This is a genomic window from Nostoc sp., from assembly GCF_036917355.1.
Lineage (GTDB): Bacteria > Cyanobacteriota > Cyanobacteriia > Cyanobacteriales > Nostocaceae > Nostoc.
Map to the genome: position 1 here is coordinate 57672 of NZ_JBALDP010000046.1, position 90386 is coordinate 148057.

A 90386-nucleotide genomic window follows, 5' to 3' on the forward strand; every position below is an offset into this window, starting at 1 on the left:
TCAGCACAGGTAAAACCTCTGGTATCAATACGCTCTGCAAGTCGAGCATCGTGATTATTTCCAGATTTTAATTTATTCAGTAATTGCACTACTGCAACTAATTGACCATGTTCATTTAAGAGTGGCAAAGCTAACATAGTGTAGGTGCGATAGCCAGTTCTCTTTTCTTGTTCTTGGGCAAAATGCGATCGCGGATCGTTATAAAAATCAAAGGGAATATTAATAACTTCTTTAAAAGTGGCGACTTCACCACCAATACCTTTATTTGCGGGGATGCGAATTTCTAAAGAGCGACCGCCCTCACCCTCAGCTAGAATTGACCAAAGTTCTTGTTTTTCTTCATCCAATAAAAATATCGTCGTCCGGTCTGCCCCCAGTAATTCCCCGGTTTTCAAGGTAATCGAATGCAACATTTCTTGCAGAATGGTTTCAAACCCTTGAGAATCAAGCATTGATAGGGTTTGATGAACAATCTGTAATTTTTGCTCGACATCCTTAACGACCTGTTTAAAAGTATCCTGAGTCAAGGGAGCAAGAAACGTAGAAAAAGTTCCTTGTCTTGTGGCAAGAGCACCCACAGGAGCAGATTTTGCTGGTAATTCGAGGTTTTCTTGGTTGTGAACACCAATAACCAAATCGGTGGTCTCCCCACAACTTCCTTGATACGCTGACATAACTGGTATTTTATATAACAGAATGAGGTTTTAGATTTAACAATGAGATTAAATTTATGTAAGTGGTGTTAAAAGCAACAATTGCTCGACATTATCCATAGTTTAATCGCTTGTTTAGCCAGCGTCATCCTGTGAATAAACGCTCAAGCTGATTACCAACAAGCATGGCTTGACCAAAACCCCTTCCCAGTGGTGAATACAGATGATAAATAGAGGGTTAGACCCCTCATATAAACGAGAAAACAATGTTTTCCGCAGAGGATTGATTGTTAGTGTTGCGTTGTAAGATTTTGCAAGGTAACACTAATGAGCATTGCTGGATCCGTAGAGTTATAGTCGATTTATTTGAAAATGGCTATATTTTGTAAGTAATTATACGTAATTTTATAACTCAACTGCGATCGCTTCCTGTCGCAGATATGTCAGCCTGAAAAAGAAAGCGCTGAGTAAACAATAGACTTGTTGCATGAATCAAAAGCCCTCACCCTAAATCCCTCTCCCAAGCTTGCGAGAGGGACTTTTAAATTCGCTCCCCTTCTCCCAATATTGGGAGAAGGGGTTGGGGAATGAGGGCGAATTTTGTCTAAATATTAGCCCTTGCTGATTATGAGTTCTATTAATCTGTTGTGATGCCTGTGACAGACTACTAGCTCTATTCATTTTTCTACAGATAGAGTTAATTAAAAATATTAAGCACAATATTATCTCAGCCAAACATAAATATAAAATCAGATTTAATCTTTAGAGTTGAACCCACATATTACATGGGCTGAAACATTCACCCTATTCTTGTAAATCCACAGGATTATTTTAATGAAAAAATTAAAGACTCAAGTATTTTTAGGTTTGACAGGTGCATTTTTGGCAGTAGGATATTCCAGTTTGCTAGCTACAGAAATTCCCATACAGAGTACATCAAACCTCAGAAAGGATTTAGTAGCGCAATTAGAAACCAATCCAAATGTCAATGAGTATCTGGAGAAAAATAAACCAGAAAGTTATAAAGCTCTGAAAAAGCAGTTAGATGCAGCTATTGAGGATGCAAAAAGACCGAGTGAAGAGAAAGTCGTAAAAAATCTTTGGTTATTATCAAAAACTAATCCTCAAATAAAGTGGAGAGAAAATAATGGCAAAATTGAATATCTGATGGCAAGTTGGAAATATGTCAAAAACCCAACTGAGGATTGGAAAGTAGGTACAAAAAAAAGTATAGAAGCACGGACTTGGTTAACAGCTGTTCCTCAAGTTAAAGAATTTTGTCAAAATTGTAAGGGGATCGGTATAAATATTCCCGGTAATATCATGCTTTCTCTGAGGTTACAGCAGTATTTAGGTTTAATTTTAAATAGAAATTCAAATAAGACCCATTTTGTAGAAATGTGGGTGAAAGCTGAAGATTTAAGTAGACCATGTGTCGATCCAGAAATTAATGATTCTAGTTGTAATGTTTTTGATATACCGATTACTGCTAGTTATCCGATTTTGCAAGAGATATACACAGCTTCTTATGTCGTTGCTAATCAAGAACATTATCCTTGGACAGGTTTAGGTTACACCTATGATTGGGGAAATCCGAAAAAACCTCGTGAAGGAGCTAGTGAGTTTCTGATCGATGGAACTAAAGAAAAACCGATAGAAATAGAAGTTGTTTCAGTCACTGCTACGAAAGAATATTGTAATAATCAATATTTAACGCTAAAAAATTAGAAATGAGTGCTCATGAAACATCTTGAAGGTAAAGTGGCTTTAGTAACAGGTGCTACGCGGGGAATTGGTAGGGGAATTGCCATTGGTCTTGGTGAAGCAGGTGCAACTGTATACGTCACGGGTCGCAGCCTCAAGAACTCTTCTAGTGACGGAGTTTCAGGAAGTCTTAGTGAAACGAAATTAGCCGTTGAGGAAGTCGGTGGTGTATGCATTCCCGTCCAAGTAGACCACAGTGACGATGAGCAGGTGCGTTTGCTTTTCGATCGCATTCAAGATGAGCAAAATGGCCAACTCGACCTACTGGTAAATAATGCTTATTCAGGAGTTCAGGCATTAAAAGACGCTCATGGACGGCCCTTTTGGGATTCTGAACCAAATCTTTGGGATGCTAGCAACAACGTTGGTCTTCGGAGCCACTATGTTGCGAGTGTTTTTGCGGCTCGGATGATGACTAAGCGTAACTCTGGACTCATTTGCACCATTTCCTCATGGGGTGGGATGTCTTATATCTTTGATACAGCTTATGGTGTTGGTAAAGCAGCTTGCGATCGCCTTGCTGCTAATATGGCTGTTGAGTTAAAGCCCTATAACGTCACTTCTGTTTCAATTTGGCCGGGTATTGTTGGTACTGAGCTTTTTTCCCGTTTTGCTTCTGAAATGAATCAAACCAATGCTACTGAAAATAATTTCTCATTTTTAAGCGATCGCTACAACTGGGAAACTCCCTTATTTACTGGACGAGCGATCGCTGCACTTGCTGGTGAGCCAAATATAATCCACTATACAGGACGCGTGCAGATTGTTGCCGAACTGGCTCAGAAATATAATCTTGTAGATGAAAATGGCGATCGGCCTGCATCGTTACGCTCTCTGCGTTTTGTAATATCTGCTGCATTACCCTTACTGAGAAAGTACTCATGGCTCATACCTGATATTAAACTGCCGTGGTCGCTGCTGTTATTGAATGCCCTCGGTTCGCCTAAAATTTAATGCCCAATATGCAAATTTTTTCACCCCTTTAGCAAACAAGCTGTTTGAGATCGTAAAACTTTGTATCCTGAATTAATAGGTCTTAATAGTTCTTTTAAAACTGGTGCAAGAAGATTTTCGGTTAATTGTTGATTTAGTTTTAGTTCTAGGCGTTGCAGCCTGTGGCGGACTATTAGCGGCACTTTTGCAACAACCAGTGCTGCTGGGGTATCTCATTGGCGGGATAGTTATTGGGCCAACGGGACTGGGATTGATTAAAGAACTGATTCAAGTAGAGACTCTGGCACAGTTCGGGGTCGCCTTTTTGTTATTCGCCTTGGGTGTGGAATTTTCCTTTGCGGAACTCAAGAAGGTAAAAGCGATCGCTCTTGGTGGAGGTGGACTCCAGATTGCTTTGACAATTTTGGTGACAGTTTTAGTATGCGGGTTAAGCGGAGCCTGGGGAGCTTTACCTGCGAAGGGGATGTTTTTGGGGTGTATTCTGTCCTTGTCTTCCACAGCGGTTGTCCTCAAGTGCTTGATGGAGCGCAACGAAACAGAAACGCCCCACGGGCAAGTGATGCTAGGGATTTTGGTAGTCCAGGACTTGGCACTGGGACTAATGTTAGCAGTCTTACCAGCCCTCAACCAACCAGCAGAAACTATTGGCATTGCTGTTCTAACAGCGCTAGGTTCAATTGCTTTATTTGCTGCTGGTGCGGTAGCTGCGGGGATTTGGCTAATACCGCCTTTGTTGCAACTGCTAGCCCGTACTGAAAGCAAAGAACTATTTTTATTAGGGGTTGTAGCCCTGTGTTTAGGCATTGCCCTGTTGACAGAGCATTTGGGACTGTCCATTGAAATGGGGGCATTTGTCGCGGGTTTGATGATTTCTGAGGTAGAGTACGCCGACCAAACCCTGACTTATGTCGAACCACTGCGAGATATTTTTGCCAGTTTATTTTTTGCTGCCATTGGGATGTTAATTGACCCAGTGTTTTTGTGGAACAACCTAGAATTGATTTTGGGGTTGGTGGCAATAGTTTTTGTAGGTAAATTTTTGATTATCACGCCCCTAGTGAAACTGTTCCGCTACCCTTTGAAAACAGCCATAATCGCCGGTTTGGGACTGGCGCAAATTGGGGAATTTTCCTTTGTTCTCGCTAGTGAAGGGCAGTCTTTGGGGCTGGTATCCCGACAAATATACTTATTAATTTTGGGAACTACCGCAGTCACTCTCATGCTGACTCCTTTTGTACTGCGGTTAGTGCCATTTTTATTTAACTTTGCTGAATCAATACCTTGGTTAAGACCGTATTTAGAAGAAGATGAGGCGCGGGATGTATCGGAAGATTTGCCCTTCAAAGACCATGTGGTAGTTTGTGGCTATGGGCGAGTCGGCAAGAATTTGGTGAAGTTGTTGCAGCAACATGACCTACCTATGGTAGTAATCGACCAATCAGAGAGTAGAATTCAGCAGTTGCGTGAGGCTGGGGTATCTTATGTCTATGGCAATTGCGTAAGTTTACACGTTCTGGAAACTGCCGGGGTGAATCATGCCAAAGGAATGGCGATCGCACTCCCAGACCCCATGAGTACTCGTCTTTGCTTGAAACGGGCTTTGGAATTGCGCCCAGAATTAGATTTGGTTGTCCGTGCTACTCAGGATAAAAATATTGAGGTGCTGTATCAATTGGGAGCCAGGGAAGTTGTGCAACCAGAGTTTGAAGCCAGCTTAGAAATGGCAACCTATTTATTAACTGGCTTAGGTTTGTTGTCGCCACCTGTTGTCCAACGAGAAATGCAGCAAATCCGCAACGATCATTATTTAGATTTGCGGCCAGAGCGCTCTGCAACTGAAGTTGCTCGTGATTTGCGCCAAGCCACCCGCGATTTAAATCAGCGCTGGTATCCTCTCCCATCTAATTCGCCCTTAATTGGCATGAGCATAGAAGAGGCAGATATGCGCTATTTAACAGGAGCGAGTTTGATGGCAATTCGTCGCGCTAACGGCGAAGAAATTGATTATCCCAGCAATCAAACCAAATTGGCAGAAGGCGATCGCTTGTTGGTGGTGGGAGCTGATGAAGAACTGGCAGCTTTGGCAGAATTCGCTAAGGGACAAGCGGCTGTTCCCGGAGAAAATAGTGCTTGTCAGTGGGTTACAGTCAATGCAGACGCGCCAACACTAGGTAAAACCCTTGCAGATTTAGATATCGCCAAGCAATATAAAGTACAGGTACAAGCGATCCGGCGAGATGGTAAATTTATCCGCTATCCTGATGGCGGCATGGATTTACGAGTCGGCGACCAAGTATTGTTATGTGGTGGCTTGACAGGTCTGAGTCAACTACAACAGTTATTTGCGATCGCTAGTTCAGTACCCCTTTCAATCCCAATGGTGAAAGCTGGTGAGGCAGAAGCGCTCAAAGACTTTCTACCTGCGGATAGTGTGACTGATTAAGTTTTAAGACTCCGCAAGTTAAGCGACTCAATATAGCGATCGCGCCTTTGGGATGGTAGTGACTTGGCTATTTGGGGTGCTTTTTTATATTCTTCTAGGATAATACCCAGATCCAAGATGTTCTCTCTGATGTGGACATTATCATGGATTGAGTAATTTGCAGCTCAGTTTCGGTAACAGTCCATCCGTAAGAGCTTAAAAGGATGTTTGATATCATGTCCGGCTAATTAGTTATAATTCCCAAATCTATGCAGAAAGCCAAAAACCCCTCCCCTCTGCACCTCTGCCGCTCTGCGGTCTTAATGATAAGTCTTTAACTGGACATGATATGAAAAGTGGTTGCGGGGTAAGGCGACAAATCAAGCTTGAGGACTGGCAATCTTTTGCCCTTGACTACTCTAAATTTTGATTCTCTTTTGCAGAAAAATATTTAATGGGGTCATCTGCTTGATCTTTGTCAATCGCAGAAGTTTTTGGTGTATTGAATTTGATTACCTTGTTTGATAACTGAATTTATCTAAGAATTGAGCTTTACTTTTTACAAATTTCTTCTGTCTTTACAATACTTTTTCATCTCATATTTTCAGTTATCAGATACTTTGGCGATAATGATAATTACTGTACTGTATCTACAGTACTTTATCGAAAATTATTTGTGAGAACGCTTTTTAAGACTTAATGGCAAAAGTCAGATGAATAAAAGCGACCACGAAACTTTCTTACGCGATAATGGTTATAAACTACGAAAAACTACGTTTTTACATCGTTGTAGCTGTCTCTTTTCATCTTTAAAATATTCCTGAAATTATACTTATAATGTTGTACACAAGTTTACGTATTATTACTAGAGTATCTGCTAATCTACTCTGTAAGCTTTTAGGACAGCCTAGTGTTAGTAATTTAGAAACTAAACTCCATGATAAACAAGTTCAAATTCAGCAGTTAGAAGAGCAAGAAAGGGCGCTCTACCGAGTTATTAGCAAAATCCGAGCTTCTCTTGAATTAGAAACAATTTTTCGTACAGCCACTAAAGAAACTTGCAAATTACTCCGCGTTGAGAGAATTGCCGTTTATCGTTTCTATGAAAACTGGGGTGGAGAATTTGTCAGCGACTTTGAGTTTGCAGAGACTGGATGGGATGATGTCGAGACATTAGGAAAAAATACAGTTTGGAATGACTCTTATCTACAAGAAAATCAAGGTGGACGGTATCGTAATAATGAAACTTTAATTGCTTCAGATGTCTACGCAGCAGGCTTGTCTCAATGCCATTTAGAAATTTTAGAACAGTTCCATATTCGAGCTTATGCAACTGCACCAATATTTGTGGGAAAAAACCTGTGGGGAGTGCTTGCAGCTTATCAGCATTCACAGCCACATGAATGGAAACAATTAGAAATTCAGTTTCTATCTCAGATTGCAACGCAGTTAGGATTTGCAGTTAAACAAGCAGAATTTTTAGCTCAAGCAGAACAAAAAGCAGCAGAACTGTATAAAGCAAATCAGCAGCAGGAGATTCTGTTTCATTTAGTTGCTGAAATTCGTGAATCTCTGAATCTAGACACCTTGTTTAAGACTACTGCACGAGAAATTCGTAAGGCTTTACGGAGCGATCGTGTCAGTATCTTTCGATTTAACCCGGAATCGAACTATACCTCTGGTGAATTTGTCTCTGAGAATGTATTGCCTGACTACGATTCTACGATCGCCATCAAGGTCAAGGATAATTGTTTTAGTGAAAACTATGCAGTTGCTTATCACCAAGGGCGTATACAGGTATTATCAGATATTTATCACGCTGGTCTAAAAGATTGCCACATTCAACTATTAGAGCAATTTCAAATCAAGGCACAAATTGTTGCACCTCTAATGAAAGGAAAAACTTTATGGGGATTACTATGTGTTCATCAGTGCCATTGTTCGCGCGAGTGGAAAAAGTCGGAAATTCAATTTATCCACCAGTTAGCTGCTCAGTTTAATGTAGCTTTAGAACATTCTGAGTTATTAGAGCAATTCCGCTCTCAAGCTAATCAACTTGCTCAAGCAAACAATGCTTTAGAACTAGCAAATTCTCAGTTAGAAAAACTTAGTAAGCTAGATGCTCTAACCCAAATTGCCAACCGTCATTGTTTCGATCAGTTTTTAGAGCAGGAATGGGAACGACTAAAACTAAGTGAAAATTATTTATCTTTAATTATATTTGATATTGACTATTTCAAGGATTATAACGATTCTTATGGACATTTAGCTGGGGATGAATGCTTAATACGAGTTGCTCATGCAGCACAATCTGTATTAAAGCGTCCTACCGATCTACTAGCTCGTTATGGTGGTGAAGAATTTATTGTCATTTTGCCAAATACGAACGAATCAGGTGCGATTAAAGTAACTAAGTTAATTCAAAAATCTATTCAAGAATTAAAGATTCCCCATAAAAAGAAGAATAACTTTCAATATTTTGTGACCGTCAGCTTAGGTGTTGCAATTCAAAAACCAACAGATAAAAGTTCATCTCAAGAATTAATTAATGCAGCCGACAAAGCTTTATATAAAGCTAAAGAACAAGGACGCAATCGGTGGGTTTGTGCTGCAAAACTCTAAGCCCAGTGACAAAACAATTAAAAATATAAAATTCAAAATTAAAAATAGAAAATTAAATAGATAACTTTAGTTGTGGTCTTGTATTCCACAGTAAATAAAGAATTGTTCCCAGATGCGATGCGCAAGCCATTTTTATTCCAAGCCCACGGCTTAAGCCGTGGGCTTGAATTTTTAATTCGAGTGAAGCAAGTGATAAAGCGATCGGTTGTGATTTTTCTGCCTCACTCCTAACTCACTTGCGGCTTGATGTAAGCGATCGCCTGTTTCCAAACGGTGGTTTGCTGACTGTTTTCATCCGCAATACAGATACACTGTGGATCTTGCCATAAAACCTTTCCTGTCAGCACGTCCTGAGTCAGCAGCTTTAATTCTACTGGCGTTGTTTGTTTAATCAGGTTTTGGACTTGTCTAATACTGGGTAAAGTGGTGTCAAATTCGGTAAGCATTTTTAGTAAAGATGAACCTACAAGGCAAAATAAAGAGTAACTAATCCTTGATAATTCATCCTTGAAGAAATGGCAATCGAATTTACTAAGTATCATGGTCTAGGCAACGACTTTATTTTGATTGACAATCGCTCGTCATCAGTGCCTGTAGTGACTCCAGAACAAGCCATCAAGTTGTGCGATCGCCATTTTGGTATCGGTGCTGATGGTGTCATTTTTGCCCTCCCCGGAGAAAACGGCACTGACTACACCATGCGGATTTTTAATTCTGATGGTTCAGAACCAGAAATGTGTGGCAATGGCATTCGCTGTTTAGCTGGCTTTTTAGCAGATTTAGAAGGCGAATCCCGGAATCAAGACTCATATCGCATTCATACTTTGGGTGGTGTAATGACTCCCCAACTCTTATCTGATGGTCAAGTTAAAGTAGATATGGGTTTACCCAGGTTACTCGCTAGCGAAATTCCTACCACTCTTACACCCGCCCAAGAAAAAGTCATTTCTCAGCCGTTAGAGGTAGCGGGGCAAACTTGGGAAGTCACCTGTGTAAATATGGGAAATCCCCACTGCATTACCTTTGTGGAAGATGTTGCAGCAATTGAGTTAGAAACCATCGGCCCGAAATTTGAGCATCACCCAGCTTTCCCGCAACGCATAAATACCGAATTTATTCAAGTGGTACGCCGTGACTATTTGAAAATGCGGGTATGGGAACGGGGGGCTGGGATTACATTAGCTTGTGGTACTGGTGCTTGTGCTTCTTTAGTAGCTGGAGTGTTAACAGGGAAATGCGATCGCACCGCGACTGTAGAATTACCAGGTGGCCCCTTGCAAATTGAATGGTCAGAAGTAGACCAACGAGTTTACATGACAGGCCCGGCTGAAAAGGTATTCACGGGTAAACTGTAACCGACTTACTATTGGCATTACTCAAGTAGTAGTGCCATAGAAGCCTTGCTGCGATGTCTGTGGTGGGCTTTGCCAGCCTTTCTTATAGCTATTTAATTAATATTGCAACACATCCTTGAGTAAAGACGCGATGAATCGCGTCTCTACAATATGGTCTATTTGTTGCATTATTTTTTCAAATTGGTATTATTTTGGGGAACTGGGGGATGAATCTATTTCTGCTGAAGATTGAATCTGGGGATTAATTTTAGATTGCACAGATTCTTTATTAGAAATTGCGAGATATATACCTCCTAAAATTAGAGCCAACCCTAACAAGTTAAAAATACTCAAGTTTTCCGAGAAAAGTATCCAGGCAAGAATCGCAACAATCACTGGATTGAGTAGTAAGAGTAAAGAGATAAATCCTGATGAAAAATTTTTGAGGCTGTATACAATTAGCCCATGACCCAAGGCTTCGCAAATAGCAGCTAGCGCAAATACTACTAACCACCCCGACAAAGTAACTGGGAAAACTTGTTTTTCCAAGATTAGCACTACTGGTATCATCAATGAAGTTGCGATCGCACAGCGCCACACGAGGATGATGATAATTGAAAACTTATTACCGATCTGCTCAATAAGTAAAAAGTTTGCTGCATAAAATATCGATGATATGAGGGCAACAGCATCACCTGTAAAATTATGATTAGAACGCAACAAATCTTCAAATACAACAGCGATCGCACCGATTATAGCTAAGAACAGACCGATGATAAATTTGCGCCCAAAAATTTGATTAAAAAATAGCCATCCTCCTAAAGTAGTAAATAGCGGATTGAGGCTACCTAAAGCATTAGCATTAGCTGCACCAGTCTGAGTTAGCGACCAAGTCCAAGATAATCGGCCTAATACATGAACTAGACCCACTGCTATTAAAAGCGCTATCTCTTTGATTGGATAATGTTGCTGTGGTAATACAGGTTCATCATCTTTAATTTGAGTCCGTACTTGGTTAATTCCACTCCATAATCCAAAGATAATAGTCGCTATCCATAACCGATTAAATAATGTAGTAATAGCGCTCATTTCTCTAACAGCAATTTTAATAAAAATTGCTGTTGAAGATAAAGCTAATAATGCAATTATTACTATGATTATCGGCAGAATTTTTGAATTTTTATCATTTTCTGGTGTTAGGCTTAATTGATTTTCTGCCATTTAGTTTATATTTATTATACGAACCGCCAAATGGGCCAAGGGAGAAGTAGCAATTATTTGGGATTACTCAGGTAATAATGCCATAGAAGTCTTGCCGCAACTGCTCGCCACGGTCGCCAGTGCTGTGTCATGACTTCTAGTTGAACTGGTGTTGGACGCGTTGCCAAGTTTTTGAGTTTTTGTAGAGCGATCGCGATCGCTAAATCGCCTTTAGGAAAGACATCAGGACGTTGCAGCGCCATGAGCAAATAAATATCAACTGTCCAGTCTCCGATGCCTTTGAGGCGCTTTAACTCAGTTCTGATCGTATTTTCGTCCATTGTTTCCAGCTTGGTTAGGTCAAGCTGACCAGTTGCGATCGCATTCGCCAACCCACGACAGTATAAAATCTTTTGCCGACTGAATCCAATTCCTCTTAATTGAACATCATCCAATATCAGAAATTTTTCTGGGGTTAGAGTGACAACAACCCCACATAGTCGGGTAAATACAGCCTTTGCAGCCACTAAGGAAACTTGTTGTTCCAGAATGATGCACAGAAGCGTTGCAAAACCTGGTTCTCTTGACCATATCGGTGGAGGCCCCAATGTCTCTAAAATCCGAGCCAAATCGCTATCCACTTTGGCAAGCAACATTAAACCACGGGTCAAACTTTCTTCAGTCAACGATTCTAGTTCAGGAGTTTGAGTCATGTTTGTAAAATTTCGATTCTTGTATAAGCAGTTTTTGTTTGCGATCGATTCCCCAGTGATAACCACCAAGACTGCCATCACTCCGCAGCACCCGGTGACATGGTACAATCAGCGCGATCGGATTAGCGCCACAAGCATTACCAACCGCGCGGACTGCTTGGGGTTTGGCAAGATTACGGGCGATATCGGCATAGGTGCGCGTTTCGCCATAGGGAATTTTTTGTAATGCTTGCCAAACCTGTTTCTGAAATGCTGTCCCACGGATATCAAGTGGTAAATCGAGATGGGTTGCATCTCCCACAATAAAGTCAAGAATTGATTTTATCCAGTCTTTGTGTGTGCGATCGTCACGCACAATCTGGGCTTGGTGAAATTCCTGCTTCAAAATGTGTTCAAGCTTGTCTGCTTCATCACCTAATTTTACAGCGCAGATACCCTTCTCTGTTGTTGCCACAAGCAAATATCCTAGTGAACATGGAGCGATCGCATAAATAATGCTAATTGTCTTTCCAGCTTGTTGGTAAATTTTTGGTGTCATTCCTAATTGTTTAGGTGCTTTCTCATACAGTTGACTACTTGAACCATACCCCGTATCGTAAACTGCATCAGCAATTTCTTCCCCCGACTGTAAACGCTGCTTCAATCGTTGGCTACGCAGCGCATCTGCATATTGAAAGGGAGATACGCCAATTATTTGCTTGAATATTCTTTGTAGGTAACTCGGACTCATTTCCACCTGAGAGCATAATTCTGAGAGGGTTGGTATGTGGTCAACTTGTGCTTCAATATATCGACATACTGCTAAGATTTTGGCTGTATTTGGAACTATTTCAGATTGTGGCTGACAGCGCTTACAAGCTCGAAAACCTGCAATTTCAGCATCTTGTACCGACTGGAAGAAACAAACTTGATTGCGATTCGGTCTGCGACTAGGGCAAATAGGTCGGCAATAAATGCCTGTAGAGCGAACACCATAGAAAAACTTACCTTCAAAAGTAGAATCTCGATTGAGAACTGCTTGCCAGAGGGTTTCTTCTAAAAATTGTGTCTGTTGTAATTGCATTGATGCCTCCTTGGATATATTGCAAAGTATCCCTACTTTGGAGTGCCCATTATTAGGTTTTGTCTTTAGGTAAAACTAGATTAAATGTATTGATAAACTACTTTCTATCTGATTGTTGCGATCAAAGTTGATTATCTCAGTTTTTTAATGTACCAACTCGCTGAACGGGTGTTCACTACTCGATGAAACCGGGAACCTTAAATTAGGTCAACACAACGGAGTTTTTATGAGTGGTGGTATTTACCTGATTCAGGATTATTCTCAATTAGTTGAAATGAAGGAAGAACCCTATGAATCAAAGGATGGGTTACAAAAGCTACTAGCTGACTATCCGAGTTTGTTAGCAGGAGAACAGATAGACAGTGTTGCACCAAGACGCTGGTTGTTAATCTCACGGGAGATAGCAATACCAGATAGCGAAGATAGTGCTGGACGTTGGGCGCTCGATCATTTATTTCTCGATCGAGATGGAATTCCCACCATTCAATTTAGAAGATCGTAAAGGAGAACTTCTGACTCGATTTCAGTCTGTTGTAGAAACCTCAATTTCTATTAATCCTTATTGCTGGTATATTCCCTTTTCGGCTCTGAATGATGAAATAATTCTCAAACAGTTTTTGGAAGTACTTGGCTGGGCTATTAGTGAAATTAAATTATCATAATTTTGTAGTATAGCAATCCTATTTAATTTGTGAAAATTGCAACCCCCAGATCCCCGACTTATTTAAGAAGTCGGGGATCTTGTTTCTTACGAATGATCGGGGTAGGCAATTACTTACCAAATTTCTGCTAAATCTAAAACAAATCCTGGCAAAACATCTTCTCCCAATAGAGTTTTAGGACTTTGTAAAATCTCAGCTTCTCGATTGGGACGATAAATTTCTACCTGCTGCTGTCCTCTATTAATTAACCATCCTAATCTTGCGCCATTCTCCATGTATTCCCTCATTTTGACTCGCGTTTTTTCTAAGGAATCACTTGGAGACATTAACTCAACCACAAAATCGGGACACAAAGGAGCAAATCTTTCTTTTTCTGCTTCGCTTAAAGCATTCCACCGTTCCATTTTCACCCAGGAAGCATCTGGAGAACGCTCTGCACTGTTGGGAAGTTTGAAACCACCAGAAGAGTCAAAAGATTTACCTAGCTTATTTTGACGACTCCAAGCTCTTAATTGATAAGTTAAATCGGCATTACGGTCACTAGTACTACTCCCCGTAGGTGGCATAATAATTAATTCCCCTGAAGCTGTACGCTCAAACTTTAAGTCTCGATTATTTTGACAAAGCTGAAAAAATTGCTCGTCAGTTAAGTCGATATTTAATTCGAGGGTAGGAGGTAAACTGACGGTGGTAGTATTCATGTTATCAGTTTGGGTGGAAGCAATATATCTATTCTAGTAGTCTGTCAAAGTAATTCGTAGTTGCAGTGCTTGCTCTGTACCCTCCACTGATAGCGTAGCGTTAGGCAGTCTGCTTACTTGTAGCCGCAAGCCACATGCTACGCAAACTTAGAGAACGTCATTAGTAATTGTAATTATTGGTCAATTACCGATTGGTAGTGTTATTTCAAACTCAGAACCTTGGCCAAAAGTAGAATTTACTACCAAAGTACCTTCATGTTTTTCAACTATAATTTGTCGAGCGATCGCTAATCCTAATCCTGTACCTTTACCGACAAGTTTAGTAGTAAATAAATGCTCAAAAATTCGCTTTTTGACATCATCGTTTATTCCAATACCGTTATCAGAAATTTGAATTTTTACATATTTATCGTTATGCATTGATGTTGTAATAATAATCCGATTAATATTAGCTTCAATTTCATCAAAACTGTATCCTTGGTTCGATTCTTCTAAGGCATCAATGGCATTTGCTAGCAAATTCATAAATACCTGATTGAGTTGCCCAGGAAAACATTCTACTTGGGGAATATTGCCATAGTTGGTAATGACTTCAATTGCTGGATGTTGTTCATTAGCCTTGAGACGATGTTTCAAAATTAAAATAGTGCTATCAATACCTTCATGGATGTCAAACGGAACTTTGTAATCCTTATCTGCACGCGAGAAAGTTCGCAAGCTAGTGCTGATATTTTTTATGCGATCGCACCCCACGTCCATAGATTTAATCATTTTGGGTACGTCTTCTAAGAGATAATCAATCTCAATCTCCTGGGCATGTTGTTCAATTTCTGTTGTAGATGCGCCAGAACGGTACAATTGCAAGTGTTCAATAATATCTTCTAATCCCAACTTCGCTTCGTTGACGTTTCCAGCGATAAAGCCAATTGGGTTGTTGATTTCGTGGGCCACACCTGCAACTAAATTCCCAAGGGCTGACATTTTTTCGCTTTGGACAATTTGTAATTGGGCTTTTTGTAAGTCTTCAATTGCTTGTTCTAGTTGTTGAGATTTTTGCTGGACGACAGCTTCGGCAGCTTTGCGATCGCTAATATCTAAAATTAAACCATCCCAAACAATTGCACCATCCACTTGCATCTCTGGACGAGATGCTGCTTGCACCCATTTCACGATTCCTGATGGCGCGATCAGTCGCCATTCGTGAACAAACGGTGTCAGATTTTGGGCAGATTCTATCATTGCCTGCTCGATACCAGCAATATCATCGGGATGTTCTAGAGAACGAGGGTTTTGCTTGCCGGCGATTATTTCTTCTGCTGTCACTTCGTAAAGGTTATAGCAGCCAGAACTAATATAGGGCATAGAAGCCAAATTATCTGCTGTCACATGGAGTTGGTAAATCGCTCCAGGAACATTATCGGCAACTTTCTGGAAACGGGCTTCGCTTTGCTGAAGATTCGCGTAAAGCCGAGCATTTTCTAGAGAAATTGCCGCTTGAGTACAAAGGAAATTCAATACTAAAATGCGATCGCTAGTAAATACCCCACTCGTTAAATGATTTTCTAAGTATAAAATTCCTACTAAACGCCCCTGATTGAGTATCGGTAAACATATCACACTCTTGGGTTGATGCTGAATTAAATAATCATCAACTATCGGTAAATTAGTTTTGAGATCGTCAATCACAACCACACTAGCTGTATTTTTTACATACTGAATCAGCGCCATTGGAACATTAAGATTATTTTCGAGCGGTTCTAATTTTAAGCTAGTGCTATCAAGAGTAGTAATTGCGCGTATTTGCCATTTCTCATCTTCAGGTAAAAACAGGGCACATTTATCAGCACCAGCATTTTCGAGAATGATTTGGGTAAGTTGTTGTAAAAATTCATCAAGTTGAATTGTTGCAGAAAGAGTTTGCGACGCTCTGAGGATAGCGCTCAAGTCAAGTATGTTGTTGATGTTGCTGCCGGAAGAAGTCGCGGTACTAGTAAATGAGTTGATTGGGTTAGCAATTGTTGCTAAGGCTTCTAACAGATTTACTGTTTGTACTGTCTGTTGCAAAATTGGATGCAGCAATTGTGGGTAACGTTTTTCTAAGTCATCTGTCTTGGCTTTGGCTCCCCAGCGGGCATAGCCAGAGTAGGCTGTCTGCATATAGGCTTGGGCAACTTTTTCTTTGCCCCAGTTCAGGTAGAATTTGGCAGCGAGTTCGTTAGCGAGGGCTTCATCTTGGAGGAAGCCGTTTTCCTTGGCTTTAGCGATCGCGCGATCGTAAAAGTCCATTGCTACGGCGCGATTGCTAATAGCATACCGTTCAGCTTCCACCAAATCCCAACGGTGTTGATGGTTACAGGGAGCAAATGCTGCCCATTTTTGCATTTTCTCTTGATTCGCCTCGACTTGGGCGAAAATCTGTTGCTGTTCTGACTCAGTTGCGGCTTTGTAAACTGCGAGACGAATCAAAGAATCGTAGAAAAAATACAGAGCAACACTAAATTGGGCGATACCAGCATCTAAATACTGTTTTGCTTGAGCAGACTGCTGGGCAGCTTCTTGATACTGCCCAAACAAATACCAGAGAATCGTTTGATTAACTTGCCAATAAAATAATCCCGTTCGGTCTTGGGTTGCCTGATTAAGGGATAATCGTTGTTCTGCATGATAAATCGTTCCCGTTAAGCGATCGGGAGATTGGCTATGTCCTAGCAAGTTGAGTACAGCTTGATAAGCAATCTCCAGATATTGCAGCGGCGATTCTTGCTTGAGTGAATAGATGCTTTGGCGATAGGCTGCCATTTCATTCGCCAACCCAGTTAATTCTCGCCCTGCAAAATAAGCATAGTGACAGTAAGCTTGGGCATTCAATGCTGTACTATCCAAATCTCCAGTTTCCAGTCCATTTTGGTAGCCCTCTTGCAGATGCACAAGTTGTTCGCGCAATGGGTCTTTCCAATGACGGATAAAGTAGTAGACGATAAAGTAGGTTCTGGATTTAAAGATTTTGGACTGCAACTGTTCCAGCAGGTTTAACGCCAATTGTCCAAACTCATAACCAGCTTCCAGATTACCAAGCACACCACAGAGGATGATGCCGTAGTCGGCATAAGCATAGACAGAAACAGGACAATTACCATATTTAATCGAAAATTCTACTTGTTTGAATATCAGTAGAGGCATTAAAGCAGGTCTTGCAAGATAGGCAGCTGGAATCATTTTGCTCATGATGCTCATAGCTGCCAAGCGGTGAGCATCTTTCATAGTGGATAAATTGAGCAAATCCAGAGAAGAACGTCCTTCCCATAACCGCATAATTGCTTCACCTGCTCGTCCAATATCTGCCGCAGTTGATTGTTGAGGAAACTCAATACCCAACAGTTGTAACACCTGCAAGCCAATATTCAGCGTTTTCAATGGAAGACCTTGCGATCTTCCTGCCATCATTCTGGTTACATATATGGGAATGCTGTCGAGCAAAGTCTTAGCGTGTTGCAACACAATTGTTACCCATTGTTCCATCTGCTCAAAATCGGCGTTGAGATAGGTGGCTTCAGTTACCTCGATATACAGGGCCAGGGTCAAGTCATAGTGGCTTTCCCAGGAAGAATGGGACAGCAAACTAATTCCCACGGTCAGATACTCGACGGCTACTGTGTATGCAGTTGCAGATTTTGCTCTCCGTCCTGCGCTCAGATTTAATTGTGCCAGTTCTTGCCGCTCTGAAGGTTCAGTGGTTAAGGAACTAGCGGCATTCAAATGAGTGACAATTTCAAATAGTCGTTCTTCTCGTTCCAAATCTGAGGAATTGCCTAACAATAGCATCCCAATTTTGTAATGGGTGGCTTGCTTTTGGTCGTCTGGAATCAACGAGTAGGCAGCCTGCTGAACGCGATCGTGTAAGAACTTGTATCCAGTATTTTGGGAAGTTTGTGGAGTAAATATTTGTTCTTCTTGCCCAACATAAAACTTATAAACTTCACTTTGGGGCAAAATCAAACCTTCTTGTAACCCATTCCATAAACAAGCTGCTGTTTCGGTTTCCAATTGTTCAGAGACGATCGCCAATGTCGCTAAATCAAATTGATTGCCAATGCAAGCAGCTAACTTTAGAGCCTGTTGAGTTGATTCTGGCAGCCTCCGTAATTGAAATGCCATGAATTCCAAAACATTATCTGTCAGAGATTGCTGATTGATTTTTGCAATATCACATTGCCAGCAGCTTTCTGCAAAGTTGAAGATAATCAACCCATCTTGGTGCAAAGCTTTAATAAATTGTGTTGCAAAAAATGGATTTCCCTGAGTTTTGTGAAACACTAATTGCGAAAGAGGTAATGCTAATTCTTCTTTGCAACCTAATGTATCGCTGACTAACTGATTCAATTTTAATTGACTTAAAGGTTGCAGAGTCATCAAGTTAATAGTTGTGCCTATTTTTCTTAGCTCATCTAAAGTTGAGATTAACGGATGGGCAGACGATACTTCGTTATCTCTATAAGCACAAATTAGTAATAAATATCCAGAGTCTGACTCATCCATTAGTAATTGGATCAATTTTAATGAGGCTAAATCTGCCCATTGCAAATCATCCAGAAAAATAACTAAAGGATGTTCTTTTCTCGTAAAAATCTGAATAAAACTTTGAAATAATAAATTAAATCTATTTTGCGCCGCCTCTGCTGATAATTCTGATGTCGGGGGTTGTTTACCGATAATTTTTTCTAATTCGGGGATAACTTCAACGATCATCTGTCCATCGTCTCTTAATGCTGCCAGAATATTTTTTTTCCATTGTTGCAGTTGTCGATCGGTTTCTGTTAATAACTGCACTATTAAATCACGCAAGGATTGTACAAAAGCAGATAAGGGAATATTTCGGTTAAACTGGTCAAATTTACCTTTGATAAAATAACCCCGTTGCCGAACGATTGGTTTATGAACTTCATTCACTACCGCAGTTTTACCAACGCCGGAACAACCAGCAATTAACATGATTTCACGCTTTCCCAGAGAAACCCTCTCAAAGGCTTCCAAGAGTTGTTGGACGGCTGTTTCTCTCCCATATAATTTTTCTGGAATAATGAAGCGATCGCAAATATCCCGTTGTCCAATTTGGAAGTATTTAATCTTACCCGTTTCGTTCAATTGGCAGAGACAATTTTCTAAATCGTGTTTTAACCCTAAAGCATTTTGATAACGATCTTCAGCATTTTTCGCCATCAATTTTATGACAATATCTGACAACACTTCCAGAATCTCTTCACTTTTGACTTTTGACCCTTCTCTACGAGAGGCTGCGCCAACGACTGCGCTCAGGGTCAACTTTTGACTTTTGACTTCCCAAAGGGATGGTGGCTGTTTGGCAATATGACAATGCACCAACTCCATTGAATCTTCTGACTCAAAGGGTAATTGTCCTGTGATTAGTTCAAAAAATGTCACACCTAAAGAATAAAAGTCACTGCGGTAATCTATTCCTCGGTTCATGCGTCCAGTTTGTTCGGGAGATAAATAAGCCAAAGTTCCTTCTAAAACCTTGGGACTGATCGTAGTTTGGTTTTCTGTGGAAAGCAAAGAAGCAATGCTAAAATCGATGAGTTTTACTTGTTTGGTTTGCGGATTAATCAGAATATTAGTCGGTTTGATATCTTTGTGAATTACCCGTTCTTGGTGGAGTTCATGGAGAATATGACTAAGTTGCAGGGCGATTGTGAAAAATTCTACAAGTTCCAGTGATTGAGTTTTGGTATATTCTCTCAGAGAAATTCCCCCAAAATCTTCCATTACTAAAGCATAACTATTGCGATATGCTTCTAGACTATAGGGACGAACGATACTAGGAATATTTAAATTTTTGGCAATAGTATATTGGTTACGGAACTGCAACAGCTCGTTAAAAGTAGGGGATTCGACTTGCAGTATTTTAATGACAACAGGTTCTTCATCCACCAGTCGGATGGCTCGATAGACTACGGTTTTGGAACCTTGGTAGAGTGTTTCTATTAATTTATAGCCGCTCATGCTATAAACTTCATAAATTGCTGTTGTCATGGTTATGCTCTCAATAATCAAGACTGCTGGTAAAAAGTTTAACTTTTAGCAGCACATATATCGTTATTGTTCCCAAAATCAGGGTTTGTTTTTCAATGATATGATAATAAGCTGATGTGCAGATACTCTTACGCAAAGACACGGAGATGCTATTTGAATGACGATTAGCTGACTAAAAACTTTTATTAATTCATCACCTATTAGGCATTTCTAGAAATTAATTATTATCCATAACCCTTGTCGAGACGTAGCAGTGTTACATCTTTATATTCTCTTTGCATTTATTTGCGTTTAAAAAAGCTACGAATTTATGCAAAACTGTACTTAGTGTTCAAAAAAGAATTGAAACCTTTGCCTCAAAGTGAATCAGCACTCCTGAACTGATTCGCTATTTGACAAATGGTTCACCCGATTGGGTGAATGCGATCGCAGCATCCAGAACTACTCTGAAAGTAGAGCCACTTTTTTCCTGTTAGCGATCTCGCCGACAGCTAAAAAACTTTTACAATGGCTATGATTACCTTGAATATTATGCCAATTGCTTATATATCAAAGGGTCTAAGAGTGGATGAAATTCTAAAATCACGGCATAAACCAGATTTTCTACCAGAGAAGATCGCTCTGTTGGAAACAATTGCTGCCAATTTACCGGGGATGATTTTCCAAATTCTGCAACGGCAGGATGGTTCTGTATTTATCCCTTATATTAGTTCTGGTTGTAAATATTTGTATGAATTAGAACCAGAAGTTGTACAGGCAGACTTTCGGGTGTTACGTAAACTGATTCATCCACAGGATATACAAGCTTTTACAGAATCTATTGCTGTTTGTCGCAATACTCTTATTTGGCATTGGGAAGGTCGGATTGTTACGCCTAGTGGCAAACTGAAATGGATTCAAGGTACTTCGCAACCCGAATTACAAGAAAATGGCGATTTTCTTTGGCATGGCTTGGTTATGGATATTACAGACCGAAAACAAGCCCAAGAAAAATTGCAAGCGAGTGAAGCACGGTATAAAGCAATTTTGGATGCTATCCCCGATTTGATGTTTCGCATCAGCCGCGATGGCGAGTATCTAGATTTGAAAAGTGAGGGTGCAAATATCACTCTTTCGAGAGAAGAAATAGTTGGAAAAAATTTGCAAGAGTTATTACCGAGTGATGTTGCAGCCATTAGCCAAGTAGCGATCGCTAAAACTTTAGATTCTGGAATTTTGCAAACTTGTGAATATCAACTACCAACATCTTTGGGAATCAGAGATTATGAGGCGCGGTTGGTAGTTAGCGGTACAGATGAGGTACTAGCAATTGTCCGAGACATCACAGATCGCAAACAAGGGGAAGTTGCCTTACAAAATCTTGCCCAAAAATTTGCTAAAGCTTTTAGTTGCAGTCCCGATTCAATTACCATTAGCACGCTGCAAGAAGGACGCTTTATCGAAGTTAACGACAGTTTTGTAAATCTTTCCGGTTATGGGCGAGATGAGGCAATTGGTAAAACTTCTTTTGAGTTAAATCTTTGGGTACACGATCGCGACCGCCTAAACTTAGTGCAAGAGTTGCAAAGCACGGGAGTTGCTCGTAACTTAGAAATTGATTTTCGGCAAAAATCTGGCGAGATAATTACAACGCTGCTGTCAGCCGAAGTGATTGATTTAAATGGTATTCCTGCCATTTTAGCAGTGCATCACGACATTACAGAACGCAAACAAGTAGAAGCACAATTACGCTTTTGCGCCCAACGCGATCGCTTGTTGGCAGAAACCCTAGTGCGAATTCGATCTTCGCTGAATTTAGAGCAAATTCTCCAAACCACCGTGACGGAAGTTAGGCAATTTCTCCAAGCAGATCGAGTTTTCATTGGTTTAAATAATGCTAATTTAGGAGTCAAAACTCTTGCCGAATCAGTAGATCCTAAGTATCCATCAGTCTCAGGTTGGTCTACTAATGATGAAGCTTATCTACAAGAATTAAGAAACTTATTAAAAGATAATCGTGTGCGTGTCGTTGAAGACGTAACGCAAATATCAGCATCTCCCAAAGTAAAAGCACACTGTCAAAAATTCCAAACGAAGGCTAGCTTGGCTGTACCAATTATGCTAGGTGACGAATTATTTGGGGCGTTAATTGCCAATCAATGCTCAGGGCCGCGTCATTGGCAGCCAATAGAAATTGATTTGTTGCAGCAGATGTCAGAACAGCTAGCGATCGCGATTCAACAAAGTCAGATATGCCAAAAGCTAGCAGAACTCAACACTAATTTAGAATACCAAGTCCAAGAACGAACAGCACAGTTGCAGCAGAAAATGCAAGAAGTTGAAAAATTGCATCGTGTCAAAGATGTAGTTTTACACACAGTTGCCCACGATTTACGAACTTCCGTGATGGGTAACTTGATGGTGTTAAAGAATTTGTTAAATCAGGGAGTGGAGAGCAGCACTTCTTTACGAGAGGCTGCGCTCAGTGACCGAGGTGCAGGGGAGCAGGGGAGCAGGGGAGCAATTACAGCAAGTCTTTCCCCTCTGCCCCCCATCCCCTCTGCCCCTCTGCCTCTTTCCCATGCCCCATACCCCATCCCCAATACTTCAAGTACAAGTGCCCAATCCTCAATCCCAATATCTCGCTCAATCATCGAGCGAATGATTCAGGGTAACGATCGCCAACTGACGATGATTAACTCATTGCTAGAAATTAATTCTTGTGAAAAACAGGGTCTTGAGATCAAAATCGAACCTGTGCAATTTAGCACCCTACTGGGAGGCACATTTTCCCAGTTGGAACCCATGCTGACACAAAATCAAGCGACTCTGAAGAACTTGGTTCCCGCAGACTTACCGTTAGTAATGGCAGATGGGACTCGGTTGCAGAAAGTTTTGGTAAATTTAATTGCACATAGCTTGCACAATAATCCGCCAGGATTAAATTTTACCCTGAGCGCCACCGTTGAGGGCGGAATGATTCGCACTCAGATTCAAGATAACGGTGTGGGAATGAGTAAATTAGAGTGCGATCGCCTCTTCGATCTCCATGTCCGCGATCCTCAAGATTGTTGCTCTACAAGCATTGGCTTAAAAATGTATCTTTGTCGGAAAGTTATTAAGGCGCATGGCGGCGAAATCGGGGTTATGAGTAACCGCAAGCGTGGGTTAACTTTCTGGTTTACACTACCTTTGGCAACTTCATCCGCAACAAATCGCCCATAAATCACCAAAAAATGAGAGGGTGTTATTTATGGCAATGTTGAGTAAAGGAAACACCCTCAAGGTATGGGCAAAGTTGCTCGGATGCTAATGGCTACTCCATTGACAACAGTGCAAAGGTGGTGGAGAAAAACCTTTTCTGCACCAACAACAGATGAAATCATTACTCTTTACAGAGTTTGGCGTAACCGTTTTTTGTGGCAAAGATTACGTTTATGGTTATGGCTGGCGCTGATCTGTCTGTTGTCTTTTACTTTGCGAGACGTTTACGGCCTGTTTTTTCCTTTTGCAGAGTTGCAACCGCTGCCAGAAGTACTTAGAACTCAACGCCTAGTAATTAATGTTGCAATGCTTGCAAGCATAATTATTTGCTTTGCTTTACATAAAACTAAACTAGGTCGTCATCGTCCAGATTTATTATTTTTAGGGTCTTCTTGGTCACTTAGTTTAGCGTCGCAGTTGTTTGCAACCATCAGAGGTTTTGCACTACCCGATACCATCGGCTGGTCGCTGTTGTTCTTAAGCCAAGCTGTGTTGATGCCCGTCTGCTGGATTCTTCACTTGCTGACTCAAGTGAGTGTGCTGATTTACTATTTTGGTGTGAATACAGTACTTGAGCTAAAAACACCAATCCCCGACCATCCAGAAATATATAATGTAACGTTTATTTTATACATTTTTTGGTTTTGTACGATATGTGACATCGGTGTTTATCTGTACGATCGCCTGCAACGTTCTGAATTTTTCGCCCGCCAAGAACTGGAATCTGCCTACCAAAAACTTAAGGTTGCCGAAGCTAAATATCGCAGCATTTTTGAAAACGCCGTTGAAGGAATTTTTCAAAGCAGTCCCGATGGACATTACATTACGGCAAATCCTGCTTTAGCACGTATTTATGGCTATTCCTTAGTAGACGAGGTGACAGCAAATTTCACTGATATTGAACAATTGTATGTCGATCCAAACCGCCGGGCAGAATTTGTGCGCTTGATGGAAAAGTATGGCAGCGTTTCCGAGTTCGAGTCCCAAATTTATCGCCGGGATGGGAGTATTGTCTGGATTTCAGAAAAAGCCTACGAAGTCCGTGACGAAAAAGGAAAACTGCTTTACTACGAAGGTTTGATTGAAGACATTACTCAGCGCAAACAAACTGAAGAAGAACTACGAGTATTTTTCCATGCAGTTTCCCACGATTTACGCAATCCAGTACTGGGTACTTTAATGGTGCTGAAGAATTTGCTGGCTCGTTCAGAGGAAAATATTGCGATTTCCCGCTCAATTTTAGAGCGGATGATTCAAAGTAGCGATCGCCAACTTAACTTAATTAATTCGTTGATGGAAACTCATATCAGCGAGGTGCAAGGTATAGTTTTACAACGCCAAGCCGTACAATTGCTGACAGTTGTCGAAGCTGCGATCGCAGATTTAGAGCCATTGTTGACACAAAATCAAGCCAAGCTCACAAATTTGGTATCCGCAGATTTGCCATTGGTGAATGCAGATCCCACGCAACTATGGCGAGTTTTTTCTAACTTAATCGTCAACGCTCTTAAACATAATCCCCCAGAATTGCTTTTGACAATCAATGCTACCTGTCAGGATGACATGATTTATTGTACTGTTACTGATAATGGCGTAGGAATTAGTCAACAACAAAGCGATCGGCTTTTTGACCTTTACTTTCGGGGTACAAGCATCGGCAATTCTGTAAGTTTGGGATTAGGATTGTATCTGTGTAAGCAAATCATCCATGCTCACGGCGGCGAAATAGGTGTTAATAGTGCATTGGATGAAGGTGCAACATTTTGGTTTACATTGCCTATTAGTAGGCTACAGGATGAAGTTGCTAATTAAACCTTTTTGTTAACGAATCAGGAATACAAGAAGAAAGCTAAGAAAGAAAAGAAGTAATTTGGTGACGAAAGAGAAGAGGTACAATTCTAGCTTTTATTATTCATAAGCCTCATAAATAACTTACCTAATGCAGAAATGCGAACACTGTTATGAACTACATCATATCCACTAATTATAATTACCGTTGAGGATACTTCTGTCAATCCAGAGCCAATTAAATTTCCTAAATAATAATTATTGTTAGTATTTTTGATTAACTTATTTAAGTCTTCAATAAACACAATTTTTACAGCAGATGCTAACCGCATAAAAGTTTATAGATTAATTTTTTCTTTTATGAAATTTAAAAATAACTCAGCTACTATTTCAGTTTGGTTTTGTCTATATAGCCGCGAATTCCATTCGCTAGGGCTTTTTAGAAAACTGAGATGCTCCCGTTTTTGTGGTGGTTTGATCAAAAAATGCTGTATCAAATTATCTGAGGATTTTTTAAACAAATGCGATTTTCTTCCGGCAAGGCAGATATTGTATTTAAATTAGAACCATAATGAAAAGCGGAAAATCAAGCGAAACTCTGTATGCTGACATTTACCCAACTTAAACCACCTAATTGCGATGCTACAGTTACTTTTACTCTGGCGCTGACAGCAGAAGAACGTACCCGCAGTCGTCATCGCTTTGAAACTGAAGATGGTAAAGTTGTGTTTTTACATTTACCCAGAGGAACTGTTTTACACGATGGCGATATTCTGCAAGAAGAAACCCATAGCAGTTTAATCAGAATTACTGCTAAACCAGAATTAGTTCTGACTGCCTTTGCCCAAACACCAATTTTATTATTACGGGCGGCATACCATCTAGGAAATCGCCATGTGCCTGTAGAAATTACTCCGACTTATTTACGTTTGTCCTCAGATTCGGTTTTACGCACGATGTTGGAACAATTGGGGTTAGAAGTTAAAGAGGAAATTTTACCGTTTCAGCCAGAATTGGGAGCTTATGGACAACACCATCATGCTCACTGATAGCCATCTTTTGAGTATTTTGCAGCTGGCTAGTCCCGCTTTACCTGTGGGAGCATATAGTTATTCTGAAGGTTTGGAAATGCTGGTAGAAAATGGTACGATCGCTAACCAGACAAATCTCAAAGATTGGTTAAAAGCAGAGTTGCTCTACGGAGCAATTCGGTTAGAGGCGGCGGTGATGGTACGATCGCAGCAAGCTGTAAAAATAGGTGATATTGATTCGCTATGCCGTTGGAATCTGTGGTTATCCGCTGCTAGAGAAACAGAAGAATTACGCGCCTCTAGTTGGCAGATGGGGCGATCGCTGATCCAATTACTTGGTAAACTAGAACCGCAGATTGTACCTATTGCCAATACTGTCGGTAATCCTTGCAATTATGCGATCGCTTTTGGTATTGCCGTTGCCCATTGGCAAATCAGTATCCAAGCCGCATTACTCGCATACCTGCATAGTTGGGCAAGTAATTTAATTACTGCTGGCGTGAAACTCATCCCCCTTGGACAAACAGCAGGACAGCAGTTATTGCTAGATTTGCAACCATTACTCAGTGCTGCGACATTAGAAATTCTTGCATTGGAGGACGATCAACTCGCTTGTTGTAGTTGGGGTTTGTCGCTAGCGAGTATGCAGCATGAAACACAGTATACAAGGTTGTTTAGGAGTTAGTTATTGGTCATTGGTTAAAAACTAAGTCCTGATAACCATGTACCAAGGACAAATAACAAAGGACAAATAAAAATGAATGCATTTAGAGTGGGAGTTGCTGGCCCAGTGGGTTCGGGGAAGACGGCTTTGGTGGATGCTTTGTGCAAGGGATTGCGCGAGCAGTATCAGATTGCGGTGGTGACGAATGATATTTATACTCAGGAGGATGCTCAGTTTTTAGTGCGTTCTCAGGCGTTGGCAAGCGATCGCATTTTGGGTGTAGAGACTGGTGGTTGTCCTCACACTGCTATCCGCGAAGATGCTTCGATGAATTTGGCGGCAATTGAACAGTTAGAGGAACGTTTTATCGATTTAGATTTAGTGTTTTTGGAAAGTGGCGGCGATAATTTGGCTGCTACTTTTAGTCCCGAATTAGTGGATTTAACGATTTACGTCATTGATGTTGCGGCTGGTGATAAAATTCCCCGCAAAGGTGGACCTGGCATTACCAAATCTGATTTGTTGGTGATTAACAAAACTGATTTAGCACCCTACGTTGGTGCAGATTTAAGTGTGATGGAACGAGATGCTAAAAAAATGCGCGGCAATAAACCTTTTATTTTTACTAATTTAAAAACTCAGTCTGGACTTGCAGATGTAATTCACTTTGTTTGCACAAATATTTGTTGAAAAAATAAGAATTTAGAACCAGGGCGAATAAAATTCGCGACTATACAAACCAAGTCCGCCTGCGCGGACTAAGAGCTGATTCATAAAGAAAATCTTAAGATGCCATTTGCTTGACCATTAGACGAATCAATGAGCCATAAATCATTGCTTCACTTAACTCTATGTACAACTCATAATCGGATGCCCAAATCCCTTGGGTCTGGGTAAAAGAGGCTTGAGAATTAACCATTCGGCATCGCTTAAATCACTTGGGTAGGGTTTGCGCTCTTGCTTCTCAATTGCGGGTAGACGGCTCATCAACAACAACATAAATGCTATTGATTTAGCTTATAGTCTTAGTAAAACAAGGCTCTGTTCTCTTTAGATTTTCTTTACGAATCAGCTCTAACAATTAAAACCAATTAAGTTTAAAAAAGATTGGGAAAATGAAATTCGCTACGACACAAACGCAGGCAATTCCTTCTCACCAGGTAGTCTAAAAGAATATCCAGGCTTTAAAACCTCTGGAGGTGCTGCAATACGGTTCGGTTAAAGGGGAAAGGGACTCATGTTTTGAGTACATCTTTTCCCCTTTACCCCTTACCCTTTCTCCAGACCACACTCGATTGTGAAAAATGCTTATCCGAACCGTATTCCCTGGAGATGGGTCAATACTTTTCGGATAAACCCAACAATCCCTGTTTTAATCTGGGGAAAGGTTACTGAGCTTGCGAGAAAGGTAGATTCAAACCCTTTCCCTTTCACCTTTCCCCCAAAACCCGATAAGTATTGGGAGGTGGGTTTAATGTGTGTCGCCGCGAATTCTATATTATTATCTTCAACTGTTCTGTGAGAATACTTATTTTGTATTGATATATTTACTGTTATTTTTACATTCTATTTATAATTACTGCCCGGAAAGGAGCTTAACTTTATAATTTAGAATCTACTTCATCTTTTCACTATTGCTGGGAAAAATATCCTATTTAACTTCATCATTACTTGAACTAAATGTCATTACTTATACCATTGTAAGAGCAGTTTAGATGATTGATATTAGAGAAGTAGTTTAAAAACATACCTTGTCTAGTACATGAATAAAAAATGGGCTGTTAAACGACTTACAATCAATCTCACATCAGGCGAGGCACAGAAGCTTGAACAATACTGTTCAACGACTGGCAGACCAGCAACTGATGTAATTCGGGAGTTAATTCGCTCTCTTTATCCTAAAGATGAAAAAGCCTCTGAAAGCTCATGAATCAGACTGCAAAAAGGTGAAACAGGATAATTACATCTTAATTTGTCAGTGAAATATGCTGCTTAACAGTTATCAGCTAACAGTGAATCCCTATAACTAAAGTTAGGGAATTTAAATAAGAATACTCTCTTACAAAGTTCAGAGCCGAGGAAATCTTCGCTCTGACTTTTGCTTTGGATATGGTGCAATCATCTTGATACACTTGCATAATTAAAAATATCAAATTAATTGAATAAAAGGTAGAATTCAGTATCAAGATGTTCTTACTAGCTTGCTTAAATGTAGCGGTATTGAGTCTGCAAGTGTTTTGTAAACTACCAAATTTCAAGTTTTGTGGCTGTCTTTAAGCAGTAATTATCCATTTTTTCGCGCAGAATACCCTTCTTGTATCTGGCTTTGCTCCTGAACTATTTTTTGACAACTAGTAATATTACTGATCTTTTCGGAAAAAATTTAAGTTAGATATGGTACTTACCACTTATTTACTTATACTTTCCAAAGTATTAAGAATTTAATTCCTAATTTATTTAATTACAAATAATGCTTAGAAAAACCTTGGTTATAAATCAGCCGAAGGTAAGCAAGTCCGTGGGCGAACTCAGGATTTTTGCTGGATTTATAACACTCAGCTTTACGATCGCCGCAATATTGTGTAACTATCAGGATGCAATCGCCCAAACTCCTGAACCTCAGACGTTACCCCCAGTTCGGTTAGACGATCTTCCTGAGACTCCGTTACCGTCGGATGTGCTACCCAAGCCACCAGACGAGAATCAATTGCTTCCATCCCTACAACTACCGAATCAGCCGATTCTGGAACAGAATGACCCTAATACCAAATTTCGGGTCGATCGCATTGAAGTTGTGGGCAGTACAGTTTTCAAAGCAGAACAGTTTGCCGCTGTCACAAATCCCTTTGTGGGACGGGAACTGACATTTGCAGAGTTGTTGCAAGTTAAAGATGCCATCACCAAGCTTTACACTGATAACGGCTATGTCACCACAGGCGCATTGATTACACCACAGACAATAGAAGCTGGGACTATCAAAATCCAGGTGATTGAGGGTAGTTTGCAAGAAATTAAGATTGTCGGTAATAGGCGATTACACACTCAATACATTCGCGATCGCATTAAACTTGGTGCAGGTAAACCCCTAAATGTACCACGTTTAATAGAAAAGCTGCAACTACTCCGTCTCAATCCGCGGATTCAAAACCTGTCAGCCGAGTTGCAGACGGGCGTGCAACCCGGAACCAATGTGTTGCAAGTGGAGGTTAAAGAAGCAGAAACTTTTAAGCTGACAGCAAGCCTGGATAATGGGCGATCGCCAAGTGTGGGCAGTTTTCGTCGGGGAGTGGATCTGCAAGAAGCCAATTTATTGGGTTTGGGCGATACCCTGAGCGTGGGATACGCAAATACCGATGGCAGTAATACAATCAATGTCAATTACACGCTGCCGATTAATGCCCGTAATGGCACTGTATCCTTCGGTTTTAGTCAAGGATGGAACCACGTGATTGAGGAACCATTCAGTGTCCTTGATATCCAGTCAAATACCCGCTCTTACGAATTGAGCTATCGGCAACCACTGGTGCAAAAACCAACCCAAGAGTTGGCGGTGGGGCTATCGTTCTCCCGCCAGTCAAGCCAAACTGAGTTAGGTCTTGATAACATTGGGCCGTTTCGGCTCTCCCCAGGTGCAGATGCCAACGGAAAAACCAATATTTCTGCCCTGCGCTTTTTTCAAGAATATACCCAGCGAAGCAACCAGTATGTATTTGCGGCGCGATCGCAATTGAGTTTTGGTGTAGATTGGTTCGATGCTAATGTCAGTGAGAATGAACCAGATAGCCGCTTTTTTGCGTGGCGGGGACAGGCGCAGTGGGTGCGGCAATTAGCACCGGATACTCTATTTTTAGCTAGGGGCGACTTCCAATTGGCAGCAGATTCCTTAGTACCTTTGGAGCAATTTGGTCTTGGTGGACAGCTAAGTGTCCGGGGCTATCGCCAAGACGCATTACTCACAGATAATGGTCTGTTATTTTCGGCGGAGTTTCGAGTCCCAATTGTCCGCGCTGCTAAAATTGGCGGAGTGTTGCAACTGACACCCTTCGTTGATGTAGGTAAAGGCTGGAATACCAAAGGCGAAAATCCATCACCAAGTACGCTTGTTAGTACTGGATTGGGGCTGTTATGGAAACAGGGTGATGACTTTTTGGCCCGCATAGATTGGGGCATTCCTTTGATTTCAGTGGACGGGGAAAAGCGATCGCTCCAGGAAAATGGACTGTACTTCTCAATAAGTTATTCAGCGTTTTGAGGCAATCAATAATCCTTATGACTATGAATATATAAATACGGATTGCTCAGAGAGTTTTATTCAAAAAGCTCTTAGAGTTTTGCTGGTCATGGTTTTAGGCAATTTGAAATGTTGGCGAACTAAATGAAAACAACCTTTATTTGGCTGGGTTTGGTGAATAGTATATTGAGAAGTGGGATGTTTATGCCTCTGGCTGCTATGCTCCTCTGGAGTAATTCAACCAACGCCCAGGTGACACCTGATAGCACCCTCAACACCACCGTCTCCCAAACTGATAATAACTTCACCATCATCAATGGCAATCAGATTGGGAAAAACTTGTTCCATAGCTTCAGCCAGTTCTCTTTGCCTACAAATGGTTCCGCCTTTTTCGATAATGCCACCGATATCCAAAATATCTTTGCCCGTGTTACAGGTGGTAGTGTGTCTAATATCGATGGGTTAATCCGTGCCAACGGTAGCGCCAATTTATTTCTACTCAATCCTGCGGGTATTTTGTTTGGGGCCAATGCCCAACTGAATATTGGTGGATCGTTTGTTGGTACAACTGCAACCAGCATCAAGTTCTCTGACGGGGTGGAGTTTAGTGCTACCAACACGACACCAGCCCCTTTGTTGACGATCGATGTGCCAGTTGGCTTGCAATTTGGTAGTAATCCAGGAGCCATTACCGTCCAAGGGTCAGGACACAATGCTCAATTAGGCGACTCACTTCAGGTTTCTGGATTAAACCTCGGTACCAGAGGATTACAGTTGCAATCTGGAAAGACGCTGGCATTGCTGGGTGGGAATGTTGCCTTAGATGGAGGATTGCTCTCCGCACCAGGAGGACAAATAGAACTGGGTAGCATCACTAACGGCAGCGTCACCCTCAATTCCATCCCTGAAGGATTTGCGCTGAGTTATCCTAAAGCTTCGAGTTTTGGCGATATTCAGATAACCCAACGAGCTTTAGCATCTACACGCGACCTCATTGGGCAATGGGGAGGAACCATTCAAATTCAGGGTAAACAGGTCAGCATCCGAGATGGTTCGCTGATATTAGTGCAAAATCGCAGCAACCAAACTGCTGGTGATATTGCAATCAATGCCACAGAGTCCCTCCAGATGATCGGCAAGTCTCCTGATTTTAAAAGTTCCAGCAGTTTAATTAATGAAACTATATCTCCAGGTGCAGCAGGGAATATTATCGTTACCACCCCACAATTGAATATTGATGGGGGTGGATATATCTTAAACCGTACTTTTAGCACAGCACCGGGTGGCAATATTGCAATAAATACTGATGAAATGCGGGTGAATGGTTTTGCATTTGGCGATCCTTCTCCTTTTCGAGCAGTCAGCCAAATATTAGCTGCTTCTTATGGGGCTGGAAAAGGTGGAAATGTTAACATCTCTACTCAAAACCTGTCGATTTTAGCTGGCGGCAATATAGCAGCAAGACCCTACGCTTCAGGCAATGGCGGCGATCTCATCGTCAAGGCGGATACGATTCAGGTGACAAATCAGGGAGCGCCAAAGGGTTTGTATTTTAGTCTGTTGTCTACTGCCACATTTGGGTTTGGTAATGCAGGGGATTTGAAAATCGATACCCGCAAGCTGTCGGTTCAAGCTGGCGGCAGAGTGTCAGCTTCTAGCATAGTTTTAGGAAATGCGGGTTCACTGACTATCAATGCGTCTGAATCGATTGATGTGAATGGTGTCAAAGATGCAGAAAATCCCAGCTATATTGGTACAGCTGTTCGCACTGTTTTTAGATTTTCCAGCGCTACTTCAGGTAACACCACGATTAACACCCCACTTCTTAACATCAGTAATGGTGCAACAGTTTTTGTCCAAAACCTTGGCTTAGGTAAAGCTGGTACCCTGAACATTCAGGCGAACACCCTACGACTTGACAATAAGGCCAGCATTTCAGCATCCACAAAAGCAGGCGGTGGCGGTAACACTAATTTACAACTGCGGGATCTACTACTGATGCGTCATGGCAGCTTTATCAGTGCAGAAGCAGGTAGCAGTGGTAATGGTGGCAATATTACGATTAATGCTCCCAACATTGTGGGTTTAGAAAATAGTGACATTATTGCCAATGCTGTGAAAGGAAAGGGTGGCAATATTCAAATCGCAACCCAAGGGATTATCGGACTCAAGTTCCGTCCCCAACTCACTCCCGAAAATGACATTACCGCTAGTTCTGAATTTGGGGTTAGCGGTACCGTTCAAATCAATAACATTGGTGTGGATCCAAACTCTGGGTTAGTTCAACTACCAACCAATGTAACCGATCCATCGCAACAAATAGCCAGTGGTTGTTCTGCAAACCAAGGCAGTCGATTTGTGGTAACGGGACGGGGTGGTGTGCTGCAAAATCCCAATCAAGATGTGACGAGCATCTACGACGGGCTACACCTAAGCACTTGGTCTGATGTCCGTGATATCTCTGAATACCGCAAAACACAACCAGCACAAGCTCAAATACCTCAATCTCCACAAGTGCTTGTCTCTGCTACTTCTTGGCATCGCAACGCCCAAGGCAAAATTGAACTGGTTGCAGATAACTCTCCGACTCAGGTGCAACCAGCATTAACCTGTGCTGCTGTTCCTAAAATTTAATAATGTTATTTTTCATACCTTTAAGGGAACTTTAACTTTAACGAGTTCAATCAAGGTATTGGTGATGAGAATTAACTACAAAGAATCAAATCTCTGGTTTCAATTGTTGTTAACAGCATTGACCACTAGCTTGTTCACTTCCACTCTCTCACTACCAACCCTAGCTCAGGTAACATCGGATGGCACAACTAACACTACTGTCAACGCCATTAGTAATGATTTTTCTATTCTCGATGGTATTAATAAAGGAAATAATTTATTTCACAGCTTCAGTAATTTCTCAGTACCGACAGGTGGCAGCGCAACCTTTGATTTAACGAACACACCAAATATTACAACGATATTTAGTCGAGTCACAGGCGGTAATGTTTCTAATGTAGATGGGTTGATTCGGACGCTTAATAGCAATAACCCAGTCAGTTTATTTTTGATGAATCCGTCTGGGATTGTATTCGGGCCAAATGCCAGCCTGAATATTGGTGGTTCGTTCGTCGGAACAACAGCGAGTAGTATCAAATTTAGCGATGGAATAGAATTTAGTGCAGTCAATTCCACTGAACCACCGTTGTTAACAATGAGTGTACCCGTGGGGTTGCAGATGGGAAGTAATGCGGGAGCAATTCAAGTCCAAGGATCGCCAATTCAAGTGCAAGGGCCTCCAGGGTTAGGCTTCGGTTTGTTCTTTGTTAGATTACCAACATTATCAGTGATTCCCAATCAGACTTTAGCACTTGTGGGTGGTCAGATTGATATTAATAGTGCCAGTATTTCTGCTCCTGATGGACATATCGAATTATGGGCGCTGCAAAATGGACAAATTGCCCTAGACAAGGAAACTGGATGGCAACTCACTTCTTTGCCAAATACTGTTAACGGGGGTACAATTACACTGCAACAAACTTCTTTTGTCACTACGGATGGTAGCAACGGTGGCGCAATCAATATTTGGGGACGGGGATTAAGCTTACAGGATGGCTCGAACATTGGTGCAACAACCTTTGCTGGACAAGGAAAAGGTATTACCGTTCACACTACAGAATTTATCGATCTTTTAGGAACCACCGATCTTATTAACCAACCTCTCTTCGCTGGGATCAGCACTTCCGTAGGCAATTCATTAGGATTAATTGTACTTCCAGGGCCACCAGCAACAGGACAAGCAGGAAATATAACCATCGAAACTGGACGTTTAAAGATGACTAATGGAGCTTGGCTTGTGTCCAGCACTTCTGGTAATAATTCTAGGACTGGAAATATTACCATTCACGCTACAGATGTGGATCTATTGGGATATGAAACTTTACTTGGATCTTCTGCAACTACAATTGCTAATTTACTTCTGTCTGGAAGTAATAATCAGAGTGGACAAGTTACTGTTGATGCTCAAAGGGTTCACCTATTCAATGGTGGTCGTATTAGTAGCAGTGTGTTGGGAGGGAATGGTACAGGAGGAGAAGTCTCCATTCGAGCTACCGAGAGTTTAGAGATTCAAGGCGCTAACCCTGTTGGTATATTTAGTGCAGTTCTCGCTTCGCTGGAATCTGGGACAACAGGACAAGGAGGAAACATTTCTATCGATACAGGGAATCTCATATTATCAAATGGTGGGGGCATTACCAGTGAGGTAGTAGGTTCTCAAGTAAATTTCTTGGGCTTTTTTATACCAGGAGCAAACGGTACAGCCGGAGATATTGAGATTCGAGCTAAAGATATACAAGTCAGCGACCCGATGATTGATGGATATAGCCAAACTATCACAGGTATCAAAGCTTCTCTGGGTAATGGTTCTGTGGGTTCAGGTGGCAACCTTAACCTGACAGCCGATAACCTGCGTGTGTTCAATGGTGGACAAATTACCTCTTCCACAGATGGCAATGGTGCGGCGGGTAATGTTAATTTGCAAGTCAACAATATTACCGTAGAGGGTATGTCCCAACCCTTAACTGATGGTCGCATTTTACCCAGTAGTATTACTGCTGCTTCAACAGCTACCTCTGATGCAGGTTCAATTAACCTAGTAGCAGATCGGCTTAATGTTCTTGATGGTGGGCAAATTTCCGTCAGTAATAAGGGTGGTGGCAATTCAGGTAACTTGCTGGTTAATGCCAACCGGATCGAGCTGGAGCAAGGAGGCAGTCTGCTTTCAGAAGTTTCTGTAGGCGATCGCGGTAATATTAGTCTAGCGGCTGATGTTCTACTGATGCGTTCTGGCAGTAAAATTAATACCAATGCTACAGGTACAGCCACAGGTGGCAATATCAGTATTAATGCACCGATTATTATTGGTTTAGAAAATAGCGATATTACAGCCAATGCGATTGAAGGGGCTGGTGGTAACATCGATATTCAAACTCAGGGTTTATTTGGACTAAAATTCCGCGACCAACTCACCCCAGAAAGTGATATTACTGCAAGTTCTCAATTTGGAGTTAGCGGTACTGTACAAATTAATAACTTTGGTGTTGACCCTAATTCTGGCTTAGTCGAACTGCCTGCAAATGTCACCGATGCGTCCCAGCAAATTACTACAGGCTGTGCAGATAGTGAAGGCAGCCGCTTTGTGGCAACGGGACGAGGTGGTCTGCCGCAAAATCCTAATCAGCTCACGAGCGATGTCTACGATGGTCTACGCCTAAGCACTTGGTCTGATGTACGCGATATCTCTGAATACCGTAAAACTGGCGAAGTCACAGCACAAATGCCTAAATCTTCAGAAGTTCTTGTTCAAGCTAGTTCCTGGTATCGCAACATCCAAGGCAAAATTGAGTTAATTGCGACTCAACCAACCCATGTACAACCATATTTAACCTGTGGTGCACGAACTTAAGTTCCAGCAACTGCAATGCCTGCGGCAAGTTTCGTTTTCACAAAGCTACACCAAGATGACTACTAAAACTTTTGATGCTGTTCAAACACAATACCGTTTAGGGAACCCTATATATACTAAGTATTGATGGAAAGTGAGCGATGAAAGCACCTTCTGTTTGCTGGGGTTTAATTAATTTAATGCTGACAGGTGGGATGCTCCTTTGGTGTGCCTCTGTAAGTGCCCAGCTAACTCCTGATGGCACCCTCAATACTACTGTCTCCCAAAGCGGTAATAACTTTACCATTACTAACGGTAGTGCCGCCAACAGTAACTTATTTCACAGTTTCCAGCAGTTTTCGGTTCCCACTGGTGGTTCGGCTACTTTTGATTTAGTAAACACGCCCAACATTTCTACCATCTTCAGCCGTGTTACCGGCGGTAATATTTCTAACATTGATGGCTTGATTCAGACGATTAACGGCAACAACCCCGTTAGTCTGTTCTTGATCAACCCTAGTGGGATCATCTTTGGAGCTAATGCCCAACTAAACATTGGGGGTTCATTTATTGGTACCACTGCCAGCAGTATTAAATTTGCCGATGGCGCTGAGTTTAGTGTAATCAATTCTGAATCTGCACCGTTGTTGAGTATCAATGTTCCCATTGGGTTGCAACTGGGTAGCAATCCCGCACCCATCAACATTCAAGGTACAGGACATACTTTGAGGAATGTCAGTGGATTGGCTCTGCTTCCTCCGATTCAGACTCCCAGTTCTACAAAACTGCGGGTACAGCCGGGAAACACCCTAGCTTTAGTGGGTGGCGACATACATCTAAATGGGGCAAACCTGGTCGCTGAAAGAGGGCGAGTTGAATTGGGTAGTGTAAGCGGTACAGCATTGGTCAACCTGATACCAACCGCACAGGGCTATACACTGGGATATGCTAATGTACAAAGCTTTGGCGATATTCAATTGGCACAGCGATCGCTATTAGATATCAGCGGCGTGAATGCAGGTTCCGTTCAAATTCAGGGTAGGCAAATTCAATTCACCGATGGCTCTCTAGTACTGGCGCAAAATTTTGGCAATCTCCCCGGCGGCGAGATTCGCCTTCAGGCTACAGAGTCCATTAATCTAATTGCCAAAACAGCTGATGGCACAATTCAGAGCGGAGTGCGTAGTAATGCTTTGGGTATGGGAGCTAGTGGGAATATCAGCGTTATTACTCCCAACTTCATTATCAAGTCGGGAGCGGGTTTGAATAGCACAACTCTTGGAGCAGCTCCCAGTGGCAATATTTACATTGATGCAACCGCCATTGAACTGTCTGGCTTTTCACCCAATAATCCTGCTAACGTCACCACGGTAAACACCACTACACTAGGCGCTGGAAATGCTGGTGATGTTTTCGTTAATGGTAATAGTCTACTAGTATCAAGCGGTGCCTCACTATCTTCGGCTACCTTTGGCAGTGGTTCTAGCGGTAAAGTGACGATTCGCAACACCAACACCACGGTGATAGGAGAAAGTCCCTCTGGACTTTACAGCAACATTAGCTCAACTACATTTGCAACCGGAAGTGCCAAAACCTTGACCCTGAATACTGCGAGATTGCAAATTCTGGATGGGGGAGCAGTTGCTACCACCTCATTTTTTGCAGGTAATGGAGGAGATTTGAGTATCAATGCTACTGAAGCGATCGCAATCAATGGTCAAGGTCGGGCAACTAATAGTAGCATTAACGCCTCCACCATCCGACCCGATGCTTTATTGCGGAAACGATTCGGTCTGCCAGATATATTAACGGCGAATGCCGGTACTTTGAGCATTACCACACCGAACTTAACGCTGACGAATGGCGGGACAGTCAGTGTCACCAGTCAAGGTAGTGGAAATGGTGGCAATATTAATATCAGTGCAGATGCCATCCAATTAAAGAATCAAGGCTTTATTCAAGCACAAACAGAATCCGGTAATGGTGGCAATATTAAATTGTCCGCTAAAAACCTGTTGCTTCTACAAGACAATAGCCAGATAACCTCAACAGCTGGCGGTTCAGGGAATGGAGGTAATATAAACATCAATGCACCCATCATCGTCGGCTTAAAAAACAGTGACATTATTGCCAATGCAGTACGAGGCAGAGGTGGTAATATCCAAATCACTACTCAAGGCATCTTTGGGCTGAAGTTCCGCAACCAACTCACTTCTGATAGTGACATCACCGCCAGTTCCCAATTTGGGGTAAGTGGCACGGTTCAAGTTAATACTATCGGTATCGATCCAAATTCGGGTTTAGTCGAACTGCCTGCAAATGTCACCGATTCATCCCAGCAAATTGCTACAGGCTGCGCAGGCAGTGAAGGCAGCCGCTTTGTGGCAACGGGACGAGGTGGTGTGCCGCAAAATCCTAATCAGCTGACGAGTGATGTCTACGATGGGCTACGCCTACGCACTTGGGATGATATACGAGATTTGTCTGCTTACCGCAAAACTGGCGAAGTGATAGCCCAAATACCCACAAAAGAGGCAGTTATTGTCCAGGCTACAGGTTGGCGACGTAATACACAAGGAAAAATTGAGTTAATTACAGATAAATCTCCTACTCAGGCGCAACAATCATTAACCTGTGCTGCTGTTCCTAAAAGTTAATCATGTTATAAATAATGCTCTAAAGGGGAACACTAACTTGAAATCAGGTTAAGGAAGTTTTTTGTGATGAGAGCCGTACCCTTTCTATTGATATTAATAACTGGGTTATTCACTTCAGAGATGATGCTAAAGGCAATACTCCCTTGGAGTGGCTCCGCTAACGCACAGGTGACATCCGACGGTACAACGAACACCATTATTAACTCAAATGGTAATAATTTCACAATTCTGAATGGGAGTGCAAAAGATAATAATTTATTTCACAGCTTCAATAATTTCTCTGTACCTACGGGTGGTTCAGCAAGATTCGATTTAATTAACACACCAAATATTACAACTATATTCAGTCGGGTTACAGGTGGAAATGTTTCCAATATTGATGGGTTAATTAGCACGCTTAATAGTAGTAACCCGGTAAGTTTGTTTTTGATGAATCCTGCGGGGATTGTGTTTGGGGCAAATGCTCGCTTGAATATTGGTGGCTCCTTTCTGGGGACGACGGCGAATAGTATTAACTTTGCCGATGGGACGGAATTTAGTGCTGTGAATGCTTCGGGTACTCCTTTGCTGACTATAAGTGTACCTGTGGGTTTGCAACTTGGGGCAAATGCTGGAGCGATACAAGTTCAAGGGGCAGACTTGCGAGTTAAAACCGGACAAACACTAGCGTTAGTTGGTAGTCAAATCGACATGACAGGGGCAAAACTGACGGCACCAAATGGACATATCGAACTATGGGCTGTGCAGAATGCTGGGATTCAAATGGAAAATCAAGCTCAATGGCAACTGACGAGTCCTGTGGCTACGACAAATTGGGGCACAATTACGTTACAACAAGCTTCATTGGTTGATGCAAGTGGAATTAACGGGGGTGCAATTAACATCCGTGGACGTGGGTTGACGGTGCAGGATGGATCAAATATTAGTTCTACTACCTTTGCTGGGCAAGGTAAGGGAATTACTGTCAAGACCACAGACTTTGTTGACCTGCTGGGTGCTTCTCTCCCAGGACAAATTAATCCTGGCATTGGAACTTCTTTAGGTATCTTTTTTGGGCCTCCAGCAACTGGGCGAGCTGGAGATGTAACAGTAGAGACAGGACGCTTAAAGTTAGCAAATGGAGCTTGGCTTCAGTCCTCTTCTAATGGCAACAATTCTCGATCGGGAGATGTAACTGTTCGGGCTTCAGATGTAGAGGTGGTAGGTTCTAATCCATTTTTTCAAATCCCCACCTCGATTACCACCACTCTCTTTGGTGGCAAGAACAATCAGAGTGGAAATATTTCCATCGAAACAAATCGAATGCGGCTGCAAGATGGTGGAATCGTCAGTACATCTTTGATACCCTTTAACGGTATCTCTCCTCCCACGGGCAAGGCTGGAAATATCTCAATCCGAGCAACTGAGAGCCTTGATATCTCAGGATACACACCCTCTCTACTACTGTCTGGAGTGGGTACGAGAATTGGTCAAACAGAAGGAGACGCGGGAAATATCTCAATCGATGTTGGACGTTTGCATCTCTTTAATGGCGGGTCTATCCGCAGTACTTTATCAGGAAAAGGGAAAGCGGGAAATATCACCATTCACGCGCAAGAGGTAGCAGTTAGCGATCCAGTAATTGATGTTATCAGCAAATTACCTGGTGGCATTACTGTTTCCGTGGGTGATAATTCAGTAGGTTCAGGTGGAAATATCGCCTTAACTGCTGACAACCTACGGCTTTTTAATGGAGGACAGATCACCTCTTCCAGCCAGGGTCAGGCAAATGCGGGAAATATTAACTTAAAAGTTAAAAACCTTGATATCCAGGGTATGTCTCAACCTTTAACTAACGGTCAAATTGTGCCCAGTGCGATCGCAGCATCTTCAACAACTAATTTTAACGCCGGAACGATAAAAATTACATCTAATACAGTTAAAATACGTAATAGTGCGGAAGTGAGCGTGAGCAATATAGGAGGCGGAGATGCAGGTAATTTGAATATTACAGCCAATAATATTTTCCTCGACAATAAAGCCAGTCTGCGATCGGAAGTCAAAGGAGGTAGTCAAGGTAACATTCACCTCCAAGCAAATGATGTTTTGCTGTTACGTCGTGGCAGTAATATTACAACTAATGCCACTGGTACTTCTACCGGAGGTAACATTGATATTACTGCTGGAGCTATTATTGCCCTTCCTGACGAAGATAGCGATATCGTTGCCAATGCGGTACTCGGAAGCGGTGGAAATATTCAAATCACCACTCAAGGCATCTTTGGGCTGAAATTCCGTCCCCAACTCACTCCAGAAAGTGACATCACCGCCAGTTCCCAATTTGGGGTGAGTGGCACTGTTCAAGTTAATACTATCGGTATCGATCCAAATTCCGGCTTAGTCGAACTACCAGTAAATGTCACCGATCCATCCCAGCAAATTGCTACAGGCTGCGCGGGCAGTGAAGGCAGCCGCTTTGTGGCAACGGGACGAGGTGGTGTGCCGCAAAATCCTAATCAGCTGACGAGTGATGTCTACGATGGGCTACGCCTACGCACTTGGGATGATGTACGAGATTTGTCTGCTTACCGCAAAACGGGTGAGCTAAATGTCCAGATTCCAGCATCTTCAAAGGTTCTCGTCGAAGCCACAACCTGGCATCGCAATGCTGACGGTAAAATTGAATTAATTGCGGTTCAATCAGCTTATATACAACCATCTTTAACCTGTGCTGCGGTATCAAACTAGTCAGTCACGACGCTGGAAATAGTAAAGTCCAAACAAGCGGAGGTTTTAATATGGCTCAAGCTTTACCCAAACTATTTACCTTTGAAGAATTTATCGAATGGCTGCCGGAAAATACTCTGCATCGTTGATTATGCAGCTTTGGGAGCAAGAAAATTTATTGGTAATCCTAAACAACCAACCATTTCTATTTATCATCTAGTTGGTCAATTTAGGAATTCAGAACGTGTTATATCCCCTACTTTTACAGATTTGAAACTGACTGCTAATCAGATTTTTAATGGTGCTTTGTAGAGCCTTTTTCTATCTACACTCCAGGCAACTTCCGAGAATATGCTGATAGCTGCTAATTATTTTGATTCCAGGCAATGGGTGTTACCAACACGACTATTTCGGGAATCCTGAGACTATCAGTTAATCAGTTAAAGGGAAGTATTTATGCCATGAGAGCGATATCTAACGACAAGCAGCGAAGCGTCTACGCTTTTCTATCTGCACTCACGACAGGATTTTTGACTTCCGGGATGGTGTTACCTGCGATATTCCTTTGGAGTGGTTGCGCCAATGCTCAGGTGACATCCGATGGTACAACTAATACCATTGTCAATCCAAGTGGTAATAATTTCACAATTATTAATGGTATTGATAAAGGTAATAATTTATTTCATAGTTTCAGTAATTTCTCAGTACCTACTGGTGGTTCAGCGACTTTCGATCTAACTAACACACCAAATATTACTACCATATTTAGTCGGGTTACAGGTGGAAATGTTTCCAATATTGATGGGTTAATTAGCACGCTTAATAGTAATAACGCGGTAAGTCTGTTTTTGATGAATCCTGCGGGGATTGTGTTTGGGGCAAATGCCCGCTTGAATATTGGCGGATCGTTTATTGGTACAACTGCCAACAGTATTAAATTTGCCGATGGTATTGAGTTTAGCGCGATTAATCCTCAATCTGCCCCGTTGTTGAGTATCAATGTTCCCCTTGGATTGCAAATGGGTAGCAATCCCGCACCGATCAACGTTCAAGGCACAGGACATGCCTTAACCTTAGGCTTGACCAATAATCTAGCTTCCATCACTCGCACTCCTAGTCCGACAGAACTGCGGGTACAGCCTGGAAAAACTCTGGCGTTGGTGGGTGGTAATCTAAATCTGAATGGGGCAACCCTGACTGCCGAACAAGGGCAAATTGAATTGGGCAGTGTGAGTGGCATAGGGCTAGTTAACTTGATACCAGATGCTCGGGGTTATACGCTTGGGTATGCTAATGGGCAAAGCTTTAATGACGTTCAACTCACTGGGCGATCGCTGCTGGATGTGAGTGGGATGAATGCAGGTTCGGTTGAAATTCAGGGTAAAGAGATCCAATTTACTGATAGTTCGCTGGCGCTGGCACAAAATCTCGGTAATCTCCCTGGTGGCAACCTGCATCTTCAGGCATCGGCAGGAATCGATCTGACTGGTACAACCAGCGGAGTTCGGAGTGAAACCTTGGGGATTGGAACTGGTGGTAACATCAGCGTCATTACTCCCCGATTCAGCCTCCAGCAGGGAGCGGCATTAACTAGCATAACCTATGGAGTATCTGCCAGTGGCAATATTCAGATCGATGCCTCAGCGCTAGAGATATCTGGCTTCTCGCTGACCAATTCAAATGCCAGCGTTATTAACACTGGTACATTCGGTTCCGGGAGCGCAGGTAATATCTTCGTCAATGGCGATAGTTTACTAATATCTGATGGTGGAGCATTGTTTTCAGCGTCGCTGGGTGTTGGTGACAGTGGTGAAGTTATCATTCACAACATTGATACCATCATCAGGGGAAGTAGCTCCCGACCTACCCCCACTGCAATTAGCTCAAATGCCTTCAGTAGAGGAAATGCCAAAACCATAACACTAGATACTGCCAGGTTACAACTGCTAAATGGGGGAACAATTACCACAGGCTCGTTTTTTGCTGGTCAGGGAGGAGATATTAGCGTAAATGCTACAGAATCCATCCAAATTATTGGTGGCACTAAGTTCAGAAATAGCGCCATCGATTCGTCTACCATGCCCATAAACCCAACATTCCAGAAGCTACTTCGTTTGCCTAATATACTGACAGCCGATGCCGGTACGATCGGCATCACAACGCCGAACCTAACGCTCAAAGATGGCGGGACAGTCAGTGTCACCAGTCAAGGTAGCGGCAATGGTGGCAGTCTCAAGATCGCAGCCAATACCATCCGATTAGAAGGTAAAGGAAGCATCCAGGCAAAAACAGAATCAGGTAATGGAGGTAATATCGCCTTAGAAGTTGGGAAGTTGTTGGTGCTGCGTGACAATAGCGCGATCGCAGCAACAGCAAACGGTAATGGTAATGGAGGTAATATAAACATTAATGCACCCATCATTGTTGGATTAGAAAACAGTGACATTATTGCTAATGCTTTTAATGGCAATGGTGGTAACATCAAAATTACCACTCAAGGCATCTTTGGGCTGAAGTTGGGCGATCGCCTCACTCCAGAAAGTGACATCACCGCCAGTTCCCAATTTGGGGTAAGTGGCACTGTTCAAGTTAATACTATCGGTATCGATCCAAATTCGGGTTTAGTCGAACTACCAGTAAATGTCACCGATGCATCCCAGCAAATTGCTACAGGCTGTGCGGGCAGTGAAGGCAGCCGTTTTGTGGCAACGGGACGAGGTGGTGTACCGCAAAATCCAACGCAGCAAGTGGCAAACCTACGCACTTGGGACGATGTGCGAGATTTGTCTGCTTACCGCAAAACGGGCGATCTCAATGCCCAAATTCCAGCATCACCGGAGATTCTCATCGAAGCTACAACTTGGTATCGCAACGCCAAGGGCAAAGTTGAGTTAATTGCAACTCAACCAGACGCTCATGTACAACAGCCCTTAACTTGTGCTGCGGTTCCCAAGAGTTAATTTGCTCAGGAATCTTATAACCAAGTTGATTAAATTTTAAAGTGATATAGTATACAAAATCCCAAAATTTTGTAGTAATAATTACTTATGTTCTTCCAAATTAAACAACTTCGTTGGCTATATATTAGTCTGGGTATTTTGAGCCTGTGTTTGGCAATAACCATTACACCTACTAGAGCGTCTTTGCCAGTACCAACAACTTCTACCCTGAATGTGTCAGCATCCACTTCTCAACCGACCAATTGGCTAGAACAGGGACGAAACCTCTACCATTCAGGACGGTTTGCTGAAGCAGTGACGATTTGGCAAACGGCAGCACAACAGTATCATACCCAAGGCGATCGCCAGGGCGAAGCTCTAAGTTTAAGTTACCTATCACTGACACAACAGGAGCTTAATCAATGGCAAGCAGCCCAACAGTCTATTGAGCAAAGTCTGAAACTGTTACAAATAACTAAACCCTCTGCTGATGCAATTCTCTGGGCACAAGCACTCAATACCCAAGCAAATTTGCAATTGCACACTGGCAAAGCCGAAACCGCCCTCGAAAGTTGGCAACAAGCTCAAAAATTTTATGAGCAAGCAGGCGACACAATGGGAAGCCTGGGTAGTCAAATCAACCAGGCACAAGCTTTACAAACTTTAGGATTTTACCGCCGTTCTAAACAACAGTTAGAGGCACTGACTCAAAAACTCCAAAGGATGCCGGATAATGAAATCAAAGTCAGTGGACTGCGATCGCTTGGTTTAGCCTTGCAAATAATTGGCGACTCTAGTAAAAGTCAACAGGTTTTAGAACAAAGTTTAGCGATCGCACAGAAAATTGCAGCTAAACCCCATTTGAGTTCTATCCTTATAAGCCTCGGTCAAACTGCCGTTGACTTGCAAGATCCAGAATCAGCATTAGATTACTTTGAACAGGCTCAACTCTTAACAACTAACCCTAGCGATCAATTACAAGCGCGTTTAGCTCAGTTCAAACTTTTTCTCAATTACGACAAACTGGAGTTTGCTAACCCACTGGCACCTCAACTACTCCAACAACTCCGAGAACTGCCCCCCAGTCACACCTCACTCTACGCAGCGATCAATTTTGTTGCCACTCTCAACCACCAGTCAAATTCTGACCAAATTCTACCGCTGAAAGATTTGGCGCAACTGATGGCAGTCACAGTCAAATCTGCACAGCAAATTCAGGATACTCAAGCTGAAGCTCATGCACTAAATCAGTGGGGAAAACTCTACCAGCGTACACAGCAGTTATCTGAAGCACAGGAGTTAACTCAGAAATCCCTCAACATTGCTCGCCAACTCCAAGCTAACGATATCATTGCTCAATCTGCTTGGCAGGTGGGACAGTTGCATCAACAACAAGGCGATCGCTCAAAAGCGATTATTGCCTATACAGAAGCAGTCAACGCTTTAAAGGCACTACGGGGAGATTTAGTGGCTATCAACCCTGATGTCCAGTTCTCTTTTCGCACCAGTGTGGAGCCTGTCTACCGAGAACTGGTTGATTTACTTCTAGAGAATCAACCTAGTCAAGCAGAACTAATCCAAGCTCGTGAATTGATTGAGGCACTGCAAATTGCGGAACTCGATAACTTTTTTCGGGAAGCCTGTTTAGATAAAACTCAACAGATCGATCGGGTTGATCCCACTGCAACCGTCATTTATCCGATTATCTTGCCAGATCGTTTAACAGTAATTCTCTCCAAAGCAGGGCAACCACTCCGTTCTTATGTCACTCACAAATCGCAAGCTGAAATTGAGCAGACTCTAGACAATTTTTTAGTTGCTCTTAACCCTGTTTCGGATTCTAAAAACCGAGATCGATTATCTCAAGAAATTTATGGTTGGTTGATTCGTCCAGAGGAAGCAGAGCAAGCATTTATTGATACCAAGACATTGGTGTTTGTTTTGGATGGTCGATTGCGGAATATTCCCATAGCAGCTCTTTTTGACGGTAAGCAATATCTGATCGAGAAGTATGCTGTGGCACTCTCACCAGGATTGCAACTAATGGCAACGCGATCGCAAAACCACATCAGTGCGATCGTGGGTGGCATTAGCCAATCTCGCGCTGGCTTTAGTGCTTTGCCTGCCGTCGAATCAGAAGTGAAACAAATCTCCAAGGCGGTATCTTCTAGGATGTTACTGAATCAGGAATTTACCAGTCAAGCCCTTGCTGAACGTGTGAAATCTAGTAGTGCAGGTATTGTCCACCTAGCAACCCACGGACAGTTTAGTTCTCGCCTCGAAGACACCTTCTTGCTCACTTGGGATGGACAAGTCAATGTTAAAGAATTATCAGAACTCCTGAAAAATCGGGGTAGCGATCCTTCAAAAGCCATTGAGTTGCTGGTACTAAGTGCCTGCGATACTGCCGCAGGCGACGATCGCGCCGTCCTGGGACTAGCAGGCTTGGCTGTCAAATCCGGCGCTCGTTCAACTATCGCCACCCTATGGCCCGTCAAAGATCGGGCAGCCGCGATGCTCATGACTCGCTTCTATGACCAACTCCGACAACCCAAAATCACTAAAGCCGAAGCACTAAGACAAGCACAAATTAGCCTAATTCGCCAAACTGATTTCCACGAACCGTTCTTTTGGTCTGGCTTTGTTTTGATCGGCAACTGGATTTAGCTAAGTAATAAGACGGACTCAATTGCAAATAATTTAGGCTATTTTTTACAGCGTTTCATCTCAAGCTCGCCTATACTGCTAGTAGAAGTTCCCTGATTTTACTCTTTCTTAGACTTATTCTCTGAGCTTCTGAACATAGTTGAAAGAAACGTATTTTGTTTGTATCACATTGCAATGACATAAGGAAAAAATCATGAAACGTCGATATTTAGCTAGTACATTGAGCGTCATCGCTCTGATCGCTAGCAGTACTTGGACTACTGCCCTTGCTGTTACATTTACCCCACCCCCCAACAGTAGCTCTCCTAGACAATCAACTGGAGGAGCTTCTCGCGGTAGTATATTTACACCTACTGCCGGCAAAGGTGCGCCCAGACAAGCAACTGGAGGAGCTTCTCGCGGTAGTATGTTTGCCCCTGCTGTCGGTAAAGGTGCGCCCAGACAAGCAACTGGAGGAGCTTCTCGTGGCAACCTCTTTACACCTGCTGTCGGCAAAAGTGCGCCCAGACAAGCAACTGGAGGAGCTTCTCGTGGCAACCTCTTTACACCTGCTGTCGGCAAAGGTACGCCCAGACAGGCAACTGGAGGAGCTTCTCGCGGCAAGCTCTTTACACCTGCCCCTGGCAAAGGCGCTCCCCAACAAGCAAGTGCAGGTGCTTCTCGCGTTGGTACTTACTACTTGAATCCATCGACTATAAGTACAACGCAACCAGCAGCGCTAATCGCCCTCTTGCCCCAAAATTTCTATGGCACAACAGTATCTGAACGTCCCACAATATTGGTCTATCTCCCAGCTTCCAATGCCGAAGAAGCAGTGTTCAGCCTCAAAGATGAAGCTGGCAATATGCAACATCAGATGAACATTTCAGTTGCAGGAAAAACTGGGGTAATCGCGATCGAATTACCAGCTAATGCACCCGCTTTAGCCGTTGGTAAAAACTATCAATGGTTCCTAGCACTGAAAGTAGATGGTCAACTCAGTCCGAGTACGCCTTACGTCGATGGTTGGATTCAGCGTATCCAGCCCAGCGCGGAGTTGGCAACAGCAATCCAAGAGCAAGATGCTCTGAAGCGGGCTACTATTTTGGGTAAAAACGGTGTTTGGTATGACTGTGTGGCAACACTAGCATCGGTATATACCACTCAACCTAACAATGCGACTCTCCGAAAACAATGGGAAGAACTTCTATCCTCAGTGAGTTTGAAGGAGATTGTAACAGCGAACTTATTAGCATCTACTAACTAATACCAATTTGGGCATGGGTATGGGAAGAGACAAGGTAGACAAAGGAGAGGGGGGAGACAAAGAAGAAACTTGTTCACTAATTCCTCCTTGTCCCCTTTGTTCCCCTCTTCTTACTTCCACCCAGTCCTTATTACCTCTTATCCCCACAGGGAACCCTACCTTCCCCAATCCCCATTGCATGACACAAATATGTGGCGCAGATTCCAGGCTTTTATCCAACGTACTCGCAGCGTTTTGATTATTACTCCTAGCGTTGCCTTGACGGTTATAGTTGGGCAATCGTTGGGACTTTTCAATTTACCGGAATGGAAAATTCGCGACGAATGGGTTCGTCAGCGATCTTCACAGGCGATGCCTATGGCGGGCTACGCCTACGCAGATGAGATTGTGATTGTTACAATCGATGAGCGCGATATCCAATCGGTGCGTAAATGGCCAGTTCCAGACTGGGCGCTGGCACGATTACTAGAAAAAATCCGGGCGCAGCAGCCTAGAGCCATTGGCTTGGATCTGTATCGAGATTTACCGGAAGGAAGCGGACACGAGCAACTTGTTCAAGTCTTTCGCAACACTCCCAATTTAATCGGAGTTGAGAAAATTACTGGCGAACGCGTCAATCCCCCGCCGGAATTGAAAAAACAGGATCAAGTAGGATTAGCAGATTTAGTCTTGGATGGCGATCGCTTTGTACGTCGTGCCCTCTTGACAGCTGAAGATGCCAAAGAAAAAAACACCATTAAAGCCGGACTAGCAACCCTTGTAGCCCTAAAGTACCTCGAAGCTGAAAAAATTAGCTTAGAAAGCATTGACCCCCAACAGCAAAAGTTTAAGTTGGGTAAGGAAATTTACTTACCACTGCAAAATCAAGAAGCAGGTTATACCGATGCCGATTTAGGAGGCTATCAAATTCTGCTCAATTGGCATGGTTCAGAAGCCGCATTTCGGACAGTTGCGATGCGCGATGTATTAGCAGGGAAAATTCCGGCAGATTTGATGCGCGATCGCATGGTATTTATTGGGTCAATCGCCTCCAGTACCAATGATTTCTTCAGCACACCCTTCTCTTCTTGGATCTCTGCTCAAAAACCGACTCCAGGTGTGGTTGTTCATGCCAATATTGCTCATCAACTAGTACGAGGAGCAAAAACAGGAAATGCCAGTCTGCACGGTGTTTCTGGCATTTATTTATCACTCTGGATTGTTTTGTCGTCTGTCATTGGTTCTACAGGCAGTTGGTTGTTATCCAGTAACAAGTTGCGGATTCCCGGCGGCAAAATTCTTTGGGCAACTGTAAGCATCAGTGGAGCCTGTATATGGGGTGGCTATGGGATGTTTTTGTATGGTGTTTTAATTCCGGTAACACCCACTTTAGCGGCGTTCATCAGTAGTGTGATTGCAACAACTAATGCCTATAAACAGCGGAAGTTAGAAGAAACAAATCGCCAACTGGAAATTGCCAACAGTCAACTATTGGATTATTCCAAAACCCTAGAGACAAAAGTCGAAGAACGCACTCATGAATTAATGGAGGCAAAGCAAGCTGCCGATGCTGCCAATCAGGCCAAGAGTGAGTTTCTCGCCAACATGAGCCACGAACTACGTACACCTCTCAATGGCATCCTTGGTTTTGCCCAGGTACTAGAAGGATCGCCAAACATGACAGCTAAAAACCTAGAAGGAGTCAGCATTATCTACCAATGCGGTTCGCATCTTTTGATGCTGATCAATGACATTCTCGATCTCTCGAAGATAGAAGCAAGGAAATTGGATTTGGTTGTTACTAGCGTGCATCTGCCCAGTTTCTTACATGGTGTAACTGAGATTTGTGGTATCCGGGCTGAACAGAAAGGGATTAGATTTAATATCTTAATTAGCGATCGCCTACCACTGGCAATTGAAGTTGATGAAAAACGGCTGCGGCAAGTGTTAATTAATTTGCTGGGCAACGCGATCAAATTTACAGACAACGGTAGTGTAACGTTCAAAGTGGAAGTCATTAGTCAAGAGTCTAAACAAACGACTAATGACAATGGACAAATGACACATCAAAAGATTCGTTTTCAGATTGAAGATACGGGTATTGGTATGTCACCAGATCAACTGGAGAAAATCTTTTTGCCCTTTGAGCAAGTGGGTGAAGCAGGACAACGATCTGAAGGTACTGGCTTGGGATTGGCCATTAGCCAAAAAATTGCAGTGTTGATGGAGAGCCAAATTCAGGTGCAGAGTCACCTGGGTGAAGGAAGTCTGTTTTGGCTGGATTTGACAGTATCAGTGCCACTCGATCATGACTGGCGTGGAGGCTCACTACCTGTGACGGATTACATCCCAACTCCCCAAAAAATTACCGGGATTCAAGGTAGTGCGCCTCAGATTCTGATTGTTGATGACGATCGCATCCACTGTTCTATGTTGACCAATCTGCTGCAAGAAATTGGCTGTCGAACCCTAGAAGCAACCGATGGCAAACATGGGCTACAAGTAGCAATCGAACACAATCCAGATGTGATTCTACTCGATTTAGCCATGCCCAATATGGATGGTTTTGAGCTAATGGTTCACCTGCAAGCGAATCCACAAACCTGTTCTATTCCGATTATCGTCTCTAGTGCTAGCGTTTTTGAGGAAAATCGCCAGCGGAGTTTAGAGGCAGGGGCAACAGCATTCCTACCCAAACCTCTGCAAATTGACGAACTACTCAATAGACTGCGATCGTTGTTGGGAGTGGAATGGATATATGCCGAATCTTCGTCTCCCAAAGATGAGCAAATTACTGATAGTGAATGGGTTCTACCATCTCAAGATGTTTTGCAACAACTCTATCATCTGGCAATGATGGGAGATATCTCGGCGATTGAGGGAATGTTAAGAGAACTAATTGAGGAAAACAGTCAATTAGCTCCCTTTGCAGCAGAGTTAAGCAAACTCACTGCCAATTTCCAAACCGGAAAAATCCGTAAGTTACTCAAATCATTTGTTACAACGGAGTTACATCCATGATCGCTGTTCCTATCTCGAAACCCATACATATTCTATTAGTGGATGACAATCCAAACAATCTCAAGGTGCTATCGGAAGCGATTCAGAGGTGCGGCTGGAAAGCCCTCATGGCAACAGATGGAGAGTCAGCGATCGAACAAACAGAATATGCTCATCCCGATCTAATTCTCTTGGATGTGATGATGGCAGGTATTGATGGATTTGAAACTTGTCGCAGACTGAAAACCAATCCTGTCACTCACAATATTCCAGTAATTTTCATGACTGCCCTATCCGATTCTACAGACAAGGTGGCGGGATTGGAAATAGGTGCAGTTGACTACATTACCAAACCCTTCCAACACGAAGAAGTCATTGCCCGTTTAAAGTTACATCTCAAAATTTACCATCTCACCCGCACATTAGAAGAACGCGTGCAAGAACGCACCGCAGAATTAACTCAATCTCTACAGCAGTTGCAGCAAACCCAACTACAAATGATCCAGAGTGAGAAAATGTCCACATTAGGGCAGTTGGTTGCAGGTATTGGTCATGAGATTAATAATCCGGTTGGTTTTGTTGGCGGAAATTTATCTTATATTGAGGAATATGTAAATAATCTACTTCGCCTAGTGAGCCTGCAACAGCAGAAGCTAACGCAGCCAGACCTGGAAATTCAAGAGCTTCTTGAAGAAATCGACTTGGAGTATCTGGCAGAGGATCTGCCGAAACTACTGGCATCCATGCACCAAGGAATTACCCGTCTGAAAGATATTAGTCTGTCTCTAAGAACTTTTACTCGCGCAGATATTTCATCTCAGGTGGAGTTTCAGATTCACGAAGGAATTGATAGCACCTTAATGCTGTTGAAACATCGACTCAAAGGCAATGGCGATCGCACTAAAATCCAGGTTGTCACACAATACGGTGAGTTACCTCCAATCAATTGCTATCCCGGACAACTGAACCAGGTGTTCATGAATATCATCGCCAATGCCATTGATGCATTTGATGAACTCCATCAAAAAAATTGCGATCGAGATATTGCTGCTTGCCCGAATGTCATCACCATTACCACATCGGTTAATCCCCAACAACAAACCGTCACAATTTGTATCCAAGATAACGGCCCCGGCATGCTTACTGAGGTGCAATCTCGAATTTTTGAGCAATCTTTCACAACCAAGGCTGTGGGCAAGGGAACCGGACTGGGATTAGCGATCAGCTACCAAATTATTGTTGACAAACACAACGGACAAGTCAAATGCTTATCAATACCTGGTGAGGGGACAAAATTTATTATTACTCTGCCAATGTAACTGAATATACATAATTTTTATCAGAAATTTTGCAACTCAACATAACCAAATCCAGTCCATATAAGCCCAAAACACTTGTAGAGACGGGGATTTATCGCGTCTAAAAAAACTAAGATTTTTGCCACTAGCCCTTAACTGAACTGTATTACCAAATAATCAATAAAATCTAATACAGTTCAGTTAAGCAAAGCGTATTGGATTATTTGGAAGTTTACAACAAATAAATTATCCAATCTTTTCAGATGGGCTGAAAAACCCGCATTTGGCTATGGGCGGGTGAGATACCCACCCTAATTATGCAATTTTAATTTGGAATAACTTATTTCAGAGCGCAGAACCATCAAACGCAGTTTTGTAAGCATCAGCAGTTTCTATGCCAAAACCTCCAGCTTCGATATGACGAACTAGCGATTGAATGATGGGTGTAGCAATACTAATACCAAATAAAGCATTGAAGCCTGCAACAACCACTGGTGCTGACAAAATGATTGTAAATTCTGGAAATAAAGCTAACACAGCCACCAAGACCAAAAAAACAATTGGCGTCGCAATACCTGCTGCCTTTGCTGCTTCAAAAATTAGATTTTTATACTCTTCAACAGTAATATCGCCCCGATAAAGATCCAAAGAGTAAGAAATCGCCGTGACTACAACCTGAGTGAGAATAGCTGTTCCCGTTGCAGTAATCCCAAGTTTCGCGATCGTCCCAGAATTGCTGACAATAGAATCTACCGCATTATAAACTCGAATATAAAACTGTTCGCCAACTGTCATTACTTTGGCTCCTCGGCGGAGATTGTCAACACCTACTTCCCAAAGAATATTATCAGCAGCATTCGAGCCACCTTGGGAACGTGGCTTGATGTGACTACCATGCTTATCTCTAAGAAATTGACGAATTGTATATTCTTTACCTCCAAGCTTTGATGTGCCAGGAATTTTCTCAAAAAGCTTCATGACATCTGCATCAGAGCGATGTAAGTCTCCCACCCGAACACCAGCACGATATCTCAGTCTATTTGCAATCTTAGGCATCTCTTGGGCTAATTCGGCAGCTGTCTTTGGTAAATTTTGCAAAGCATCAGCCATAACCATGCTAGATGCGGAAACTCCAACAGCAGTTTGTTGAAATGTTTTACTAACATTTTGAACAGTTTCAAAACCTGACTGTGCTGCTATGGTTGACAAACTTTGCAAATCATTAACTGTATTGATACTTGAAGTAGTCATTTCGCTAGTAGCGTTCTTGATTCCATCAACTACCTCATTCATCCCGTTTACGACATTGTTGGCTGCTTCTTGAGCTTTATCTCTAACCGTATCTGCCAACTTTTGTGCTTCGTTGATAAAATCCATATTTTCTGCTGTGGAGTGTTTGCTCCAGTTTCTCTTTCTCAAACTAAGAAGCACCTCAGCATTAATGACGAACTTACTTATAAAATTTTTAAAGATATAGTAATCATTTTATATTGTTTCTATATGTTACTTTTAAAAACTTTACTGTCCGACTATGTACAGAAAATGACGCTATCAGTCCAAGCATAAAGCTGCAAATCGACTATCAGTAATGGTCATACCAATTATTATAAAACAGTCTCATGGTTTGAGATTTAGCGATTTAATAAAAGATGCCCCATTTGTTTTCAGTTCTTCAGATGATGGAGTTATTATTACAGCCTCAACAGCATAATTCTTCTTCATACAAAGCAGACTTCTCTGATATAATAATTTGTTATTTATATTTAATTCTTTTTTCTTAATTTCTTCTTGCAAGGCAGTACTGGGTTTACCCATTAAAGTAAAGTCTTGACAGTTATATCCACTTTGATTAACGGAAGACTGAGATATTTGTTTACCCTGAATAAAATTTGTTTGATTAGCAGTTTTAATTAGAAGCTGTAAAACTTTTGGAATTCTCTGCGGGGCTATTTCTTTGGGAAGAGTTGAATGGGTCACTGAATATATAGATTCATTCTTAATAGTTGCCCAATTCCGGTTATTAATCCCTTTTGTTGGATAACTAACTTCTTCTACAATAGTCCCTGGCATTAAGATGCTAAAATTTCCTTCTTTGGATGTTAAAATTTTTTCTTGGGATGATGCGGGTGTGCAAGCTGATAAAACAAATATCCCGAAACAATTAATTATCCAAAAAGGTTTAAGAGTTTTGATAAGTAAATCCATAAGTGTTACTGGTTAATAATTTTTATTTAGAATGTCAAGTTATTCTCTCAACACATGCACACGCTATTGTCATTTTTAGCGTTTGGCTGACGAATTACAGGCAATATCTTAAACACAGGGTCTTGTTTTAAGTTTTCCCATAAAAGTGGTTTTCTAACACAAAAGCTGCCAAATCAAATCTTGACTCAATATTTCCCAACAACACGGCACTCATCATTTCAATAACCCACATCAGCAAGGCTTTCGGTAATTTTGGGAAAATTGATTGTCGCTGCGATGGACTACGCCCCACCTGGTTGCGATGTCTAAGACGGGCTGCACCTACGCGTCCTTGCTTTATCCCTAGCTTTCTTTAATACTAAGGAATTTGTCACTTACGCCCCTAAAAATGGTGACTCGGAAAATACGATTAAATTGAGCTTTAAAACTCGGAACTTGAGTTTCAGAACATGACATTCCGAGTTCTTCACTCAAACTCCGAGTTTCTAAGCTCTAACTTTCAACCTCTTAAGCAAAATTGCCGATAGATTTTTTGCACTATTGATGGTTACGGCTGCACTTTTTCAGATTTACAGATAAAATAGCGCCTTCATCAATTTTTAGTTTCTACCTTTGAAAGAGTTTAGCCATTCCTGAACTTGCTCTCTTGCAATATCGCGCCCCCCAAGACCAAAGGCTAGGGCAATAGCAACTGCGATCGCACCTAGTAAAAGTCCAAAGGCTAAATTCACAATATCACTGGCAACTCCAATCTGTTGCAGTGCCATTGCAGAAACTAAGGCAATAATTGCAATCCGCGCCACTTGTCCCAAAATCTGGGCTTGGCGATCGCCGGAACTGGTAATTATGTTAAAAGCCAGATTTGCCAGGAATAAGCCAACGGCAAAGATTACCAATCCGGCTAAAATCCGCCCGAATATAATCACAATTCCAGACACTAATGCTGTCAGAGCTGGAATATTCAAGATATTCACCGCCGCCACCGTGGCAAACAGCATGATCCCCACTAAGGCAACAATGCCTACAATTTCCGATGGAGTACGGGTTGTAATCGGCTCAACTGTTGGTTCTGTGGAAATGACGATTCGTCTGCTGGGTGTTGCCAGACCCAAAATAGTGAAAATGTTATTAAACCCTAAATTGGTGAGGATACTTGTAACCAAGTCCGCGATAAACCGCCCGACGAAATAGGCAACAATCAAAATTGCCACGGCTGTAAAGATGGCAGGTAAGGCGTTGAGAACCTGTTGCAGCATGGCGATCGCAGGTATTGAGATCGCATCAATTCGCAAGGCATTAAGCGCTGCGATCGCCACAGGAATCAGAATCAAAACATAGACAATTGTGCCGATAATACTCGATAGAGGTTGTACCCCCGCACTTGTAGATAATCCCAACCGACTACCTAAATGGTCAAGACCAGTTGTCGCCAGCAAGTTCGTCACAATCCGCCGTACTACATTAGCGATGAACCAGCCAACTACAGCAATCAAGATCGCCGCTAAAATGTTCGGCAGAATTAGCAGAACTTCTGTAATTAAAGCTTGTACTGGTTGTAGAGCCTGCCTGAGTCCGAGAGTATCTAAAACTGGGGCAAGAAACAGTAAAAATATAAACCAATACAGAGCATTGCCAATCGTATCACTCAAAGACAGCTGATTAAGGCTGGGCGCTCTGTCTTCTGGTTCTGGATTCAAACGCTCATCCAGGTTAAATGCCTGTAATGAGCGCACAGTGATAATCTTCACAATCGTCGCCAAAAACCAGGCTGCTGCCAAAAGGATTCCGGCACCAACCAACTTTGGCAAAAAGCCAATAAGTTGATTGAGGAAATTATTCAGGGGTTGAGAGGCTACTTCCAGATCCAACGTCTGTAAAACAGCTACCGCAGTTAACAGGATAACGCTCCAAAAGACTAAGCTAGAGACTAATTTCTCCACTTGGGGAACATCTTGACGACCCGTTATCCCAGCGGCAATGCGGTTATCTATGTTTGTGCGCTTGAGGATTCCTTGCGTCAGTGCCGCTGCGATCGCTGCAATCAGCCAACCTACTAGTAAGATTGCTACCGCCCCTAAAAGACGAGGCGTAAACAGAATCAACTGTTGTACAATACCTTGTACATCAGCGATTCCTTGATTCACTGCTGGTTGTATTGGTTGCAGACTGGGCGATGATTGTGCCAAAAATTGCTGCACCCTCGTGGATAAACCAACTCCGTAGGCGTAGCCTGTCGTAGACATCACCTGGGTTATTTCTTGCCAAGTTGTGTTCATGGTTTTCGGGAATTATGCTTAAGTATTCGCCGCAAACACTGAGTCAGTGTTTTGCCTATCAATTTACCAGTAAAAACATACATATTTACTCATATTTGATTTAATATACGGGCATTGGGCATAAGAGGACTTGGGGACAAGGGGAAAGACTTTTGTAAGTTCTAAACTTTTGTCACCTTGTCTCCCCTGCCCCTTGTCCCCTTCATCTTCCACTGCGCTGAATTTTGCGTTACTCTAATTGCAGCAACAGCACCAAAGATGTGGAATGTCCCAAGTTTTGGAACAATCGATTCAAATTAATGCTACAGCTACGGTGGTGGAGCGCTGTATTAGCGATTTAGCTCTCATGCACCGTTGGCTCAACCCCGTTCTTCGTTGCGAACCTGTGGGCAAAGCTTGGAGTACCGATGTCGGCAGTAAAAGTCGTTTTATTATTCAAATTCCTCTACTAAAACCCACCTTGAATAGCGTAGTTGTAGAACGACAACCGGGTTTGATAGTTTGGGAATTTCAGGGATTTTTTCAAGGACGCGATCGCTGGGAATGTCAACCCAAAGAAAAGGGAACGCTTTTACTCAATCGCTTTGAGTACGATATCCCTAACCCCTTAGTGAGTTGGGGCTTTAACACTTTTGCTGCGTCATGGACGAAAGAAGATATGCAAGCCCAACTGCGCCGCCTCAAAAGAGTAGCAGAAGAACAACGTAATTCGTAATTCGTAATTGGGCATTGGGCACAAGAGGCAAAGGTGAAAAAGGGCAGAGGGAAAAACTTACTGCAACTTCTCCTCTGCGCCCCTACCTCCCCTACTCCCCATTTCCTACTTGTCTTTACCCAATTCGGTAAGTAGCCGCCGAATCACAGATGCATCCTCGGCATCAGGAACTTTTACTAAATACTTTTGTAAATCGTCTACGGCTTGGGGGTAGTAACCGAGTTGATAATAGATCAAACCGCGATCGCGCAATTCTAAAGTTAAACCAGGAAACAGCAACAAAATTCGTTCAACTGCTGCCAGCGTTTTTTCTAACTCTTGCTGTTTGAGGTAAATAAATTTTAAATTTGTCAGCATCCGGGCTAAAAATTGCCGATTACTAACTACAGCTAAAAATTCTGGTTTTAGCGTCACAGGTTGCTGATAAAGTTGAGACAGCCGTTCCTCGCAATCTTGGGCAAATATTATTTCACCGCCATTGAAAGCATCGACAAAAATCTCTATATCGGGAATATCTGGGCGGATCAGGAAATGTCCTGGCATCCCTATACCCACCATCGGAAAATCAATCCGTCGAGAAACTTCCAGGTAAAGCAGCGCTAAGGTAATGGGAATCCCCAATCTGCGATCGATTACATCATTGAAAAAGCTGTTGCGCGGATCGTAATAGTCAATTTTATTACCAGAAAAATTTAATTCTTCGTAGATATACTGGTTAATACTTTGAACTATCCGCAGAGGATATCGTGAGTCAGGCAGACGTTCTTGTAGCTCCCACGACATTGTATCAAGGGCGTTGAGGTATTCCTCTGCATCTAAATTGGGATATTCTTCTTGTGCAATATACAAAGCTGCCTTTGCCAAATCAATGCGCTCGTCAGACTGCTGAATCTCTTGGTAAAAATATTGTCGTGCTGACGAGAAATTCATAAGCTGTTGCTCGGTGTAAGTGTGAGGATGAAGCCGCAGCTACGACTAAACCAGGCATCGCAGCTTGGCCAAAAGCTGTTTTTTGTATCTATCTTTATCTTATGGATATTCAGAAGTTTTGGAAATGTAGTTTATGGATAGCTTTATATATCCATTACTAAGTAACTTTTAGTAAATGCTGTGTTGGTGATGTCTTCGATGGACTGTACCCATGCAAAGCACATGATGTAATACAAATATGAATTATTTCAAGGCAAAAGCTAGATATTTGATACCTAGCTTTTTGCCTGCAAGTGTAAATATTTAGGTAATTTAGAATAGTAGTATGTTTTGCTACAGCGCGTTAAAGCTAGGGCGATCGCATCTGAAAAATGAGATTAGGGATAAACTAGAGCATATTCTGTCAATCTAGTCAGGATTAGGACTACAACCATAGGCACCAAACACCTTTTTAAGGAATTACTAAGAGAGTTATGTCCCCGTCCGGTGCTAGAGTGAAAGGTGACATTTCTTATTCTTATGTCTTCTCCGACCTTATCTGAAATCTAGCTTCAATCATTAGGCGCAGCATGGTCACAACCGCAGAAAAAACAAACATTGGCTACATTACCCAAATCATTGGCCCAGTTGTAGACGTTAAATTTCCCGGCGGGAAATTGCCACAAATCTACAACGCTTTGAAAATCAAAGGCACCAACGAAGCTGGACAGGAAATCAACATCACCGTTGAAGTACAGCAACTGCTGGGCGACAACCAGGTGCGGACTGTTGCGATGAGTTCCACCGAAGGCTTAGTCCGCGGTTTTGAAGTCAGCGATACAGGCGCTCCCATTACCGTGCCAGTTGGTAAAGCCACTTTGGGCCGGATTTTCAACGTTCTTGGCGAACCTGTGGATAACAGGGGACCAGTAAATGCTGAGGCAAGTTTACCCATCCACCGCTCTGCTCCTAAATTCACCGACCTGGAAACCAAACCTTCGGTGTTTGAGACTGGGATTAAAGTTGTTGACCTTCTGACTCCCTATCGACGCGGCGGTAAGATTGGTCTATTCGGCGGTGCTGGTGTTGGTAAAACCGTAATCATGATGGAGTTGATTAACAACATCGCTACCCAGCATGGTGGAGTATCCGTATTTGCTGGCGTGGGTGAGCGCACCCGTGAAGGCAATGACCTCTACAACGAAATGATTGAGTCTGGGGTTATCAATAACGAGAACCTCAACGAATCAAAAATTGCTCTAGTCTACGGTCAAATGAACGAACCACCCGGAGCGAGAATGCGGGTTGGTCTTTCGGGATTAACAGTAGCAGAGTACTTCCGGGATGTGAACAAGCAGGATGTGCTGCTGTTTATTGATAATATCTTCCGGTTTGTGCAAGCAGGTTCGGAAGTATCCGCGCTCCTGGGTCGGATGCCTTCTGCGGTAGGATATCAGCCCACATTGGGAACCGACGTAGGTGAACTGCAAGAGCGGATTACCTCGACTACCGAGGGTTCAATTACCTCCATTCAGGCAGTATACGTACCTGCGGATGACCTCACCGACCCCGCACCTGCTACTACCTTCGCCCACTTGGACGGTACAACAGTGCTGTCTCGTGGTTTGGCAGCTAAGGGAATTTATCCCGCAGTTGACCCTCTTGGTTCAACTTCCACCATGCTCCAGCCAAATATTGTCGGTGACGAACACTACAGTACAGCTCGGGCGGTGCAATCAACTCTGCAACGTTATAAAGAACTCCAAGACATTATCGCCATTCTCGGTCTAGATGAATTGTCTGAAGAAGACCGTCTCATCGTAGCGCGGGCCCGGAAAGTTGAGCGTTTCTTGTCTCAGCCGTTCTTTGTGGCAGAAGTATTCACCGGTTCTCCTGGTAAGTACGTGAAGTTGGAAGACACCATTAAAGGGTTCCAAAAAATTCTGTCTGGTGAGTTAGATGCTCTGCCAGAACAGGCTTTCTACTTGGTTGGCGATATTAACGAAGCGATCGCCAAAGCTGAAAAAATCAAAGGTTAGTCATTAGTCACTTGTACTGAGCGACTCGTGCCGAGCGGAGCCGAGGTAAGCCGAAGTATTGGTCATTGGTCATTAGTCATTAGTTCAACTGCTAATGACTAATGGCAATTACAAAAGACAAAGGACAAAGGACGAAGGACGAAGGACAAAAGACAAATGACATTAACCGTTCGTGTAATTTCCCCAGATAAAACAGTCTGGGATGCTCCAGCTGAAGAAGTTGTTTTGCCTAGCACTACTGGTCAACTAGGTATCTTAACTGGACACGCACCACTTTTGACTGCTCTAGATACTGGTGTCATGAGAGTTCGTGGCGCTAAAAATCAAAATTGGGAAGCGATCGCTCTTTTGGGTGGCTTTGCCGAAGTCGAAGAAAATGAAGTGACAATTCTGGTTAACGGCGCTGAACGTGGCGACAAAATTAACCTTGATGAAGCTCGTACTGCTTACAACCAAGCAGAAGCACGTCTAAGTCAAGTTTCCGCAGACGATCGCCAAGCCCAAATTCAGGCAAATCAAGCCTTCAAACGCGCCCGCGCTCGGTTTCAAGCTGCTGGCGGTTCGGTCTAATTTAACTTTATATTTCCACTTTGTAGGTTGGGCAATTTCCAACCTACAAAATATTTATTAAGAAGAACTCAGGAGTCAGAAGTCAGAATCCAGTATGAATTCTGTACGGGTACTAAAATGCTATCCGTAAATAGATGAGTATTCTGAATCATGACTTCTTATTTATTAATTTTTTAAAAATTACGTCAAGTTTAAGAAATCGAGGCAAGCCTTGGTGAAGTGTTAATTTAGCTAATTAGTTGCCCAAATGGGCACAGATTATGAAAAGCCTTTCATCTTTGCTTGGTACTCGTAAACAAAATAAGGTAGCTCGTTTAGCAGCATCTATCGTAGCAACCTTAGCAATTGCTGGTAGTGTTCACTCTGCCAATGCTACTTCTGTCAAAACAACTACTGCAAAAGAAATTACTTCAGCGACTGTCCAGCTAAATCAGACCACACTAAATATTGCTCAGTTACAAATTAGCAGGACTCAATATCAAGCTGCTGGAATTAATCCTGTTGTAGTGGTTCCAATTCTACTTGTTGGCGGTTTAGTTATATTTGTCCCCCTATTCTTTGGCGGACTTGTAGTAATTGGCGAGCGTGAAGTAGGCATTGTAGTTAGAAAATTTACCCTTTCCGGGCGCGGACTCCCTGCCGGTAGCTTAATTGCCCTCAACGGCGAAGCTGGCTTGCAGGCAGATACTTTAGCTCCTGGTTGGCATTGGGGCTATTGGCCTTGGCAGTATTCTGTAAAGAAAGAGCCAGTAGTTGTCGTTCCCCAAGGGGAAATCGCTTTGATTGTGGCAGCAGATGGCGCATCCAACCCACCAGAGCGGATTTTGGGTAAAATTGTCGCTTGCGACAACTTCCAAGATGCTCGAAAATTCCTTACCCAAGGTGGGGAAAAAGGGCGGCAAATGGGTTTTCTTACGGCTGGTACGTACCGGATTAATACTGCCCTGTTTAAAGTCATCATGGCAGCAAATGCCAGCGCTCATGGCATGACTCCAGAACAGTTGCGGGTGTACAGTCTGGCATCTGACAAAGTTGGCATCGTCACTACCTTAGATGGTTTACCAATCTCTGCTGGTGAACTTGCAGGCTCGATAATTGAGGGACACGACAACTTCCAAAATGGTCAGAAATTTATTAATGGCGGTGGACGGCGAGGTTTACAAGAACAGACTTTGCTTTCTGGTTCTTGGAACTTGAACCCTTGGTTTGTCCAAGTTGAGCAAGTGCCGATGACCGAAATTCCCATTGGGTATGTTGGCGTGGTGATTTCTTTCGTGGGTAAAGCACATCAAGATGTCAGCGGCGCAGCTTTCACACACGGTAATTTGGTGAATCAGGGGCACAAAGGTGTGTGGGTCGAACCGCTATATCCTGGTAAGCACCCGATTAATTCTCGGATTATGAAGATTGAACTAGTACCAACGACCAACATTGTTTTAAACTGGTCAGGTCGGACTGAACGCCATAGCTATGATGCTAAACTGGCTTCTTTAACAGTGCGATCGCGTGATGGGTTTGCCTTTGATTTGGAAGTAGCGCAAATTATCCATGTGGGTGCTTTAGATGCTCCGAAGGTAATTTCTCGCGTTGGTGCTATGCAAAATCTGGTAGACCATGTATTAGAACCGACTATCGGGAATTATTTCCGTAACTCAGCCCAAGACTATACTGTACTAGACTTTCTCACCGCTCGGAGCGAACGACAAGCTGAGGCTGCTGAGTATATTAAAACAGCATTACGGGCTTATGACGTGCAAGCGATCGACACCCTGATTGGTGATATTCAGCCACCAGCGTCACTAATGCAGACACAGACAGACCGAAAAATTGCTGAAGAAGAACGGAAGACTTATGAAGTTCAGCAGATGGCGCAAACCCAACGGCAGCAGCTTGTCCGAGAAACAGCATTGGCTGATATTCAACAAGAAATGGTGAAATCAGAGCAAAGTGTACATATTGCTGACCTGAAAGCCCAAGCCCAAATTAAGCAGGCGAACGGTGAAGCTGAGGGGACAAAACTCCGGGCAATTGCTGAGGCTGAAGGTATTCGGGCTACAGGTAACGCCAAAGCTGAAACTTACCGCGCTGGTGTGGAAGCCTTGGGTTCACAAGGTTATACAGCAATGCAACTAATGCAGATTATCGGCGATCGCAATGTCCGCTTGATTCCAGATGTCTTAGTTGGCAGTAACGGCAGCAATAACGGCTTAGTAGATGGGCTATTATCCATGATTTTATGGAATCAAACTGGTAAGGGTGAATTGACACCAACACCTTTGCATCCACAACCAATAGTTAACAAAGCACAACCAACCACAGACAATGGTCTTCCACCGATAGTTGTAAATTTTCCTGTAGATAAGTAACATCAGAAACATCAGGTAGGGGCATGACAGTGTGTGTGCCCTTACAAGAAACAAACGGCAATATCTTAACTGTGGGCAAAATGCCCACCTTGTAGGTAGAGAAATTTTGCTTTCACAAGAACGTTATCGTTTAATCAAGCAGATTGGTAAAGGGGGATTCTCTAAAACCTTCCTCGCTGTAGATGAGGGTGAGTTTCCTCCAATTCCTTGCGTCGTTCAAGAATTATCGCAAGAATACGAGACTTCTATTACTTTTCAGCAAAAGGTAAAACAGCTAGAGGAGTTAGGAAAACATCACCAAATTCCTGCTTTGTTGGCTTATTTTCAGCATAATGGGCATTTTTGTTTAGTGCAAGAGTTTATTGCAGGCACTAATTTAGCTCAGGTGGTTGAAGAAGAAGGTGCTTTTAATGAAACTCAAATTTGGCAACTTTTAGAAGATGTGTTGCCAGTTTTGCAGTTTATTAGCGATCGCAACATCATCCACCGCGATATTAAACCCCAAAATATCATCCGTAGATCCCCAATTACTAAAAAGGGGAATTTCGTTATAGTCGATTTTACCACTGCGAAAATCGTCACAGAAATCGATCGGCTAACATCTGAAACCAGTATTGGCAGTCCAGAATACGCTGCACCAGAACAAACGAAGGGAAAATCCGTTTTTGCTAGTGATTTATATAGCTTGGGTGTAACTTGTATTTACTTACTTACCCAGATTCCTCCCTTTGATTTATATGATATTGCTAACGATTGCTGGGTTTGGCAACAATATCTTACTACTAAAGTTAGCGATGTCTGGCGACAAGACTCAAAGAGTCTACGCTTGGTGCAAATCCTCGACAAGCTGCTGCAAAAGGCTGTTAACCCCCGCTTTCAATCGGCTGATGAAGTTATGCAAGCAATGGGGATAGAATGTAAAACTCAAAATTTTAAATTACCAAATCCTCCTTGGCGATGCTTGCATACCTTAACTGGGCATTCTGGGAGATTAAGTAGGGTGAATACCATTGCCATTAGTCCAGACAGTCACACTTTAGCCAGTGCTAGTGATGACAAAAATATCAAATTGTGGGATTTAAATACTAAAAAAGTCCTAGCTAGCTTATCAGGACATTCCCAAGCTGTAAAATCAGTTGCCTTCAGTCCAGATGGTCAAATTCTGGCAACTGCTAGCGATGATAAAACTATCAAATTGTGGCAGGTTGAGACACTAAAAGAAATCTGCACTCTCTTGGGACACTCACACGCAGTAAAATCAGTTGCTTTCAGTCCAGATGGGCAGATTCTCGCTAGTGGTAGCTGGGATAAGACAATCAAACTTTGGGATGTAAATACTGGCACAGAAATTTCCACCATAACTGGACACCAATTACAGGTAAATTCAGTAGCATTTAGTCCCCAAGGACAGTTTTTAGCCAGCGCTAGTTATGACAGAACAATTCGCTTGTGGCAGATAGAAAGTTCCCAGAGAGAACTTCAAAACCGCCCATGCTATAGCTTGTTAAGCACCCTTTCGGGTCATGCATGGGCGGTTTTGACAGTCGCTTTTAGTCCCGATGGGAAAATTTTGGCGACGGGTAGTGATGATAACACTATTAAGTTGTGGGAGGTAAACACAGGTCAGCTAATTTGCACACTTGTAGGCCATTCTTGGTCAGTGGTGGCTGTGGCTTTTACTGCCGATGGCGAAACACTCCTAAGTGCAAGTTGCGACAAAACAGTTAAACTTTGGAGGGTAAGCACAGCAGAAGAGATTGTTACTCTCTCTGGTCATATAGACTCAGTATCTGCTGTTGCTGTGAGCAAAGTTACACAATTAATTGCAAGCGGCAGCCAGGACAAGACTATCAAACTGTGGCAGCTTGTAGAACAGGACAATAGCTAATTTTGTAATATCAAGCGCTACCTGTAAAGGCAACTTCCGGAAATTTCAACTGAGCTTCTGCCATTGGACGGTTTCTGCCTTCCTCTTGCCAGTAGTTAATCACTTCTGTTGCTTTGTTAAGCAACTCAACACGATCCAGATCAGTAATCCAATGTTTGGACTCTAATTCCTTTTTTAACTCTTCCCAGGCATCATTTCTGGGCCAAAAAAAGTACTTAGTCAAGGGACTGGTGCCTTTGCCTACAACTTGATCCACTGCTAGAGCAACGTTCTCGTCTAACCACAGAATTTTCAAAATAAACTTGGTCAATCACACCTCCGGGAATTTCCGGGCATTATTTAACTAGGATAGCGATCGCTTATTTTAACGCAATACCCTATCAAATGACCAAACAGTGATTGGATTGGGCTAGCATAAGGTGTAGTCGGCGTTAACGAAAGATGCTTGTTACCGAAACAGACTCATGATACAGAGCAAGTAAATTTGTTTATGGGAATTATTAACAGGACTTACGCAAAATTATGGAAAAACGAACCGCAAAGGACGCGAAGGACACGAAGGGAAGAGGGTTTCAGAGAGTTTTTGCGTAAGTCCTAATTAATTTTGAATTTTGAATTTTGAATTTTGAATTCGGAGCGAAGCGACGTGACTGCCCAACTGCCCCAATCTCAAACAACATCTGGTTCAGATTTGTATGAGCAAGACTTTTACCTGTGGATTCAAACCACAGCAGAACTGCTCAAGCAAGGTCGGCTCACAGAACTGGATTTAGAGAATTTGGTTGATGAAATTGAAACAATGGGTAGGAGTGAAAAGAAAGCACTCAGAAGCAATTTGGAAGTGGTGCTGATGCACCTCTTGAAGTATAAATATCAAGCCGAGAAGCGCTCTGGTAGTTGGCGAGCAACAATTCGCGAGCATCGTAAACGCCTCAGAGAAGCTCTAGAAGAAAGTCCTAGCCTCAAACCCTATTTCTTTGAGGTTTTTGGGCTGTGTTATAACGATGCTAGACTCTTGGCTGCCGATGAAACTGAATTGCATCTAGCTACCTTCCCCGAACAATCTCCCTTCACGCCAGAGCAAACCCTCGACCCCGATTTTTTACCTGAGTCATGAGCGCATTATGATGATTTAAAACTCTTTTGCTTCCTACCCCATGACTCAACCAACTTCTGTAAAAGCGATCGTTGTTTTCGATATTGATGGTGTTGTGCGCGATGTTAGCGGTTCCTATCGCCGAGCGATCGCAGATACCGTAGAATATTTTACTACCCAAGCATATCGGCCAACCCCACTGGATATTGACCAGTTGAAGTCTGAAGGCGTGTGGAATAACGATTGGGAAGCATCGCAAGAATTAATTTACCGCTACTTTGAAACCCAAGGACAGAGCCGAGAACAACTGCAACTAGATTACAGTGCGATCGTTGCTTTTTTTCAATCGCGTTACCGAGGCTCAGATCCAAATAATTTTACAGGGTATATCTGTAATGAACCCTTATTATTACAACCTAGTTATTTAGAACAACTTACCGAAGCGGGGATTCCTTGGGGATTTTTTAGCGGTGCAACTCGTGCTTCCGCCAACTATGTATTAGAAAAACGCCTGGGCTTGGAATCTCCAGTATTGATTGCAATGGAAGATGCGCCAGGGAAACCCGATCCTACAGGACTTTTCGCTACAGTTCGTGAATTAGAAAATGGAATTGAGCAAAAATTAGCGATCGTGTATGTGGGAGATACGGTAGCAGATATGTATACTATCGAGAAAGCGCGGAGTCTAGATTCTTCTCGCACTTGGCTTGGTGTAGGCGTTTTACCGCCCCACGTTCAGGAAACAGCAGCGCGTAGTGATGCTTATGGTGAAACACTAATAGCAGCAGGAGCAGCAGTAGTTTTGCGTAATGTGCAAGAATTGACTCCAAGGCAGATTCAAGAATTGATAAGTTCATTTGCTTGATCTGTGATCTAAGATTAATCAAGCTAGGGGTGCATAAATGACTGGCTGATAAGAATCTTGCTTTAATCATTGGGAGATTAATAAAAATGTCTGCACTTAAACTGCCTAACGGCCCTCAAACTCACCCTTGGGTACAGACGTATCAGTGGCTGACTAATCCCTTAGAATACCTAGAAGACTGTGCTAAACGCTATGGTGATATCTTCACCCTTCAGCTAGGACAAAATTCTCCTGCTCAAGTTTTCATTAGCAATCCCCAGGCGATTCAGCAGATTTTTACTACAGATCCAAAACAGTTAGACTCTGGTGAGCCAGCAGGGATTAGATCGCCTTTATTAGGACGCCAATCACTACTTGCGCTGGAAGGAAAGCCTCATCAGCGACAACGAAAGCTATTGACACCACCCTTACATGGGGAACGAATGCTAGCTTATGGTGAATTAATCCGCGACATCACTGAGCAAGTGATTAATCAGTGGCAGGTTGGAGAAACCTTTGCAGCTCTGCCATCAATGCAAGCAATCTCTTTTCAAGTGATTTTGAAGGCTGTATTTGGTCTAGAAGATGGGCCACGTTACGAGAAACTCAATGAACTCCTGATTGCAATCCTGAATCCCAAAATCCCTATTTTAAGAACAGTTCTGCTTCTTTTCCCAGCAATGCGGCAGGATTTAGGAGCATGGAGTCCTTGGGGGAAATACTTGCGTTTACGGCAGCAAATCGATCAAATTATCTACGCCGAGATTCAAGAACGCAAAGCACAACTCGATTCATCTCGGACTGATATTCTATCTTTAATGATGGCTGCTCGTGATGAAGCGGGAGAGCCGATGACAGATTTGGAATTACGTGACGAACTGATGACTCTATTAGTGGCGGGTCACGAAACTACTGCAACATCCTTATCATGGGCGCTTTACTGGATTCATCATTTACCACAGGTGCGTGAAAAACTGCTGCAAGAACTAGATAAATTGGGCGAACAACCAGATCCAAATGCTATTTTCCGATTGCCTTATTTGAATGCTGTCTGTTCTGAAACCCTACGTCTTTACCCAGTGGCGATATCGGCACTAAATCGAGTGGTCAAATCACCGCTACAAATTGGAGAATACAACTTTGAGCCTGGTACTTTGCTCAATCCCTCTATTTATTTGACCCATCATCGAGAAGATTTATATCCTGAGTCGAAGCAATTTAAGCCAGAGCGTTTTCTGGAACGGCAATTTTCTCCCTATGAGTATTTACCCTTTGGTGGCGGGAACCGTCGCTGTATTGGTATGGCATTTGCCTTGTTTGAGATGAAATTGGTGTTGGCAACAGTACTGTCTCACTGGGAGATGGAACTGGCTGATAGTAAACCAGTGCAGCCAGTACGTAAGGGTTTGCTATTTAGCCCAGCAGGTGGTGTGAAGATGGTGGTGAAGGGGAGACGCCAGCAAAATCAGGCAGTTCGAGAGACTAGTTTTGTTTAGAAAGTTTGAAATAATATGAGATAGGGTAGGAGCGATCGCACATAGCCTCTTAGGGTCGATTAGATAAAACAGGTTTACCGCTAGACACGACCTGTTCGATAATATCAGCCGCTCGGCTCACTCCACCGGCTCGCTGAATCGCCTCTTGTAGTCTCAAGGCATTCTTTTTGTAAGAATCTTCTGTTATTACCTTCTTAATAGTGTCTCGCAACCTGTGTACACTCAAACCAGACAGTGGCACAAATTCTCCTGCTCCGGTGTAAGCTATACGAGCAGCGATTCCTGGCTGTTCATTAGTAATAGGAATAGCTACAAGGGGGACTCCGCTACTTAAAGCATTTAGCACTGCATTCATTCCAGCATGGGTAATAGTTAGAATCGATCTTGAGATTAATTGCTGTTGAGGTGCGTAAGCTACTACCAAAGGCGAACCAGGTAGATTAGGGACTGATTCCTTTCTTTCAGGCTGACCCAAAGAAATTACTAGTTGCATATCTAAACCCATACAAGCTTCAGCAATAGTCTCAAAAATTTCTTCTTTGCGATTTTGTAAGGTTCCCAACGCAGCAAAAATCAATGGTTGATCGTTTAACTTTTCAAAGGGGAAAGATGTAGACGAAGAGATGGGTTCTAGCCCTGATGGATCTTGCAAAGGTCCAGTGTAATGAAAAAACTTAGCTAACCGTTCTCTTGGAAAGTCAAACTCAGCAGGTAGCTGACAGATATGAGCTAGTTTCCCCGCAGCATCTTCACGCTTGACATAAGGTGGTAAATTCCATCGACGACGTTGATTTACTACTAAATCCCAGATTTTTATTGATAAACGATTAAGCAAAAAGTTACCCACTTGGTTTCGCTTACGAGACCACCAAGCTTGGTTGTTGGGCCAAGGTGTAAAGTAGGGAGGAACTGCCTCTTCTCTATTAGTTAGCAGAGCATTACATACAGTGACGAAGGGTATATTTACAAAGTCGGCAATAGTTCCACCGGCAGACGTTACCTGATCTACTAATAGGGCTTCTATACCTACCTTAGAGAGTGCTTCTGGTACTTCACGGAAAAGCATGACTGTTTCTTTTTCCAGCCAACTGATCGTAAAACGCAACGCTGGTAATCCACTCATTTCACCCAAGTGTTTATACATTGGTTCCAGACTTCCAAGCGGGAATTCAGCCTCTCCAATCGTGTAAAATTCTAAGCCAGCTTTCTGTACCTTAGTTTGAACATCGGGTATATGAAATAAGGTGACGCGATGACCACGCCGTTGCAATTCTCTACCCAAAGCACACATCGGGTTGAGATGACCGATCGCAGCAGGACAAAGAATCCCAAAATGAGTCATAGCGAAACCTTTAAAAAATGCAAGCCAAATATAACTATTATCCGCTATTTGGTGCAAAATTTATGGACATAATTTTAGTATCAAACAATCCACAAGGGTATGATGTTTCACAGATGTTACTGGATTTTTAAGAACTTATCCAAAGCTATAACTAGACTGGGATTCTCATTAAGTAGTTAAACAAAATTATTTACACAAAATTAAGGTATAAAATCCTTTTTCCGACTAGAAACTCATGTGTAAATAGTTCTGTGTGATTACTTATTGTGTTTAAGCCAAGACAGGCTTGCCAGTAGAAACAGCCTGCTCAATAATATCAGCCGCTCGACTTACCCCACCAGCACGGAGAGTAGCTGCTTGTAATCGGAGGGCATTCTGTTTATAAGATTCTTCTGTCAACACGCGCTTAATAGCATTTTTCAATCTGGGAACATTCAGTTTCTTGAGAGTGATAAGCTCACCCGCTCCTGTCCAAGCAATCCGCGCTGCTACTCCTGGCTGGTCATTAGCAACTGGAATCGCCACCATTGGCACTCCTTTTTTCAAACATTCCATTGTTGTATTCATTCCCGCATGAGTAATCATGAGGGTGGCTTTTTCCAGCACTTCTAATTGAGGTGCATACTCAACTACTAAAGGATTTCCTGCCAAGTCTGGTAATGATTCTGGTTTAGCAGAACCTCCCAGAGAAATCACTAACTGAACATCCAAATCTTCACAAGCTGAAGCAATAGTCTGAAAAACCCAAATCAGACGGTTTTGCAATGTTCCCATCGAAGCGTAAATTAACGGTTTACCCGTTAATTTTTCATAAGGGAAAGAAACAGTTGCTCGACTAGCTGAAGTATGGTAGCTTCCAGTGAAATGGAACCAAGGAGGTAATTCTTCTCTAGGAAATTCAAACTCAGCAGGTGCATTACTTATTTGAGCCAGTGGAGAGTAACTATCTTTAAGACTAGAGTACAGGGGTAATTTCCACTCTCGACGATATTCATTAATCAAATCTTCAAGTGGTTTGACAACGCTATTAAGTAAGGTGTAGCCTATTTTGTTGCGTAAACGTGCCCACGCAGCTGGTCTATACTTCCAAGTTGTGAAAAAAGGAGGAATGCTAGGTTCTTGATTCAGCACCACAGCGCTGCACACAATAATGAAAGGAATTTTCAGAAACTCGGCAATTGTCCCTCCCTCTGGTGAACTTTGGTTTACTAGCAAAGCTTCTACGCCTGCTGCTTTAATTGCTGCTGGAGCCTCTTGGAGTGTCACAGATGAAACAAGCTTCAGCAGGTCAATAGTGTATCGCAACGCAGCTAATCCCCGCAGTTGACCTAATTTGGCAAAGGTTTCTGCTGTTGAGCCAGGGACAAAATCTTTTTCACCAATTGCTTGGAATTCTATTCCTCCTGCCAGTACCTTAGATTGAGTGTCGAGTGAGCCAAAGAAGGTAACGCGATGCCCACGCCGTTGAAGTTCTTGCCCCAAGGGAAGCATTGTATTGAGGGGGCCAGTTGCTGCACCAGGACAGATGATGCCGAAATGAGTCATTATCAATGCCTCTACTGGATTTTCAAGAACTTATCCAAAGCTGTAACTAGGCTGGGAGGCCAACGGCGGATATTTTTTACCCAGTCGATATCCTTATAGCGGCTATCAAGTCCATAAGCTGCTACCCAGTTACTTTCGGCTTCACCTTGTTCTCCATTTACCCAATATGCAGCTGTGAGGGCGGCACGCACATCAGCAAATTTAGAGTATTTACGGGCGATATTTCGCATCTCGCGGATTGCTTGCTCTTTTTGACCAGTTTCATAAAGAGCGAGGGCGTAGTTAGCACGGGCGAAGGCAAAATTCGGGGCTATCTCATTAGATTTTTTGTAGTCTGCGATCGCATCTGACCATTTTCCTAACCCGGCTGTGGCATTGCCACGATTGTTATACGCCATCGCATCGTTAGGATCGAGTTCTAGAACACGATTATAATCTGCGATCGCATCTGACCATTTTCCCATCCCTTCCAACGCTGCGCCCCGATTCAAGTAAGGATCGGTAACATTCGGCGCTAGTTCTATGGCTTTGTTATAATCTGCGATCGCCTCTTGTAACTTATTCTGGCTCACCCGTGAATTTCCCCGGTTACTCCACGCCCCAGCATTCGTGGGAAATTGCTCAATAATCTTTGTCCAGTAAGTTTCAGCCGTCGCAAAGTCACCTTGATTCGTCGCTATAAACGCTTGATTTGCCCACTCATCACCTTGTTTTAACTGTTCTTGAGTAATGGGCGGCTGAGATTGTGCCATCACTGGTGTGCCCCAGCCAAACACAAGTAACAGACTGAGAAAAATACCAATCAACTTAATCATCTAGGTTTACCTAATTTGTCATTTGTCATTTGTCATTTGTCATTGAGTATGGGGCAGAGGAATGGAGTTCAAAGGCTCATTAAAGGAGTTCAAAGACTCATTTACGAGTATCAATGCCCAATACTTCGACTACGCTCAGTACAAGTGCCCAATGCCTAATGCACATAATTACAATAATGACAATTGTTCGTTAGGTGGTGTAAAGCCCAAATGCTTGTATGCTGCCTTAGTCGCCATCCTGCCGCGATGAGTTCTAGTTAAATACCCAATCTGCATCAGGTAAGGTTCGTACACCTCTTCAATTGTTTGGGTATCTTCACCTGTCGCTGCTGCCATTGTTTCTAACCCCACTGGTCCGCCGTTAAATTGTTCAATTATCACACTCAGCATTTGGCGATCTGTCCAATCTAAACCGCAAGGATCTACTTGGAATAGTTGCAATGCTTCGGATGCAATGCTTTCATTAATATCCCCAGATTCTTTTACTTCAGCATAATCACGGACTCGTTTAAGTAATCTATTAGCAATCCGTGGTGTTCCGCGTGAACGACGGGCAATTTCTGTGGCTCCATCTTCTGTAACGGGGGTTTTGAGTAATTGAGCGGTTCGCAGTACAATTTTAGTCAATTCATCAACTTCGTAAAATCGCAGTTTTTGAATTAAACCAAAGCGATCGCGCAGTGGTGAAGTTAAAGCACCAACACGGGTTGTAGCTCCCACTAGGGTAAACTTTGACAGAGGCAAACTTCTAATCCGAGCGCTGGAACCCTTACCAATAGTAATATCTAAGCGATAATCTTCCATTGCTGGATAGAGAATTTCCTCCGTCATCCGCGAGAGGCGATGAATTTCATCCACAAATAAGATATCCCCTGGCTTGAGGTTCACTAGTAGCCCAACAATATCTCGTGGACGTTCTAAGGCTGGCGCACTGGTAATTTTGTAATTTACCCCCATTTCCGATGCTAAAATCATTGCCATTGTGGTTTTGCCCAATCCCGGCGGCCCATACAGCAGCAAGTGATCCAGTACCTCACCACGAGACTTTGCTGCTTTAATGGCAATATCTAGCACATCCTTTAAATCTTTTTGCCCAATGTAATCAGCAAATCGGTGTGGTCGAATACCTTCTTCTTGCTGTTCTTGCTCATCAATGGCAGCTTCAGGCTTCAAAATATTTTCTGCGGATGGTGCTTTCGCCGAGTCTCGACGCTGCTTTGGTTCGCCGTTGGGTTCTGGAGGCTGTTTTTTCGATGAGATTATCGCCATAATTCAGCTATCTACTTTTAAGGGACTAGGGAGTGGGGAGCAAGGAGTGGGGGAGCAGGGGAGGCAAGGGAAGCAGGGGGAGAAAGAAGAACCAATGCCCAATGCCCCATGCCCGTGAAAATTTTCGTTTGAGAATACCCGCGCCAATTTAAAATTTAAATTCGGTCAATTACCCAGAAGTACAAAAGTTATTATGTTATCTAAAAGAATCTTACCGTGCTTAGATGTGAAGGCGGGACGGGTTGTAAAAGGAGTTAACTTTGTTAATCTCCAAGATGCAGGCGATCCGGTAGAGCTGGCAAAGGTTTACAACGAAGCCGGTGCTGATGAGTTAGTATTTCTGGATATTACAGCTACTCATGAAGACCGAGCTACAATTATAGATGTGGTCTACCGCACTGCTGAACAGGTCTTTATTCCATTGACTGTAGGTGGTGGCATTCAATCCTTAGAAAATGTTAAAGCTTTGTTACGAGCCGGCGCAGATAAGGTTAGTATTAATTCTGCGGCGGTGCGCGACCCAGACTTGATTAATCGGGCCAGCGATCGCTTTGGTAATCAGTGCATAGTTGTTGCTATTGATGCCAGACGCAGAAATAACCCGGAAAATCCAGGTTGGGATGTGTATGTGCGGGGTGGCAGAGAAAATACAGGCTTAGATGCCCTATTGTGGGCACAGGAAGTTGAAAAACGGGGGGCCGGAGAACTGCTAGTCACAAGTATGGATGCTGATGGAACCCAAGCCGGGTATGACATTGAGATTACACGGGCAATTGCCGATGCTGTAGAAATTCCAGTTATTGCTTCTGGTGGTGCAGGTAATTGTGAACATATTTACACTGCCCTAACTGAAGGCAAAGCTGAAGCCGCATTACTCGCATCACTGTTACATTACGGACAATTAAGCGTAGCAGAAATTAAAAGTTACTTGCGCGATCGCAACGTGCCAGTTAGAACATTCTGTTGATCCACTATTTCTCATTTAATGACATCCATCTAAGGTTAGACACACTTCCTGAAAAGGGTGTTAATATTATTTTACAAGTATTAACAAATATTAAAAAATATGTTGCTTCCTATTCTACTTTTTGATGTCGCCCTGGTAGCGTGGTCGCTGCACTTAATGGAAAAAGCCTACGAGAGTAAAGAATTTTCTCTAATGTTAGCTGGTACCTTGGTTGCTCTGGCTGCTGCTGCCATGTTAGTAGTTTACTTTTTGATGGGTCATTGTATGACCTATTTGTTGCAAGTATCCTAAAGAGTGCTGAGTGCGAGAGGGGATATTTAAAATTTAGTTTCCAGAAAGCTTGACAAAGTAATAATAACTAAGCAATTATATATAGCTGATTTTAAGAGGATGTTCTAAAAGTATCCGAAAGTATAATTTTTGCCTTCTGGAATAAGGTAAGTGCGAAAGTAAATATGGCTGACCAAATCTAATTTATACATCACTTTTTGAGTTTTACTTTTTGGAGTAATTCATCTTTAATCCGGTTAAGAATTGAAGTCTCATCCAAATTTGTCAAAATCCGATTAATCACTGCTTTCGGCCCATCAGGCCCCCAAGTTGCGCCATTGGCTAAATAAACTTTGGTAACTTGTCCAATACCGTAAGAAGAAACACCAGCTACTCCTCCTTGGGTAATTGCCACCGATATATAAGGACCTAGCGCAATGCCACCCGTAGCTGTTGCAGAGATTCCAAGTAAAGTTTTTAATCCACTCAAGCCTAAATTTGCTAACAATTCACTAGCACCGATACCGCCCATACTCAGGGCGATTTTTTGTAGCAACTGTACAGCCCCAGCTTCGGTCATCGAGAAGCCATAGAGTTTAGATAAACCCAAAATCAGAGCAATATCAATTACCACACTACTCAGAATATCTACCACAGTTACAGGATTGAGTGCGATCGCTAATGCCTTAGTCATCACAGCCTTCCAAATCAACTGATTGGCATTCTGTTCCCGAATCATCAGTTTTCGTTCTATCAACTGCTCATTTACGATATCGGCATAAAGCATAGTATTTAGAGCAACTAAGGCTTTGCCCTCACGATGCAGAATTTCTAATATTTTCAGCTTCAGTTCCTCGACTTGGGCATTTCCTGTACGCAACTGTATGCCCCTACTACCATCAGGGCGGCGAATCGCCGTCTTCACCAATGGCGATGCCGCAGCCATGACAATTTCTAGAGGTGTGAGTAATTCCCGCACCCTTTCATCCCGGATTTTGTGATAAATTGCCATCCGGTCTGCTTCTGGATACTGGTCTACTTTGTTAAACACCAGAATGATCGGTTTACCTGCTTCCCGCAACTGCGAAAGGGCAGCGTATTCCAGCTTTGTCATATCGCCAGATATCACAAACAGAATCAAATCTGCTTGTTTAGCAATCTGTTCAGCTAAGGCGGCGCGGGTTGCACCATCTACTTCATCTAACCCAGGAGTATCAATTAATTCCACTTGAGATTGACCTACACCAGGGAGAGTGACACGCAAAGCACGTTCAGTTTCCCCAATCATCTCCTCGCTAATACTCCAATTAACTGTTTGGGCAGTACGGGTGACACCGTGCAGCGGCCCAGTTTCAAATACCGTTTGCCCAACCAAAGAATTGAGTAGAGAAGACTTACCACGTCCCACCATGCCAAAAGTCGCAATCTGCACTACCATACGGTCTAACTTTCCCAGCATGGTTTCCAACTCAGCAATTTCCGTCTCTAACCCGGTTTTTTCGTGAGGAGTAAGGTCGAGATTGGCTACCAAGTTTCGCAACGCTGTTTGTGCTTGTTTATAGTTCAGTTCCGTCTGAATGTCTTCAAAACTGAAAATAGCACTATCCAGTTCTTCCTCCCAGCTGAGAGAATTTGCGTCAGTATTGGAATCGCTTTGGTCAGGTTCAGGCACGGGCAATGTCGAAGTCATATCAATTTGAGATTGGAAATTTGGGATTTTTAAATTAGCCCTGTCTCTTATCCTAGTTATTTTTAACAAAGGTTTGTGCAGATTAGGGAGCAGGGGAGCAGCACTTCTCTACGAGAGGCTACGCCAACGGCTCATTTCGACTACGCTCAATGACCAAGGCTCTGTTACCGAGAAGCGGGAGAGAATAATAAATAACTAATGACCAATGACCAATGACCAATGACTAATGGCTAACAAAAAGTCATAAACTGAAAAATGCATCTAATATAACGCGTTAGGATCTTGACTAAATTACCTGTGCGGAAAATCGTTATTGCCGGCAACTGGAAAATGTTCAAAACCCAGGCAGAAACCCAGGAGTTTTTACAAGGATTTCTGCCCCACTTAGAGGAAACCCCCCAAGGGCGAGAAGTGATATTGTGTCCTCCTTTCACTGATTTAAGTGTTTTGTCCAAGACTTTGCACGGTAGCCTCATTCAATTGGGGGCACAAAATATCCATTGGGAAGAATATGGAGCCTATACGGGTGAGATTTCTGGCCCAATGCTGACAGAAAGCGGTGTGCGCTTTGTGATTGTCGGTCATAGCGAACGGCGGCAATACTTTGGGGAAACGGACGCCACCGTTAATCTGCGCCTCCGAACTGCTCAAAGGTTTGGTTTGACTCCAATTCTCTGTGTTGGTGAAAGTAAACAACAACGAGATGCGGGAGAAACTGAATCTCTGATTGCTCTCCAACTCGACAAAGCCTTGGTAGATATCGATCAGGATAATTTGGTGATTGCCTACGAACCGATTTGGGCGATTGGCACGGGTGACACTTGTGAAGTAGAAGAAGCTAATCGAATAATTGGCTTAATTCGCAGTCAGTTGACTAATCCGAATGTATCAATTCAATATGGCGGCTCAGTTAAGCCGAATAATATTGATGAGATTATGGCTCAACCAGAAATTGATGGTGTCCTCGTGGGAGGAGCAAGTCTAGAACCTGAGAGTTTCGCTCGGATTGTGAATTTTAAGTCAGTGTGATGTGCTTTTTTCTCGTTCCCATGCTCTGCATGGGAATGCCTAATGTAGATTTATGCCAAGGAACTTGATAATTCGAGGACGCTGTTTCGATTGGGGACAGCGGACTTATTTGATGGGCATTTTAAATGTAACGCCCGATAGCTTTAGTGATGGGGGTGAGTTTAACACTTCCTCTGCCGCTTTAATACAAGCGCAAGCACTGGTGGCTGCCGGTGCTGACATCATTGATGTGGGCGGTCAATCAACTCGACCAGGGGCAAAGCAAATCACTCTGGGGGAGGAACTTGATCGGGTACTATCGGTATTACAGGTACTAAGACCAGAGATTTCAGTCCCGATTTCTGTAGATACAACCCGTGCTGCTGTCGCCAAGGCATCTGTAGAAGCTGAAGCCGATATTATTAATGATATTTCTGGCGGCACTTTTGACTCAGAAATGTTGCCAACAGTCGCAGAATTAGGTGTGCCGATGATTTTAATGCACATCCGGGGAACACCACAGACAATGCAACAACAAACTGATTATCAAGATTTGCTAGGTGAGATTTATAGTTTTTTGGCTCGGCAAATTGAGGCAGCAACTACTGCGGGCATTGACCTGGAAAAAATTATTATCGATCCTGGTATTGGTTTTGCGAAAAACTATGAGCAAAATTTAGAAATTTTTCGCAGCTTGCGATCGCTCGCACCACTCAACTGTCCTATCTTGGTAGGAGCATCTCGTAAAAGTTTCATTGGTCGCATTTTAAATCAACCAGATCCCAAAGCACGAGTTTGGGGAACGGCAGCAGCTTGTTGTGCTGCTATTTTTAATGGCGCTGATATCCTCCGAGTTCACGATGTTCAAGAAATGCGCGATGTTTCATTAGTAGCCGATGCCTTATTGAGACAGGCTACACAGCATAACTCTTAAGTGTTAACGTTCTTCGTTTTTTTTGCCGTTACCTTCTTGAGTTACCGACTCGGCTATCAACTCCTGAAACATTTCACTTGAGTTAGCTGGGTCTACAAAGACAATTTTGGCATTACTGCTCTCACCAAGTTTTTGGCTGGCATCTACGTAATCTTGAGCCACAAGATACCGCAGAATGTCTCTACTATCGGGATTGGAACGGAGAGCTTGAGAAATGATTTGCACTGAAGCCATAGTTCCTTCTGCTTTTTTAATTGCAGCTTCCTTTTCCCCTTCTGCTTCGGTAATCAGCGCCCGTTTCTTGATGACGGCGGCTTGTTCCTCTTCCCTAGACTTTCGCACACTCTCAGGTAGAGTAATTCTCTGAATATCTAACCGGAGAATTTCAACTCCCCAATCTGCCGTTACATGATTCAACTGATCTAAAATAGCTGAGTCCATCTCTGCTCTAGAGACGTTGGTCTGCTCTAGGGTATTTTGGGCAATGATTTCTCGGAGTGTAGTTGTGGTTATCTGTGTTAATGCCCCTTGCAGATCCTCAATCGCGTAAAAGCTTCTCTCAATATCTCGAATACGCCAGTATACAATAGCATCCACTTCTACGTAAATATTATCTTGGGTGATCACATTTTGAGGTTTGATGTCTGTAAACTGCTCTCGTGTAGTATCTTCCATGACAATCTGATCTACCAAGGGAACAATAAAGTTCAGCCCCGGCTTAAGTTTTCGATGATACCGCCCTAAGCGTTCGACTAAGGCTTCATTTCCTTGATTAATCAGTTTTGCAGAACCTAATGCATAACCTATAAGGGCTAAAACTATAGCAATAATTGGCTCCATGTATGCTCCTATTCAGCTTTGGGGAGAATTTAGTGTCAAAGATATGCTACTAGCTTGTCATATCTTTGAGTTTAATGTTTTGAGTCTGTAATTTTATCAACACCGGCAGCGATGTCGAGTCGCTGCATGTTTTGTACATATTCTCTAAGTGAGACTGTTTTGCGGAATGCGATCGCTATTAAAGCACCTTGATAAAACGCTGGCAAGGACTACTCGATGTAATCAACATTACTCGTACTGGCATTTTCAGACAGCCTGAAGTTGTTTTAAGTATATTTACGTAAAAACTTTCTATAAAGGTAAAAATTTGGCAGTATTTAAAAACACCACTATAATCGGATAAAAATTGGCTTGGGCCATTAAAAATATCAAAATATTATGGGCAGGTTGTTAATCAAACTTATAGGTTTAATTCTACTTTTCACAGGATTATACTTTTTTGGTCAAAACATCATATTTGTTAGCGGTTACTATTCATATTTTTATCGGAGCTTACCTGCTACAGCTTCAGTTTTGGCAACAATGATAGGTATATTTGCATTAATCTTTTTTCAAAGAGAAACTGGTAACTTAGGATGGATTTTTCTAGGCATTGGTATAGTACTAATTTTCTTAAGCGGTGGAGTTATTTTAAAGCCAACTAGCTTATGGAATTTCATAATTGCTTTTACAGCATTAGCAACTGGATATAAATTATTAAATGAGGGCAGAATCAACTTTTAAAATCTGTTTTCATCATATATCTTAGTAACTAAGATTACATTATTACCCAGTTCAGAGTACAGTCAGAAAAATTTAGTATTATAATTTCCACATCTTCTCTATTAGTTCTGAGAGTGCATTACGGCACTTAGATTAACTTTGAGTTAAGTACCGATTTTACGAGGCAGAAGCACATATAAACCGCCTCAACCGGACGAATAGCCTCTTAATCATGACTTTAGCTCAGAGGGGTTTTACTAAGGTTGAGGGTAATATTAGAATGGAAACTATTGATGATGAGGAAAAGGGAAGAATGACCCAGGTGGTTCTAGGAGAGAACGAAGGAATAGACTCAGCTTTGCGTCGGTTTAAACGTCAGGTTTCCAAAGCTGGGATATTAGCTGATGTGAAATATCATCGGCACTTTGAAACACCAATAGAAAAACGCAAACGTAAGGCAGTGGCAGCTAGACGCACAAGACGTTTTAAATAAACCAATTTGGTGTGATATCGGCGTTGCTTGAGGTTATGACCGAAAACAGGCAATAGCACGTAGGCGTAGCCCGTCATAGACATCGCCATTATTCATACAAACATTAAGCAAAGTCTGCCGCACCGCTAATTAGAGTATAAATGAGTTACTTTTCCTATACGTAGAGAGCGTTAGAGACTTTATCTTGGTTAGATGGAGCAAGCTAAAATCGCTGCCCATCAACCAAAATAAGCGCCTTTAAACATCGGTTAGCTTTCTTTAATCAGCTGATAGGACAGTATTCATCCAGCCCTAAGACTCAGAATTATTAATGGTGCGGCTATTACAAACATTCATCGCCTTTTCTACTCCCTGCTTGAGACTTAGTTCAATACACTCAACTACGAACTGAAGTACAAGAGACATCTGCTGATTTTCGGCAGCGGAAAATCGCCCCAGCACATGAGAGATAGTACCGGAATCATCTTTATTAGCTGCATCTTTGGGTTTACCAATACCGATTCGCAAACGGGGAAAGTTTTGGCTACTAAGATGTGCGATCGCACTTTTCATACCGTTATGTCCCCCAGCCGAACCAGATAAACGCAAACGAGTTTTTCCTAAAGGCAAATCCATATCGTCATAAACGATCAACACTGACTCAGGCGGCAATTTATACCAACTTGTCACCGCTTGTATTGCTTGTCCTGAGCGATTCATATAAGTTAACGGTTTCAACAAGCGAATTTTACCTCCACCTGGGGCCATACCCTCGCCATACTCACCCTGAAACTTGCGGTTTTCTGTTAAGGAAATACGCCAGGAACGAGAGAGAGTTTCTAAAGCAGCAAAACCGATATTATGGCGTGTTTGGTCATATTTAGCTTCTGGATTCCCTAACCCGACGATTAGTTGTGGAATTACCAAAGCTGGTTGCGTAACAGCTTCTGTCATTTTGCCTACAGTCAATTGATATGCAGCACTCTTCTATATAGTCTGTCTGATTAATTTTGATAAGTTCGTAGTAAACACTTCAGTGCTTAAAATCCAGGACTAAAATCCTTACTACGAACTTGACAGACTAGCTAGGTTGGGAAGAATTAGCGGTATCCTGCTCAGATTTAGCAGAGTGGATTTGCTTAGGTTCCAATTCAGCAGTAGTCTGTACAACTTCTTCTAACTGTTCTGCTTCTTTTTGGAACTCGTTTTGAAACTCCTTGGAAGCTTCTTGGAAACTACGAATTGTTTTGCCCACACTCCGACCGATCTCTGGTAGCTTTTTTGGGCCAAAGATTAACAGCGCTACCACCATAATTACAGCCATTTCTGGCAGACCGATACCAAATATATTCATTTTTTGTCTCCTGTAAACTCTAAAACCACTACAGAAACTCACATATATAGTTAGTCTAGTCGGAAATCGCAACTCACAAAAAAACCCGGAAGAACCGGGTGAAACTTAACTTGTTATCCAAACTCGCTCGCTGTGTATGCGTTAGCGTCCTAAACTGCGCCAATCGACAAATACATCCTGAACCAACAGTGATTTATTGTAAAGTTGCAGAATAATCAGCAGAAACACGAAAAATAGCGCCATAAAAACAGCCATCACAGGGGTAGTACCCCAACCTGGAGCCACTTTCCCATACTCAGAGTTAAGTGGTTTCAGGATATCTCCCAACCTAGTCCTTTGTGCCATAGTTCACCTAAGATTACTTGCCAAAGCTTTTTTTAATCTTCTGTAATATTCTATAAGAATAGCACTCATCATCTATCTCTCAATTATGGAACCCGCAATAGTTCTTAGCATTTCTATGGCCGCCGTGGTGGTTGCCATCACTGGATTTTCGATTTATACCTCCTTTGGCCCTCCTAGCAAGGAGTTGAACGATCCGTTTGATGACCACGAAGATTAAAAAGTCATATCATGTCCGCATAAATTGTTAGTGCTATGTCTACGACGAGCAACGCCTACGTAGACAAGCATGGCTGTTGCTTGTCGGTAAAGGCAACAGTTGCAGGCTATTTTAGGATTATCCCGTCTCTGAATCAGTTGTAAAATTTTTACGGCAACTGACAAAGCCAATACCGTTAGTCGCTTTACCCGGACATGATATTATCCATAATCTTGAAGTGCGTTACGGCTTGAGCCGTAACGCACACTACTTTGGATGTTTTTTAATTGGAAGTCTCTAATGGGTTGCCACTACCTCTCCTTCCAGGCGAACGAGTCGTTCTGCTAAAAGTTTCTCAAGGTCTTCTAGTGCCTTGGTGAAACCTTTAATACCTTCGTCTAGTTTGTCAGTTGCCATACGATCGGCAGCGTGCATCTTCTCATAACTAGCTTTGTCAATGGATATCTTTTCGATTGACAAGCTTGCTGCCTTCGCAGGGTCAAGTTTGCGTGGCAGTTCTCCAACGGTTGCTTGCAATTCAGCCAAAAGCGATGGCGAAATGGTCAGCAAATCACTACCTGCAAGTTCAGTAATTTCACCAAGGTTACGGAAACTAGCTCCCATAACTTCGGTTTTGTAGCCAAATTTCTTGTAGTAGTTGTAGATTTTGGTGACAGACAAAACACCTGGATCTTCGGCTGCTGGGTAGCTATCGCGTCCGGTATCTTTTTTGTACCAGTCAAGAATCCGACCGACGAAGGGAGAAATTAGGGTGATCCCGGCTTCTGCACAGGCGATCGCTTGGTGAAGACCAAATAACAAGGTAAGGTTACAGTGAATACCTTCTTTTTCCAGAATTTCCGCAGCGCGAATGCCTTCCCAAGTGCTGGCAATTTTAATTAACACGCGATCGCGACCAACTCCAGCAGCTTTATACTGAGCAATTAAATCCCGTGCCTTAGTCAGGGTAGCTTCGGTATCGTAGGACAAGCGAGCATCCACTTCCGTAGACACGCGACCGGGAATGATTTGCAAAATCTTTAATCCAAAAGCAACTGCCAAACGGTCAAAAGCTAGAGAAACTATCTGTGCTTGGGTGGCTCCGGCTCCAGCATCTTTCTTCGCTTGCAGTAAAGTTTGATCGACAATTCCCTGATATTCTGGCATTTGTGCCGCAGCAGTAATCAGCGAAGGATTGGTGGTGGCATCTTGGGGTTTGAACTTTTCAATTGCCTGGATATCCCCTGTATCTGCGACCACAACAGTCACTTCTCGCAATTGTTCCAGTAAATTCTTAGACATAAAATACTCCGTGATGTTTGTTTAGGATTTACTTATTCCCCAGTTCTTTACACTCTTTACTCTTCCTTCAATTCTGATTCTGGCAATTTTTCTTAATGATTGCCCAATTTTGCTTACTATCTTGAGCCACAGCCTTATTCTAAGTGCCTTATGCCGAAATTGGCTGTCCAATGGAATGCACTTTGATTAAACTAGTTGTTCCTGATTTACCAATTGGAACACCAGAGGTAATTACTACTTTATCGCCCTTATTCGCTAGACCCATGTCTACAACTGTGTTCACCACATTGGTAAACATCTCTTCGGCATTGTGTACTGGTGGGATCAGCAAAGCTTCTACACCCCAAGAAAGTGCTAGCTGGCGATAAGCGGTAATGTCGGAGGTGAGGGCAATAATGGGAGAAGTCGGCCGATATTTAGACACCATTCTCGCTGTACTTCCTGATGAAGTATTACAAAGAATTGCCCGTGAGCCTGTTTCATAGGCGATGCGACAGACGGATTCTGCCACAGATTCGGTAACGCTAAGACTACCTGCTTCATGACACCAAGCATGTTTGCTACCCTCATCGAGAGCTTGTTCTGTCCGCACGGCGATGTTGTGCATCATCTGGACGGCGGCAACGGGATATTGTCCGACAGCTGTTTCACCAGAAAGCATTACCGCGTCTGTTCCATCCAAGATAGAGTTAGCAACATCGGTTGCTTCGGCGCGAGTGGGATCGGGAGCGCTAATCATCGACTCTAGCATTTGGGTGGCTGTAATCACCGGCTTGCCAGCACGATTGCAACGGCGAATAATATCTTTTTGAATTAGGGGTACTTCATGAATTGGCACTTCCACCCCTAAATCGCCACGGGCAATCATAATCGCGTCGGCAACTTTCAGAATGGAGTCAAAGTTTTCTACTGCCTCCGATCTTTCGATTTTGGCAATCAAGCGGATGGAAGCGCCGGCGGCTTCAATCATCCGTCTGGCGGGTTCTAAGTCTTGTGGCGATCGCACAAAGGACACCGCCACCCAGTCTACACCCAACTGAATCCCAAAACGCAGATCCAGCAAGTCTTTTTCGGTGATCGAACTTACAGGTAAAGGAGTTTGGGGCAGATTTACTCCCTTGTGCGTAGAAATTAACCCGCCATTTTTCACCTGTGCCCGAATGCGATCGGCATCGCGATCGGTAACTATCAATTTGACACGACCATCATTAATTAAAATTGGTTCGCCTGGTCGCACCATTGCAAATAAAGTCGGCAATGGTAAGGGTAGTTCGTCAATACTCTCACCCTTTTCTTGCAAAACAAAGGTAACTTCAGTACCAGCTTCTAAATTTAAGCCTTCCGGTGGTAAAGTCCCCAAGCGAATTTTAGGGCCACATAGGTCTTGCATAATGGCGATCGGCTTTTGCAGCTCAGTACTAATCTGCCTGAGATAGTGAGCCGTTTGGGCGTGGAATTCATAAGCTCCGTGGGAAAAATTCAGCCGTGCCACATTCATTCCAGCTTTTACCAAGGCTTGCAGCTTTTCAGGTGCAGATGTAGCCGGGCCAACAGTACAAATGATTTTGGTTCGACGCATAGGGATTGGGGGTTGAGGAGTAACTTGCAAATTTGGATGCTTTGAGCGTAGGCGTAGCCCGTCGTAGACATCGCACAAAACACCCAAATTCACACGTGCTTCATATCACTGGTTTGCTAAATAAAAATACTAGATTCCGTTTTATTTTCGGAGTATTTACCATTTGACCCAAATCCCAAAAGTCCCTAGTCAAGAGTCAGCAGTCAAAAGCTAATGACCAATGACTAATGACTAATGACTAATGACTAATGACTAATCAAACCACAGCCGCTGTCGGGGCGAGTTTTTCCTTCTGTGACATAGACAACATCAAGTCAATCACGCGATTTGAGTAACCCCACTCGTTGTCATACCAGGCAATTACCTTGAAGAAGTTTGAATTCAACTCAATCCCAGCACCTGCGTCGAAGATGCTGGAATGGGTATCGCCTTGAAAATCAGTGGAAACTACTTCTTCATCTGTGTAGCCTAAGATACCCTTTAGTGAACCTGCGGCAGCCTCCTTCATAGCAGCACGGATTTCCTGATAACTGGTGGCTTTGGCTGTTTTGAAAGTTAAATCAACTACAGAGACATCGGGAGTCGGAACTCGTAATGCCATCCCAGTTAACCTGCCCTTCAATTCTGGTAAAACCAGTGCTACGGCTTTAGCTGCGCCTGTGGAGGAGGGAATAATATTTTGGGATGCACCTCGACCACCCCGCCAGTCTTTCTTGCTGGGGCCGTCTACAGTTGGCTGAGTCGCAGTCATGGCATGGACTGTGGTCATCAACCCTTCAGTCAACCCGAAATTATCATTAATGACCTTAGCTATGGGAGCTAGACAGTTTGTAGTGCAGCTAGCATTGGAGACAATGATATCCTTGCTAGGGTCAAACAGGTGATGATTAACACCCATTAACAGGGTAGTAACTCTATCTGGATCTTTAGTGGGAGCGGAAATTACCACTCGCTTTGCACCTGCCTTCAGGTGGTTTGCAGCTCCTTCGTAGTCAGTGAAAAGTCCGGTAGCTTCCACGACATAATCTGCACCTAATTTTCCCCAAGGTAACTCTGCTGGATTCCTCACCGACACACAAGGAATGAAATGTCCGTCAATGAGAATACCGTCTTCCTTGGCTTCAACCTTGTGCTTTAATTGACCGTGGGTTGAGTCGTACTTTAATAAGTAAGCGAGGTTATCTGGTGGTACTAGGTCGTTAATGCCCACAAACTCAATGTTGGGGTTATCGATGCCAGCGCGAAGTACAAGTCGTCCGATTCGACCGAAGCCATTGATACCAACTTTCAATTTAGTCAAGATTAAACCTCCCGTTGTGGAAGTTGAACAAAAGGAGAAAGTTAAAAGTCAAGATAGATTGCCTTCTACTCTTTACTCTTTGATCCTGACAGTCTCAGTCAGCTAAGGCATATTTACTTGGCATATTTTAAGGATTGGGGCATGGGGCATCCCTTCGGCTACGGTCAGGGCAAGTGGGCATGGGGCATTAATTATTCTCCTCTGCTCCTCGGTCACTGAGCGTAGTCGTTGGCGCAGCCTCTCGTAGAGAAGTGCCGCTCCCTCGCTTCTCAATTCAAGTAGGTTGTACAAATCGCTTAATTTCACCACAGGCAATATAAGATTTGCCATCCGGTGCGGTTTTGACTTCATCAACGACGTAAAGCATTCCTTCCTCGCGAACCGATCGCGGAAAACGCATATTCCAATCTGGTTCATATCCGTCGGAAACCACCCTAGCACGCAGCTTGCTGCCATCTTTGACACACTGAACTAAAATGCTGTCCCCTACACTGTCAGTTGTAGGAAGATCGGCAGCACTGGCAGGGCCTTTGGAAGCTTTACCTGTGTTAGCTCGATTGGATTGTCTAGGGGCAACGAAGATATCTGCTTCACCGGGTTGAGCAAAACGGGTAATCTTACCACGTACCCGATAGAAAGTGCGATCGCTTGAGAGTTCCAACCCTTCAACGACATAGCGCGCCCCCTCGGCACGAATGGCGCGGGGAAACTGAATGTTCTTGGTTGGATCGTAGCCTTCGGACATGACCTTAACCCGCAGTTTACCCCCTTCACGAACGCAGTGCAATTCAACGCCTGAACCGACTTCATTCACAATGGGCATGGCGTACACTTCATCGCCAGTAGTGACACCGCGGCCCACCAAATCGCTGCGATTGCGCGTCATCGTCTGGTAAGTCTGATCTCGCATCTCTTTCCGTCCGGCATTACCTAGAGCTTTTTGAGCAATGCGATCGGCGAAATATTCAAGCTGATCGATTTCTTCAGCAATTTCAAAATTCTCGTTCAACCCTTTATCTCGCAAATCTTTCACAAGCGATCGCAGGGTTTGTTCAGCTTCCTGATGCTTGCCATGTTCAGCGAGATTAAGGCTAGTCTCTTTAGCCTTAGCAATAGTAAGGCGACTCAGTTCCAGAATGATATGGCTTGTAGCAGCAAAAGCTGCTTCCTCAACAGTGCCAACTTTGGCGACGACATCGACTGTACCTGAAACGCTTTGAATGCGGTCATCTTGCACAACATCGGCGCTGTAATGTAGCTTCATCACAGGTAAATCACCAACTTGAGCGCTTGATATCCCCAGACTCAAACCGAGAAGTTTGTCCTCACCCTCGTAAAGCTCTCCCAAGGTGATGACAGTTTGACCTACGTCATTCTGGCTAACTTTAGCCAGACTTAAAGTATCAACCAGGCTGACACCATTAGCCAATTCAAGTGTCACCTTGAGGTTCTGTCCTACTACTGCTCTAAGACTGTCTAGCTCAATACTAAACACTTCAGTTGCTTCGTCGATGCTCTGAATGAAGTAGAAGTTGCCTGTGGCTGCCCTTGCCATTCCAATCAGTAGGTCTTCGTTGAAACCCTGAGCAAAACCTAACGTAGTTGTGATAATGCCTTCCTCAGCTTTTTGCCCTGCTGTCGCTGTCAGTATTTTGGGGTCTTGAATGCCCATATTGGCGTGACCATCGGTAAGCAGGAGAACACGGTTGATTTTTTGCGGATCGAGTCGCGTTTTCACGTGTTCGCAGCCTTTGAGCCATCCCCCCGATAAGTTGGTAATACCGCCTGCTCTCACCTTGCGGATGGAATTTTTCAGAGTGGCTTTGTTAGTCACAGCTTGGGGTGGCACAACACTATCTACTTCATCGTCGTAAACAACTACTGAGAGAATGTCATCAGGCTCAAGTCGATCTACCACAGACTCAGCGGCTTTGAGTGCGTGATGCAAGGGAGCGCCTGCCATAGAGCCGGAACGGTCAATTACAAGCGAAAGGTTAAGGTTACGTCGAGGAGATTTAGCTATGTCAGTACGGAAACGTAGCAGAATATTTGTCTTTAATGAAGATCCTGCGGCGAGGATAGACTGGTCAAATTCGTAACTTGTCTTAATCATTTTTTATATGCCTCAAAATAGTCTTTTATCAGCTACAAGCCTTGTGATGCATAGACAGTATGTGCTTTATTTAGTTTACCCAGAAATAAGTTTGTTCAGTATAAAGATGGTATTTAATGTAAGATTTTATAGTTTTAGTATTTCACCAGCGTAGACAAAGCTCGTCGTAGACATTCTCGACTCTCCGGTAGTGAAAGGCGATCGCACTGGTCACAATTGCGGGAAACTGAAAGCAGATATATTAGGAGAGGAGAACCTAATGAGTTGGACTAAAGTTCTTGCAGTCGATGCACTTTCGCCAGGTGCGCGAGAAGTGGTGAAAGTTGGCAACCGGAAAATTTTGCTTTTGAATCACGAAAGTCAGCTTTATGCTGTAGATAACACTTGTCCTCACTTAAAATTACCTTTGAAAAGTGGGAAAATAAATGAGAATGGCGCAATTGTTTGTTCCTTCCATCACAGTGCTTTCGACCTGCGGACTGGTGAGGTAAAAGATTGGTGTTCTTGGCCACCTGGTGTAGGTAAGGTACTCTCGTTAGTTTCACAACCAAAGGCACTACCAGTGTTTCCGATTCGTGTTGAAGAAGGCAGTATCTGGGTTGATGTCCAAGAGGAATAGCACCCTCTCCCTGAATTTACTGAAATAGTTCTAAGTAAAAAAAGAAAAACCCCAGCTAAACTCATTGGCTGGGGTTTCTAGCAAAATTTACCTACTTCAGAGATATAGGAATCATTGAAAGAGAAAATAGAACGTCTTCTCAAGCAGTTTAAACACTTTACTGTGATGTAATGTTGGATTACGTGCTACCATTGCCGGCTTCTATAGAACCCATTTGACATCTTTTACTGTGTTGAAGTAAAGTGAGCGCAAAAGTTGTATAAAGTAGTAATGCCATACTCTAGCAGCCTCACAG

Annotated in this window: 66 protein-coding genes and 2 pseudogenes (1 of these 68 only partly in view); 39 read left to right on the plus strand and 29 right to left on the minus strand. The window is 42.9% G+C overall.

What is annotated here, in order from left to right; all coding sequences use genetic code 11:
- Positions 1–674, minus strand: the 5' end (the start) of a protein-coding gene (locus tag V7K53_RS13665) for a GAF domain-containing protein (RefSeq protein ID WP_335198062.1). It extends 1912 nt beyond the left edge of the window; only the first 674 of its 2586 coding nucleotides appear in the window; it begins with the start codon at positions 672–674; its stop codon lies off the left edge, out of view.
- Between the two features lie 813 nt (positions 675–1487).
- On the opposite strand from V7K53_RS13665, the gene V7K53_RS13670 reads away from it, so the two are divergent.
- From V7K53_RS13670 to V7K53_RS13685, 4 genes are all read left to right on the plus strand, one after another.
- Positions 1488–2381: a hypothetical protein gene (locus V7K53_RS13670; RefSeq protein ID WP_335198063.1), complete on the plus strand. Its 894-nt coding sequence runs from the start codon at positions 1488–1490 to the stop codon at positions 2379–2381.
- A gap of 12 nt (positions 2382–2393) precedes the next feature.
- Positions 2394–3371 carry an SDR family NAD(P)-dependent oxidoreductase gene (locus tag V7K53_RS13675; protein ID WP_335198064.1) on the plus strand — a complete coding sequence of 326 codons (978 nt, stop codon included), beginning with the start codon at positions 2394–2396 and terminating at the stop codon, positions 3369–3371.
- Positions 3372–3474: 103 nt separating this feature from the next.
- Positions 3475–5814, plus strand: coding sequence for a cation:proton antiporter domain-containing protein (locus tag V7K53_RS13680; protein ID WP_335198065.1), 2340 nt, complete (start codon positions 3475–3477; stop codon positions 5812–5814).
- 816 nt (positions 5815–6630) lie between these two features.
- Positions 6631–8415 carry a diguanylate cyclase domain-containing protein gene (locus V7K53_RS13685; protein ID WP_335198066.1) on the plus strand — a complete coding sequence of 595 codons (1785 nt, stop codon included), beginning with the start codon at positions 6631–6633 and terminating at the stop codon, positions 8413–8415.
- A gap of 227 nt (positions 8416–8642) precedes the next feature.
- On the opposite strand, the gene V7K53_RS13690 is transcribed toward V7K53_RS13685, so the two are convergent.
- The gene (locus tag V7K53_RS13690; RefSeq protein ID WP_335159414.1) at positions 8643–8861 is read right to left on the minus strand and encodes an Hfq-related RNA-binding protein; all 219 of its coding nucleotides are present in this window, start codon (positions 8859–8861) and stop codon (positions 8643–8645) included.
- Positions 8862–8930: 69 nt separating this feature from the next.
- Here V7K53_RS13690 and dapF point away from each other — a divergent pair, with 69 nt between their 5' ends.
- Positions 8931–9770, plus strand: coding sequence for a diaminopimelate epimerase (dapF, locus tag V7K53_RS13695; protein WP_335198067.1), 840 nt, complete (start codon positions 8931–8933; stop codon positions 9768–9770).
- Positions 9771–9956: 186 nt separating this feature from the next.
- Here the strand turns inward: dapF and V7K53_RS13700 are convergent, their stop codons facing one another.
- From V7K53_RS13700 to ada, 3 genes are read right to left on the minus strand one after another with little or no spacing between them, the layout of a single operon-like run.
- Positions 9957–10970 carry a DMT family transporter gene (locus V7K53_RS13700; protein ID WP_335198068.1) on the minus strand — a complete coding sequence of 338 codons (1014 nt, stop codon included), beginning with the start codon at positions 10968–10970 and terminating at the stop codon, positions 9957–9959.
- A 53-nt stretch (positions 10971–11023) separates the two neighbouring features.
- On the minus strand, positions 11024–11662 hold the full coding sequence (locus V7K53_RS13705; RefSeq protein WP_335198069.1) for a DNA-3-methyladenine glycosylase family protein: 639 nt from the start codon (positions 11660–11662) through the stop codon (positions 11024–11026).
- Entirely contained in the window at positions 11646–12725 is a 1080-nt protein-coding gene (gene ada / locus V7K53_RS13710; RefSeq protein ID WP_335198070.1) for a bifunctional DNA-binding transcriptional regulator/O6-methylguanine-DNA methyltransferase Ada, read from the minus strand. Before ada ends, V7K53_RS13705 begins: the two co-directional genes overlap by 17 nt.
- A gap of 226 nt (positions 12726–12951) precedes the next feature.
- Between ada and V7K53_RS13715 the strand changes: the two genes are divergently transcribed.
- Positions 12952–13227, plus strand: coding sequence for a hypothetical protein (locus tag V7K53_RS13715; protein WP_335198071.1), 276 nt, complete (start codon positions 12952–12954; stop codon positions 13225–13227).
- 273 nt (positions 13228–13500) lie between these two features.
- Here the strand turns inward: V7K53_RS13715 and V7K53_RS13720 are convergent, their stop codons facing one another.
- Both V7K53_RS13720 and V7K53_RS13725 read right to left on the minus strand, forming a co-directional pair.
- Positions 13501–14088 (minus strand): Uma2 family endonuclease, encoded by a 588-nt coding sequence (locus V7K53_RS13720; protein ID WP_335198072.1) that lies wholly within the window; start codon positions 14086–14088, stop codon positions 13501–13503.
- Positions 14089–14268: 180 nt separating this feature from the next.
- On the minus strand, positions 14269–20136 hold the full coding sequence (locus V7K53_RS13725; protein ID WP_335198073.1) for a trifunctional serine/threonine-protein kinase/ATP-binding protein/sensor histidine kinase: 5868 nt from the start codon (positions 20134–20136) through the stop codon (positions 14269–14271).
- 507 nt (positions 20137–20643) lie between these two features.
- Here V7K53_RS13725 and V7K53_RS13730 point away from each other — a divergent pair.
- On the plus strand, positions 20644–23340 hold the full coding sequence (locus V7K53_RS13730; protein ID WP_335198074.1) for a sensor histidine kinase: 2697 nt from the start codon (positions 20644–20646) through the stop codon (positions 23338–23340).
- Positions 23341–23427: 87 nt separating this feature from the next.
- The gene (locus tag V7K53_RS13735) at positions 23428–25191 is read left to right on the plus strand and encodes a PAS domain-containing sensor histidine kinase (protein ID WP_442940490.1); all 1764 of its coding nucleotides are present in this window, start codon (positions 23428–23430) and stop codon (positions 25189–25191) included.
- Between the two features lie 86 nt (positions 25192–25277).
- Here the strand turns inward: V7K53_RS13735 and V7K53_RS13740 are convergent, their stop codons facing one another.
- Positions 25278–25499 carry a hypothetical protein gene (locus V7K53_RS13740; protein ID WP_335198076.1) on the minus strand — a complete coding sequence of 74 codons (222 nt, stop codon included), beginning with the start codon at positions 25497–25499 and terminating at the stop codon, positions 25278–25280.
- 270 nt (positions 25500–25769) lie between these two features.
- Here V7K53_RS13740 and ureE point away from each other — a divergent pair, with 270 nt between their 5' ends.
- From ureE to ureG, 3 genes are all read left to right on the plus strand, one after another.
- Entirely contained in the window at positions 25770–26216 is a 447-nt protein-coding gene (gene ureE / locus V7K53_RS13745; protein WP_335198078.1) for an urease accessory protein UreE, read from the plus strand.
- Complete coding sequence (locus tag V7K53_RS13750) at positions 26191–26883, plus strand: urease accessory protein UreF (protein ID WP_335198079.1); 693 nt, start codon at positions 26191–26193, stop codon at positions 26881–26883. Before ureE ends, V7K53_RS13750 begins: the two co-directional genes overlap by 26 nt.
- A gap of 72 nt (positions 26884–26955) precedes the next feature.
- Positions 26956–27552 (plus strand): urease accessory protein UreG, encoded by a 597-nt coding sequence (ureG, locus tag V7K53_RS13755; RefSeq protein WP_335198080.1) that lies wholly within the window; start codon positions 26956–26958, stop codon positions 27550–27552.
- Between the two features lie 174 nt (positions 27553–27726).
- Here the strand turns inward: ureG and V7K53_RS13760 are convergent.
- Positions 27727–27849 (minus strand): annotated as a pseudogene (locus V7K53_RS13760) (transposase); the annotation flags it as partial.
- 775 nt (positions 27850–28624) lie between these two features.
- Here V7K53_RS13760 and V7K53_RS13765 point away from each other — a divergent pair.
- The 12 genes and pseudogenes from V7K53_RS13765 to V7K53_RS13820 all read left to right on the plus strand — a co-directional run bounded on the left by V7K53_RS13765 (position 28625) and on the right by V7K53_RS13820 (position 53046).
- On the plus strand, positions 28625–28792 hold the full coding sequence (locus V7K53_RS13765) for a CopG family transcriptional regulator (RefSeq protein WP_322662451.1): 168 nt from the start codon (positions 28625–28627) through the stop codon (positions 28790–28792).
- A gap of 540 nt (positions 28793–29332) precedes the next feature.
- Positions 29333–31114 carry a ShlB/FhaC/HecB family hemolysin secretion/activation protein gene (locus tag V7K53_RS13770; RefSeq protein WP_335198081.1) on the plus strand — a complete coding sequence of 594 codons (1782 nt, stop codon included), beginning with the start codon at positions 29333–29335 and terminating at the stop codon, positions 31112–31114.
- A 123-nt stretch (positions 31115–31237) separates the two neighbouring features.
- The gene (locus V7K53_RS13775) at positions 31238–33727 is read left to right on the plus strand and encodes an S-layer family protein (RefSeq protein ID WP_335198082.1); all 2490 of its coding nucleotides are present in this window, start codon (positions 31238–31240) and stop codon (positions 33725–33727) included.
- A gap of 64 nt (positions 33728–33791) precedes the next feature.
- Entirely contained in the window at positions 33792–36554 is a 2763-nt protein-coding gene (locus V7K53_RS13780; protein WP_335198083.1) for an S-layer family protein, read from the plus strand.
- A gap of 140 nt (positions 36555–36694) precedes the next feature.
- Positions 36695–39190, plus strand: a complete 2496-nt coding sequence (locus V7K53_RS13785) for an S-layer family protein (protein WP_335198084.1) — start codon at positions 36695–36697, stop codon at positions 39188–39190.
- A 66-nt stretch (positions 39191–39256) separates the two neighbouring features.
- Positions 39257–41917: an S-layer family protein gene (locus V7K53_RS13790; RefSeq protein ID WP_335198117.1), complete on the plus strand. Its 2661-nt coding sequence runs from the start codon at positions 39257–39259 to the stop codon at positions 41915–41917.
- A 120-nt stretch (positions 41918–42037) separates the two neighbouring features.
- A pseudogene (locus tag V7K53_RS13795) lies at positions 42038–42208 on the plus strand (Uma2 family endonuclease); the annotation flags it as partial.
- A 149-nt stretch (positions 42209–42357) separates the two neighbouring features.
- On the plus strand, positions 42358–44856 hold the full coding sequence (locus V7K53_RS13800; RefSeq protein WP_442940491.1) for a two-partner secretion domain-containing protein: 2499 nt from the start codon (positions 42358–42360) through the stop codon (positions 44854–44856).
- 87 nt (positions 44857–44943) lie between these two features.
- A complete protein-coding gene (locus tag V7K53_RS13805; RefSeq protein WP_335198085.1) occupies positions 44944–47502 on the plus strand; it encodes a CHAT domain-containing protein in 2559 nt (852 codons plus the stop codon).
- Between the two features lie 193 nt (positions 47503–47695).
- Positions 47696–48748 carry a DUF928 domain-containing protein gene (locus tag V7K53_RS13810; RefSeq protein ID WP_335198086.1) on the plus strand — a complete coding sequence of 351 codons (1053 nt, stop codon included), beginning with the start codon at positions 47696–47698 and terminating at the stop codon, positions 48746–48748.
- A 189-nt stretch (positions 48749–48937) separates the two neighbouring features.
- A complete protein-coding gene (locus V7K53_RS13815) occupies positions 48938–51748 on the plus strand; it encodes a CHASE2 domain-containing protein (RefSeq protein ID WP_335198087.1) in 2811 nt (936 codons plus the stop codon).
- Positions 51745–53046 (plus strand): hybrid sensor histidine kinase/response regulator, encoded by a 1302-nt coding sequence (locus V7K53_RS13820; protein WP_335198088.1) that lies wholly within the window; start codon positions 51745–51747, stop codon positions 53044–53046. The genes V7K53_RS13815 and V7K53_RS13820 overlap by 4 nt, the downstream gene beginning before the upstream one ends.
- A gap of 324 nt (positions 53047–53370) precedes the next feature.
- Here V7K53_RS13820 and V7K53_RS13825 read toward each other — a convergent pair whose 3' ends face one another.
- From V7K53_RS13825 to V7K53_RS13840, 4 genes are all read right to left on the minus strand, one after another.
- Entirely contained in the window at positions 53371–54402 is a 1032-nt protein-coding gene (locus V7K53_RS13825; protein WP_335198089.1) for an HNH endonuclease, read from the minus strand.
- Positions 54403–54642: 240 nt separating this feature from the next.
- Entirely contained in the window at positions 54643–55230 is a 588-nt protein-coding gene (locus V7K53_RS13830; RefSeq protein ID WP_335198090.1) for a hypothetical protein, read from the minus strand.
- Between the two features lie 127 nt (positions 55231–55357).
- Complete coding sequence (locus tag V7K53_RS13835) at positions 55358–55522, minus strand: hypothetical protein (protein WP_335198091.1); 165 nt, start codon at positions 55520–55522, stop codon at positions 55358–55360.
- Between the two features lie 307 nt (positions 55523–55829).
- A complete protein-coding gene (locus V7K53_RS13840) occupies positions 55830–57506 on the minus strand; it encodes a mechanosensitive ion channel (RefSeq protein ID WP_335198092.1) in 1677 nt (558 codons plus the stop codon).
- Positions 57507–57771: 265 nt separating this feature from the next.
- Here V7K53_RS13840 and V7K53_RS13845 point away from each other — a divergent pair, with 265 nt between their 5' ends.
- The gene (locus V7K53_RS13845) at positions 57772–58221 is read left to right on the plus strand and encodes an SRPBCC family protein (RefSeq protein ID WP_335198093.1); all 450 of its coding nucleotides are present in this window, start codon (positions 57772–57774) and stop codon (positions 58219–58221) included.
- Between the two features lie 105 nt (positions 58222–58326).
- Here the strand turns inward: V7K53_RS13845 and V7K53_RS13850 are convergent, their stop codons facing one another.
- Positions 58327–59151, minus strand: a complete 825-nt coding sequence (locus V7K53_RS13850; protein ID WP_335198094.1) for a SirB1 family protein — start codon at positions 59149–59151, stop codon at positions 58327–58329.
- Between the two features lie 569 nt (positions 59152–59720).
- On the opposite strand from V7K53_RS13850, the gene atpD reads away from it, so the two are divergent.
- From atpD to V7K53_RS13870, 4 genes are all read left to right on the plus strand, one after another.
- Positions 59721–61169, plus strand: a complete 1449-nt coding sequence (gene atpD, locus V7K53_RS13855; RefSeq protein WP_335198095.1) for a F0F1 ATP synthase subunit beta — start codon at positions 59721–59723, stop codon at positions 61167–61169.
- 156 nt (positions 61170–61325) lie between these two features.
- Positions 61326–61739 (plus strand): ATP synthase F1 subunit epsilon, encoded by a 414-nt coding sequence (atpC, locus tag V7K53_RS13860; RefSeq protein ID WP_094348863.1) that lies wholly within the window; start codon positions 61326–61328, stop codon positions 61737–61739.
- Positions 61740–61999: 260 nt separating this feature from the next.
- Positions 62000–64105, plus strand: coding sequence for an SPFH domain-containing protein (locus tag V7K53_RS13865; protein ID WP_335198096.1), 2106 nt, complete (start codon positions 62000–62002; stop codon positions 64103–64105).
- Between the two features lie 106 nt (positions 64106–64211).
- Positions 64212–65993, plus strand: coding sequence for a serine/threonine-protein kinase (locus V7K53_RS13870; RefSeq protein ID WP_335198097.1), 1782 nt, complete (start codon positions 64212–64214; stop codon positions 65991–65993).
- 10 nt (positions 65994–66003) lie between these two features.
- Here V7K53_RS13870 and V7K53_RS13875 read toward each other — a convergent pair whose 3' ends face one another.
- Positions 66004–66303 carry a 30S ribosomal protein PSRP-3 gene (locus V7K53_RS13875; protein ID WP_094333099.1) on the minus strand — a complete coding sequence of 100 codons (300 nt, stop codon included), beginning with the start codon at positions 66301–66303 and terminating at the stop codon, positions 66004–66006.
- 336 nt (positions 66304–66639) lie between these two features.
- Between V7K53_RS13875 and V7K53_RS13880 the strand changes: the two genes are divergently transcribed.
- The 3 genes from V7K53_RS13880 (at position 66640) to V7K53_RS13890 (ending at position 69429) form a co-directional block, all read left to right on the plus strand.
- A complete protein-coding gene (locus V7K53_RS13880) occupies positions 66640–67110 on the plus strand; it encodes a DUF29 domain-containing protein (RefSeq protein WP_335198099.1) in 471 nt (156 codons plus the stop codon).
- Positions 67111–67150: 40 nt separating this feature from the next.
- Positions 67151–67954 (plus strand): TIGR01548 family HAD-type hydrolase, encoded by an 804-nt coding sequence (locus tag V7K53_RS13885; RefSeq protein WP_335198100.1) that lies wholly within the window; start codon positions 67151–67153, stop codon positions 67952–67954.
- Positions 67955–68040: 86 nt separating this feature from the next.
- Positions 68041–69429: a cytochrome P450 gene (locus V7K53_RS13890; RefSeq protein ID WP_335198101.1), complete on the plus strand. Its 1389-nt coding sequence runs from the start codon at positions 68041–68043 to the stop codon at positions 69427–69429.
- A gap of 49 nt (positions 69430–69478) precedes the next feature.
- Here V7K53_RS13890 and V7K53_RS13895 read toward each other — a convergent pair whose 3' ends face one another.
- The 4 genes from V7K53_RS13895 to ruvB form a co-directional block, all read right to left on the minus strand.
- Entirely contained in the window at positions 69479–70771 is a 1293-nt protein-coding gene (locus V7K53_RS13895) for a glycosyltransferase (RefSeq protein WP_335198102.1), read from the minus strand.
- Positions 70772–71041: 270 nt separating this feature from the next.
- Positions 71042–72316, minus strand: coding sequence for a glycosyltransferase (locus V7K53_RS13900; protein WP_335198103.1), 1275 nt, complete (start codon positions 72314–72316; stop codon positions 71042–71044).
- A gap of 11 nt (positions 72317–72327) precedes the next feature.
- Positions 72328–73131 (minus strand): tetratricopeptide repeat protein, encoded by an 804-nt coding sequence (locus V7K53_RS13905; RefSeq protein WP_335198105.1) that lies wholly within the window; start codon positions 73129–73131, stop codon positions 72328–72330.
- Positions 73132–73299: 168 nt separating this feature from the next.
- The gene (gene ruvB / locus V7K53_RS13910) at positions 73300–74400 is read right to left on the minus strand and encodes a Holliday junction branch migration DNA helicase RuvB (RefSeq protein ID WP_335198106.1); all 1101 of its coding nucleotides are present in this window, start codon (positions 74398–74400) and stop codon (positions 73300–73302) included.
- A gap of 193 nt (positions 74401–74593) precedes the next feature.
- Here ruvB and hisF point away from each other — a divergent pair, with 193 nt between their 5' ends.
- Together hisF and V7K53_RS13920 are read left to right on the plus strand one after the other, a co-directional pair.
- Positions 74594–75367, plus strand: a complete 774-nt coding sequence (gene hisF, locus V7K53_RS13915) for an imidazole glycerol phosphate synthase subunit HisF (RefSeq protein WP_335198107.1) — start codon at positions 74594–74596, stop codon at positions 75365–75367.
- Between the two features lie 99 nt (positions 75368–75466).
- On the plus strand, positions 75467–75658 hold the full coding sequence (locus V7K53_RS13920; RefSeq protein ID WP_094348875.1) for a hypothetical protein: 192 nt from the start codon (positions 75467–75469) through the stop codon (positions 75656–75658).
- 190 nt (positions 75659–75848) lie between these two features.
- Here V7K53_RS13920 and V7K53_RS13925 read toward each other — a convergent pair whose 3' ends face one another.
- Positions 75849–77327 (minus strand): GTP-binding protein, encoded by a 1479-nt coding sequence (locus V7K53_RS13925; RefSeq protein ID WP_335198108.1) that lies wholly within the window; start codon positions 77325–77327, stop codon positions 75849–75851.
- Positions 77328–77624: 297 nt separating this feature from the next.
- Here V7K53_RS13925 and tpiA point away from each other — a divergent pair, with 297 nt between their 5' ends.
- Both tpiA and folP read left to right on the plus strand, forming a co-directional pair.
- On the plus strand, positions 77625–78356 hold the full coding sequence (gene tpiA, locus V7K53_RS13930; RefSeq protein ID WP_322666978.1) for a triose-phosphate isomerase: 732 nt from the start codon (positions 77625–77627) through the stop codon (positions 78354–78356).
- Positions 78357–78408: 52 nt separating this feature from the next.
- Entirely contained in the window at positions 78409–79269 is an 861-nt protein-coding gene (gene folP / locus V7K53_RS13935) for a dihydropteroate synthase (protein ID WP_335198109.1), read from the plus strand.
- A gap of 3 nt (positions 79270–79272) precedes the next feature.
- Here the strand turns inward: folP and V7K53_RS13940 are convergent, their stop codons facing one another.
- Together V7K53_RS13940 and V7K53_RS13945 are read right to left on the minus strand one after the other, a co-directional pair.
- The gene (locus V7K53_RS13940) at positions 79273–80109 is read right to left on the minus strand and encodes an SPFH domain-containing protein (RefSeq protein WP_335198111.1); all 837 of its coding nucleotides are present in this window, start codon (positions 80107–80109) and stop codon (positions 79273–79275) included.
- 71 nt (positions 80110–80180) lie between these two features.
- Positions 80181–80315, minus strand: coding sequence for a hypothetical protein (locus tag V7K53_RS13945; protein ID WP_334840130.1), 135 nt, complete (start codon positions 80313–80315; stop codon positions 80181–80183).
- Positions 80316–80487: 172 nt separating this feature from the next.
- Between V7K53_RS13945 and V7K53_RS13950 the strand changes: the two genes are divergently transcribed.
- Together V7K53_RS13950 and rpsU are read left to right on the plus strand one after the other, a co-directional pair.
- Positions 80488–80832, plus strand: coding sequence for a hypothetical protein (locus tag V7K53_RS13950; protein ID WP_335190747.1), 345 nt, complete (start codon positions 80488–80490; stop codon positions 80830–80832).
- 292 nt (positions 80833–81124) lie between these two features.
- Positions 81125–81304, plus strand: a complete 180-nt coding sequence (gene rpsU / locus V7K53_RS13955; protein ID WP_069073049.1) for a 30S ribosomal protein S21 — start codon at positions 81125–81127, stop codon at positions 81302–81304.
- Positions 81305–81595: 291 nt separating this feature from the next.
- On the opposite strand, the gene pth is transcribed toward rpsU, so the two are convergent.
- From pth to psbH, 3 genes are all read right to left on the minus strand, one after another.
- The gene (gene pth, locus V7K53_RS13960) at positions 81596–82237 is read right to left on the minus strand and encodes an aminoacyl-tRNA hydrolase (RefSeq protein ID WP_335190749.1); all 642 of its coding nucleotides are present in this window, start codon (positions 82235–82237) and stop codon (positions 81596–81598) included.
- A gap of 127 nt (positions 82238–82364) precedes the next feature.
- Positions 82365–82637: a TatA/E family twin arginine-targeting protein translocase gene (locus tag V7K53_RS13965; RefSeq protein ID WP_335190751.1), complete on the minus strand. Its 273-nt coding sequence runs from the start codon at positions 82635–82637 to the stop codon at positions 82365–82367.
- Positions 82638–82778: 141 nt separating this feature from the next.
- On the minus strand, positions 82779–82982 hold the full coding sequence (psbH, locus tag V7K53_RS13970; RefSeq protein ID WP_094348882.1) for a photosystem II reaction center phosphoprotein PsbH: 204 nt from the start codon (positions 82980–82982) through the stop codon (positions 82779–82781).
- Between the two features lie 85 nt (positions 82983–83067).
- On the opposite strand from psbH, the gene psbN reads away from it, so the two are divergent.
- Positions 83068–83199: a photosystem II reaction center protein PsbN gene (gene psbN / locus V7K53_RS13975; RefSeq protein WP_335198112.1), complete on the plus strand. Its 132-nt coding sequence runs from the start codon at positions 83068–83070 to the stop codon at positions 83197–83199.
- A 276-nt stretch (positions 83200–83475) separates the two neighbouring features.
- Here psbN and V7K53_RS13980 read toward each other — a convergent pair whose 3' ends face one another.
- The 4 genes from V7K53_RS13980 to V7K53_RS13995 form a co-directional block, all read right to left on the minus strand.
- Positions 83476–84480 carry a transaldolase gene (locus V7K53_RS13980; protein WP_335198113.1) on the minus strand — a complete coding sequence of 335 codons (1005 nt, stop codon included), beginning with the start codon at positions 84478–84480 and terminating at the stop codon, positions 83476–83478.
- 148 nt (positions 84481–84628) lie between these two features.
- Positions 84629–86059 (minus strand): pyruvate kinase, encoded by a 1431-nt coding sequence (gene pyk / locus V7K53_RS13985; protein WP_335198119.1) that lies wholly within the window; start codon positions 86057–86059, stop codon positions 84629–84631.
- 256 nt (positions 86060–86315) lie between these two features.
- Positions 86316–87359 carry a type I glyceraldehyde-3-phosphate dehydrogenase gene (gap, locus tag V7K53_RS13990; protein WP_335198114.1) on the minus strand — a complete coding sequence of 348 codons (1044 nt, stop codon included), beginning with the start codon at positions 87357–87359 and terminating at the stop codon, positions 86316–86318.
- Positions 87360–87633: 274 nt separating this feature from the next.
- The gene (locus V7K53_RS13995) at positions 87634–89472 is read right to left on the minus strand and encodes a vWA domain-containing protein (RefSeq protein ID WP_335198115.1); all 1839 of its coding nucleotides are present in this window, start codon (positions 89470–89472) and stop codon (positions 87634–87636) included.
- 259 nt (positions 89473–89731) lie between these two features.
- Between V7K53_RS13995 and V7K53_RS14000 the strand changes: the two genes are divergently transcribed.
- On the plus strand, positions 89732–90091 hold the full coding sequence (locus tag V7K53_RS14000; protein WP_335198116.1) for a Rieske (2Fe-2S) protein: 360 nt from the start codon (positions 89732–89734) through the stop codon (positions 90089–90091).
- Positions 90092–90386 lie beyond the last annotated feature (295 nt).

Coding starts and splice junctions, on each gene's coding strand:
- V7K53_RS13735 (WP_442940490.1), top strand. CDS start 23,428: ATGGCTACTCCATTGACAACAGTGCAAAGGTGGTGGAGAAAAACCTTT.
- V7K53_RS13825 (WP_335198089.1), bottom strand. CDS start 54,402: ATGGATTTTATCAACGAAGCACAAAAGTTGGCAGATACGGTTAGAGAT.
- V7K53_RS13810 (WP_335198086.1), top strand. CDS start 47,696: ATGAAACGTCGATATTTAGCTAGTACATTGAGCGTCATCGCTCTGATC.
- V7K53_RS13890 (WP_335198101.1), top strand. CDS start 68,041: ATGTCTGCACTTAAACTGCCTAACGGCCCTCAAACTCACCCTTGGGTA.
- V7K53_RS13780 (WP_335198083.1), top strand. CDS start 33,792: ATGAGAATTAACTACAAAGAATCAAATCTCTGGTTTCAATTGTTGTTA.
- V7K53_RS13770 (WP_335198081.1), top strand. CDS start 29,333: ATGCTTAGAAAAACCTTGGTTATAAATCAGCCGAAGGTAAGCAAGTCC.
- V7K53_RS13845 (WP_335198093.1), top strand. CDS start 57,772: ATGTCCCAAGTTTTGGAACAATCGATTCAAATTAATGCTACAGCTACG.
- V7K53_RS13730 (WP_335198074.1), top strand. CDS start 20,644: ATGGCTATGATTACCTTGAATATTATGCCAATTGCTTATATATCAAAG.
- V7K53_RS13815 (WP_335198087.1), top strand. CDS start 48,938: ATGTGGCGCAGATTCCAGGCTTTTATCCAACGTACTCGCAGCGTTTTG.
- V7K53_RS13740 (WP_335198076.1), bottom strand. CDS start 25,499: ATGCGGTTAGCATCTGCTGTAAAAATTGTGTTTATTGAAGACTTAAAT.
- pth (WP_335190749.1), bottom strand. CDS start 82,237: ATGACAGAAGCTGTTACGCAACCAGCTTTGGTAATTCCACAACTAATC.
- V7K53_RS13940 (WP_335198111.1), bottom strand. CDS start 80,109: ATGGAGCCAATTATTGCTATAGTTTTAGCCCTTATAGGTTATGCATTA.
- V7K53_RS13800 (WP_442940491.1), top strand. CDS start 42,358: ATGAGAGCGATATCTAACGACAAGCAGCGAAGCGTCTACGCTTTTCTA.
- atpC (WP_094348863.1), top strand. CDS start 61,326: ATGACATTAACCGTTCGTGTAATTTCCCCAGATAAAACAGTCTGGGAT.
- V7K53_RS13905 (WP_335198105.1), bottom strand. CDS start 73,131: ATGATTAAGTTGATTGGTATTTTTCTCAGTCTGTTACTTGTGTTTGGC.
- V7K53_RS13705 (WP_335198069.1), bottom strand. CDS start 11,662: ATGACTCAAACTCCTGAACTAGAATCGTTGACTGAAGAAAGTTTGACC.
- V7K53_RS13790 (WP_335198117.1), top strand. CDS start 39,257: ATGAGAGCCGTACCCTTTCTATTGATATTAATAACTGGGTTATTCACT.
- V7K53_RS13885 (WP_335198100.1), top strand. CDS start 67,151: ATGACTCAACCAACTTCTGTAAAAGCGATCGTTGTTTTCGATATTGAT.
- V7K53_RS13670 (WP_335198063.1), top strand. CDS start 1,488: ATGAAAAAATTAAAGACTCAAGTATTTTTAGGTTTGACAGGTGCATTT.
- psbN (WP_335198112.1), top strand. CDS start 83,068: ATGGAACCCGCAATAGTTCTTAGCATTTCTATGGCCGCCGTGGTGGTT.
- ureE (WP_335198078.1), top strand. CDS start 25,770: ATGCTGACATTTACCCAACTTAAACCACCTAATTGCGATGCTACAGTT.
- V7K53_RS13750 (WP_335198079.1), top strand. CDS start 26,191: ATGGACAACACCATCATGCTCACTGATAGCCATCTTTTGAGTATTTTG.
- ruvB (WP_335198106.1), bottom strand. CDS start 74,400: ATGGCGATAATCTCATCGAAAAAACAGCCTCCAGAACCCAACGGCGAA.
- psbH (WP_094348882.1), bottom strand. CDS start 82,982: ATGGCACAAAGGACTAGGTTGGGAGATATCCTGAAACCACTTAACTCT.
- V7K53_RS13850 (WP_335198094.1), bottom strand. CDS start 59,151: ATGAATTTCTCGTCAGCACGACAATATTTTTACCAAGAGATTCAGCAG.
- V7K53_RS13840 (WP_335198092.1), bottom strand. CDS start 57,506: ATGAACACAACTTGGCAAGAAATAACCCAGGTGATGTCTACGACAGGC.
- V7K53_RS13700 (WP_335198068.1), bottom strand. CDS start 10,970: ATGGCAGAAAATCAATTAAGCCTAACACCAGAAAATGATAAAAATTCA.
- V7K53_RS13965 (WP_335190751.1), bottom strand. CDS start 82,637: ATGAATATATTTGGTATCGGTCTGCCAGAAATGGCTGTAATTATGGTG.
- V7K53_RS13725 (WP_335198073.1), bottom strand. CDS start 20,136: ATGACAACAGCAATTTATGAAGTTTATAGCATGAGCGGCTATAAATTA.
- V7K53_RS14000 (WP_335198116.1), top strand. CDS start 89,732: ATGAGTTGGACTAAAGTTCTTGCAGTCGATGCACTTTCGCCAGGTGCG.
- V7K53_RS13995 (WP_335198115.1), bottom strand. CDS start 89,472: ATGATTAAGACAAGTTACGAATTTGACCAGTCTATCCTCGCCGCAGGA.
- V7K53_RS13920 (WP_094348875.1), top strand. CDS start 75,467: ATGTTGCTTCCTATTCTACTTTTTGATGTCGCCCTGGTAGCGTGGTCG.
- V7K53_RS13820 (WP_335198088.1), top strand. CDS start 51,745: ATGATCGCTGTTCCTATCTCGAAACCCATACATATTCTATTAGTGGAT.
- V7K53_RS13895 (WP_335198102.1), bottom strand. CDS start 70,771: ATGACTCATTTTGGGATTCTTTGTCCTGCTGCGATCGGTCATCTCAAC.
- V7K53_RS13685 (WP_335198066.1), top strand. CDS start 6,631: ATGTTGTACACAAGTTTACGTATTATTACTAGAGTATCTGCTAATCTA.
- V7K53_RS13950 (WP_335190747.1), top strand. CDS start 80,488: ATGGGCAGGTTGTTAATCAAACTTATAGGTTTAATTCTACTTTTCACA.
- V7K53_RS13720 (WP_335198072.1), bottom strand. CDS start 14,088: ATGAATACTACCACCGTCAGTTTACCTCCTACCCTCGAATTAAATATC.
- V7K53_RS13690 (WP_335159414.1), bottom strand. CDS start 8,861: ATGCTTACCGAATTTGACACCACTTTACCCAGTATTAGACAAGTCCAA.
- V7K53_RS13675 (WP_335198064.1), top strand. CDS start 2,394: ATGAAACATCTTGAAGGTAAAGTGGCTTTAGTAACAGGTGCTACGCGG.
- V7K53_RS13715 (WP_335198071.1), top strand. CDS start 12,952: ATGAGTGGTGGTATTTACCTGATTCAGGATTATTCTCAATTAGTTGAA.
- ureG (WP_335198080.1), top strand. CDS start 26,956: ATGAATGCATTTAGAGTGGGAGTTGCTGGCCCAGTGGGTTCGGGGAAG.
- folP (WP_335198109.1), top strand. CDS start 78,409: ATGCCAAGGAACTTGATAATTCGAGGACGCTGTTTCGATTGGGGACAG.
- pyk (WP_335198119.1), bottom strand. CDS start 86,059: ATGCGTCGAACCAAAATCATTTGTACTGTTGGCCCGGCTACATCTGCA.
- V7K53_RS13980 (WP_335198113.1), bottom strand. CDS start 84,480: ATGTCTAAGAATTTACTGGAACAATTGCGAGAAGTGACTGTTGTGGTC.
- V7K53_RS13765 (WP_322662451.1), top strand. CDS start 28,625: ATGAATAAAAAATGGGCTGTTAAACGACTTACAATCAATCTCACATCA.
- dapF (WP_335198067.1), top strand. CDS start 8,931: ATGGCAATCGAATTTACTAAGTATCATGGTCTAGGCAACGACTTTATT.
- V7K53_RS13805 (WP_335198085.1), top strand. CDS start 44,944: ATGTTCTTCCAAATTAAACAACTTCGTTGGCTATATATTAGTCTGGGT.
- ada (WP_335198070.1), bottom strand. CDS start 12,725: ATGCAATTACAACAGACACAATTTTTAGAAGAAACCCTCTGGCAAGCA.
- V7K53_RS13785 (WP_335198084.1), top strand. CDS start 36,695: ATGAAAGCACCTTCTGTTTGCTGGGGTTTAATTAATTTAATGCTGACA.
- V7K53_RS13925 (WP_335198108.1), bottom strand. CDS start 77,327: ATGACTTCGACATTGCCCGTGCCTGAACCTGACCAAAGCGATTCCAAT.
- V7K53_RS13900 (WP_335198103.1), bottom strand. CDS start 72,316: ATGACTCATTTCGGCATCATCTGTCCTGGTGCAGCAACTGGCCCCCTC.
- V7K53_RS13775 (WP_335198082.1), top strand. CDS start 31,238: ATGAAAACAACCTTTATTTGGCTGGGTTTGGTGAATAGTATATTGAGA.
- V7K53_RS13830 (WP_335198090.1), bottom strand. CDS start 55,230: ATGGATTTACTTATCAAAACTCTTAAACCTTTTTGGATAATTAATTGT.
- rpsU (WP_069073049.1), top strand. CDS start 81,125: ATGACCCAGGTGGTTCTAGGAGAGAACGAAGGAATAGACTCAGCTTTG.
- V7K53_RS13865 (WP_335198096.1), top strand. CDS start 62,000: ATGAAAAGCCTTTCATCTTTGCTTGGTACTCGTAAACAAAATAAGGTA.
- hisF (WP_335198107.1), top strand. CDS start 74,594: ATGTTATCTAAAAGAATCTTACCGTGCTTAGATGTGAAGGCGGGACGG.
- atpD (WP_335198095.1), top strand. CDS start 59,721: ATGGTCACAACCGCAGAAAAAACAAACATTGGCTACATTACCCAAATC.